General features: G+C 55.4%; 111 protein-coding genes, 1 tRNA gene and 1 pseudogene (1 of these 113 cut by a window edge). 78 read left to right on the forward strand and 35 right to left on the reverse strand.

The window, feature by feature from the left end:
* The 4 genes from ACR0NF_RS06930 to ACR0NF_RS06945 form a co-directional block, all read right to left on the reverse strand.
* Positions 1–245, reverse strand: partial view of a transglycosylase SLT domain-containing protein gene (locus ACR0NF_RS06930; RefSeq protein WP_480471119.1) — the 5' portion only. Its footprint begins 436 nt before the window's first position; only the first 245 of its 681 coding nucleotides appear in the window; the start codon lies at positions 243–245; the stop codon falls past the left edge of the window.
* Positions 246–317: 72 nt separating this feature from the next.
* A complete protein-coding gene (locus tag ACR0NF_RS06935; protein WP_480471118.1) occupies positions 318–746 on the reverse strand; it encodes an Lrp/AsnC family transcriptional regulator in 429 nt (142 codons plus the stop codon).
* 63 nt (positions 747–809) lie between these two features.
* Positions 810–2123: an MFS transporter gene (locus ACR0NF_RS06940; RefSeq protein ID WP_480471117.1), complete on the reverse strand. Its 1314-nt coding sequence runs from the start codon at positions 2121–2123 to the stop codon at positions 810–812.
* A gap of 3 nt (positions 2124–2126) precedes the next feature.
* The gene (locus ACR0NF_RS06945; RefSeq protein WP_480471116.1) at positions 2127–2384 is read right to left on the reverse strand and encodes a metal-sensing transcriptional repressor; all 258 of its coding nucleotides are present in this window, start codon (positions 2382–2384) and stop codon (positions 2127–2129) included.
* A gap of 132 nt (positions 2385–2516) precedes the next feature.
* Here ACR0NF_RS06945 and ACR0NF_RS06950 point away from each other — a divergent pair, with 132 nt between their 5' ends.
* The 7 genes from ACR0NF_RS06950 to ACR0NF_RS06980 all read left to right on the forward strand — a co-directional run bounded on the left by ACR0NF_RS06950 (position 2517) and on the right by ACR0NF_RS06980 (position 7301).
* Complete coding sequence (locus tag ACR0NF_RS06950) at positions 2517–3131, forward strand: ribonuclease D (protein WP_480471115.1); 615 nt, start codon at positions 2517–2519, stop codon at positions 3129–3131.
* Positions 3128–4096: a KpsF/GutQ family sugar-phosphate isomerase gene (locus tag ACR0NF_RS06955; RefSeq protein ID WP_480471114.1), complete on the forward strand. Its 969-nt coding sequence runs from the start codon at positions 3128–3130 to the stop codon at positions 4094–4096. The genes ACR0NF_RS06950 and ACR0NF_RS06955 overlap by 4 nt, the downstream gene beginning before the upstream one ends.
* A gap of 13 nt (positions 4097–4109) precedes the next feature.
* A complete protein-coding gene (gene lptC, locus ACR0NF_RS06960; RefSeq protein ID WP_480471113.1) occupies positions 4110–4709 on the forward strand; it encodes an LPS export ABC transporter periplasmic protein LptC in 600 nt (199 codons plus the stop codon).
* 3 nt (positions 4710–4712) lie between these two features.
* Positions 4713–5204, forward strand: coding sequence for an LptA/OstA family protein (locus ACR0NF_RS06965; protein ID WP_480471112.1), 492 nt, complete (start codon positions 4713–4715; stop codon positions 5202–5204).
* Positions 5204–5962 carry an LPS export ABC transporter ATP-binding protein gene (gene lptB, locus ACR0NF_RS06970; protein WP_480471111.1) on the forward strand — a complete coding sequence of 253 codons (759 nt, stop codon included), beginning with the start codon at positions 5204–5206 and terminating at the stop codon, positions 5960–5962. The genes ACR0NF_RS06965 and lptB overlap by 1 nt, the downstream gene beginning before the upstream one ends.
* Positions 5963–6214: 252 nt before the next feature.
* Positions 6215–6778 carry a ribosome hibernation-promoting factor, HPF/YfiA family gene (hpf, locus tag ACR0NF_RS06975; RefSeq protein ID WP_170428456.1) on the forward strand — a complete coding sequence of 188 codons (564 nt, stop codon included), beginning with the start codon at positions 6215–6217 and terminating at the stop codon, positions 6776–6778.
* A 58-nt stretch (positions 6779–6836) separates the two neighbouring features.
* A complete protein-coding gene (locus ACR0NF_RS06980; RefSeq protein WP_480471110.1) occupies positions 6837–7301 on the forward strand; it encodes a PTS sugar transporter subunit IIA in 465 nt (154 codons plus the stop codon).
* Positions 7302–7367: 66 nt separating this feature from the next.
* On the opposite strand, the gene dalA is transcribed toward ACR0NF_RS06980, so the two are convergent.
* On the reverse strand, positions 7368–7883 hold the full coding sequence (dalA, locus tag ACR0NF_RS06985; protein WP_480471109.1) for a divisome-associated lipoprotein DalA: 516 nt from the start codon (positions 7881–7883) through the stop codon (positions 7368–7370).
* A 168-nt stretch (positions 7884–8051) separates the two neighbouring features.
* Between dalA and ACR0NF_RS06990 the strand changes: the two genes are divergently transcribed.
* Both ACR0NF_RS06990 and ACR0NF_RS06995 read left to right on the forward strand, forming a co-directional pair.
* Positions 8052–8651: a L,D-transpeptidase gene (locus ACR0NF_RS06990; RefSeq protein WP_480471108.1), complete on the forward strand. Its 600-nt coding sequence runs from the start codon at positions 8052–8054 to the stop codon at positions 8649–8651.
* Positions 8652–8790: 139 nt separating this feature from the next.
* The gene (locus ACR0NF_RS06995) at positions 8791–8973 is read left to right on the forward strand and encodes a hypothetical protein (RefSeq protein WP_005979327.1); all 183 of its coding nucleotides are present in this window, start codon (positions 8791–8793) and stop codon (positions 8971–8973) included.
* Between the two features lie 82 nt (positions 8974–9055).
* Here the strand turns inward: ACR0NF_RS06995 and hemH are convergent, their stop codons facing one another.
* Together hemH and ACR0NF_RS07005 are read right to left on the reverse strand one after the other, a co-directional pair.
* The gene (hemH, locus tag ACR0NF_RS07000) at positions 9056–10105 is read right to left on the reverse strand and encodes a ferrochelatase (RefSeq protein ID WP_480471107.1); all 1050 of its coding nucleotides are present in this window, start codon (positions 10103–10105) and stop codon (positions 9056–9058) included.
* A gap of 56 nt (positions 10106–10161) precedes the next feature.
* A complete protein-coding gene (locus ACR0NF_RS07005; RefSeq protein ID WP_480777989.1) occupies positions 10162–10992 on the reverse strand; it encodes a methyltransferase domain-containing protein in 831 nt (276 codons plus the stop codon).
* Between ACR0NF_RS07005 and ACR0NF_RS07010 the strand changes: the two genes are divergently transcribed.
* From ACR0NF_RS07010 to ACR0NF_RS07030, 5 genes are all read left to right on the forward strand, one after another.
* Positions 10973–11737, forward strand: coding sequence for a double zinc ribbon domain-containing protein (locus ACR0NF_RS07010; RefSeq protein WP_480777990.1), 765 nt, complete (start codon positions 10973–10975; stop codon positions 11735–11737). The genes ACR0NF_RS07005 and ACR0NF_RS07010 overlap by 20 nt on opposite strands.
* A gap of 37 nt (positions 11738–11774) precedes the next feature.
* Positions 11775–12032, forward strand: a complete 258-nt coding sequence (gene grxC / locus ACR0NF_RS07015) for a glutaredoxin 3 (RefSeq protein ID WP_480471104.1) — start codon at positions 11775–11777, stop codon at positions 12030–12032.
* Complete coding sequence (locus ACR0NF_RS07020) at positions 12032–12862, forward strand: carbon-nitrogen hydrolase family protein (RefSeq protein WP_480777991.1); 831 nt, start codon at positions 12032–12034, stop codon at positions 12860–12862. Before grxC ends, ACR0NF_RS07020 begins: the two co-directional genes overlap by 1 nt.
* Before the next feature lie 14 nt (positions 12863–12876).
* Positions 12877–13317 (forward strand): MarR family winged helix-turn-helix transcriptional regulator, encoded by a 441-nt coding sequence (locus tag ACR0NF_RS07025; RefSeq protein ID WP_170327795.1) that lies wholly within the window; start codon positions 12877–12879, stop codon positions 13315–13317.
* A gap of 109 nt (positions 13318–13426) precedes the next feature.
* A complete protein-coding gene (locus tag ACR0NF_RS07030; RefSeq protein WP_480777992.1) occupies positions 13427–14023 on the forward strand; it encodes an imm11 family protein in 597 nt (198 codons plus the stop codon).
* Between the two features lie 88 nt (positions 14024–14111).
* Here the strand turns inward: ACR0NF_RS07030 and ubiG are convergent, their stop codons facing one another.
* Entirely contained in the window at positions 14112–14861 is a 750-nt protein-coding gene (ubiG, locus tag ACR0NF_RS07035; protein WP_480471101.1) for a bifunctional 2-polyprenyl-6-hydroxyphenol methylase/3-demethylubiquinol 3-O-methyltransferase UbiG, read from the reverse strand.
* A 48-nt stretch (positions 14862–14909) separates the two neighbouring features.
* On the opposite strand from ubiG, the gene pip reads away from it, so the two are divergent.
* The 6 genes from pip (at position 14910) to infB (ending at position 22189) form a co-directional block, all read left to right on the forward strand.
* On the forward strand, positions 14910–15887 hold the full coding sequence (pip, locus tag ACR0NF_RS07040) for a prolyl aminopeptidase (RefSeq protein WP_480471100.1): 978 nt from the start codon (positions 14910–14912) through the stop codon (positions 15885–15887).
* Entirely contained in the window at positions 15884–16696 is an 813-nt protein-coding gene (locus ACR0NF_RS07045) for an ABC transporter substrate-binding protein (protein ID WP_480471099.1), read from the forward strand. The genes pip and ACR0NF_RS07045 overlap by 4 nt, the downstream gene beginning before the upstream one ends.
* Before the next feature lie 160 nt (positions 16697–16856).
* Positions 16857–17447 (forward strand): ribosome maturation factor RimP, encoded by a 591-nt coding sequence (gene rimP, locus ACR0NF_RS07050; RefSeq protein ID WP_480471098.1) that lies wholly within the window; start codon positions 16857–16859, stop codon positions 17445–17447.
* Complete coding sequence (nusA, locus tag ACR0NF_RS07055; RefSeq protein ID WP_480471097.1) at positions 17447–19060, forward strand: transcription termination factor NusA; 1614 nt, start codon at positions 17447–17449, stop codon at positions 19058–19060. The genes rimP and nusA overlap by 1 nt, the downstream gene beginning before the upstream one ends.
* Positions 19061–19082: 22 nt before the next feature.
* Positions 19083–19706: an RNA-binding protein gene (locus tag ACR0NF_RS07060; RefSeq protein WP_170395356.1), complete on the forward strand. Its 624-nt coding sequence runs from the start codon at positions 19083–19085 to the stop codon at positions 19704–19706.
* 8 nt (positions 19707–19714) lie between these two features.
* Positions 19715–22189: a translation initiation factor IF-2 gene (gene infB, locus ACR0NF_RS07065; RefSeq protein WP_480777993.1), complete on the forward strand. Its 2475-nt coding sequence runs from the start codon at positions 19715–19717 to the stop codon at positions 22187–22189.
* Positions 22190–22250: 61 nt separating this feature from the next.
* Here infB and ACR0NF_RS07070 read toward each other — a convergent pair whose 3' ends face one another.
* The 6 genes from ACR0NF_RS07070 to ACR0NF_RS07095 all read right to left on the reverse strand — a co-directional run bounded on the left by ACR0NF_RS07070 (position 22251) and on the right by ACR0NF_RS07095 (position 27879).
* Positions 22251–23081, reverse strand: a complete 831-nt coding sequence (locus tag ACR0NF_RS07070; RefSeq protein WP_480777994.1) for an alpha/beta hydrolase — start codon at positions 23079–23081, stop codon at positions 22251–22253.
* Positions 23082–23084: 3 nt separating this feature from the next.
* Positions 23085–23960: a tryptophan 2,3-dioxygenase gene (locus ACR0NF_RS07075; RefSeq protein ID WP_480777995.1), complete on the reverse strand. Its 876-nt coding sequence runs from the start codon at positions 23958–23960 to the stop codon at positions 23085–23087.
* Between the two features lie 63 nt (positions 23961–24023).
* Positions 24024–25052: an L-threonine 3-dehydrogenase gene (tdh, locus tag ACR0NF_RS07080; protein WP_480471930.1), complete on the reverse strand. Its 1029-nt coding sequence runs from the start codon at positions 25050–25052 to the stop codon at positions 24024–24026.
* Positions 25053–25071: 19 nt separating this feature from the next.
* Positions 25072–26022, reverse strand: a complete 951-nt coding sequence (locus ACR0NF_RS07085; protein WP_480471093.1) for a PLP-dependent cysteine synthase family protein — start codon at positions 26020–26022, stop codon at positions 25072–25074.
* Positions 26019–27206 carry a glycine C-acetyltransferase gene (locus ACR0NF_RS07090; RefSeq protein ID WP_480777996.1) on the reverse strand — a complete coding sequence of 396 codons (1188 nt, stop codon included), beginning with the start codon at positions 27204–27206 and terminating at the stop codon, positions 26019–26021. The genes ACR0NF_RS07085 and ACR0NF_RS07090 overlap by 4 nt, the downstream gene beginning before the upstream one ends.
* 109 nt (positions 27207–27315) lie before the next feature.
* A complete protein-coding gene (locus tag ACR0NF_RS07095; RefSeq protein WP_480660086.1) occupies positions 27316–27879 on the reverse strand; it encodes a helix-turn-helix domain-containing protein in 564 nt (187 codons plus the stop codon).
* A gap of 112 nt (positions 27880–27991) precedes the next feature.
* Between ACR0NF_RS07095 and ACR0NF_RS07100 the strand changes: the two genes are divergently transcribed.
* Positions 27992–29167 carry an acetyl-CoA C-acyltransferase family protein gene (locus ACR0NF_RS07100; protein WP_480777997.1) on the forward strand — a complete coding sequence of 392 codons (1176 nt, stop codon included), beginning with the start codon at positions 27992–27994 and terminating at the stop codon, positions 29165–29167.
* 96 nt (positions 29168–29263) lie between these two features.
* Here the strand turns inward: ACR0NF_RS07100 and ubiB are convergent, their stop codons facing one another.
* Together ubiB and ubiE are read right to left on the reverse strand one after the other, a co-directional pair.
* The gene (ubiB, locus tag ACR0NF_RS07105) at positions 29264–30793 is read right to left on the reverse strand and encodes a 2-polyprenylphenol 6-hydroxylase (protein ID WP_480777998.1); all 1530 of its coding nucleotides are present in this window, start codon (positions 30791–30793) and stop codon (positions 29264–29266) included.
* A complete protein-coding gene (gene ubiE, locus ACR0NF_RS07110) occupies positions 30794–31546 on the reverse strand; it encodes a bifunctional demethylmenaquinone methyltransferase/2-methoxy-6-polyprenyl-1,4-benzoquinol methylase UbiE (protein WP_480471088.1) in 753 nt (250 codons plus the stop codon).
* An 85-nt stretch (positions 31547–31631) separates the two neighbouring features.
* Here ubiE and mutM point away from each other — a divergent pair, with 85 nt between their 5' ends.
* The 6 genes from mutM to recF all read left to right on the forward strand — a co-directional run bounded on the left by mutM (position 31632) and on the right by recF (position 38219).
* Positions 31632–32483 (forward strand): bifunctional DNA-formamidopyrimidine glycosylase/DNA-(apurinic or apyrimidinic site) lyase, encoded by an 852-nt coding sequence (mutM, locus tag ACR0NF_RS07115; protein ID WP_480777999.1) that lies wholly within the window; start codon positions 31632–31634, stop codon positions 32481–32483.
* Positions 32484–32549: 66 nt separating this feature from the next.
* Entirely contained in the window at positions 32550–33326 is a 777-nt protein-coding gene (locus ACR0NF_RS07120) for an enoyl-CoA hydratase (protein ID WP_480471086.1), read from the forward strand.
* 231 nt (positions 33327–33557) lie between these two features.
* The gene (gene rpsT, locus ACR0NF_RS07125) at positions 33558–33821 is read left to right on the forward strand and encodes a 30S ribosomal protein S20 (protein ID WP_142638226.1); all 264 of its coding nucleotides are present in this window, start codon (positions 33558–33560) and stop codon (positions 33819–33821) included.
* A 537-nt stretch (positions 33822–34358) separates the two neighbouring features.
* On the forward strand, positions 34359–35735 hold the full coding sequence (gene dnaA, locus ACR0NF_RS07130; protein ID WP_480471085.1) for a chromosomal replication initiator protein DnaA: 1377 nt from the start codon (positions 34359–34361) through the stop codon (positions 35733–35735).
* A 225-nt stretch (positions 35736–35960) separates the two neighbouring features.
* On the forward strand, positions 35961–37082 hold the full coding sequence (gene dnaN / locus ACR0NF_RS07135) for a DNA polymerase III subunit beta (protein ID WP_480531676.1): 1122 nt from the start codon (positions 35961–35963) through the stop codon (positions 37080–37082).
* 39 nt (positions 37083–37121) lie between these two features.
* Positions 37122–38219 carry a DNA replication/repair protein RecF gene (recF, locus tag ACR0NF_RS07140; RefSeq protein ID WP_480778000.1) on the forward strand — a complete coding sequence of 366 codons (1098 nt, stop codon included), beginning with the start codon at positions 37122–37124 and terminating at the stop codon, positions 38217–38219.
* Here recF and ACR0NF_RS07145 read toward each other — a convergent pair.
* The gene (locus ACR0NF_RS07145; RefSeq protein WP_480778001.1) at positions 38216–38782 is read right to left on the reverse strand and encodes a carboxymuconolactone decarboxylase family protein; all 567 of its coding nucleotides are present in this window, start codon (positions 38780–38782) and stop codon (positions 38216–38218) included. The two genes, recF and ACR0NF_RS07145, sit on opposite strands and share 4 nt — an antisense overlap.
* A 100-nt stretch (positions 38783–38882) precedes the next feature.
* Here ACR0NF_RS07145 and ACR0NF_RS07150 point away from each other — a divergent pair, with 100 nt between their 5' ends.
* The 5 genes from ACR0NF_RS07150 to ACR0NF_RS07170 all read left to right on the forward strand — a co-directional run bounded on the left by ACR0NF_RS07150 (position 38883) and on the right by ACR0NF_RS07170 (position 46744).
* Positions 38883–39455, forward strand: coding sequence for a TetR/AcrR family transcriptional regulator (locus ACR0NF_RS07150; RefSeq protein ID WP_480471081.1), 573 nt, complete (start codon positions 38883–38885; stop codon positions 39453–39455).
* Between the two features lie 102 nt (positions 39456–39557).
* Positions 39558–41975: a DNA topoisomerase (ATP-hydrolyzing) subunit B gene (gene gyrB, locus ACR0NF_RS07155; RefSeq protein WP_480471080.1), complete on the forward strand. Its 2418-nt coding sequence runs from the start codon at positions 39558–39560 to the stop codon at positions 41973–41975.
* A gap of 444 nt (positions 41976–42419) precedes the next feature.
* Entirely contained in the window at positions 42420–43781 is a 1362-nt protein-coding gene (gene drt3a / locus ACR0NF_RS07160; protein WP_171208681.1) for an antiviral reverse transcriptase Drt3a, read from the forward strand.
* Positions 43771–45903 carry an antiviral reverse transcriptase Drt3b gene (gene drt3b, locus ACR0NF_RS07165; protein WP_171208680.1) on the forward strand — a complete coding sequence of 711 codons (2133 nt, stop codon included), beginning with the start codon at positions 43771–43773 and terminating at the stop codon, positions 45901–45903. Before drt3a ends, drt3b begins: the two co-directional genes overlap by 11 nt.
* Before the next feature lie 358 nt (positions 45904–46261).
* Entirely contained in the window at positions 46262–46744 is a 483-nt protein-coding gene (locus ACR0NF_RS07170) for a DUF3291 domain-containing protein (RefSeq protein WP_171208679.1), read from the forward strand.
* A gap of 25 nt (positions 46745–46769) precedes the next feature.
* Here ACR0NF_RS07170 and ACR0NF_RS07175 read toward each other — a convergent pair whose 3' ends face one another.
* On the reverse strand, positions 46770–47597 hold the full coding sequence (locus ACR0NF_RS07175; protein ID WP_171208678.1) for a hypothetical protein: 828 nt from the start codon (positions 47595–47597) through the stop codon (positions 46770–46772).
* Positions 47598–47672: 75 nt separating this feature from the next.
* Here ACR0NF_RS07175 and ACR0NF_RS07180 point away from each other — a divergent pair, with 75 nt between their 5' ends.
* The 5 genes and pseudogenes from ACR0NF_RS07180 to ACR0NF_RS07200 all read left to right on the forward strand — a co-directional run bounded on the left by ACR0NF_RS07180 (position 47673) and on the right by ACR0NF_RS07200 (position 53114).
* Positions 47673–48380 carry a hypothetical protein gene (locus ACR0NF_RS07180; protein WP_171208677.1) on the forward strand — a complete coding sequence of 236 codons (708 nt, stop codon included), beginning with the start codon at positions 47673–47675 and terminating at the stop codon, positions 48378–48380.
* A 497-nt stretch (positions 48381–48877) separates the two neighbouring features.
* Positions 48878–50335, forward strand: coding sequence for a Mu transposase C-terminal domain-containing protein (locus ACR0NF_RS07185; protein ID WP_171208676.1), 1458 nt, complete (start codon positions 48878–48880; stop codon positions 50333–50335).
* Positions 50332–51321 (forward strand): TniB family NTP-binding protein, encoded by a 990-nt coding sequence (locus ACR0NF_RS07190; protein WP_171208675.1) that lies wholly within the window; start codon positions 50332–50334, stop codon positions 51319–51321. Before ACR0NF_RS07185 ends, ACR0NF_RS07190 begins: the two co-directional genes overlap by 4 nt.
* Positions 51318–51671, forward strand: a pseudogene (locus ACR0NF_RS07195) (TniQ family protein); the annotation flags it as partial. The gene ACR0NF_RS07190 and the pseudogene ACR0NF_RS07195, both read left to right, overlap by 4 nt.
* Positions 51672–51713: 42 nt before the next feature.
* Positions 51714–53114, forward strand: a complete 1401-nt coding sequence (locus ACR0NF_RS07200) for a hypothetical protein (RefSeq protein ID WP_254430514.1) — start codon at positions 51714–51716, stop codon at positions 53112–53114.
* On the opposite strand, the gene ACR0NF_RS07205 is transcribed toward ACR0NF_RS07200, so the two are convergent.
* Positions 53111–56479 carry a hypothetical protein gene (locus tag ACR0NF_RS07205; protein ID WP_171208673.1) on the reverse strand — a complete coding sequence of 1123 codons (3369 nt, stop codon included), beginning with the start codon at positions 56477–56479 and terminating at the stop codon, positions 53111–53113. The two genes, ACR0NF_RS07200 and ACR0NF_RS07205, sit on opposite strands and share 4 nt — an antisense overlap.
* A 431-nt stretch (positions 56480–56910) precedes the next feature.
* On the opposite strand from ACR0NF_RS07205, the gene ACR0NF_RS07210 reads away from it, so the two are divergent.
* The 6 genes from ACR0NF_RS07210 to ACR0NF_RS07235 all read left to right on the forward strand — a co-directional run bounded on the left by ACR0NF_RS07210 (position 56911) and on the right by ACR0NF_RS07235 (position 64877).
* On the forward strand, positions 56911–57732 hold the full coding sequence (locus tag ACR0NF_RS07210; RefSeq protein ID WP_331252663.1) for a prephenate dehydrogenase: 822 nt from the start codon (positions 56911–56913) through the stop codon (positions 57730–57732).
* Positions 57733–57968: 236 nt separating this feature from the next.
* The gene (locus ACR0NF_RS07215; RefSeq protein WP_171208672.1) at positions 57969–59732 is read left to right on the forward strand and encodes a sigma-54-dependent Fis family transcriptional regulator; all 1764 of its coding nucleotides are present in this window, start codon (positions 57969–57971) and stop codon (positions 59730–59732) included.
* A gap of 148 nt (positions 59733–59880) precedes the next feature.
* On the forward strand, positions 59881–61680 hold the full coding sequence (locus tag ACR0NF_RS07220; RefSeq protein WP_480778002.1) for an NAD(P)-binding domain-containing protein: 1800 nt from the start codon (positions 59881–59883) through the stop codon (positions 61678–61680).
* A gap of 387 nt (positions 61681–62067) precedes the next feature.
* Positions 62068–63627, forward strand: a complete 1560-nt coding sequence (locus ACR0NF_RS07225; protein WP_171208670.1) for an acetolactate synthase large subunit — start codon at positions 62068–62070, stop codon at positions 63625–63627.
* 449 nt (positions 63628–64076) lie between these two features.
* Entirely contained in the window at positions 64077–64334 is a 258-nt protein-coding gene (locus tag ACR0NF_RS07230) for a YjhX family toxin (protein WP_171208669.1), read from the forward strand.
* Between the two features lie 9 nt (positions 64335–64343).
* Positions 64344–64877, forward strand: a complete 534-nt coding sequence (locus ACR0NF_RS07235) for a GNAT family N-acetyltransferase (protein WP_170790463.1) — start codon at positions 64344–64346, stop codon at positions 64875–64877.
* A 73-nt stretch (positions 64878–64950) separates the two neighbouring features.
* Here the strand turns inward: ACR0NF_RS07235 and ACR0NF_RS07240 are convergent, their stop codons facing one another.
* The 4 genes from ACR0NF_RS07240 to ACR0NF_RS07255 form a co-directional block, all read right to left on the reverse strand.
* Positions 64951–65520, reverse strand: coding sequence for a carboxymuconolactone decarboxylase family protein (locus tag ACR0NF_RS07240; RefSeq protein ID WP_142639617.1), 570 nt, complete (start codon positions 65518–65520; stop codon positions 64951–64953).
* A 137-nt stretch (positions 65521–65657) separates the two neighbouring features.
* Positions 65658–66143 carry a YHS domain-containing (seleno)protein gene (locus ACR0NF_RS07245; RefSeq protein WP_170790462.1) on the reverse strand — a complete coding sequence of 162 codons (486 nt, stop codon included), beginning with the start codon at positions 66141–66143 and terminating at the stop codon, positions 65658–65660.
* Positions 66144–66191: 48 nt separating this feature from the next.
* Complete coding sequence (locus tag ACR0NF_RS07250) at positions 66192–67058, reverse strand: cysteine hydrolase family protein (RefSeq protein WP_171208668.1); 867 nt, start codon at positions 67056–67058, stop codon at positions 66192–66194.
* A 161-nt stretch (positions 67059–67219) separates the two neighbouring features.
* The gene (locus ACR0NF_RS07255) at positions 67220–68197 is read right to left on the reverse strand and encodes an AraC family transcriptional regulator (RefSeq protein ID WP_254430513.1); all 978 of its coding nucleotides are present in this window, start codon (positions 68195–68197) and stop codon (positions 67220–67222) included.
* A gap of 227 nt (positions 68198–68424) precedes the next feature.
* Between ACR0NF_RS07255 and ACR0NF_RS07260 the strand changes: the two genes are divergently transcribed.
* Positions 68425–69297, forward strand: a complete 873-nt coding sequence (locus ACR0NF_RS07260; protein ID WP_171208666.1) for a bile acid:sodium symporter family protein — start codon at positions 68425–68427, stop codon at positions 69295–69297.
* A gap of 520 nt (positions 69298–69817) precedes the next feature.
* Here ACR0NF_RS07260 and ACR0NF_RS07265 read toward each other — a convergent pair.
* Positions 69818–70399 carry a TetR/AcrR family transcriptional regulator gene (locus ACR0NF_RS07265; protein ID WP_480778003.1) on the reverse strand — a complete coding sequence of 194 codons (582 nt, stop codon included), beginning with the start codon at positions 70397–70399 and terminating at the stop codon, positions 69818–69820.
* Between the two features lie 124 nt (positions 70400–70523).
* On the opposite strand from ACR0NF_RS07265, the gene ACR0NF_RS07270 reads away from it, so the two are divergent.
* From ACR0NF_RS07270 to ACR0NF_RS07315, 10 genes are all read left to right on the forward strand, one after another.
* On the forward strand, positions 70524–71114 hold the full coding sequence (locus ACR0NF_RS07270) for a YceI family protein (RefSeq protein WP_171208664.1): 591 nt from the start codon (positions 70524–70526) through the stop codon (positions 71112–71114).
* A 65-nt stretch (positions 71115–71179) separates the two neighbouring features.
* Positions 71180–71719: a luciferase domain-containing protein gene (locus ACR0NF_RS07275; RefSeq protein ID WP_171208663.1), complete on the forward strand. Its 540-nt coding sequence runs from the start codon at positions 71180–71182 to the stop codon at positions 71717–71719.
* A gap of 208 nt (positions 71720–71927) precedes the next feature.
* On the forward strand, positions 71928–72263 hold the full coding sequence (locus tag ACR0NF_RS07280) for a hypothetical protein (protein WP_171208662.1): 336 nt from the start codon (positions 71928–71930) through the stop codon (positions 72261–72263).
* Positions 72264–72321: 58 nt separating this feature from the next.
* Positions 72322–72789 (forward strand): DUF411 domain-containing protein, encoded by a 468-nt coding sequence (locus tag ACR0NF_RS07285; RefSeq protein ID WP_171208661.1) that lies wholly within the window; start codon positions 72322–72324, stop codon positions 72787–72789.
* Complete coding sequence (locus ACR0NF_RS07290; protein ID WP_480778004.1) at positions 72789–73253, forward strand: c-type cytochrome; 465 nt, start codon at positions 72789–72791, stop codon at positions 73251–73253. Before ACR0NF_RS07285 ends, ACR0NF_RS07290 begins: the two co-directional genes overlap by 1 nt.
* Positions 73254–73301: 48 nt before the next feature.
* Entirely contained in the window at positions 73302–73610 is a 309-nt protein-coding gene (locus ACR0NF_RS07295) for a copper resistance CopC family protein (RefSeq protein ID WP_170796040.1), read from the forward strand.
* Positions 73607–74485 (forward strand): CopD family protein, encoded by an 879-nt coding sequence (locus tag ACR0NF_RS07300; protein ID WP_171208659.1) that lies wholly within the window; start codon positions 73607–73609, stop codon positions 74483–74485. Before ACR0NF_RS07295 ends, ACR0NF_RS07300 begins: the two co-directional genes overlap by 4 nt.
* Before the next feature lie 180 nt (positions 74486–74665).
* Positions 74666–75379 (forward strand): alpha/beta fold hydrolase, encoded by a 714-nt coding sequence (locus tag ACR0NF_RS07305; protein ID WP_171208658.1) that lies wholly within the window; start codon positions 74666–74668, stop codon positions 75377–75379.
* A gap of 134 nt (positions 75380–75513) precedes the next feature.
* On the forward strand, positions 75514–76380 hold the full coding sequence (locus tag ACR0NF_RS07310) for a 2-keto-4-pentenoate hydratase (protein ID WP_480778005.1): 867 nt from the start codon (positions 75514–75516) through the stop codon (positions 76378–76380).
* A 129-nt stretch (positions 76381–76509) separates the two neighbouring features.
* Positions 76510–77961, forward strand: a complete 1452-nt coding sequence (locus tag ACR0NF_RS07315; protein ID WP_480778006.1) for a DUF2779 domain-containing protein — start codon at positions 76510–76512, stop codon at positions 77959–77961.
* A gap of 84 nt (positions 77962–78045) precedes the next feature.
* Here the strand turns inward: ACR0NF_RS07315 and ACR0NF_RS07320 are convergent, their stop codons facing one another.
* A complete protein-coding gene (locus ACR0NF_RS07320) occupies positions 78046–79020 on the reverse strand; it encodes an adenylate/guanylate cyclase domain-containing protein (protein WP_171208655.1) in 975 nt (324 codons plus the stop codon).
* Between the two features lie 450 nt (positions 79021–79470).
* Here ACR0NF_RS07320 and ACR0NF_RS07325 point away from each other — a divergent pair.
* The 7 genes from ACR0NF_RS07325 to ACR0NF_RS07355 all read left to right on the forward strand — a co-directional run bounded on the left by ACR0NF_RS07325 (position 79471) and on the right by ACR0NF_RS07355 (position 82736).
* Positions 79471–79564: transfer RNA gene (locus ACR0NF_RS07325), tRNA-OTHER, on the forward strand.
* A 19-nt stretch (positions 79565–79583) separates the two neighbouring features.
* The gene (locus ACR0NF_RS07330; RefSeq protein WP_170585306.1) at positions 79584–80090 is read left to right on the forward strand and encodes a eukaryotic translation initiation factor 4 gamma; all 507 of its coding nucleotides are present in this window, start codon (positions 79584–79586) and stop codon (positions 80088–80090) included.
* Positions 80090–80269 (forward strand): hypothetical protein, encoded by a 180-nt coding sequence (locus ACR0NF_RS07335; protein ID WP_170408637.1) that lies wholly within the window; start codon positions 80090–80092, stop codon positions 80267–80269. Before ACR0NF_RS07330 ends, ACR0NF_RS07335 begins: the two co-directional genes overlap by 1 nt.
* A gap of 3 nt (positions 80270–80272) precedes the next feature.
* Entirely contained in the window at positions 80273–81331 is a 1059-nt protein-coding gene (locus ACR0NF_RS07340; protein WP_171208654.1) for a hypothetical protein, read from the forward strand.
* A complete protein-coding gene (locus tag ACR0NF_RS07345; protein ID WP_170416179.1) occupies positions 81324–81488 on the forward strand; it encodes a hypothetical protein in 165 nt (54 codons plus the stop codon). Before ACR0NF_RS07340 ends, ACR0NF_RS07345 begins: the two co-directional genes overlap by 8 nt.
* A 144-nt stretch (positions 81489–81632) precedes the next feature.
* Positions 81633–81944, forward strand: coding sequence for a hypothetical protein (locus ACR0NF_RS07350; protein WP_171208653.1), 312 nt, complete (start codon positions 81633–81635; stop codon positions 81942–81944).
* Between the two features lie 243 nt (positions 81945–82187).
* Entirely contained in the window at positions 82188–82736 is a 549-nt protein-coding gene (locus ACR0NF_RS07355; protein ID WP_480778007.1) for a hypothetical protein, read from the forward strand.
* Between the two features lie 256 nt (positions 82737–82992).
* Here ACR0NF_RS07355 and ACR0NF_RS07360 read toward each other — a convergent pair whose 3' ends face one another.
* The 4 genes from ACR0NF_RS07360 to ACR0NF_RS07375 all read right to left on the reverse strand — a co-directional run bounded on the left by ACR0NF_RS07360 (position 82993) and on the right by ACR0NF_RS07375 (position 87438).
* A complete protein-coding gene (locus ACR0NF_RS07360) occupies positions 82993–83820 on the reverse strand; it encodes a class I SAM-dependent methyltransferase (RefSeq protein ID WP_171208651.1) in 828 nt (275 codons plus the stop codon).
* Positions 83821–84463: 643 nt separating this feature from the next.
* A complete protein-coding gene (locus tag ACR0NF_RS07365; protein ID WP_217352377.1) occupies positions 84464–84862 on the reverse strand; it encodes a GNAT family N-acetyltransferase in 399 nt (132 codons plus the stop codon).
* Positions 84863–85063: 201 nt separating this feature from the next.
* A complete protein-coding gene (locus tag ACR0NF_RS07370; protein WP_171208650.1) occupies positions 85064–85549 on the reverse strand; it encodes a GNAT family N-acetyltransferase in 486 nt (161 codons plus the stop codon).
* A 230-nt stretch (positions 85550–85779) separates the two neighbouring features.
* Entirely contained in the window at positions 85780–87438 is a 1659-nt protein-coding gene (locus tag ACR0NF_RS07375) for a GMC family oxidoreductase (protein ID WP_480778008.1), read from the reverse strand.
* 96 nt (positions 87439–87534) lie between these two features.
* Between ACR0NF_RS07375 and ACR0NF_RS07380 the strand changes: the two genes are divergently transcribed.
* Both ACR0NF_RS07380 and ACR0NF_RS07385 read left to right on the forward strand, forming a co-directional pair.
* A protein-coding gene (locus ACR0NF_RS07380) for an IS3 family transposase (RefSeq protein ID WP_171208648.1) occupies positions 87535–88706 on the forward strand; the annotation gives its coding sequence in 2 pieces (ribosomal slippage) (positions 87535–87799 and positions 87799–88706; 1173 coding nt in all).
* An 807-nt stretch (positions 88707–89513) separates the two neighbouring features.
* Positions 89514–90635, forward strand: a complete 1122-nt coding sequence (locus tag ACR0NF_RS07385; RefSeq protein WP_170334764.1) for a linear amide C-N hydrolase — start codon at positions 89514–89516, stop codon at positions 90633–90635.
* A 339-nt stretch (positions 90636–90974) separates the two neighbouring features.
* Here ACR0NF_RS07385 and ACR0NF_RS07390 read toward each other — a convergent pair whose 3' ends face one another.
* On the reverse strand, positions 90975–91982 hold the full coding sequence (locus ACR0NF_RS07390) for a helix-turn-helix domain-containing protein (protein ID WP_480778009.1): 1008 nt from the start codon (positions 91980–91982) through the stop codon (positions 90975–90977).
* 132 nt (positions 91983–92114) lie between these two features.
* On the opposite strand from ACR0NF_RS07390, the gene ACR0NF_RS07395 reads away from it, so the two are divergent.
* The 4 genes from ACR0NF_RS07395 to ACR0NF_RS07410 all read left to right on the forward strand — a co-directional run bounded on the left by ACR0NF_RS07395 (position 92115) and on the right by ACR0NF_RS07410 (position 95973).
* Positions 92115–93512, forward strand: a complete 1398-nt coding sequence (locus ACR0NF_RS07395; RefSeq protein ID WP_170367314.1) for an amidohydrolase family protein — start codon at positions 92115–92117, stop codon at positions 93510–93512.
* Between the two features lie 26 nt (positions 93513–93538).
* Positions 93539–94303 (forward strand): DUF3299 domain-containing protein, encoded by a 765-nt coding sequence (locus ACR0NF_RS07400; RefSeq protein WP_170367313.1) that lies wholly within the window; start codon positions 93539–93541, stop codon positions 94301–94303.
* The gene (locus tag ACR0NF_RS07405) at positions 94300–95478 is read left to right on the forward strand and encodes a carbohydrate porin (RefSeq protein WP_480471072.1); all 1179 of its coding nucleotides are present in this window, start codon (positions 94300–94302) and stop codon (positions 95476–95478) included. Before ACR0NF_RS07400 ends, ACR0NF_RS07405 begins: the two co-directional genes overlap by 4 nt.
* A 114-nt stretch (positions 95479–95592) precedes the next feature.
* Entirely contained in the window at positions 95593–95973 is a 381-nt protein-coding gene (locus tag ACR0NF_RS07410; RefSeq protein WP_170337130.1) for a hypothetical protein, read from the forward strand.
* Between the two features lie 411 nt (positions 95974–96384).
* Here the strand turns inward: ACR0NF_RS07410 and ACR0NF_RS07415 are convergent, their stop codons facing one another.
* Positions 96385–97455 carry a tetratricopeptide repeat protein gene (locus ACR0NF_RS07415; protein ID WP_480471052.1) on the reverse strand — a complete coding sequence of 357 codons (1071 nt, stop codon included), beginning with the start codon at positions 97453–97455 and terminating at the stop codon, positions 96385–96387.
* 731 nt (positions 97456–98186) lie between these two features.
* Between ACR0NF_RS07415 and gntH the strand changes: the two genes are divergently transcribed.
* From gntH to ACR0NF_RS07455, 8 genes are all read left to right on the forward strand, one after another.
* A complete protein-coding gene (gene gntH, locus ACR0NF_RS07420) occupies positions 98187–99482 on the forward strand; it encodes a guanitoxin biosynthesis MBL fold metallo-hydrolase GntH (RefSeq protein ID WP_152456705.1) in 1296 nt (431 codons plus the stop codon).
* A 78-nt stretch (positions 99483–99560) separates the two neighbouring features.
* A complete protein-coding gene (locus tag ACR0NF_RS07425) occupies positions 99561–100589 on the forward strand; it encodes a CobW family GTP-binding protein (protein WP_480778010.1) in 1029 nt (342 codons plus the stop codon).
* Between the two features lie 5 nt (positions 100590–100594).
* Positions 100595–100942, forward strand: a complete 348-nt coding sequence (locus ACR0NF_RS07430) for a DUF1622 domain-containing protein (protein WP_152456707.1) — start codon at positions 100595–100597, stop codon at positions 100940–100942.
* A 20-nt stretch (positions 100943–100962) separates the two neighbouring features.
* Positions 100963–101388: a YidH family protein gene (locus tag ACR0NF_RS07435; protein ID WP_152456708.1), complete on the forward strand. Its 426-nt coding sequence runs from the start codon at positions 100963–100965 to the stop codon at positions 101386–101388.
* Entirely contained in the window at positions 101388–102281 is an 894-nt protein-coding gene (locus ACR0NF_RS07440; RefSeq protein WP_480471049.1) for a bile acid:sodium symporter family protein, read from the forward strand. The genes ACR0NF_RS07435 and ACR0NF_RS07440 overlap by 1 nt, the downstream gene beginning before the upstream one ends.
* A gap of 38 nt (positions 102282–102319) precedes the next feature.
* Complete coding sequence (locus tag ACR0NF_RS07445) at positions 102320–102979, forward strand: hypothetical protein (protein WP_480593091.1); 660 nt, start codon at positions 102320–102322, stop codon at positions 102977–102979.
* 40 nt (positions 102980–103019) lie between these two features.
* Complete coding sequence (locus tag ACR0NF_RS07450) at positions 103020–104129, forward strand: HlyD family secretion protein (protein ID WP_170791980.1); 1110 nt, start codon at positions 103020–103022, stop codon at positions 104127–104129.
* Positions 104130–104180: 51 nt separating this feature from the next.
* Positions 104181–105722: a phospholipase D family protein gene (locus ACR0NF_RS07455; protein ID WP_480471047.1), complete on the forward strand. Its 1542-nt coding sequence runs from the start codon at positions 104181–104183 to the stop codon at positions 105720–105722.
* Between the two features lie 396 nt (positions 105723–106118).
* Here the strand turns inward: ACR0NF_RS07455 and ACR0NF_RS07460 are convergent, their stop codons facing one another.
* From ACR0NF_RS07460 to ACR0NF_RS07470, 3 genes are all read right to left on the reverse strand, one after another.
* Positions 106119–106412: a hypothetical protein gene (locus ACR0NF_RS07460; RefSeq protein ID WP_480471046.1), complete on the reverse strand. Its 294-nt coding sequence runs from the start codon at positions 106410–106412 to the stop codon at positions 106119–106121.
* 356 nt (positions 106413–106768) lie between these two features.
* Complete coding sequence (locus ACR0NF_RS07465) at positions 106769–107479, reverse strand: aspartate/glutamate racemase family protein (RefSeq protein WP_480471045.1); 711 nt, start codon at positions 107477–107479, stop codon at positions 106769–106771.
* A complete protein-coding gene (locus tag ACR0NF_RS07470) occupies positions 107476–108180 on the reverse strand; it encodes a GntR family transcriptional regulator (RefSeq protein ID WP_480471044.1) in 705 nt (234 codons plus the stop codon). Before ACR0NF_RS07470 ends, ACR0NF_RS07465 begins: the two co-directional genes overlap by 4 nt.
* A 112-nt stretch (positions 108181–108292) precedes the next feature.
* Between ACR0NF_RS07470 and ACR0NF_RS07475 the strand changes: the two genes are divergently transcribed.
* Positions 108293–109987 carry a thiamine pyrophosphate-binding protein gene (locus tag ACR0NF_RS07475; protein WP_480471043.1) on the forward strand — a complete coding sequence of 565 codons (1695 nt, stop codon included), beginning with the start codon at positions 108293–108295 and terminating at the stop codon, positions 109985–109987.
* Here the strand turns inward: ACR0NF_RS07475 and ACR0NF_RS07480 are convergent.
* Positions 109948–110868, reverse strand: coding sequence for a LysR family transcriptional regulator (locus ACR0NF_RS07480; RefSeq protein ID WP_480660930.1), 921 nt, complete (start codon positions 110866–110868; stop codon positions 109948–109950). The two genes, ACR0NF_RS07475 and ACR0NF_RS07480, sit on opposite strands and share 40 nt — an antisense overlap.
* Before the next feature lie 97 nt (positions 110869–110965).
* Here ACR0NF_RS07480 and ACR0NF_RS07485 point away from each other — a divergent pair, with 97 nt between their 5' ends.
* Both ACR0NF_RS07485 and ACR0NF_RS07490 read left to right on the forward strand, forming a co-directional pair.
* Positions 110966–112099, forward strand: a complete 1134-nt coding sequence (locus ACR0NF_RS07485) for an enolase C-terminal domain-like protein (RefSeq protein WP_480667199.1) — start codon at positions 110966–110968, stop codon at positions 112097–112099.
* Positions 112096–113346, forward strand: a complete 1251-nt coding sequence (locus tag ACR0NF_RS07490; RefSeq protein WP_480778011.1) for an NAD(P)/FAD-dependent oxidoreductase — start codon at positions 112096–112098, stop codon at positions 113344–113346. The genes ACR0NF_RS07485 and ACR0NF_RS07490 overlap by 4 nt, the downstream gene beginning before the upstream one ends.
* The last annotated feature ends 52 nt before the right edge of the window (positions 113347–113398 follow it).

Below are 113398 nucleotides of genomic sequence, written 5' to 3' on the forward strand. Positions count from 1 at the left end.
CAATATCCCTGCCCTTCACGATTGACGGTCCAGGGCCAGGGGTGCAATGCACCGTCGACCGTGCGGCCCGTTTCAACCCGCGCAATGGCCCTAAGCACCTTCAGCGGCACACCCTCCGCCCGTGCGGCCCGCTGCGCGGCCTGATCGCACAAAGCTGCCGTCTCAACACCCGGCGCAGAATGGCCGGGCTTTGCCAGTGCAATAAGCGCCAGACTTAGCGCAAACAGGGTTTCACGATGGGGCATTCTGCCGGTCCGAGATTCTGATCAATCCCGGCCAAGCTAGTCCGTCTTCGGTTTACAGAGGGTTAGCGCACCTCAGCTCCGATCGATTCTGCGGCCAAAAACAACGCTGGTGTTGGTACGCAGCACACCGGGGATGCGGGCCAGCTCGTCGACGAGGATATCGAGGTCTTCGATCCGGGGGGCCTCGGCAGACAGCAGCAGGTCAAACTCGCCATTGATCGACAGGCAAAGCTTGACCTCTGGGTAGGCCTCAAGCCGCTTGATGATCCGTGTGGTTTCCTTTTGCTGCACTTCCAGCAGGACAACGACCTGAACCCGGGGTGTGTCCTCGGTTTCGCGCAGAACGACCGAATAGCCTGCGATGATCCCGCGCTCTTCCATGCGATTGATGCGTTCGTGCACGGTGGTCCGGGCCACACCCAGCGTTGCCGCGATGCGGGTCGTTGAATCGCGCGCATTATGTTGCAGGGCGGCGATGATGCGACGGTCAAGCTGGTCCATGCAGGCTCCGGACATTTCAGGGGCATGTCTCGGTTTACGGCAGTTTGCGGGGCGGGCTCAAGCCTAGCGCGGGATCTGCGGATGCAACTCGTCGATCACCACAGGGTGCACGTGCGGTCCTGAACCTGTGAGGTGCGGGTGATCCGGCGGTAAATCCGGGTGATTGTGCGCCACTGCAGCACGGCTGTTGCGCGGCCATAGCCGCACGGCCAGCGACAGACCAAGGACTGCGGCAGTTGCCATTACAGCCATGACCACTGTTGCGCCGAATTGAGTCATCAACCACCCGGCCAGCGGGTAGAGAAACAGCCAACACGCATGAGACAGGGTAAATTGCGCCGCGAACAGTGCCGGACGATCTTCGGGATGGGCAGAACGGGTCAACAGGCGACCGGATGGTGTGAGTGTGGCGGAATAGCCAAAGCCCACGGCAGCCCAGATCAGCGTCAACAGCCCCAGCGTCATCGGTAGGGCTGTGGACAGCACCGCAGCGACAGCCATGGCGCCGGTCGCCAGAGCGGCACCGCTCAGCATCACCTGACGGTCTGAAATGCGCTCCAGCAGTCGGGGCAGGGTGAACGCCGCCAGCATTGATCCGCCGCCGAAGCCAGCCAGGGCAATCGCGACAGCGCTTTCCGAAAGGCCCAGATCAGCGCGTACGATCACCACGGTGTTGACGATCACCATCGCGCTCAGTGCTGCTGCGCTCCAGCTGAGCGCCAGCAACCCGTGCAAACGTGGCGTTTTCAGATAAATGCGGATGCCGCGCGTGGTTCTGTCATAGATGCCGCGCTGTGCCGATGGCTTGGGCGAGGGAAGAGCAACGGATACCACCAACAGCGCTGAGGCGACAAACCCAACACCCGTGCCCAAGAACAGACTGTCGAAACTGACCAGAAGCAGCAGCGCGGCAGCCAGCATCGGACTCAGCAGGCTTTCAAGATCATAGGCCAAACGCGACAGTGACAGGGCCTTGGTATAGTCCTGTTCGTCGGTCAGTACGTCGGGAATGGTGGCCTGAAAAGTCGGGGTAAATCCGGCAGAGGCGGATTGCAGCAGGAAGATCAGCACGTAAACCTGCCAGATTTCGGTCACAAAAGGCAGGCAGAGCGCCACCAGAGCGCGCACCAGATCCAGCGCCACAAGCATGCGGCGACGATCCAGCCGCTCAGCAAAGGCGGCCGCCAGCGGCGCGATTGTAACGTAGGCCACCATCTTGATGGTAAGCGCGGTGCCCAGCACCATCCCGGCGGCCTCTCCGGCCAGATCGAAGGCCAGAAGACCCAAGGCAACGGTGGCCAGCCCGGTTCCAGACAATGCAACGACCTGTGCGGCCAGCAGATGACGATAGGTGCGGTTCTTCAGGACGCTAAGCATGGCTCAAAGGTATTTCGTGATGGTTTTGAAGTCTTCGACACTCTGACCGTCTGCCCCGGCGGACAGGCAGTGGTCGACATGGTCATGGATCAGGGCGCGTTTGGCGTTGGTGATCGCTTTTTCAACCGCAAAGAGCTGTTGGGCGATGTCACCACAAGGGGCCTGGCTTTCCAGCATTGTGATAACCTTGGCCAGATGGCCATGCGCGCGCTTCAGCCGCGCAGTGATCTGAGGATGCGAAGGGTGGGTATGAGTCGTCATGGCGCATCCCTATCCTCCCCTAGGGGATATGTCAATGCTGGGAAACTCCGGAAACAACCTTTGAGCTGATGACGTTGAGTTTGTTCGTGAAACCTCCTATTTCGGGGACGAAAGCGCACAAAGGACAATTCCGTGGCGAACCACCTTTATAAGAATGACCTGCCGGACGGGTTGGATCTGGGCCCTGTAGTGGCCATCGACTGTGAAACCATGGGGCTGAACCCGCATCGGGACCGCCTCTGTGTGATCCAGATGTCCGGCGGGGATGGCAACAGCCATATCGTGCAGGTCGAGAAAGGGCAGACGCGTGCTCCGAACCTGTGTGCGATGCTGGAAAACCCCGATGTTTTGAAGCTGTTCCACTTTGGCCGCTTCGATATTGCTGCGATGTATCATGCATTCGGCGCGCTGGCTGCACCGGTCTATTGCACCAAGATCGCCAGTCGCCTGGTGCGCACCTATACCGACCGGCACGGGCTCAAGAACCTGTGCCAGGAGCTGATCGGCGTCGATATCTCGAAGCAACAGCAGATGAGCGACTGGGGTGCGGAAACCCTGACTGACGCCCAGCTGGATTATGCGGCCTCGGATGTGCTGTATCTGCATCGCCTGCGCGAGGCGCTGGACGGGCGACTGGCGCGTGAAGGCCGGACCGAGATGGCACAGGCCTGTTTTGACTTCCTGCCGATGCGTGCGAAACTCGATCTCGCTGGTTGGCCCGAAACGGATATCTTTGCGCACTCATGACTGATACCGAAGCTTTCCTGAAAACCGCCCGACAGGTTGTCACCGACGAAGCCCGCGCGCTGGATGTTCTGGCCGAGGGGCTGGATGAGCATTTTGCCGAGGCTGTGCAACTGATCCTGCAGGCGACTGGCCGCATCATCATCAGCGGCATTGGCAAGTCGGGTCATATCGGCCACAAGATAGCGGCAACTCTGGCCAGCACCGGTACACCTGCCTATTTCGTCCATCCTGCCGAGGCGAGTCATGGCGATCTGGGCATGGTGTCCAAAGGCGACGTGGTTCTGGCGATCTCGAACTCCGGCGAAGCGCCGGAACTGGCCAACCTGCTGGCTTTTACCCGCCGCTTTGGCATCCCTCTGATTGGCCTGTCCAGCAAACCCGAAAGCACGCTGATGAAACAGGCCGACGTGCATCTGCTGATTCCGTCACTGGGAGAGGCCTGCGGTTTTGGCATGGTGCCTTCGATCTCGACCACGCTGACGCTGGCGATGGGGGATGCGCTGGCGATTGCGTTGATGAAGTATCGGGACTTCAAGCCCGAAAACTTCCGCGACTTCCATCCAGGTGGCAAACTGGGCGCACAGTTGAGCAAGGTGCGTGATTTGATGCATACAGATACACCGATTGTACCCACTGGTACCGCGATGAGCGAAGCGCTTCTGATTATGAGCCAGAAGGGGTTCGGAGTCGTTGGTGTGACAGATGAACGTGGTCGTCTGTTGGGGATTGTCACTGATGGTGACTTGCGGCGGCACATGGAAGGTCTACTTGATCTGACGGTTGATCAGGTCATGACGGCTGACCCGCGCACGATTGGACCAGATGAGCTGGCTGAAGGCGCTGTTGCGTTGATGACCATGGAAACCCCAAAAATTACCTGCCTCTTTGTGGTCGACCCGGCCGCGGATGGTCGTGCTGAAGGTATTCTGCACATCCACGATTGCCTGCGCGTTGGTCTGGGCTGAGGGAGGGTCTGCGGTGGACCGTCATTCCCGTTGGGTACAGTTTCTGAAAGTGGTGCTGCCTCTGGCCGCCATTTTGCTGCTGTCCACCGTGTTCCTTTTGTCGCGCAGCATCGACACCAATGTTTCGGTCCCGTTCAGCGGACAGGAGATTGACGAACGGTTGACCGATCAGGTCATAACCAGACCCGACTACAAGGGGGTAACCCGCAAGGGCGAAGAAATTCGCGTCGAAGCGCGCCGTGCCAGCCAGGGTAGTACAGGCGACAACCCTACCGCAGCTGAAGTGCAGGGCAGGTTCGGTCTGAGCAATGGGGGTGAGATCACGCTGGAATCCAACACCGGCATGATCCGGCCCGATAAGGGCACCGCCACCTTCTCAGGCAATGTGGTCATCACCACCGCTGATGGCATTCAGGTTACCACTGAGCTCTTGAACACATCTCTGGAAGAAATACGTGGTGATAGTCCGGGCAAGATTGACGGCACCGGCCCGATCGGTGACTTTACCGCTGGGCGGATGACATTTGGAACGGAAAAAACGGACGGCCCGGTCCATATTCTTTTTACAGATGGCGTGAAGCTGATATACGAGCCGCAAAAAGCTGAAAGATAACCCGTGTTTGATTTTCGTGTTGCCTCTGTTTGTTTCGCTCTGATCGCCGGAGCAGCGCCCCTGTCAGCGCAAGAAGCACAAGTTGCCTTTGGGGCGGTCAAAGCCGACCCGACCTTGCCCGTCGAGGTGACGTCCGAGACTTTGAATGTGAACCAGGAAGACGGCTCGGCCGAGTTTCTGGGCAATGTGATCGTCATCCAGGGTGAAATGCGCCTGACCGCTGAGCGGGTGCTGGTGATCTATAATGAAGAACGTTCGGCCATTGAACGGATGGAGGCCACCGAAAATGTGGTTCTGGTCAGCCCACCGGACGCGGCTGAGGGCGATTGGGCCGAATACACCATCGATACTGGTGTGATCGAGATGAAAGGGAATGTGCTGCTGACGCAGGGGCCCAGCGTGATCAGCGGAGATCAGATGATCGCGAACCTGACCTCGGGCACGGCAACGATGTCAGGGCGGGTGAAGACCATATTGCAGCAGGGCCAGAATTGATGAACCGCCCGAACCTGTCTGTCGCTGAGGGCACTTCCGGTCTAAAGATCGAGAAGTTGCGGAAATCCTACCGCAAAAAGACCGTAATCCGGGATGTCTCGATGACACTGGGCCGGTCCGAGGTGGTTGCGCTGCTCGGACCAAACGGTTCGGGTAAGACCACGACATTCTATTCGGTTGCCGGGCTTGTCTTCCCCGAAGCGGGCAGCGTGACGATTGACGGCCAGAACGTCACGACCCTGCCGATGTACCGCCGCGCGCGTCTGGGGATCGGCTATCTGCCACAAGAGATGTCGATTTTCCGCGGCATGAGCGTTGAAGACAACATCGCTGCCGTGCTGGACATCACCGTCAAACATGCTCATCGCCGCAAAGAGCGGCTGGAAGAGCTGCTGTCGGACTTCTCGATTGAACATTTGCGCCGCGCACCCGCGCTCGCGCTTTCAGGGGGTGAACGTCGCCGGGTTGAGATTGCGCGTTGTCTGGCTGCGGATCCGAAATATCTGCTGCTGGATGAACCCTTTGCTGGGGTCGACCCGATCAGTGTCGGGGATATCCGCCTTTTGGTGGCCGATCTGAAGAAACGCGGTATCGGTGTTCTGATCACCGACCATAACGTGCGTGAAACACTCGAAATTGTGGACCGCGCCTATATTCTGCACGATGGTCAGGTTCTGATGTCCGGCACCCCTGACGAGGTGGTGGAAAACGAAAATGTGCGTCGGGTTTATTTGGGCGAAAACTTCCGTATTTCATGAGCTTGCGCGGGATTGCGCCGGGCGCATGGCGGAAATTTGGTATATACACACCTGTTTTGATTGACTCTTCCCCCGCCTCTTGGCTCAATTGGGGTATGGCAAGTCTTCGGTTCCAGACTGGATCGCGATGCCCCTTCTTTGAAGGGCTGGATCAACGGCAACCGCAGACTCTGCTGCGACCCCCCACCCGATAAAAACAAGTCCGCCACGCTATGTGGCGTCAGAATGGGTGTGAATTGTGAAGGAGATCACATGCGTTACCAAATCAGCGGAAAACAGATCGACATCGGTGCGGCCCTGCAAACTCATGTGCAGACCGAACTGGGCGAGGTCGTCGGCAAATATGCCCAGCGACCAACGGACGCCAACGTCGTCTTTTCCCGTTCGGCGCATGAATATGTATGCGAGACCACCGTGCATCTGTCGACCGGTCTGACCGCTCAGGCAAAGGCGCACGCGACCGAGATCTATGCAGCATTTGAGGGCTGCTGTGACAAGATGGAGACACAACTGCGTCGCTATAAGCGCCGCCTGAAAGACCACCACAAGGATCGGTCCGAGCCAGTTGAACTCTTCGGCGCGTCCTCTTATATCCTCGCTTCTGACGAATCGGAGACGGCAGATGAGCCCGAATCGTTGCAGCCGATGATTGTGGCTGAGATGGAAACCAAGATCCCATCGCTGAGTGTTGGTGAAGCCGTTATGCAGATGGAACTCGCCGGTGCCCCGGTGCTGGTGTTCCGGAATGAGAACAAGGACGGATTGAATGTCGTTTATCGTCGTGATGACGGCAATATCGGATGGATCGATCCGTAACAGGCAAGGATAACTGGCCTGCCCCCAAAAGCTGGGGGCATGGTCGAGGAGCAAGATCATGGAGCTTTCGAGCATTCTGAAGCCCGAGGCGGTGCGTGTGCTGTCAGCCGCGTCCAGCAAGAAGCGTCTGTTTCAGGAAATCGGCGATGTCGCCGCCGCTACGCTGGGTCTGGAAGCACAGGCCGTCGTTGACAGCCTGCTTGAGCGCGAGAGCCTGGGGCCGACGGGCGTGGGCCATGGTGTTGCCTTGCCGCACGCGCGATTGCCCGAGCTGGAGGAGGTTTCGGGGGTTTTCGTGATGTTGGAAAAGCCCATCGATTTCGGCTCGGTCGACCGTCAGCCCGTTGATCTGGCCTTTTCGCTTTTTGCGCCGGAAGAGGCAGGCGTCGAACACCTGAAAGCACTGGCCTTGGTTTCTCGCACACTGCGCGAACAGACCGTTTGCGCCAAGCTGCGGGCCAACCCCGATCCAGTTAAGTTGTATGCGATTTTAACTGAGGCCCAATCGGTACAGGCTGCCTAATTGGGCGCAACACAAACAAGAAAGCCCCCGAAATTCGGGGGCTTTCTTGTTTCAAGCGATGGGTGCTCAGCCGCCGGTTCCCATTTCCAGCGTCCACCAGATCTTGCCGCCACCTTCCTGGTGCCAGGCAAATCCCATTTGGGTTGCTTTCGGATCCATGATGACCGAGCGCGGCCCGGGCTCCTGCATCCAGGCCGCCAGCGTTTCGGTTTCGGTTTCATAGGTTTCCGAGATCGCCTCGCCCAGAAACGTACCGAAATATCCGACCCGCGCCGCTCGATCGAGCGGTGACGAACCGTCTGAGCCGAAGTGCCAGGGACGGTTCTGCCGGGCCATGTCTTTCGCATGAGTGGCGGCAGCCGCGTTCAGTTGTGAGTTCAATTGGACCTGTTGCAGGCCGGATGCCTGCCGCAGGGCATTCACTGAATCCAGCATGCGGAACTGCAGTTTTTCTGGATTGCCGCGAATCTTGTAGACCGAAGGCAGAGGTCTGCCGTCAGCCCCAATCGTCGTGGTGCCCGAATCGGTGCATGCCGCCAGAGCGAGGGTACAAATCGTCAGAAGAGAAAGAATACGTGTCATGATTGGCCTGAATTCTGTGTTTCAAGGGAAATAGCTCGCTTGAAGGCTCGGGGCAAATGCACAATGGCCCAAGCTTGCATGATTCTGCCGGTTTGATTTGCGACTGAAGCATTCTGGCCATAAAATGTTCCAGAATTTGCATTCGACCTTAGCAAAGGACCGCTCGTCATGGTCAAGAAACCGATTGTTACCCAAACGCGCCGCGCATTTCTGGCAGCTGCCTCGGCTAGCCTCGCGTCACCGGCGCTGGCTCAGTACATCCCAGGTGATCCGCTGCGCCCTGCCCCGGAACCCGAAGCACCTGTGCGCCGCAATGTGTCCGGGTTCCGTGCACTCGATTGGCAGCCGTACTTCTCAAACACCAATAACGGGGCCATTCTGGTCGATACCGTCTCGCGGGCGCTGCATTATTGGTCAGAAGATCAATCCGTGTACAAACTTTACCCATCTTCGGTGCCATTGACCGAAGAGTTGACCCGCCGCGGACGCACCAGCGTTATCCGCAAAGTCGAAGGTCCAAGCTGGTCACCAACGCCGTCGATGAAAAAGCGTAATCCGGAATGGCCGGATTATATTCCGCCGGGTCCGGATAACCCATTGGGAACACACGCTTTGTATCTGAGTTGGAAATATTACCGCATCCACGGCACCCACGATACGCGCAAAATCGGGCGCCGGTCGTCAAATGGCTGCATCGGACTGTTCAACGAAGACATCGCTGAGCTGTTTGCAATGGCCAATGTTGGCACGCAAGTGTTGCTAATTTGACGACATTTTCGCGCACGAACCCGCTTGTGGCGCAAGTTGCAATTGCAATCCGGCGGTATTGCTGATTAGAAAAACTCACGAGGTAAGTCTTAGATGTGCGGTTTCGCTATTGGGAATCGCGCAAATTCTGGAGGTTAATATGAAGAAACTCGTTCTCGCCGCTGCTCTGACTGCTGCTGCTTCGACCGCTTATGCTGGCAACCTGGAAGAGCCGGTTGTTGAAGCACCTGTTGTTGTCGAAGAAACTCAGGGTTCGTCGCAGGGCATCATCCTGCCGCTGATCCTGCTGGTTGTTGTTGCTGCAGCTGTTGCCGCAGGCTAATCGACGAGCATTAACTCAGGGAAAAGGCGGTGGGTTGTCCCTCCGCCTTTTTTCATGCCTGCAAGACGCGGCTTAGTGCCGGTTAGTCCAGCCAGCCGCGCAGATTGTCTTCGATCACTTTGCCCAGTGCCGCGATATGCGCATCCTCGTCGTTAAGGCAGGGGATATAGGTGAACGATTGGCCTCCGGCTTCCTCAAAGCTTTCCTTGATCTCTTCATTGATCTCTTCCAGCGTCTCGATGCAATCGGCCGAGAAGGCGGGTGCGATGACAGCGATGTTCTTCTTCCCCTGACGCGCCAGATCAGCCACGTGATCTACGGTATAAGGTTTCAGCCATTCCTCGGGTCCAAAACGCGACTGGAAGGTCGAGACCAGCTGATCATCCGACCAACCGAGCCGTTCTTTCAGCAGTCTTGAAGTTTTGACGCATTGGCAGTGATAGGGATCGCCCTGCTGCAGATAGCGTTCCGGCATCCCGTGGTAGGAACATACAAGGATATCCGGCTTGGTCTCCATGGCGGCATATGCGCGCTCGACCGAGCCTGCCAGCGCGTCGATATAGGCCGGTTGGTCGAAATATGCGGGCACCGTGCGGCTGGCCGGTTGCCAGGCCTCGGCCATCAGAGCGCGGAAGAACTGGTCATTCGCGGTCGCCGTCGTGGCGCCCGCATATTGAGGGTAGAGTGGAAAGAAGAGGATGCGGTCGCAGCCCTCTGCCACCATCTCGCGCACCTTCGAGGGGGTTGAAGGGTTGCCGTAACGCATGCAAAAATCGACCATCACCTGATCGCCGTAGCGTTCTTGCAGCGCGGCGCGCAGCTTGGCGGTTTGATCCTTGGTGATCGTCATCAACGGGCTCTCGCCCTTGTCGTGGTTCCAGATCGACTTGTAGGCTTCGCCCGAGCTGAAAGGTCGTTTGGTCAGGATGATCCCCTGCAAGATCGGCTGCCATTTCCATGCTGGGTAGTCGATCACCCGCTTGTCCGACAGAAACTCGTTCAGATAGCGACGCATGGGCCAATAGCTGTAATCGTCTGGCGTGCCCAGATTGGCCAGCAGAATGCCGACACGCCCCATTTTGACCTTGGGATGATCGGTCGGTGCATGCGTTGGGCGAGTGGCGTCAAACATATGAAGCTTCCTGAGTTTTCGTGTTCTGGCCTGAGATAAAGGGAAATGCCCAGCCGTCAATCGGGCAGTTTGCCCTCTTCCGTCTTCAACGCATCTGCCAGACGCATTTGCGCCGATCCCGGGCGCAGGGGTTTGGGCTGACTTTCGTCCGGCGACCATCCGGTCAGGCACACCAGTTCAAACGTAGCGGCCAGCCGCCCCGAAGCGGTGGCGAAGTGATCCGCATAGATACGTTGCGCAGCCTCGAACACCGCACTTGATGTCGGGCGTTTCAACCGCCCGCTGAGCGCATTGGTTTCACCCATATCCCTGAGATCGCGCATCAGGTGCCAGATATCCCGGTATTCGGCCGTCAGCGGGACGGCATCCGCCACGGGTAAGGCCAGCCCGGCTCGCTGCAGCAGCCCTCCCAGATCGCGTAGCTCGCCCATGGGCGCGATTCGCGGGCTGAGGCCGCCGGTTATCTCAATCTCGGCTTGCCCAAGGGCTGCGCGCAATTGATGCAGGGTTTCTCCACCCAGACATACGACCAGCAGCAGTCCATCGGGCTTCAGCGCACGATGGCATTGGATCAATTGCCCAACCGGATCATTGGCGCAATGCAGCGCCATCGCGTGGATCACCAGATCATGTGCGCCGGGTTGCAGCGGCAGGGTGTCTTCATCTGCCACAACCACCGCGCTAGGCAGAATATCAGACCAGAGATGCGGAAATGGGCTCACGATAGCGGGCGCCGTAAAGGCTTTGTTAACCATGGAGAGCCGATCCTGCACTTCATCAACAGCAGCGCGGTGCAGGAACAGCGCGTTATCCTGCGCGCGCGCGCGGTGCTGCAGGATGGCGGCGCGGTCAAACAAAGAGGGTGCAGTGGACTCGGGCAGTTTCATAGCTCGCAAGTATCGCATAGCGCAGCGGATTCAAACCGCTATCCAACTTATCTATCCACCGCGTTGTATGGGCTGCGGCGCATTGACGAACACCGATTTCGGCCTGTGCGGCCCCTGCTGGCGGGACACGCCCTTCATCGGAGGCACGGTCTGCGAGAGCTGCGGCGTACCGGTCGTCGGCGATCGTGACGGGTTCCGGATCGAATGTGACGATTGCCTGAAACGGCCTCCGCCGTGGCAAGCCGGGCGAGCGGCGCTACTCTATCAGGGAAAAGCGCGATCACTAATTTTGGCGCTGAAACACGGCGATCGACCGGAACTGGCGCGCCCTGCGGCGCGCTGGATGGCTCAGGCGGGGCGTGAGCTGTTGCGGTCTGACATGCTGATCGCACCCGTGCCGCTGCATTGGTCGCGCTTGCTGAAGCGACGCTACAACCAATCTGCCCTGTTGGCGCGGCATTTGGCGCGTGAGGTCGGTCTGGACTGCGTGCCTGACCTGCTTAGGCGTACCAGGCGCACCCCGGTACTGGATGGTAAAACGGCGCACGAGCGGGCAGAGATCCTGCAGGACGCGATTTCAGTCCATCCTCGGCGTTTGCAGCATATGCAGAGGCGAGACGTCCTGCTGGTTGATGATGTCATGACCTCTGGCGCGACGCTGGCGGCCTGCACCCGTGTGTGTCAGGTCGCAGGGGCAAATCATATTTTCGTGTTGGCTCTGGCGCGCGTTGCCAAGGATGCCTAATTCGCCCAAGATTGCGCGAAACCCGAAGGGACGGAATATGAAACCGGTAGAAATCTATACCTCGCCGCTATGCGGCTTTTGCCACGCGGCCAAGCGTCTGCTGAAACAGAAGGGTGTCGAGTTCAAGGAGGTCGATGTCTTGATGCACCCCAAACGCAAGCCCGAGATGATCAAACGTGCGGGTGGAAAACGCACTGTGCCGCAGATCTTCATCGGTACGACCCATGTAGGCGGTTGCGATGACCTCTATGAGCTGGAGCGTCAGGGCAAGCTGGACCGTCTGCTCGCGGCCTGATGAAAACCGCTCTGCTGCAGATCACTTCGTCGGACGACCCGGCCGGAAATCTGGATATGGTGCGCGTCATGATGGCCGAGGCGGTCAATCAGGGCGCGCGTTTCATTCTGACGCCAGAGGTGACGAATTGCGTGTCCACCAGCACCACGCGGCAGCGCGAGGTTCTGCAGCATGAAGAAGAAGACATTACCCTGGCGGGTCTGCGTGCGCAGGCTGCTGAATTAGGTGTCTGGCTTCTGATCGGTTCGTTGGGCATTAAGACTCACGATGCTGATGAACGCTTTGCGAACCGCTCCTTTATGATTGACCCGCAGGGGCAGATCGTAGCGCGTTATGACAAGATTCACATGTTCGACGTGCAGGTCACCGAATCCGAGACCTTCCGCGAATCGAAAAACTACCGCCCCGGCCAGAAAGCGGTGATTGCTGACACCGATTTCGGCAAGGTCGGCCTGACGATCTGCTACGACATCCGCTTTCCCTATCTGCATGCTGCTCTTGCGCAGGAAGGCGCGCGAATTCTCACCGTCCCGGCTGCGTTCTCTCCGGTGACCGGTGCAGCGCATTGGGAACCATTGCTGCGCGCGCGCGCGATTGAGACCGGGTGTTGGGTGCTCGCCCCGGCTCAGACCGGAGAGCATCCGAAAACGCGCGGCAAGACGCGCTATACCCACGGTCACAGCATGGTTGTCGCCCCATGGGGGGAGGTGCTGATCGACGCAGGTACCGATCCGGGCATTCACATTTTCGATTTGGATGATAGTTCTGTGACGGAGGCGCGCCGTCGCGTGCCCTCATTGACTCACGTGCGGCCCTTCGATGGGCCCTGATCCAGAACCGGACTATGACTGACGAACACAATGCCCTTGCGGTCACGCTGTTCAGCGAGATTCTGACTGCAGACCAACTGTTGCGCAACCGGCTGAGCCGGGTGCTGCCCAAGGGTATGGAAATCTCGCATTTTTCGGTGCTGAACCATCTGGTCTTTGTCGGAGACGAGCGCACGCCTGCCCAACTGGCCAGCACGTTCCACGTCACACGCGGAGCGATGACCAACACCTTGGCCAAGCTGGAATGGGCCGGATACATCCACATCCGCCCCGATTGGGACGACGCCCGCCGCAAGATGGTGGCAATCAGCCCCGCCGGTCGGAGGGCTCGGGATCAGGCGATTTCCTCGATTGCCCCGCTAATCAACCGCGTGGTCGGAGAGCTTGGGCTGGAGCGGGTGCGTAGTACATTGCCCGTGCTGCGGGATTTGCGGTTGCAGTTGGAGGGGGAGTAAGGCTTGGAAGCAGCCCCGCGCCAGACAATTGAATTCAACCAATTGACAATGTTCGTCCAAAGAACGGGATAAATTATTCTGCCTGGTGAGAGTTTAGGGATGAGCAAGAATGCCATGGATTTTGCATGAGAGTATTTCAGACCAAGAAGATGTGACATGGGCGTTGCGGGATCTAACGAACGGCGCTGACAGATCGATTCCTAAAATTCACATGCCGGCATTTGAAATTTCTGAAGATCAATACCCTTTGGATTTTCAGCAAACCTCATCGCACACAGAGTTAACGGACTTTATGAGAGGCGGAAGTTTGGGCGTTGTGCTTGTCAGCCAAGCGTTCCGCGACTTGATCGAAGAAATGGACCCGGGGCACAGCCTTTACTTCCCAGTCGTCCTGCAATGCGATGATGGGCGCGTTATCAAGGACGAGTATTTTCTTCATAAGTTCTCGGACTTCATCGACGACGGAGTCATCGTCGACGAGTCTGATGTCCAGCCAGTCGCGCGTAAAGGAAGGATTAGATTCTACAGCAGTTCGGCTTGGCCCAAGCTGGTTTGGTGCAACGACAAAATCAAGAACCGCCACGTATTTGCCGACTGTTATTTGCGAGACCGCTTTTTTGTTTCCGACGCGTTTTTAGAAGCTGCTGAGAATAGAGGTTTCAAGGGTTTTAAGAAAATCGAATCCTTCGTCCGGTATCTGTCTTAGTGGCGCATGGACCAGCGATTGCAGGATGGGTGCTTGCACCCATCACTCCCGTTCATTGATGCTTGCATGACAGGTGCGAACACCCAATCTACGACCGCGGTTTCACACTCGCCGTCACATAATTCACGCTCAAATCCCGGTCCGAGATCGACCAGCTCCACAGGATCGGGTTGAAGACGAATCCCTTGCGGTCCACCGGCTCCAGCCCGGCTTGGCGCAGCAGGTCGAACAGCTCGTCGGGGGTAATAAACTTGTTCCACTCATGCGTGCCGCGCGGCAGCCAGCGCATGACGACCTCGGCCCCGAAGATGGCCATCGCGTAGGATTTCGGGTTGCGGTTGATGGTTGAGCAGATCAGCAACCCGCCCGGCCTCAGCAAGTGCTGCGATGCGGTCAGAAAACCCAACGGATCGGCGACGTGTTCGACTACCTCCATGTTCAGCACCACATCGAATTGCTCGCCCGCGGCGGCCATGTCCTCGGCGGTCGTGTGGCGGTAGTCGATCTGCAAACCCGATTGCTCGGCGTGGATGCGGGCGACGGGCAGGTTGCCCTCGGCGGCGTCCGCGCCGACGACCTCGGCCCCAAGGCGCGCCATGGGCTCGCTCAGCAACCCTCCGCCGCAGCCGATATCCAGAAGGCGTAGGCCCTCGAATGGCTTCGCGACTTTAAGATCACGGTCAAACTCACCTGCGATCTGCTGTGTGATATAATCCAGACGACACGGATTCAGCATGTGCAGAGGTTTGAATTTCCCATGCGGGTCCCACCATTCTGCGGCCATCGCCTCGAATTTTGCGATCTCGGACGGGTCCACCGTGTTCGGATGCGCTTGCATTCCTGTCTCCGTGTGCTCTTTTACGCTTAAGCACTATATAGGGCCGTAATGGATAAGTACCCGGACCAAAAGCGCGCAGTTCAATATCTTTACCCGCCGATCGATCCCTTCGATCAGCGCGTGGTCGATATGGGCGATGGGCACCGTATTTATGTGGAACAATGCGGTAATCCCAATGGGATACCCGTGGTGATCCTGCATGGCGGGCCGGGCGGTGGCTGCAGCCCCGCGATGCGGCGTTATTTCAACCCGGATGTGTATCGGGTGATTCTCTTTGATCAGCGCGGGTGTGGCCGGTCGCGGCCCACCGCGTCAGTCGAAAACAACACGACCTGGCATCTGGTGGCGGATATCGAGCGTCTGCGCAAATTGTTCGACATCGAAGGCTGGATCGTATTTGGCGGTAGTTGGGGCGCGACCCTGGCGCTGATCTATGCCCAAACACATCCGGATCGGGTCAATCGGCTGGTATTGCGCGGGGTGTTTCTGGCCACGCAGGCCGAACTGGATTGGTTTTATGGCGGCGGCGCGGGCAAGTTCTGGCCCGAACAATGGGCCAAGTTCACCTCTCTCTTGCCTGAACAAGAGGTGGATGACGCTATCGCGGCCTACAACAAGCGCTTGTTTTCAGGCGATCGCGCGACCGAGATCCTGTATGCCCGCGCCTGGTCGCATTGGGAAAACGCTTTGGCATCGATCCACACCAATGGGTCGGTTGGGGAAAGCCCCGGCGAATATGCGCGGACCTTTGCTCGGCTTGAGAACCACTATTTCACCAACAAAGCGTTTCTTGAATACGACGGGCAAATTCTGGATCAGATGGATCGGATCGCCCATATTCCCGGTCACATCGTTCAGGGACGTTATGACATGATCTGCCCACCGCAGGCTGCATGGAACCTTTCCGAGCGCTGGCCCAATGTCGAACTGAAGATGGTGCGGCAGGCCGGTCACGCTTTGTCGGAACCCGGGATCAGCGCCGAACTGGTTCGGATCATGGATGGCGTGGCGGAGGGGACGGTATGACTCGCATCGACCGTCGCGCATTATTCGCCTCCGGCGCCGCCGCCGCTTTGCTGGCGGCGACGGGGGCATCTTTGGCCGATACGCCGAAGCAGGGCGGTACGTTGCGGCTGGCGGTGCCGCGCGACAACAGTCTGGAACAGGTGGCGCGGGGCGCTGTCTTTGACAGCCTGACCGAGATCGCGCCCGATGGTACCCTGCGTGGAGAGCTGGCGACCGGCTGGCAGACCGATGCTGATGCGCGGGTCTGGAGCTTTGATCTGCGCGACGATGCCGTGTTCCACGATGGCACCAAGCTGGACGTGAACGACGTTCTAGCTGTTCTGGATGACATTGGGCAGACCGAAGCCATCGCGCCTAATCGTGTGCAGCTGCAATTGGCCGAGGGCAACCCGGGCCTGCCATTCTGGCTGGCCGAGTCGCGGTTTGTCATTGCGCGAGGTGGTGTGACGCCATTGGCTCAGGCCAACGGTACTGGATGCTACCGGGTTGAGCGCGCCGAGGATGGGCGCCACTTTCTGGCACGTAGGGTGACAGATCACTATAAGGCCGGATCGGCGGGCTGGGCCGATACCATCGAGATCATTGTGATCCCGGACGCCAAGGTGCGGGCCGAAGCGTTACGCGATGGATATGTAGACATTGCCGCGCTCCCTGCCGGTGAGGATCTGATCGCGCAGCGCGGATTGCGGTTTCATCCATCTGAGGTCGATGTGGCGCTGGCCGTGGCCTCTCATGTCGGTATGCCGCGCCAGATCGGCCCGGCGACTCTGGACGATGGGCGCATCGCTGAAAGGTGGTGGTTGGCGTAAATCCGATCACGATTTGCGCCGGGGGTTGCAGACTCGGAAACTCCTGCGTATATGCAGTTGCAACAGCGGCGCGTTGGACTTCTGGTCCGGGGCTCCACCGGAAAATTCGACGGGCCGCGCGCCCGTTTTTTTGTGCCCGATGACAGGGTAGAGAACCTGAATGACAAACGACCTGATAGCCAAAGCAGCGATTGACCGGCGACTGGCCGAGATCATCACCCCTGTGATTGAGGATCTGGGGTATGAGCTTGTCCGCATTCGGTTGATGAGTGGCAAGACCACCACGATGCAGATCATGGCCGACAAGCCCGATGGCGGCATCGAAGTGGATGACTGCGCCGAGATTTCCAACGCGATCAGCGCCACGCTGGACGTCGAGGATCCCATTTTGGACGCCTATACGCTGGAAGTGTCCAGCCCCGGCATCGACCGCCCGCTGACCCGTCTCAAGGATTTTGAGACGTTCGAAGGGTATGAGGCCAAGATCGAGACCGCCGAGCTGATCGATGGTCGCCGCCGCTTTAAGGGTGAGTTGGCCGGGATCGAAGGGGATGAGGTTCTGATCAACATCCCCGAGGGGGATGAGACGATCACCATCGGTCTGCAGTTTGATTGGCTGAGCGACGCCAAGCTGGTCCTGACCGATGATCTGATCAAGGAAATGCTGCGCCAGCGCAAAGACGCCGGTGCCCTGAACGAAAACGCTTTCGACGAGATTGAGACCGAAGGGTCCGAAGAGGAGACGAACTGATGGCAATCACCTCAGCCAACCAGCTGGAGCTGCTGCAGACCGCCGAGGCCGTGGCCCGCGAAAAGATGATCGACCCCGGTCTGGTTGTCGAAGCGATGGAGGAATCGCTCGCCCGTGCCGCCAAGAGCCGTTACGGCGCCGAGATGGACATTCGCGTGTCGATCGACCGCAAGACTGGCAAGGCGACCTTCACCCGCGTCCGCACCGTGGTCGAGGATGAAGAGCTTGAGAATTATCAGGCCGAGATGACCGTCGAGCAGGCGAAGCAGTACATGGAAGCGCCCGAGGTTGGTGACGTCTTCGTGGAAGAAGTTCCGCCGGTTGAAATGGGTCGTATCGCGGCGCAATCCGCCAAGCAGGTGATCCTGCAGAAGGTGCGTGAAGCGGAACGCGACCGTCAGTACGAAGAATTCAAGGATCGCGCGGGCACCATCATCAACGGTGCGGTCAAGCGTGAAGAGTTTGGCAACGTCATCGTCGATCTGGGCGGTGCCGAAGCCGTTCTGCGCCGCAACGACAAGATCGGCCGCGAAAGCTATCGCCCGAATGACCGTGTGCGTGCCTATATCAAGGAAGTGCGCCGCGAAGTGCGTGGCCACCAGATCTTCCTGTCGCGCACCGCGCCGGAATTCATGGCTGAGCTGTTCAAGATGGAAGTGCCAGAAATCTATGACGGCATCATCGAGGTCAAGGCCGTGGCCCGTGACCCCGGTTCGCGCGCCAAGATTGCCGTGATCTCTTATGACGGTTCGATTGATCCCGTCGGCGCTTGCGTTGGTATGCGCGGCAGCCGTGTGCAGGCCGTTGTCAACGAGCTGCAGGGTGAAAAGATTGACATCATCCCGTGGAACGAAGATCAACCGACTTTCCTGGTAAACGCGCTGCAGCCTGCAGAAGTTTCCAAAGTGGTTCTGGACGAAGAAGCCGGCAAGATCGAAGTTGTGGTTCCCGAGGAACAGCTGTCGCTGGCTATCGGTCGTCGCGGTCAGAACGTGCGTCTGGCGAGCCAGCTGACCGGTCTGGATATCGACATCATGACCGAAGCCGAAGAATCGGCGCGCCGTCAGAAGGAATTCGAGGCCCGTACTCAGCTGTTCATGGAAACGCTCGATCTGGACGAATTCTTTGCTCAGCTGCTGGTTTCCGAAGGCTTCTCCAACCTCGAAGAAGTGGCATACGTTGAAATCGACGAACTGCTGGTGATCGACGGTGTGGACGAAGGCACCGCGCAGGAACTGCAGACCCGTGCGCGCGAATTCCTGGAAGCTCAGGCCAAGGCGGCGCTGGATGCAGCCCGTGCGCTGGGTGCCGAGGACAGTCTTATTGAATTCGAGGGCCTGACACCCCAGATGGTAGAGGCGCTGGCCAAGGATGATGTGAAGACTCTGGAAGACTTCGCAACCTGCGCCGACTGGGAACTGGCCGGTGGCTGGACTACGGTCGATGGCGAACGCATCAAGGATGATGGTGTACTGGAGCCCTTCGGCGTGACGCTGGAAGAGGCGCAGGATCTGGTCATGACCGCGCGCATCATGCTGGGTTGGGTCGATCCGGCCGAGCTGGAGCAGGCCGAAGAAGACGGTGAAGCAACAGATGAGGAGGTCGAGGCCTGATCTCAGGCCTCGGGTGGCTGACATGGGTCGCGGTGGCGTCCATAAGGATCGGTCGGAAGGCCCTGAACGCAAGTGCATCGCCACGGGCGAGGTTCAGCCCAAATATGGCTTGATCCGCTTTGTGACGGGGCCGGATGGTCAGGTCTTTCCCGATGTCGCGGCGAAATTGCCGGGGCGTGGGGTTTACGTGGCGGCGGATCGCGCGGCGCTGGACAAGGCGGTGAACAAGAAACTGTTCTCGCGCGGGTTTAAGGCGCAGGTGAGTGCCGCCAAGGACCTGACCGATGAGGTCGAGAAACAGGTGGCGCGTCGTGTGATCGAACTGATCAGTCTGGCGCGCAAATCCGGAGATGCGGTCGCCGGGTATGAAAAGGTCAAGTCTTGGCTGGACCGGGAAGAGGCCCAGGTGCTGATTCAGGCGTCTGATGGATCGGGACGCGGCAAGTCGAAACTCAGTACGCCGCATTTCGGGAAATACATCGGCTGGCTGACTGCGGATGAGCTTGGGGCGGCATTTGGGCGCCAAACCGTGATTCATGCGGCCTTGGCCTCTGGCGGACTCGCCAAACGTGTTGTAGAGGAAGCGCAGCGCCTGCGTGGCTTGCGCGAAAAGGATGACGGCGGCAAGGGCCGCTCGGAAGGGTAAGAAGCTTTATGAGCGATAGTGACGGCAAAAAGACATTGGGTCTTCGTGGCGGGGCGCGCCCCGGAAATGTGAAACAGAGTTTCAGCCACGGACGCACCAAGAATGTCGTGGTGGAGACCAAACGCAAACGCGTGGTCGTTCCCAAGCCGGGCGCGACCAAACCAAGTGGTGGTGCGGCACCCTCGGGTGATCCTTCGCGTCGTCCGGCGGGTATTTCCGATGCGGAAATGGCGCGCCGTATGAAGGCGTTGCAAGCCGCCAAGGCGCGTGAGGCCGAAGAGGCCGCAGCCCGGGAGGCCGAGGAAAAGGCACGCGAAGAAGAACGCGCACGCCGCCGGGCTGAACAGGAAGCCAAAGAGCGCGAGCAGCGCGAGGCTGAAGAAAAAGCCCGTGCCAAGGCCGAAGAGGAAGAGCGCAAGCGCAAAGAGGCGGAAGAAGCCGCTAAGCGCGCCGCCGCAGCGCCGCCGCCGGAAGAGGCAAAACCGGCCCGTGGTCCAGCGAACAAGCCTACGCCTTCTGCCGCGCCGCGTAAGCAGGATCGCGAACGCGAACAGCGTGGTCGTGGCAAGGGTCGTGATGACAACCGTCGCTCGGGCAAGCTGACACTGGGTCAGGCCACAGGCGGCGAAGGCAACCGCCAACGCTCGATGGCGGCGATGAAGCGTAAGCAGGAACGTGCGCGTCAGAAAGCCATGGGCGGCCCGGTCGAGCGGGAAAAGGTAATTCGCGATGTGCAGCTGCCCGAGGCGATCATGGTCTCGGAATTGGCCAACCGTATGGCCGAGCGTGTGGCTGACGTTGTCAAATCGCTGATGCAGATGGGTATGATGGTCACGCAGAACCAGACCATCGATGCTGACACTGCGGAACTGATCATCGAAGAATTTGGCCACAAGGTCACGCGTGTTTCCGATTCGGATGTTGAAGACGTCATCAAAGAGGTCGAAGACAGCGACGAAGATCTCAAGCCACGTCCGCCGGTCATCACCATCATGGGTCACGTTGACCACGGTAAAACGTCGCTGCTGGATGCAATCCGCGACGCGCGCGTTGTGGCCGGTGAGGCCGGTGGCATCACCCAGCATATCGGCGCCTATCAGGTGAAAACCGATGGCGGCACCACGCTGACCTTCCTGGATACGCCGGGTCACGCAGCCTTTACCTCGATGCGTTCGCGCGGTGCTCAGGTCACGGATATCGTGGTTCTGGTTGTTGCAGCTGACGACGCCGTGATGCCGCAGACGATCGAGGCGATCAACCACGCCAAAGCGGCCGAAGTGCCGATGATCGTGGCGATCAACAAGATCGACAAGCCCGAAGCCAACCCGGACAAAGTGCGCACCGATCTGCTGCAGCACGAAGTCATCGTCGAGAAGATGTCGGGTGAGGTTCAGGACGTCGAGGTTTCGGCCATGACCGGTCAGGGCCTTGATGAACTGCTGGAAGCCATCGCGCTGCAGGCCGAGATTCTGGAACTGAAAGCCAACCCCGACCGCGCCGCCCAAGGTGCCGTGATCGAGGCGCAGCTGGATGTGGGCCGTGGTCCCGTCGCCACTGTTCTGGTTCAGAACGGTACGCTGCGTCAGGGCGATATCTTCGTTGTGGGTGAGCAATACGGTAAGGTCCGTGCGCTGATCAACGACAAGGGCGACCGTGTGAAGGAAGCCGGTCCGTCGGTTCCGGTCGAGGTTCTGGGTCTGAATGGTACGCCCGAAGCGGGCGACGTTCTGAACGTGACCGAGACCGAAGCACAGGCCCGTGAAATCGCCGCCTATCGTGAACAGGCCGCCAAGGACAAACGCGCCGCCGCTGGTGCCGCGACCACCCTTGAGCAGCTGATGCAGAAGGCCAAGGAAGACGAGAACGTGGCCGAGCTGCCGATCCTCGTCAAAGCCGACGTGCAGGGCTCTGCCGAGGCCATCGTTCAGGCGATGGAGAAAATCGGCAACGACGAAGTGCGCGTGCGCGTTCTGCACTCGGGCGTGGGTGCGATCACCGAGACAGATGTCGGTCTGGCCGAAGCCTCGGGCGCACCGGTCATGGGCTTTAACGTCCGTGCCAACGCGTCAGCGCGAAACACCGCGAACCAGAAGGGCGTCGAGATCCGCTATTATTCGGTGATCTATGACCTCGTGGATGACGTGAAAGCGGCCGCATCTGGCCTGCTGAGCGCCGAAATCCGCGAGAAGTTCATCGGTTATGCCGAGATCCGTGAAGTCTTCAAGGTCACCGGTGTTGGCAAGGTTGCTGGCTGTCTGGTCACCGAAGGCGTGGCGCGCCGTTCCGCAGGCGTCCGTCTGCTGCGCGACAACGTGGTGATCCACGAAGGCACACTGAAGACGCTGAAGCGCTTCAAGGACGAAGTGGCCGAAGTTCAGTCGGGTCAGGAATGCGGTATGGCATTCGAGAACTACGACGATATCCGTCAGGGCGACGTGATCGAGATTTTCGAGCGCGAAGAGGTTACTCGCACGCTGGATTGATCCGGTTCAGTATTGAAACACGAAGCAGCGGCCCATTCGGGCCGCTGTTTTCGTTTGAGTGTCATTCGTTGCGCGACGACAGAAACGTGCCCGAGGGCATGATGATGTCGAAATGATGCTTGCCCCGCTGCAGATCGAAACTGATCGAATGCCCTGCCTTGCGCAGTAGCTCTGCGTATTCTCGGCTTTGGCGGATGAATTCGGGCGTGTCCCGTTCTGCAACCGTCACTCTGTAGCGCGGCCCCGGTGCGGGCAGGTTCAGGCAAGGGGAGAGATCGTGGATCTCGACCTTGGTCAGTTGCAGGGGATCATTCACCGAAGTCAGACTGATCGGTTCGAGGTCGTATACTCCGCTGATCAGAATGACATTGCGCACCCGCAGACCCGCTTGGGCAAACGCGCTGGAAGAGGTCGCCATAACCATTGCCGCCAGATGGGCGCCAGCACTGTGGCCCGATAGAATGATGTTTGATGGATCAAAGCCCAGCGATTCAGCCTGCGATCCAAGCCATAGCAATGCATCACGGCATTCGTTGACCATCTGCCCCAAACGGGCTTCAGGAGCGAGCGTGTAGTTCAAAGTGGCGAATGCTTGCCCGTTCTCATGCAATACTGGAGCCATCAGAGCCGACTCGCGTTGGCTGAGCGCTTGCCAGTAGCCACCATGGATGAAGACATGCAAAGGCGCATCTGCGCCGGGGGCCGGGAAGAAATCCAGAACCTGCTCTGGGCCATCACTATAGGAGATGTTTTCCCGAACCGTCATCTCGGCCCGCGCCTGCGCGCTGAGTACCGAATAGCTGGTCAGGTACGGCGTCAGATCGCCGCCGACCATAGAGCTGGGGGAGTATTCTTGCTCAAGCTCGGCCTGGGTGAAACCGCGATACAGCATGGCTTAATCCCTCGCATACATCAGTTCGGTCCGTACATCGTAGAGATCATGGAAGAACCGTAGTTCCAGCGCCTTGCGCAGAAAGGCGACGCCGCTGGAGCCACCCGTTCCGGGCTGCATGCCGATCACACGCTCGACCGCTGTTGCGTGGTCGAACCGCCAACGCTGGAACAGGGATTCCACATCCATCAGCTTTTCGGCCAGAGCGTAGAGATCCCAGTATTTGTCGGTGTTGCGGAACACCTCGACCCAGATTTTCACGACGCGTGGATCGCCGGAATAAGGCTGACCATAATCCCGCTCGATCAGGTTCTGGGGCACGTCAAATCCCTGTCGGGCCAGCATGTGCAATACTTCGTCATAGAGCGACGGCTTGGTAAGGGCCGCGTTCAGCATCTCCATGACTTCGGGGTCATGTGCGTGCACTTTCAGGGTCGAGGCATCCTTGTTGCCCAGAATGAACTCAATCTGGCGATACCCATAGCTTTGGAAACCCGAAGAACTGCCCAAAGCCTGCCGAAACGTCATGTAATCGGCGGGCGTCATGGTCAGTAGTGTTTCCCACGACGCGATCAATTGCCGCTGGATCGCTTTCACCCGGTCGAGGTTCTTCATCGCCGGACCAAACGCATCCTGCTGCAGGAACCGGCGTACTTCGACGAGTTGGTGGTGCATCAGTTTCAGCCACAGCTCGCTGACCTGATGGATGATGATAAACAGCATCTCGTCGGGTTGGGCGGGGTCCTGAAAGGTTTTTTGCAGATTCAGCAGTGTCTTGAGCTGCAGAAAATCGCCGTAGCTTTTGCGGTGAGTTTCTGTGAAGTCGGTGACCAAAGACTCTTCGATCCCTCGTTCCAGATACCTGTCCTTATCGCCCATGTGCTCCTCCAAACGCGCGGGTTCACCCTTGTTTAGGGACAAAACCCGCGCGGTTCCAGAGCGTTAGATCCAGTCGAGAACCACCTTGCCCGACTGACCGGACTTCATCGCCGCAAAACCCTGGGCAAAATCATCGACCGAGAACCGGTGAGTGATCACCCGGCTCACGTCCAGCCCGTTTTGCAGCATGGCGATCATCTTGTACCAGGTCTCGAACATCTCGCGGCCATAGACACCCTTGATCGTTATGGCCTTGAACACGATCCGCGACCAATCGACCGGAGATTTCCCGGGGGGAATCCCCAGCAATGCGATCTTGCCGCCCATCACCAAAGCCTCGACCATCTGGTCCAACGCCGCTTGCGAGCCGGACATCTCCAGCCCCACGTCAAAGCCTTGTGACATGCCCAGTTCGGCAATCACGTCCTGCAAATCCTCTTTCGAGACATTGACGGTGCGCAGGGTTGGCACAACATGCTGGGCCAATGTCAGGCGATCGGGGTTGATATCGGTAATCACGACATGCCGTGCCCCCGCATGCCGCACGACTGCAGCGGCCATGATGCCGATAGGACCTGCACCCGTTATCAGCACGTCTTCGCCCAGAAGATCGAAGCTGAGCGCGGTGTGCACGGCATTGCCCAGCGGATCGAGGATCGCCCCAATTTCATCGGGCACATCGTCGGGCAGGGGGACGACATTGAAGGCAGGCAGTTTCAGGTATTGCGCGAAGGCACCCTGTTCATTGACCCCAATCCCCCGCGTACCAGGGTCGAGATGAAACTTGCCCGCGCGGCTCTGACGGCTGTCGGTGGTGATCAGATGCCCCTCGCCCGAGCAGCGCTGACCGATTTCCAGACCAGTCACATTGCGCCCGATCTCGACAATCTCTCCGGCGAATTCGTGACCGGTGATCATCGGGACGGGCACCGTGTGCGAGGCCCATTCATCCCAGTTCCAGATATGTATGTCGGTGCCGCAGATGCCGGTTTTATTGATGCGGATCAGAACCTCGTCCGGGCCGATTTCCGGGACCGGAGCCTGCACCATCCACAAACCTTCCTCTGGCTTGGATTTCTCCAGCGCTTTCATAGTGTTGGATCTCATAGGCTCACTCCCACAAATCGGTGGACAGGTATTTCAGGCCGCTGTCACACATGACGATGGCGACGCAGCCGCCCTTTTCCGGTCCGCGTAGCAGTTCGACGGCCGCAGCAAGGTTTGCACCAGCTGAGTAGCCCGCAAAAATGCCCTCGGTCCGGGCCAGAAGTCGGGCGCAGTCCCGCGCGGCGTCCCCGGAAACCGACAGGTGACCAGCAAGCGTTGTTGCACGTAAATGAGTCAGATCGGCCATCGCGTAGCCTCCGCCCTGGATGGGGTGATCTGGAATGTCTACCGTTGCCCCCGCCAACGCGCGCGCTCCGGCAGGTTCGACTACATAGCATCGGACACCGCGAGGCGTAAGGTACTCCGCGGCTCCGGCCAAAGTTCCGCCGGACCCTGCGAAGTCACAGAATGCTGTTACAGCCCCGTCTGACTGTACCCATATTTCGGGTCCGGTTCCGGTGGCATGGGCCGTGGGGTTGCCGGAATGACCGAATTGATCGGCTCGAAAGGCGCGGCGTTCGATCGTGATACGCTGCGCCGCCTCGTCCACCAGTGCCAGATCGGCACCCGAGACTTCGCCGGGCCTACTGCCTTCGGCTTGCGGAACGATAACAACTTCGGCCCCCAGTGCCCGCATCATGCGGGCGCGTTCGACCGAGTTTCCAGCACTCATCACAGCGATGAACGGATGACCAAGAATGCCGCAGACAATGGCCAGACCGGTGCCCATATTGCCCGAAGTCAGCTCGACAACCGTTTGCCCAGGTGTCAGAGTTCCGTCTGCGCGGGCCAACTCAATAATCGACTTTGCGGCGCGATCCTTCTTGGAGAATCCGGGCAGCAGATAGTCCAGCTTGGCCAGAATGCGCCCGTCCAGATCCAGTTTCTTGCATACGCGTTTCAGGTCGACCAGAGGCGTGTTCCCGATTGCGTCAATGACAGAAGGCAGGATCACGAAATCACTCCTAACTCTTTGCCAACTTTTCCAAAGGCGGCAAGCGCGCGATCCAACTCATCCCGGGTCAGGGCGGCGTTCATCTGCGTTCTTATCCGGGCCTGACCGCGCGGAACGACCGGGAAGAAGAAGCCTGAGACATAGACCCTTTCATCAAACAACCGCGACGCCATTTCTTGCGCCAGAGTTGCTTCGCCCAGCATCACCGGGATGATCGGATGCTCACCGGGCAACAGGTCGAAGCCCAGTTTCTCCAAACCAGCGCGCCAGTATCTGGCGTTGCCGAACAGCTGGGCGCGCAGCATGTCTCCCTCTTCAACCAGACGGATCGCTTCGAGCCCGGCAGCAACGATGGATGGCGGCAGCGAGTTTGAGAACAGATAGGGCCGCGCCCGCTGCCGCAGCAGGTCGATCACTGGCTGCGGCCCGGCGATATAACCGCCGATTGCCCCCCCAAGTGCCTTGCCCAAAGTTCCTGTCAGAATGTCCACATCGACGCCGAAATGGTCTGGTGTACCCGCACCGTTTGGCCCCATGAAGCCCGTCGCGTGGCAGTCATCGACCATGACGATTGCATCATATTTGTCGGCCAGTTCGCGGATTTTCGGCAGGTTGGCCAGATAACCGTCCATTGAAAACACACCGTCAGTGGCGATCATGATGTGCCGCGCCCCGTCTTCGCGCGCCTGTTTCAGCCAGGCTTCGAGGTCGTTCATGTCGTTGTTCAGGTAGCGATAGCGTTTCGCCTTGCACAGACGCACCCCGTCAATGATCGAGGCATGGTTCAGGCTGTCCGAGATGATGGCGTCTTCAGGCCCTAACAAGGGCTCAAACAATCCTCCGTTGGCATCGAAACAGGCGGCGAACAGGATCGCGTCGTCCTTGTTCAGGAACCTGGCCAGCTTCTGTTCCAACTCACGGTGAATATCCTGTGTGCCGCAGATGAACCGGACCGAGGCCATGCCGAACCCTTTCGGCTCCATCGTCGCTTTGGCGGCGTCGATCAGCGCGGGATGATCGGCGAGACCCAGATAGTTGTTGGCGCACAGGTTGATGACCCGTTTGTCGCCCACCGTAATCTCACCGCCCTGAGGCGAGGTGATCATTCGTTCGCGCTTGTAGAGACCCTCAGCCTCAATCTGTGCGAGTGTATCCGAGATATGGGACAGGAATGCATCAGCCATGGCGACCTCCGTTTAACTGAGTCGCACGTCTAACATAGCGGACGAATTTCCCAAATAGGGGAATTACAGTATCAAGGAAAAATTTCCGTGAAGGCGGAATTGCGCCAAATCAGGCGTTCTTTACAATCAGGAAAACCCGGGCCGGACCATCGGCGGCGATGGAATGCGCGATATCGGCAGCATACCGAGCGGTGTCCCCTTGTTGCAGATCGCTGACAGCGGTGCCCGAGGTGACGCGGACCGCGCCTTCCAACACGGTAAGCTGTTCGCGCGCGCCCCGTGCATGGGGTTGGCTGTTCAGGCTTCCACCCGCCTGAAGTTGTATATCGTAGACCTCGTGCCCGCCTGCCTCTTCCGGCGGAGAGAGGATGCGAATCCGGCATTTCTCGCCCATGTTGTCGATGCTGGGCACTTCCGATTTCCTGAGGGTCTCGATCTGATCGGTTGTCTTGGTTTCTTCAAGCAATCCCGCGAAATCAACCTGCAGTGCGCGGGTCAGATTCCAAAGGGTCGAGATGGTTGGGCTGCTTTCGCCACGCTCGATCTGGCTGACCATGGAGCGGGAGACGCCGCTTAGATTGGCAACAGCCTCCAAAGACAAACCCTTGGCTCGGCGCGCCTCTTTCAGGCGGGCGGGCAGGCGGTTCAGGATATCGTCTGTATTTTCCGTCATGACGGAATCCATGCGTGTTGCGCAACGTAATGTCAATTCCGGGCGTGACAGAGAGTCTAATATGAAGATCATGCTGCAAGTGCATAATGCGCAGGGTTTTGGAGGAGAGAACATGACTGACGTAGTGATTCTGGATGGTGCGCGTACGGCCATAGGCACATTTGGTGGCGCTTTGGCATCAACAGCGCCGATCGATCTGGCAACTGTCGCAACAGAAGCGGCACTGGAGCGTTCGGGTGTCGAAGGCGCGCAGGTTGGTCATGTTGTTTTTGGTCACGTGATCAATACCGAACCGCGTGACATGTATCTGTCTCGGGTTGCTGCCATGCAGGCCGGAATTCCAAATGGCACGCCAGCGATGAATGTGAACCGTCTGTGTGGTTCCGGAGCACAGGCGATAGTCTCGGCTGTGCAATCGCTGATGCTGGGTGATGCAGATTTCGCTGTAGCAGGCGGGGCCGAGAGCATGTCGCGGAGCCCTTATATCGTACCCCAAGCGCGTTGGGGTGCGAAGATGGGCGACATCACCTCGCTGGACATGATGCTGGGCGCGCTGAACTGTCCTTTCGGCACCGGGCATATGGGCGTGACGGCGGAAAACGTCGCGGATGAACATCAGATCACGCGCGAACAGATGGATGAGTTTGCGGTTGTCAGCCAGAGTCGCGCTGCGGCGGCGATAGAGGCCGGGTATTTCGAAACCCAAATCGCCCCGGTTCAGGTCAAGGTCAGGCGCGACATGGTCGACTTCAAGGTGGACGAGCACCCCAAGGCAACCACGGCCGAAGTACTGGCTGGCCTGCGCCCGGTCTTTAAGAAAGAGGGCCGCGTGACGGCGGGGAACGCCTCGGGCATCAATGACGGTGCAGCGGCGATGGTTCTGGCCACAGCGGATGCGGCTGAGAAAGCCGGTCTGAAACCGAAGGCGCGGATTTTGGGTTATGCCCATGCGGGTGTTCGGCCCGAGGTTATGGGGATCGGTCCGGTCCCGGCGGTGCAGAACCTGATGGCCAAAACCGGTTTGTCGGTGAGCGACTTTGACGTGATCGAAAGCAACGAGGCCTTTGCAGCCCAAGCGCTGGCGGTGAACAAAGAGCTGGGGCTGGATGCCGCGAAGGTCAATCCGAATGGTGGTGCGATTGCACTGGGCCATCCGGTGGGCGCAACCGGTGCGATCATTACGCTGAAAGCTCTGTATGAGCTGGAGCGTACGGGCGGTTCAAAAGGCCTGATCACCATGTGTATCGGTGGCGGTCAGGGGATTGCTATTGCCATAGAGCGGCTCTGACGTTGGGCCGGGCAGGGGGGCTGTCTGCCCCCCATCGCGCTTGGGCGCGATTCCCCCCGAAGATATTTTTGGCCAGATGAAGCAGGCGGGTCGGTGTCAGCCGAGCGCTCTGATCAGCAGTGTGACTACGATCCCGGCAGCTGCGCCGATGGCTGCGGGTAAGAGGCTTGCGGTGAAGCCGTCGCCCTTCGGGTCGTCTTTCTGCGTTTGGGCGATCAGGGCATTTTCGACCAATGCCGGAAGTCGGGGGCCGAACCGGGCCAGTACCAGGGCTGTTTTACCGAAATCCCGAATGGCGGCGCGGGGGCCGATGGACTTCTTGATATAGTCCTCGACCACGGGGCGGGCGACTTCCCAGATATTGATATGCGGGTCCAGAGAACGCGCGACGCCTTCCACCACCACCATCGTACGTTGCAACAGGATGAGCTCGGTTCGGGTTTCCATGCCAAAACGCTCGGTAACCTCGAACAGGTAGTTCAACAGGCGACCCATCGAGATATGGGTGGCGTCCATGCCGAAAATGGGTTCTCCGACGGCACGAAGGGCGCGGGCGAATTCATCGACATCCTGGTTGGCGGGGACGTAACCGGCCTCAAAATGCACTTCAGCCACGCGTTTGTAGTCGCGGCGGATGAAACCGAAGAGGATTTCGGCATAGACCCGGCGGGTGTATTCGTCGATATGGCCCATGATGCCGTAATCATAAGCGATGATGTCTCCGTTTGCGGCGACCTTCAGGTTGCCCTGATGCATGTCGGCGTGGAAAAAGCCGTCACGCAGGGCGTGAAGAAGGAACATGCGCAGGACACGTTCGGCGAGGTCGGGGCGATTGTGACCAGCGGCATCCAGGGCTGTGTTTTCGCCCAGTGGAACGCCATCGGCCCAGCTGAGCGTCATCACCCGGCGGGCTGACAGGGACCAGACCACGGGGGGAAGCCAGAACCCTGCATCATCCTTGGTATTGGCGGCGTACTCCGAGGCCGCAGCGCTTTCGAGACGCAGGTCCAGTTCTCCGCGCACGACGCCGTCGAAATGTTCGATCACTTCCATCGGGCGCAGGCGGCGCGCGCCGGGGGCGAAGAGTTGCACGATGCGGGCAGCGAAATAGAAGGCGTCGACATCCTTGCGGAAGGCGCGTTCGATACCGGGGCGCAGGACTTTGACGGCGACATACTCGCCGGTGCTGACCAGCTTGGCTTTGTGAACCTGTGCGATTGACGCCGCGGCGATGGGTTCGCTGAATTCGCTGAAAACCTCGGCGACGGGCTGGCCCAATTCCTTTTCCACCTCGGCCATCGCTTCGGATTTGGAGAAGGGCGGGAGCTTGTCCTGCAGCACACGCAACTGTTCTGCCAACTCGTCGCCAACCACGTCGGGGCGGGTCGAAAGCACCTGGCCGAATTTGATATAGGCCGGGCCCAAGGCCGTGAGGGCGCGGGTGGCAGGCGGCATCTCGGGGTCACCCTTGTAGCCCAGCCATTGGAAGGGTTTGCCCAATGTGTGTGCGACGATCCGCAGCGCACGCGGGGCCTCGAACGCGTCGAGCACCACGTTCATGGCGCCTGTGCGCTCCAAAGTGGCGCCTGTGCGGATCAGGCGGATGATGTTGTGAGGGCCGCGCATCTAGATTTTCCAGCCGGAATGCAAAGCGGCAATGCCCATGCTCAGGTTGCGGTACTTGGCGTTTTCGAACCCGGCAGTGCGGACCATGTTCAGAAATGTCTCCTGATCGGGGAACTTGCGGATTGATTCCACAAGGTACTGATAGCTGTCGTAGTCATTGGCGATCAGCTTGCCCATACGTGGGATGACGTTGAAGCTGTAGAGGTCATAGAGCTTTTGCAGCCCGTCATTGGGCAACTGACTGAATTCCAGCACCATCAGGCGACCACCGGGTTTCAACACGCGATAGGCTTCGTTCAGCGCCTCTTGCGGGCGGGTAACGTTCCGGATGCCGAAGGAGATTGTGTAGACGTCGAATGTGTTATCCTCGAAGGGCAGCGCCATCGCGTCGCCCACCACCCAGTTCAGGCTGTCGGCCATCTGATCGGCTTCGGCGCGCTGACGGCCTTCGACCAGCATCGGCTCAGTCAGATCCAGAACGGTGGCGTGGCCGTGACCCGCGCGTTTGAGGAAGCGGAAGGATATGTCGCCGGTGCCGCCCGCGACGTCCAGCAGGCGCTGTCCGGGGCGGGGGGCTAGCCAGTCCATCATCGCGTCTTTCCAAACCCGGTGGATGCCCATCGACATGACATCGTTCATCACGTCGTATTTCGAGGCGACCGAGTTGAACACGCCCTGCACACGCCCGGCCTTTTCAGCCTCGCGGACGGTTTCAAACCCGAAATGAGTGGTCTTGTCGCTGTTGTCGGACATTTGCCTTGCCGTTTGTCGAATTTCGCCTCTGTTATAGGGCTCTGGAACCGGGGCACAATGCGGCCCTTTGATTTAGGAGCACCAAATGCCCGAATTGCCCGAGGTCGAGACAGTAAGACGCGGCCTGAGCCCCGCGATGGAGGGCGTGGTGATCGATAGGGCGGATGTGAATCGCCCCGATCTGCGCTGGCCCTTCCCGGATCGGATGGCCGAGCGTCTGACGGGCCAGCGGGTGGAGCGGCTGTGGCGGCGGTCGAAATACATTCTTGCCGATCTCAGCAGCGGTGAGACGTTGCTGATCCATCTGGGCATGTCTGGGCGGGTGACGGTGTCGGGTGACCCGCTGGGACAGTATGCACATGAACATCCGATGACGCAGAAACATGATCATGTGGTGATTCACATGGCCAATGGTGCGCGCATAACCTTCAACGATCCGCGCCGGTTCGGGGCGATGGATCTGCTGCCTACGGCAACGGCAGAACAGCACAAGCTGCTGTCGGTTCTGGGGCCCGAACCTTTGGGCAATGATTTTCACGAACAACACCTGATCGACGCCTTTCGAGGCAAGAACACGCCGACCAAATCGGCGCTTCTGGATCAGGGAATCGTTGCCGGACTGGGCAATATCTACGTCTGCGAGGCGCTTTATCGCGGCGGTGTGTCGCCACGTCGCAAAGCAGGTCAGATTTCTGTGCCGCGCGTTGCCGCGCTGGTTCCGATCATTCGGCAGGTGCTGCAGGAGGCCATCGAAGCGGGCGGCTCGTCCTTGCGCGATTTCCGGCAAGCCGATGGAGAGCTTGGATATTTTCAGCACAGCTTTGACGTCTACGGTCGCGAAGGTGAGCCCTGCCGCACCGAAGGATGTGGCGCGTCGATCAAGAGAATCACTCAGTCCGGTCGCTCATCCTTCTATTGTGCGCAATGCCAAAGATAACTTGATCCAGCGAAATCGCGTGGTAAGGAATCGTACCTGAACGGAACAACCGGAAGCTTTAACCTCATGGCTTTTGAGACGATCATCGTCGAAATCGAAGACCACGTCGCCCTTATCAAACTCGACCGACCCGACGCGATGAATGCGTTGAACACCCAGCTGGTGGGTGAACTTTGCGAGGCTCTTGAAGATGCCGATCGCAATGACAAGGTGCGGTGCATCGTACTCACTGGATCGGAAAAGGCCTTTGCCGCAGGCGCGGACATCAAGGAAATGTCCGAGATGAGCTTTGTCGACGTGTTCAACGCAGATCTCTTTGCATCTGCCAATGACCGTATCTCGGCAATCCGTAAGCCGATCATTGCGGCTGTGGCGGGATATGCGCTGGGCGGTGGCTGTGAAGTGGCCATGATGTGCGATTTCATCATCGCAGCGGATACGGCCAAGTTCGGCCAGCCAGAGATCAATCTGGGTGTGATCGCCGGTATTGGTGGCACGCAGCGACTGACGCGCTTTGTTGGCAAATCGAAAGCGATGGACATGAACCTGACCGGCCGCTTCATGGACGCCGAAGAGGCAGAACGCGCAGGTCTTGTCAGCCGCGTCGTCCCCGCGAAGAAGCTTATTGAAGAGGCTATGGGTGCCGCGCAGAAGATTGCCGAGAAATCCTTGCTGACGGCAGCGGCAGCCAAAGAGGCTGTGAACCGCAGTTATGAACTACCGCTCAGCGAAGGGCTGTTGTTCGAGCGCCGGGTGTTTCACTCGATGTTTGCGACGGAAGATCAGAAAGAGGGCATGGCTGCATTTCTGGAAAAACGCGCGGCGCAGTTCCGCGACAAATAGCAAACAGCAAGACACGACGAGACAGGCGGGCATGGCCCGCCTTTTTTCATACCCGATGTGCTCGGCGCGAGAATTGGCTTGGCAAACCCTGCAAACTTGGATAGAGACCGCCGTCATACATGCGCGTGCGGCCCGCTTGGCCCGACTCACACTCGTGATTTCTGATCCGGTGCGGATAATTCCGTGGCGCGCAACCCTTGATAACCGTACCGAACAAAAGGTCAGAGACACATGGCAAACTCGCCCCAGGCTAAGAAGCGCGCACGTCAGAACGAAAAGCGTTTCGCTGTTAACAAAGCACGTCGTTCGCGCATCCGCACCTATCTGCGCAAAGTTGAAGAAGCCATCGCATCGGGCGACAAAGACGCGGCCACCGCAGCCCTGCGTGCCGCTCAGCCCGAGCTGATGCGTGGCGTCACCAAAGGCGTCTTCCACAAGAACACCGCGTCCCGCAAAATGTCGCGCCTGTCGGCGCGCGTCAAAGCGCTGGGCTGATTCTTTGAGAAAACGCGTCAAGCGTTGATCTGTAAAAAAGGCGCCGCATATCGCGGCGCCTTTTTCATTGTTGCCGGAAAGCCGCGCCTTCACGAAACCGAGAGATTCTTTCTGTCTCAGACACGAGTCAATATCAGAGTTTCATTGCTCGCGCCCTTGGCCTCTTGCTACCACTGTATCAGCGATTCACTCGCTTGGGGGGACAGGCTGTTCCAATGATCTGACCGACGGGCATCGGAAGGATTTCGGAACGAATGTTCGAAAACCGGCTTCGGCCGGGTGGACGATCTGCTCTGGGTGTCGGGTTTCCGATTATCCTAGCCCTGTCGAAAATTGGAATGTCATGCGCATCCCGGGTACCGGGTGTGCCCCCATTTCTGGGGCAGTTCGCATTGGGGTGTGCTGATATTCGACTTTACCCGCCAAACCATCCGGTTTGGTGCAGGTATCCTTGTGTGTGAGCGCGATAAGGCCCGGGAAGCGGGACACATTAATAAGGCCGGAAGGTCAATAAATATGGGATGCGTGAGGCGCCGAATGACACAAGAGAAATGGGGACAACTGCGAAACAAGTTGATGAAGGCTGTTGGTAAGAACAACTTCACCACCTGGATCGAACCTCTGAAATTTGAAGAGCTGCAGGACGGTGTGGCGGTTTTTTCGGCACCGACCAATTTCATGGGTAACTATGTCAGCCAGAATTTCGCCGACCTCATTTTGTACGAACTGAACACCGCAGGCGAGACCGTGCAGCGTTTGGCCTTTCGCACGGCCGCAAATTCTGCGGCGCGCCCGGCTCAGACCGAGACCGCTCAACCCGTGAGCGCACCACAACCGGTGATGGTTGATACGACCAACGATGCGCTGGAAGCGCTGCAGGCGGCCCCGCTGGATGCGCGTTTCACTTTTGACAGCTTCGTAGTGGGCAAGCCCAACGAACTGGCCCATGCCGCCGCACGCCGCGTGTCCGAAGGCGGTCCGGTCACCTTCAATCCGCTGGTGCTCTATGGTGGTGTCGGTCTGGGTAAGACACACCTGATGCATGCGATTGCGTGGGAGCTGAAGACCAAACATCCCGAACTGAACGTGCTGTACCTGTCGGCGGAACAGTTCATGTACCGTTTTGTGCAGGCCTTGCGCGAACGTCGGATGATGGATTTCAAACACCTTTTCCGCTCGGTCGATGTTCTGATGGTCGATGACGTGCAGTTCATCGCGGGCAAGGACTCCACCCAGGAAGAGTTCTTTCACACGTTCAACGCGCTAGTGGATCAGAACAAACAGATCATTATCTCGGCGGATCGCGCGCCGGGTGAGATCAAGGACCTTGAGGAGCGCGTGAAATCGCGCCTGCAATGTGGTCTGGTCGTCGATCTGCATCCCACCGATTACGAACTGCGCTTAGGCATCCTGCAGAACAAGGTTCAGCAATATAGCAGCACCTATCCTGATCTGACGATTGCCGATGGCGTGCTGGAATTCCTTGCCCATCGTATCTCGACCAATGTTCGCGTGCTGGAAGGTGCTCTTACCCGCCTGTTTGCCTTTGCTTCGCTGGTCGGGCGTGAGATCGATATGGAGCTGACGCAGGACTGTCTGGCCGATGTGCTGCGTGCCTCCGAGCGTAAGATTACGGTTGAAGAGATCCAGCGTAAGGTTTCGGAATACTACAACATCCGCCTCAGCGATATCATCGGCCCCAAGCGCCTACGGTCCTACGCCCGCCCGCGTCAAGTCGCGATGTATCTGTGCAAGCAGCTGACCAGCCGTTCATTGCCTGAGATTGGCCGCCGTTTTGGCGGGCGTGACCACACCACGGTCATGCATGGTGTCAAGCGCATCGAAGAGCTTAAGACAACCGATGGGCAGATTGCCGAAGATGTCGAAATGCTGCGCCGGGCGCTTGAGGCTTAAGCCCGCCCATTGATCAATAAAACGCCCCGGATCCTCGCGCCCGGGGCGTTTTCTTGTGCGCCATAATCCACGGTTGGCCCTGAACTGACGCCTTGCGGGCACGCGCCCCTTGACGCTTTGGGCATTCCGACCCAGAAATCCATAAAAAATCCTTGTGCCTCAGGGCTGAGACGCTAACGTGCCAGTCCCGCCCATGGTGGCACGCAAGTCAGAGGAACTGAGGGTATGAAGATCAGCATCGAACGCGGCACCCTTCTCAAGGCCGTTTCACAGGCCCAATCCGTGGTGGAACGTCGCAATACGATCCCGATCCTGGCCAATGTGCTGATCGAAGCGGAAGGCGATCAGGTGCAGTTCCGCGCTACTGATCTGGATATCGAAGTGGTCGACAAGGCCCCGGCGCAGGTCGAGAAAGCGGGCGCGACGACCGTGGCCGCGACAACGCTGCACGAAATTGTCCGCAAGCTGCCTGATGGCGCGTTGGTCACCCTGACCGCCGACAGCGCGGCAGGGCGCCTGACGGTTGAGGCTGGCCGGTCGAATTTCTCTCTGGCGACCCTGCCGAAAGAAGATTTTCCGGTCATGGCATCCTCGGAATATGCGTCGAACTTTACCGCTTCGGCGGCGCTGCTTCGGCGGTTGTTCGACAAGTCGAAATTCGCCATCTCGACGGAAGAGACGCGTTACTATCTGAATGGCGTCTATATGCATGTCGCCGATGGTTCCGAGGGTGGCAAGGTGTTGCGCTGTGTGGCCACCGATGGCCACCGTCTGGCGCGGATCGACGCGGATTTACCGGATGGCGCGGCGGATATGCCCGGCGTGATCGTGCCGCGCAAAACAGTTGGTGAGCTTCGCAAGTTGCTGGAAGATGACGAGATGGACATCGCCGTCTCGGTCAGCGAAACCAAGGTACGGTTTGCGACGCCGGATATCACCCTGACCTCGAAAGTGATCGACGGCACTTTCCCCGACTACACTCGCGTTATCCCGCAGGGCAACACCCGTAAGCTGGAAGTGGACGCAGCTGAATTTGCGCAGGCCGTGGATCGGGTGGCGACGGTTTCCTCGGAACGCTCGCGCGCGGTAAAACTGCAATTGGACGGTGACAAGCTGGTCCTGTCGGTGAACGCACCGGACAGCGGCGCGGCTGAGGAAGAACTGGCCGTGGCCTATGGCGATGAGCGATTGGAGATCGGGTTCAACGCCAAGTACCTGCTGGAGATCGCATCTCAGGTGGATCGTGAAAATGCGGTGTTCATGTTCAACTCGGCCGGCGATCCGACCCTGATGCGTGAGGGCAATGACCAAAGCGCGGTTTACGTTGTCATGCCGATGCGTGTCTGATTGCCTCATCCGGGTGATCTCGAGCGATAGGGAGGGGTCATGGGATTGGCCCTGACCGAGCTTACGGTCTCGCATTTTCGGTCGCACAAGCTGGCGCGGTTGTCTCTGGATGGACGGCCGGTGGCGATCCATGGTCCGAATGGGGCCGGGAAGACCAATATTCTGGAAGCGGTGTCGCTGTTTTCACCCGGGCGCGGGATGCGGCGGGCGAGTGCGGCTGAGATGACGCGGCGGCCCGAGGCGCTGGGATGGAAGCTATCCGGGTTATTGCGGGCGCAAGGACAGCAATACGAGATCGAGACCTGGTCCGAAGGCGGCGCAGCGCGGCAGGTTCGAATTGATGGCAAGGCCGCCAGCCAGATTGATCTGGGCAAGCTGGCGCGAGTAGTCTGGCTGATCCCTTCGATGGACCGGCTGTGGATCGAGGGGGCTGAAGGGCGCCGCCGGTTTCTGGACAGGATTGCGCTGAGTTTCGATCCCTCACACGCCGAAGCGTCCCTGACCTATGAAAAGGCGATGCGCGAGCGAAACCGGCTGTTGAAAGAACAGGTGCGCGATGCCCATTGGTACACGGCTTTGGAAAGTCAGATGGCCGAGACGGGGCATCGGATTCACGCCACGCGGTTGACGGCGTTGGAGCATTTGCGCGAGGCACAAGATCAGGCGGAAACGGCCTTTCCTTCTGCCGATCTGGAGCTGGTGCAAACCGAAGGGGCGATGCCTGAGACGGCGGCAGACTTGCGCGAGGCGCTGAACGAAAGCCGGTTCCGCGATTTAGCTGCTGGCCGGACATTGGTAGGCCCGCATCGATCAGACCTGTATGGGGTGTTCGCTGCTAAAGGCGTACCTGCCAAGGATTGTTCTACCGGCGAGCAAAAGGCGCTGCTGGTGTCATTGATCTTATCGAACGCACGGGCGTTGGCCGGGATGGTGGGTGCACCTCCGATCGTTTTGCTGGACGAGGTGGCTGCACATCTGGATGCGGGACGGCGGGCGGCGCTCTATGATGAGATCTGCGCGCTGGGCGCTCAGGCCTGGATGACGGGCACCGGGCCTGAGCTATTTGCGGAACTGGGGGATCGGGCCCAAACGCTGGTCGTTACCGAAGGCGATGAGGGCTCGGTCGTGGGCTCTTAGGCGGACTCGCTGACTTTGCGTTCCCACAGGAAGCCGCGCATGACCTGATCGACCGGAGTTTTGGCCATGTGGTTGACGTAGTTCGACATGGTTTTCTGCGCCAGACCCAGAACTACGTCCAGAACTGCACGATGTGAGTAACCAGCGTCGAAGAACGCCTGCAGCTGTTCCTCGGTCGGGTTGCCGCGGGTCTCCATCACTTGCAGGGTGAAAGTGCGTAGCGCTTCAAGCTTGGCCGATGGCAGCGGCGTTTCGTTGCGCAGCGCTTCGGTGATCTCGTCCGAGACCTTCATCATCTTGGCGATGCCAGTATGGGCGGGCACGCAGTAGTGGCATTCGTTTTCCACGTTGATGGTCTGCCAGACAACGGTTTTCTCGTCATTATCGAAATCGGTTTGCAGGAACAGACCGTGCAGAACCTGATAGCCCTCAAGATGCTGGGGGCTTCCCGCCATCACCTTATGCAGACCGGGCAGACGCCCGAAGGCGGCCTGAGACTTCTCCAGCAGCGGTTTGGAGGCTTCAGGGGCGGATTCAAGGTCGTGGGAAGGGAAGTTTGCCATGTCAAAACTCCTGTTTCTGGCGAGACGACTCACATTTAGGCTTTATTGAGTGATCACTCAAGTATATATTTGAGCGAACGTTCAAGAATTGGTGACGACAATGCCCCGCAAACCTTCGTATGACCGCGATGCGCTGATTGCGCAGGCCAGAGATTTGTTCTGGCGCCAGGGCTGGGCCGGAACATCACTGAAGGATCTGGAGCGCGAGTTGAACCTGAAGCCGGGCAGTTTCTATGCTGCTTTTGGCTCCAAGGATGCGCTGTACGCATTGACGCTGGAGCGTTATGCGCAAGATGGCGTGGCACGTTTGATGGCGATGGCGGAAGAGATGGGGCCGCTAGGCGCGTTGAAAGCACAGCCGCATGTGGTGGTTGACGAAAGTGAGATGCCTTCTCGGGCCTGTATGTTGGCGAAGACCTATGCGGAACTGCAGGCCAAGGGGCATGAGCTGGCGGACAAGGCCAGTTACCATATGACCGAGATGAAAGACTGCTTCGCCACCCTTTTTCGAAGAGCGCAGGCAGCGGGGGAAATCGGTGCTGAGCACGACCCCGACCGTCTTGCCGCGCGTTATCAATCCGACATTCTGGGCCTGCGTTTATCGGCAGAGCGCAGCGATGTGAATGCAACGGAAATCGCTGACGATATCGCGTCGGATCTGGATCGACTGTGATCAGCTAAAAACAGCGCCCGGCGGCACAAAATGTTGGGGGATGGCGTGACATTCCCCACCAGAAAACGTATAACATACCAAAATAATATAGGTACTAACGGCATGTCCGAAGACGCACAGGCACCCCAGGAATACGGCGCAGATTCCATTAAAGTTCTCAAAGGCTTAGAGGCTGTTCGCAAGCGCCCGGGCATGTATATCGGCGACACGGATGATGGTTCGGGTCTGCACCACATGGTGTATGAGGTTGTCGACAACGGAATTGACGAAGCTCTTGCAGGTCACGCCGACCATGTAACCGTCAAAATTCACGCCGATTCCAGCGTTTCAGTCAGCGATAACGGGCGCGGGATTCCGGTGGATATTCACCCGGAGGAGGGTGTGTCGGCAGCTGAGGTCATCATGACCCAATTGCATGCTGGCGGTAAGTTCGACAGCAATTCCTACAAGGTGTCGGGTGGCCTGCATGGTGTGGGCGTTTCGGTGGTAAACGCTCTGTCCGATTGGCTGGAACTGCGCATCTGGCGTGCCGGAAAAGAGCATGTCGCACGCTTTGAGGGTGGTGAGACAGCGGAACATTTGAAAGTCGTGGAAGAGTGCGGCGACCGCACGGGAACCGAAGTGCGGTTTCTGGCATCGACTAACACGTTCTCGAACCTTGAATACTCGTTTGAGACGCTAGAAAAGCGTCTGCGCGAGTTGGCCTTCCTGAATTCGGGTGTGCGGATCATCTTGATCGACGAACGCCCGGCGGAACGGCTGGAAACAGAGTTGTTCTATGAAGGCGGCGTCAAGGAATTCGTAAAGTACCTCGACCGCTCCAAGACCCCGGCCATGTCGGAGCCGATCTATATCAAGGGTGAGCGCGACGATATCGGCGTCGAAATCGCCATGTGGTGGAATGACAGCTACCACGAGACGGTGCTGCCCTTCACCAACAACATCCCGCAGCGCGATGGCGGCACTCATGTGGCTGGATTCCGGGGCGCGCTGACCCGAACGATCAACAACTATGCACAGTCCAGCGGCATTGCGAAAAAGGAAAAGGTCAGCTTCACCGGTGACGATGCGCGCGAAGGTTTGACCTGCGTGTTGTCTGTGAAAGTGCCTGATCCGAAATTCTCGTCGCAGACCAAAGACAAACTAGTTTCGTCCGAGGTGCGCCCGGCGGTCGAAGGTCTGATGAACGAAAAACTGGCCGAGTGGTTCGAGGAAAACCCGAACGAGGCCAAGGGGATTGTCGGTAAGATCATCGAGGCGGCTCTGGCCCGTGAGGCAGCGCGCAAGGCCCGTGAACTGACCCGCCGCAAGACGGCGATGGATGTGAACTATCTGGCGGGTAAGCTGAAGGATTGCTCCGAGAAAGATCCATCCAAGACCGAAGTCTTCCTGGTCGAGGGTGACTCGGCTGGTGGTTCGGCGCAAACGGGCCGGGACCGGCTGACGCAAGCCGTTCTGCCGCTACGCGGGAAAATCCTGAACGTGGAACGCGCGCGGTTTGATCGGATGTTGTCGTCTCAGGAAATCGGCAACCTCGTGATGGCGCTGGGCACTGGCATTGGCCGCGATGAGTTCAACATCGAAAAACTGCGTTACCACAAGATCGTCATCATGACCGATGCCGACGTGGACGGCGCGCATATCCGAACGCTGCTGCTGACCTTCTTCTACCGGCAAATGCCAGAGTTGATCGAGGGCGGGTATCTCTACATCGCGCAACCGCCGCTATACAAGGTTTCTCGGGGTAAATCAGAGGTTTACCTGAAAGATCAGGCCGCGCTGGACGATTACCTGATCAATCAGGGCGTCGAAGGGGCGGTGCTGAAACTCGGCTCAGGCGAGGAGATCATAGGTCAGGATCTGACGCGCGTGGTCGACGAAGCCCGTCAGTTGAAACGCGTATTGGATGCCTTCCCAACCCACTATCCGCGCCACATTCTGGAACAAGCTGCCGTGGCAGGGGCCTTTGTGCCAGGGGCGGTCGACGCCGACCTGCAAGGCGTGGCCGACAAGGTGGCGGCCCGTCTCGACCTGATCGCGCTGGAATATGAACGCGGATGGCAGGGTCGGATCACGCAGGATCACGGTATCCGTTTGGCCCGTATCTTGCGCGGTGTCGAAGAGGTCCGCACGCTGGATGGCCCCATGCTGCGTTCTGGTGAGGCCCGCAAGACCGGCAGCTTCACGCAAAGCCTGCAAGAGGTCTACAGTACGCCAGCCACCCTGATCCGCCGTGACCGTTCACAGATGATTCACGGCCCGCTGGATCTGTTGCGCGCCATTCTGGAAGAGGGTGAAAAGGGCCTGTCTCTGCAGCGCTACAAAGGTTTGGGCGAGATGAACCCAGATCAGCTGTGGGAAACCACACTGGACCCGGACGCCCGAACTTTGTTGCAGGTGCGGGTAGACGATATGGTTGAGGCAGACGATCTGTTTACCAAGTTGATGGGAGATGTGGTCGAACCGCGCCGCGAGTTCATTCAGCAAAATGCACTGAGCGTTGAGAACCTCGATTTCTGAGGCACTGTAGGTTTGCGCAAAACACTTCGCGCACCCCATAAGTTTGCGTAGTTTGCCCATAGTTTTGCGCAGCGCGATTGTCTGCCTTAGCGATGAATTCAATCAGTTCTTAGCGTAGTCGTCGCGGTTATGGCCCTTGGCGTTGCTCAATCTCGCAAAGGGTCTCCCAAAGAAACCTTGGGATCTATGCAGCCTATTTGGTTGGATTCTCGCGAAGGTCTGTGATGCGCAGAAAGCAGACTTTGCAAAGTCGGACGGACGGCCCAAACCGGCCGTTCAACTTCGGTGGATCGAATGACCGCTGTCAATTTTCAACAGTGTTCCGGCTCAGCCTTTATCTTGAAGTCCGAACTTCTTGGCCAACTGACGCGATACGTGGTTGCAACTTGTACACTTTTGAAGTGTGTTTGCCATAATTCGCCATTCATTGGGGCCGCAGACTAAGTGTTTGATCAATCGTTTTCACCTAAGAACCTAAGTAGAATTACAGAAATCGAAAACCGGCGAGGTTCGAACAAGAGTCTCGAATTCTTTCCTTCTGTTCTGGTTGCCACCGAAGAGCTAAAAGATTGCATAAGGGCGACCAAACACTTCCGAGCCACTCACAAACACAAGTATTCGGCAGCCGACCAAGCGATTTTTGACGCACTCAAGGAAGATCGTGAAAATGCTAGGAAAGCAAGGGATCAAGAGTTGCTTTCCTGTTTGGCGAACATCTCGGATGAAATATCAAAGAAGAGCTTTAGGATAAGCATACGCAGGGTGGGAGGCCCCAATGGAAAGCCTGTCTATGTTGTTCCTGAAACACCCGTGGACTCCTATGCGCAGAGCTACTACGCGATCAAACAAATCGCCAATAACATCTCCAGAATCTACAAAGTAAGGCAAGCGAATAGAAATCAAATTGTAACGCAACTGAGCGACTGCCTGAGTGACGGATTTCCGTATCACGTGGTCAAATTGGATGTGCAAGAGTTCTACGAGTCGGTCGACCACTCTATTTTGCTTTCCAAGCTGAGATCTGATCAACTCTTAAGCGCGACGACAATGCGTCTGATCGAACGCCTTCTATGGGACTATGCTTCGGCTGCAGGAACCGCAGCACGGGGTTTGCCGCGCGGCGTAGGTCTTAGTGCAATCTTGTCAGAGCTGTACATGCGAGATTTCGATGATCGGATATCGTCGCTTGAGGACGTCGCTTTTTTTGCTCGTTACGTTGATGACATCATCGTGCTTTTTGCCCCTACGAAAGGTTCCACTACCAACGACTACCGAAAGAAAGTTGTCGAAGAACTTAGGCGCAAGAGGCTCCTCGTTAATGCGAGCAAGTCTACAGAAGCTCCTCCGGCTACTGAGCTGACGTACCTAGGCTACAAGTTCCGTTGCGTGCGGAGTACTTCGTGTACGGTTCTGATGAGCGACGCAAAGTTTCAGAAATACAAGAAAAGGCTCGACGCGTGTTTCACGAGATACAATCGACAACGGGCGAAGAAGTCTAAGAAAGCATACAGGTTGCTCGTCAAACGTGTGCAGTACCTCACTGGAAACACGCAGCTAACGCACAGCAAGCAAAACGCGTTTGTGGGTATCTACTTTAGCAATCCACACCTGACCGATTTGTCTCAGCTTCAAAGACTAGACGATGCACTGGCTACGCACATTGGCAAGCTAGCACACAGCGCAAGTCTAAGGACCAAGCTTCAGGCGTACTCATTTCAAACTGGATATTCTGAAAGAACATTCCGTCGGTTCCACCGGTTGCGTGAATTTGAAGAGATAACAAAGGCTTGGAAGTATGGTCAGTAAACGCTCGATCCCGGCAAACTTTAGCTACCACAGACCGATACTCTCTGACGTTCATCCCTTCGAAGTCCCGCCGACTTTCAGCAACGGAGGTTTCTTTGACTTTGTTACCAAGCACGATGTGAGACTCGAGCAAAGAGGTCGAGATACCTATGTTGTTTGGGAGTGTCCGGATGCTGGATTGGATGAGGTCATTCAATTATTGTTCGGAACCTGCCGAAAGCACCCGCTGACTTCACCACCACCGAAAAAAGACCGAAAAACTATTGAGAACCCTACGCAAAGCAATCTTCTCCGAGACGGCAAAACGATATCCAAAAGAGAATGGAAGCTTTCGGAGTATGCTATGCGAACAAAACCCTATGGTTTTGATATTGCACACAAAGAGCGCGAGTTCCGCAGGCTGTCTGTAATTCACCCGAGAAATCAACTGGCTGTCGCTCATTTCTATAATCGGAACAGTGCCAACATAGTCTACCATGCTGGCCTAAGTGAGTTTTCGATTAGGCATCCAGCGTCGGTGGCAAAGACAGTGAAGTTTTCTGATCGTTTGTTTTATGAGCGTCGATCAAGAATCGCCGACTCAGTTGAACAAAATTCAAAAGAATACGAAAATCTTGGCTCGTTCTTCTCCTACAGAAGCTACAGCAACATTTTTAAGTTCTTCGAGCACTATAAGTATCATAACGCGGAAAAGAAGTTCGACCTCCTGCTTCGGCTAGACGTCTCAAAATGCTTCGATAGCATCTACACACATTCATTACCTTGGAGCACTTTGGGAACCGCAGCGGCTAAAGACTTTCTGGATAAATCGAGAAACACCTTTGGCGGTAGATTTGATCGACTTATGCAGGAAATGAACCAAGGCGAGACCAACGGTATAGTTATTGGCCCTGAGTTCTCCAGAATATTTGCTGAGATTATTTTGCAGTACGCTGACAGGAACTTTCAGCGGTCAATGTTCGAAGTGCATGGTTACCGTCATCGAGACCATTATCAAGCTTTCAGGTATGTGGACGACTACTTCATTTTCTGCACATCTCAAGTGGACTTGAGTCACGTCGAAAGGCAGCTCGGGATCGCACTGAAAGAGTTGAAGCTTGGCGTCAACGCGTCGAAATCTACGGTCATACAAAAACCGATTATCACGAAGCTCACGATTGCAAAGAACCGTGTTCGTTCAGTGCTTGGAGAGTGTATCGAAATCTATGAAAAGGAGGTAGATGACCCAAGCGGGTCTGGAGCGAAGGTGAAGAAATTCACCCCAAGAGTTCGTTCCAATAACCTGATCGTTGGCTTCAAGAGTATCCTTCAGGAGACCGGCGTCGAGTACAAGGATATCCTAAACTACTCCTTTGCAGCACTTGAGAGAAACACTTCAAAAATCTTCCTTAGAAACGAACACACACAGAAACCTCTGAGGGACGAGCGAAAACTGACTCAAGCCCTCATTGGAATATTGGAGTTTTCGTTCTTTGTTTACGCTGCCGATCCAAGAGCAAACATTTCGATCCGCCTCGCTCGATTGATCTCCATAGTGGTCGATCAAATGCACGAAGCTGGTATTGGACGAGATAGTAAACACCAGGTGTTCAAGTACATCTTTGACAATGTTGCGCGGCAGCTACGGCGAACTTCAACGACAGGGCAGCCCAACATAGAGGTGATGTACTTAATTTTAGCTTTGAGAAAACTCGGGAGGGAGTATCTCGTGTCTGAAGAAGCGCTGGCTGAATACTTTGGAATGGACGACAGCGGTCAAGGCAAAAGTTACAAGGCGAGTTCTGAGATTGACTACTTCGCGGTGACTGTTGGTTTGAGCTACGCGACCGGAAAACGGAGGTATTCGAGATTTCGTCAAGCCTTAGAAGAGGCGCTTGTAGCCAGAGTCAAGAGCCGGGCGGCCTATGTTCACAACGAGGCGGAACCCTTGATGGCGTATCTTGATATTGCGTGCTGTCCATTCGTTTCGGCTCGAACCAAATATCGACTTGCACGGGTTTATGGGCATTCAGTCACGGACTTCCGCGCCATCAAATCAGCTTCGCCATTTTGGTTCACGGACTGGAAGGGTTTTGACTTGTCTATCGCGCTGGACAAGAAACGCACACGAGAAGTATACTGATGGCAGAGCTTCGCCTAAACTAAATTGCCCGCCTTTCAGGCTATGCGGCACACACACAAGCTCCAAGATCAGGCAGCCTATAAACGGCAACTGATCACGCTGGCGGGGGGGCGGACCGCCGGCTTATCCTCCTTAAGTTTATCCTGCAGCGAAAGTCCGGTTCCCGCCTGACCTGCGGATCGGCAATGACCGCTTCGGCCCGCTACTCGACAAACGAAAGAACCGCAGAGGATGTATTTAGCGATCAACATCGGCGTTGACCCTGCGCGCCGGTTTGTAGGCCACAGATCTAAATTCGCTGGACAGAGTCAGAGCTGCTGGTGACTGTAGGATCCACGTTCAGCGGTGGAGATATTCTGTGGAACATATTGCACAAATGAACATGGGGTACTTGCTGCACCCTCTGGGAGATCCCCGTGTTGCAGGGTTCGAGGACAACTCGGATCGTCTGAACGCTGTCGCAGATCGATCCAAAGGTTTTATCTGGCGCCTTCAAGGAGTGGGCTACGATCTCCCGGAGAACGACACGGGTGCATTGTTTGGTCGGCCACACGTCGCACTGGCGACACTATCGACTTGGCAGAGCTTTGAAGACTTGAAGCATTTTGTTCATATGACCGTCCACGGTCAATTTCTTGATCGACGGGCGGAGTGGTTTGAACATGTTGACGACCCTAGCTACGTCATCTGGCCGATCCAGGCTGGCCATATTCCGAGCCTGACAGAAGGAAAGGAAAGACTTGTTCGGTTGAGAACAGATGGGCCAAGTCCGGAGGCTTATGACTTTGCAACTGGTAGATATATGTTTGCTAGAAAAGCAGCTCAGAGACTACAAAGCTAACAAAACTATACTTTGGTGCTTTTGCTTAATCCTGAACCACCAAGTCTTCAAAACGCTTGGCTCCAGCTTCCGGTAATGTCGCAAAACGAATTCCATCAAGACCAATTTCATCTCTTAGTTTTGCCAGCTGCTTCAGGTCGTAGCCGGAGTCTTGAGGAACGACCAACAGAGCCTCGGGTACAAGCCTCCTAAGGAGCCACAGGTAGCCAAGCGTGTTTATTGCGAACTGCCTTTCTACTCTTGTCCTGTGCGCGTTTATTTCGACCGCTACTTTGGGTTTCCCGTCAACTTCGATGACGTAGTCAGGATACAATGAACCCAGGCTTCTTCCGTCTTTTAGCTCGGCATTGTCGGACCCGAACATCTTGGGTCCGTATTGCCTGAGGAAAGAGAAAACAGTTTGATCAAAAATTTGCGCGCGTTGAGGAGAGGATAGTTTTGAAAGATTTGTATCCGAGTGCTTTTCTGCTCGCTCCTGTCGGAGTCGGTCGAACTCGGCCTTTAGCTCGACTTGTCTCATTTGTCCGCCGAAGACCTGGGGCGCTAGTCTTTCAGCAGTGGTCGGATCCAGTTCTTCTATTTTCATCAAAAACATGACTAGGGTCATACCCAACCAAGCTGGTCTATCTTTTTCTACGTCAGGAAATCTCTTTTTTAACCACTTGTATGCTTCGAGCGGGTTTCTCAGGGTATGAGCACGCTTCCCTCTTAATTCCGCCACCATATTCAGAACTTCCGAAGATGTGCGAAGGTCATATTTTATTGGGTTTTCGACCGCTTCTGCTAGGGCCTCACCAAAATCTATCCAATTATCTTTTTTTGCCACGTCTTCGAGGCCGTTGCTTTTTCGCATCGGTTAGTTCACCATTATTGTACAACGTCAACAATTATTTGCAAAAGACGACGCTGATATTGTAGGGAATACCCTATGAAAATCGACAGTAGAGCAGAAATCCCTGCGCGCCAAGCTTGGCGAAGGGGGCAAAAAAAGAAGTCGCATTTCTTGTCCACAAGAAAAGCAAAAGGCGTGATCCAGACTGAAAGTGGGTTGGAGGCAAGTTTTGCCTTTGGCTGTGACCTGCATCCGAAGGTTAAGGCCATCCGGCCGCAACCCTGCACATTCGATCTGAAATCAGGTCGTGTTTATCGAACAAAAGCGGAGCTCATCACCAAGTTCAAGGGAACGGGATACAAGCCAAAACCCTACACTCCTGATTTTGAAGTCATTTGTTTTGATGGTCGGAGGCTCTTCGTGGAAGTGCGGCACTCTAGATTGTTGAAGCACAATGAGAGCACATTGCTACTGCCAAATATCTTTAGAAGCCTCGGTTTAGAGCTTTTGATCGTCACCGATCAATTTCTTGCCAGAGATTTGGTGCACAATATCCGATCTCTACATCCCTACATTCAGAGGTCTCCGACTGACGAGTTCCTTCGCAACCTGTCTTCACTTGAACCCGAAACATTCCGGCTGGAATTTCTTCTGAAAGAACTGGGCTGTAGCCAGATCGACGTACTAAGCTCAATCGTATTGGGCCACATCTCAGTTGATCTTAGAGCAGGCATGCTCCGACCCAAATCTGTCGGACGGCTAGCCCATGGCGAAAAGTCTCATCTCGAGATCTTTCCACTATGACGCAGCGAGGCCCCAACTATGTCGGATGGAATGTTCTCATCGGAACAGAGGCTTTCGTGGTCAAGGAGGTTGATCATTACCGAGACCACGTTTTGCTTCAGGATGAAGAGGGGACATACAAAGAGATTACCAACGAAGAGTTCAGGACGCTCTATTCTCTCGGTGTGGTAAACAGCCCGCATGTTCGAAGTACGACTTCCAAAAGACTGGGTACACCAGAGGAGAACAACGAAACGTATTTTCGAGAACTGATCCTTGTCAGAGTAACTGAACTACAAAGGCAAGGATACTCGTGGGTTAAGATTAGAAACAAATTGGCAGGTGAGTTCGGTGCGCATCCGCTTCACTTAAATCGGAAGAAACCTTTTCCGACTGTAAGGACCATTCAGAATTGGCGCACGCAGTACCTACTTTCAGGAAAAGCAGGTCTACGATCCAAGACAAGTAATTCCGGCAATCGTACTCCGAGGTATAACGCGGAGTTCCGGGAGGTCGTTTTGGATCTTTTGGAAGAACATTTTCTTAACAACGACCTAAAAACTATCACTTGGATTGCCCGGCAAGCCAAGCGGCTGTACCTAAGGCAATGCAAATCCGAGGGCAAGGTGCCCGGCCCCTGCGGAAGAAAGTGCGTTGAAGCAATTGTTTACAGCCTGCCACATGCCGGGCTTCTAAAACGGCGACTGGGGGACGAAGAGGCAAACAGGCGCTATCTTATGGCGCTGGAGTACCAAAGAGTATCAACCCCGCTCGAAAGAGTAGAACTGGATTGCACCACGCTCGATGTTTGGTGCGTCGATGATGACGGAACCCCAATTGGTCGCCCCCACATTTGCGTAGCAATCGACTGCGCAACCGGTGTTATTCTTGGGATGCAACTCAGCTGGAGCCGTCCCGACACTGCATTGGTTTCTCGAACTGTAAAGGAAATCTTGGAGCCCAAAACACCAGCATTTTTCATGATGCACGGTATCGAGAACGATTTTCAGACATTTGGGACGCCTCAGCTGTTGATTACAGACCAGGGCACCGAAAACAGCGGTGACGTCTTCCATACGATCATCGATTGTTCGAGCCTGGAATGGCGCAAGATGATCCCAGGTCGACCGGATAAAAAACCGTTCATCGAACGTTTCTTCTTAGAGCTGAGCCGGTTTGTCACTCAATTCCCTGGTGCTTCGCAAACGTCCCTGATTGGCCCGAGAGATCGGACGGACAAGGCACAAAAAGAGGCCCGCCTGACTTTGCAAGAGATTGAAACGCGGCTGCAAAGATGGCGCTACGATGTGTACTTACGCATGCCCAGGCGGCGCGTACAACACGTGCTCCGAAGACTGGAATCTCCGATGCAATCTTGGCGTAGGACTTCCAAAGACTGTTTTGTACCAATGCCCCCAGATCCCCACGAACTGAGAGAGATGTTTATGGTTCAGGCTGCGACGAGAACTGTGCAACGGTACGGTATCTCCTACGGCGGAGTGACATACCATAGCGCTGAACTCGCCAACTACTTGAAAATGGTCGGTGTACCCACGACGGTCGATATCCGCGTTGACCCGAATGACATTCGAGAAATTGCGGTTTTGGATCGCCTGAATAATGAGCATTTCTTCGTGCCCGCAAAGTATGAAGAGTGCCCGGCTCTATCCTTCGATGAGTTGGCGAGGCTGCGAAAGCAAACCTTCACCCCGGAAGACGAAGAGCTTCAAGAAAAGGCGCTGATCGCTGCGATGGCTCTGCACCTTTACGAAGAAGAACCAAAGGCAAGGACAAAGACCGCAAAGTCTCGGGAGAAGGCCGCCAAAGAGGAGCGAAGACAGGAAATCTTCGCCCAATCCAAGAAAGTCATGGATAAGCACGGGCACTCAGAGCCCGCGTACAGGGCGGAGAAGCCTGAGTTTGATCTGCCCGGCAAACTGCCAAGTTTTGTCTCTAAAGGAGGGTGCCCGCAATGACAGAGCGAGTGTTTGAAGTTCTCAACCGGACAATTGAACATCCAAGCTATGTGGTTGCCAAAGACCAATTGGTTGAAGCCGTCTCCATCTCTCGCAAGTTAAACGGCGCCGCAATTTTCTTGTCCGGGCCTACACGTTGCGGAAAGACGCAACTCTTGAATGACGTTCAAGTTGAACTCGGCAAACCACCAGATCTCAGTAGCGACTTGCTTGAGTATTCTGGTTTGGGCGGAGCGAGTGATTTTGTCATCGGAAGTATTCCGACCAAACCAAATAGTAAGACACTGCTTACAGCGATGCTGGAAGCCGTCGGCGTTAAAGCGGGACCAAACCAAAGCGCACATGATCTACAGGCCCGTTTGTGTTTCGCAGTGCGTGAAAAAGGTATTCGCACAATCGCGTTGGATGAATGTAGCCACTGCGCCGAACGAGGTGCTCATCTGTCAAAACGTGGCGCCACCGACCATTTCAAATGGCTAATCGATCAAACAGGGGTCACGTTGATCCTCGCCGGGTTGCCTAAGTTTCAGGTGCTCATTGATGAAAACGAGCAATTGAGGGATAGAACGCTGTCGACCATCGAGCTGTTTCCGTATGCTTGGTCGAATGGCGCCGATGCTACAAGCTTTGCCGCAGCGTTCTCTGAAGCTCTATGCAACATGCAAGCCGCCGGTGGCCAGTTTGACTTTGATTTCGAAGAACTGGTGGTCAGATTGTACGGCGTAACTGGAGGTCGCGTTGGAATGCTTGTGCGCATCCTCCAAGTGGCCGCGCTCAAGATGAAGTCGAAGACGCTGACATCCAAGATTATCTCGGACAGCGCAATTCAGTTGACGCAAAAGAGCCTAAACGCTGGCTACTTTTTTGGGAAGGAAGCACCTCAGAAAATCGACCTTGTTCGATCCTACATCCATGTCATGCAGGACGCTGGCTTGGATGTGACCCCAGAGTCACTCATTGACCTTGAAGCGTTAGAGGCCGCATGACATCGAGACGCTCTGACTTTCTGAGACCAAAAAATTCAGAAAGCCTGTTGGGCTATATTAGGCGTTTAGGGCGAGCAAAAGCACACTACTTCACGTCGGATTTCTTGGCAGAACTTGGCAATCGATACGGGCGTCAGTTGGTTGATGATATCGCCGCAATTGAAGAGGAGTTGAGGGTCCCGCCCGGGACACTTGAACGTCTCGCACCTAGCTCGCCACCGAAAGAGCCTAATAGAGACTGGCAATACGAACGTCTTCACTCTGACCCAGTTTGCCCACAATGCCTCGCGGAAAAGAAACCATATCAAGCGCTATGGCGGCACTCCCTTGTAACTGCGTGTCATGAACATCGATTGAGGCTGGTTGATGTTTGTCCAAACTGTTCGGAGAGATTGACACCAAAGGTAGGTGGCTATCGTTTGTGCAGTTGTGGGTTTGCCCTTGATAAACTGCCGCAATACCAAGCTTCAGAACACGAATGCGATATTGCATCCGCAATCTCAGGCACCGCGTCATTGGTCCCAAATGCCGAAACCGGAACCACCCCCCCGAGCAACATCGGAAAGTTCGTTCATTTCCTAGCTTCTGGGTTTCAGGCTAGCCGTACTGGAAAGTCCGGAAAAACGAAAATTCCGAAGACCGTTGAAGATGCCGTTCGATTAATGGCACCGGTCGAGCACCTTTTGGCAAATTGGCCGCATGGTTTCGAAGACTATGTGAAGAAGAAGCTGCATGAAGGTGATCCCGATGCCACCTCCGCTCCGGAGCGGCTTGGCAACTGGTATCAGCGCCTAATGCGGTTTCGGGAACCCGAATACGATGTGTTTAAAGATGCAGTGGCTCGTGTGATAGAGCGAGAATTCAGCGGCTTCCATCCGGGTCATTTGGCGTCTACTTCATCGAGAGAGTGGTTGCCCGCAACGGAAGCGGCGCGACAACTCGGAATTTCTGCACAGCGTCTCGTTGCGGCAGTCCAGAAAAAAGAGATCGCTGGTAAGATCAGTCAACGCGGATTTGGACATAATCAAACAGTCATTCCCAAGTTCGAAGTTCTCAACATTGCAGCAGATCGTCGGCGCTTCTGGAGCGCCGCAGAAACATGTGACTATTTGGGAGTTGGACGTACACAATTCCAATTTCTCAAAGAACTTGGTGTGGTCGGCGAAGTCCCAGTTTCAGATCGGCCGCCGCTCGTGGATGGCCGGTTCCACTCGAGTTCCGTGGAGGATCTTGTCCTTAAGATTAGGGCATCGGCCACCGACATGACGGGAGAGGCAGTTTTGTTCAAAGAGCTTACGCTTAAACGTACAACTGACAGGGCGGCGCTCAAGAAGCTCATTCATCTTATCTGTGATGGTTCTGTTACCGGTGCATTGGACGATCAGGATGTCAAACTTGGTGATTTCAGGTTCCAGAAATCTGCTGTTGAAGAACTTCTCAGATCAGGACGGCACTCGTTGGACTGGACTGCAAATGATGTCGCGAAGTTAACGGGCTGGAAGGCCCAGGCTGTAACTCACTGGTGCAAGCTGGGCCTACTCGGATCTCGCACCGTTCCGCATGGCACAAGCGAGTCTTTCTTGGTCAAACCGCAGCAGCTTGTGATCTTTCAGAGCGAGTACATGCCCGTAGCGACACTGGCTAGGTCAAGAGGAACAACGTCCCGAAAGCTCCTGTCTGATTTTGAGAGCAAAGGGATTGAGACCCATGGTGCGCAAATTGAAGGTAAGACGACGCGAGGGCACTTAGTAAAACTAAGTGACCTGGCTTCGCTGCTGTCTGAGGCCGCCTAGTGCTCGCCTGCTCCATCCGAAAAGAACACCACTGAAATGCGCTGTCCAATTGCGGGTTCGTGGTCGCGTGAAATATGTTCAGCTTCTTCGATGACCCGGACCATCTTCTCATGGATCTCTGCGGACGCCTGATGATCGCTTTCGAGCTTTTCCAGGATAACCTGAAGCGCGATGTACCCCTTGGGAAGACCCTCATAGGCGAAGCTGTCACGCACTTCGTGTTTCGCTTTTTCCCAGAAGGGATCAAGCTCACGGCTCCACGCCTCACACACCATTTCCACGGCAGGCAGTGCCATATGGCCAAACAATTCTTGATCACTGAGTTCGACACCACCTTTGCGTCCCATGAACTCGGCGCAGGCTTTCATGAGGCTCTCAACGCGAGCGGGGCGCAAGTCCCACTCGGTCAGCTTGCCAATCTGCTCTGAAATCGTCTCTAGTGCTTCAGAGAGATCTTCCAGTGACATGTGGACGTGCTCCATGCCAAGGCTTCTGGTCCGTTCGTATGCAGTCTCCAGAGATTGGACGCAGGCCAGCTGGTCGCGTTCCAATATCAGGCCTGGCGCGGTATCCTTAAGAAGCAGCAGGCGAGGCGGAAAGAAGCTATTGCTCTTGCTAAGTCCTTTGAGATGTAGCGCCGTGAATTTCTCACGGGCCGATAGGAGCGCCAACTCCGCGCCCCAGGTTCCCTGGATTTTGGCTTTGTCGATGAGTTTGTAGCGGTCTTCGGGGATTGTTTGCTTGGTGCGTTCCAGAACGTCGTGAAAGTTGTTGTCGCGAAGCTGCCTTGGGGATCGCAGATACTCAACAACACTTGCAAGGATCACTTCTGCGTCTTCCGTACTTTCTTCCAGGACAGCATCGATTAACGCTTCCCCAGCCAATGTCTTATAGTTCTGTATGCGCTGGGCGATTTTTTCGTCAGATGCAAACTGACCTACTGGCACATCAACAAGGTGGTAATTGACGACCCCGAACTCACTATCGATCCTGTCGATCCTACCCAGACCTTGGATGAGCTCTTTCAGGTTTGAGGTCAGACCAAGCAACACCAGCGTGTCTGACGACTGAAGGTTGATGCCTTCAGCCATCTTGTAAGTCAGAAAAACCGATGCGGATCCTTTTGGTTCGTTCTTTCCTCCAGGTCGGAAGTACGACTCCACGGACTTGCCCTGTTTGATACGCTTGAAACTGTCGGGGCCATCTCCAAAGATCGCCTTCACGGCGCGATCTTCACCCTTGGTTTGGTTTCCCACGACATAGTTGGTGTGGTGGCCTCTGCGCGAAAGCGCTTCTGCAAAAATCTCGAGTGTGTCCGTCCGTTCTGCGAGAAAGACGACCCTGTCTTTTTCATTTTGTATTCTCAGGCACGCCTCATACCGCTTCTCATCAAGCTCCTTGAGAACACTGAGACCCAGTTTTTGGTTTAGAGCGTCGCATTTCTTTGTGGGTTCAGGCGCTTCTATTCCCAGTGCTGCGAACATGTCGGACTGGTCGCGGTGGGATACCTTTTTCTTCGATTTTCCACCACGCTCGAAGTCGCGAAGCGATTTGCCAATAGCTCCTTGAGACATCTCCCAATGGGCTTGGGCGGCACTCACGCGCAGAATGTTCAAAAGGTTTCGGATATGGAGCTGATCCTGCGTGCTTTGTTGCGTGCTGACGTGTCCGAAGCGGCTTTTCTCGACTGCGGTCACCCTACCGCCAGGCGCAAGTTCTTTGCAGAGAGCAACAATCTCATCCAGGCGCGTTTGCTGAGGCTTTGTCACCTTAAGTTTCTTCGGGCGCCCGTGGTTTTCTAGTCTTGGATAACTGTGCTTGGTCGGATCTTCGTCCTCGCCAATGCATTTCCGTTGTCTGCGTGTCAAAAACGGCGAAACCAACTGAGCGAGTGCGTTGCGAGCCTCTCGCGTGAGCGTCGTGTCAGGCTCCGATAGGACGGCCAGTTGCGCATCCTGGTTGAAGATATCCTTAGGAACTTGGGTTTCGCGCTCGAACAACTCGCCCATGGCCTGAATGAAAGTCGGCGTCATGAAAATGGACGCGCGTTTCTCCTGCATATGGGTCAACCAATCGACATCGCGGTTCCCAAGTAGGGTTGCGGACAGGCAAACATTCCAGCTCGGCGGGGCAAGCTCAATAGCGGATGCCATTTGAGATGCCTGCTCAAAGCCCGGTGTAACAGTATGGCTCTCATCAATGATCAGAATGCCATATTGTTCGAGCCTGAGCCCGGGTTCCTTGTCATCCCCAGCGCCTCGCAGGTTCTGTTTTGCCAACTTGGTATTCGGCTTCGCGTCCAGAGATGGAGTTGAGTATTTTTCCCAACTTGGGATGACCTTAGGGGGTGCAATCACCACCGCATTATTGCGTGCGACACCATGCACCGGAGAGCTGGGCACGACCTTTGAGTAGGTCTTCGTCAAAGCTTCTCCCAAGTGACATCCGATCTCGGTTTTGCCCGAGCCGGTTGGCGCTTCTACGAAAGCGATACCATGGTCATAGACGATGGAACACGCCTCATAGGTCAGGTCCTGTTGATACCCAAACAGGGTATGACCCGTGATCTCTTTTCGATCACCGGTGAGCCAGGGTTCAAACCCCTTTTGCTCCGAGATCGTACGCGCCATCGCGTCTTCGGCGGTCACCGGTTTGATAAGCTTTTCTAGTATCTCCAGCGCTTCGGTATTCCAATCGACAGATACATCCCAAGCCTGCTCAGCTGCTTCTGTGCGTTCGACCTGAAGTTCATGAGTGCCCGCATCCAGGTCATCGGCGTACTCGATGTTTCTGTAGAGCCCTGAGTAGGAAAAGTTTGCGGATCCGGCGACGGCACCTTTTGGCGAGCTGACGATTTTTGAGTGTAGCCGCCGATCCCCAGATATCCCCAACTTGCGTTTTGCGAGTTCCGGATCGAAGACACGCAAATCTATTTTCCCGGTTTTGATGGCGTGTTTTGCTAGCACCGCGATAAGATCGTGGTCCTCTTCCACTTGAAGCCCGGAGCGCTCCAGCCAGTAGAGTTTCATTTCTTCGGTGACTGGTGTGGGGTTGGTCAGCCTTTTGGTATTCGCTGTGTCGATCCCGAACGATATCCGTATCCGGATATCGCTGTCGTTTTCCAGAACCCGCAGTTCGGGCAATTCTTTCATCAAAATCGACAGCGAAGACAAGAAATCCTGATACCCGGTGACAATCAGACAATCCCCGGAGGTGATATGGGGTCGATAAAGATTGATGACGGGCCGGTCGATATTGGTGCCGACCTTCGCAACCGGTTCGGCATCAAGCTCGCTTGCGGACTTTTGATTTGCTTCGGTGAGCTGCTGTGGCTTGGAACGCAGCCAATCAGGGAGTGAAAACAATGAACAAGACTTAGTTTTAGGACGCTTAGTCTAATAGTGATACTGCGGGCATCGTCCTTCAAGACATCACCGGAAGAAACATTCGTTTTCCTGAAACTGTCGAAAACGCGCACCGGTTTTGTGGCAGAAAGCCGGGAGTTCGAGATTTAACATAAGTCGCAATTATACAGCGTTTGCAGTCTCGCGATCCGAAGCGGCAATTCGTTCAGAAAGCGACACATGTTCGGATTGAGCCCATTCCTAAAGAGTGCTGCATCATAGCCTATAGGCAGCAATATCGTTGACTCTGCGCTCTTGGGTGCCTTATCGCTGACCTCATGGTGAAATCGTTCTTCGCATCGCAGGACTATTATCCTCAGCTTCGATAGCTGCGGGCAATTTATCATTGGTTTTCCGCTGCCCCTGACAGCGGTCAACATGCAAACGACCTTGTGCCGGGCGGCAAATTCAAAGGTCGCAAAATGAACAACAACAGCAGTAGTCAAAATACGTCGCTAGGCATCGTGGGGTTTGGTGCGTTCGGACAACTTGCAGCACTTCATCTCGGACAGCACTTCGAGATATCGGCCTACGATCCGTCGCCGGACCTTGCCAAGATCGCAAAGAAACTCGGCGTGCGTCTATCATCCTTGCACTCAGTATCGCAGGCTGATGTGATCCTCATTGCGGCACCAGTGTCCTCTTTCGAGCCGGTTGTCAGAGAGATCGCGGTTGCTTGTAAACCCGGCGCGCTGATTGTCGATGTTGGCTCAGTTAAAGTAATTCCCGCAGAAATCATGCGGCGGCTGATGCCGAACCATGTAGACATCGTCGCAACCCACCCCTTGTTTGGTCCTCAAAGTGCCGCGACAGGTATTGAGGGTCTAAAGATCGCGGTCTGCCCCATTCAGGGAAACCGGCATACAAGGCTGGCTGCGTTTTTACGCAAAGCGCTCGGACTGACCGTCATAATGACAACACCAGAAGATCACGACCAAGAAGCAGCAGTTGTCCAGGGACTCACGCACCTCATTGCCAAAGTGCTACTGAGAATGGGACCGCTGCCAACGCGCATGACAACGAAAAGCTTTGACTTGTTATCTGAAGCGATTTCCATGGTTCAACACGATGCGCCTGAAGTATTCGAAGCGATTGAGAAGGCCAATCCTTACGCCGAGACCGTGCGACGACAGTTTTTCGATTTGGCCGCAAGTTTGAGTGTCGAGCTGGATACAGCATCGACGACGCTACCGCACACCGAAAACGGAAATTGATGGAGCAGCATCGAAGGGCAGGTTTGTCCGCGTCTTATCAGTTCATGCCGCGTGCAGCGAACGTCGATCCTTATCAGACCGGCCCTTGGCGCAGATCGCGGCGAAGGTGCCAGGAGAGTCCGAAAGGGCTCAATGCTGCGCGTTCAACGCAGGTAAGCTTGACAAGGCAAAGCGCCAAACACTTGCCGGACGAAATTTGAACATAGGCGCGAAGCCATACTCATGCTATTTTTAGGATGGATTTGTGGGACGGGAAGCTGTTGGATCGCCAGCACTCAAAAGAGATTGACCGTGTCTTAAGCGGGTTCGATACGGGGCGCGACCGACTTGTCGCGGATAGCTGGCAGCGCTGTGTTGAAACCTACGGTATGGATCCTTCACGACAGGAACCCGCGCACATCCTGCCTGACACCAAATTCCGAGAACACCTAGAACAATCCGAACGTCTGATCGCGACCGCGCGCTCGGGACTTCAATCGCTGTTTGCGCAGGTGGCAGGGCAGAACTACGTGCTGCTGCTTGCGGATGCAGATGGCGTCTGCGTCGATTTCTTTGGCGACCAGAACTTCGAGGACGAACTCAGAACTGCGGGTCTTCATCTGGGGTTCAAGTGGACGGAAGAGTTGGCAGGAACCAACGGAGTGGGGTCGTGTATCGTTACGGGTCAGCCGGTGACTATCCATCAGGGAGATCATTTTTCGATCACGCATACGCCGCTGTCTTGCACGGCAGCGCCTATTTTTGACACCAAAGGTGCTCTTGCGGCTGTTCTGGATGTGTCATTGTTGCGAGGACCCTCGCCAAAGGCCTCGCAGAATCTGGCCATGACATTGGTGACGAATTCCGCCCGTCGCGTCGAGATGGCAAACCTGATGGCATCAACCCGGCGCGATTGGGTCCTGCGCTTTTCAGCCAGCCCCGAATTTCTTGAGGTCGATCCCGAAGCGGCGGTTGCAGTGGACGGAGGCGGCAAGATTATCGGTATGACCTCGGGGGCCCGACGTGCGCTGGACCCGGACGGTTCGGGTCACCTGATAGGGTCGCAACTGCAGGACTGGCTTGAAATCAGTGTTGATGACATGCCCGAATTCATGCGCGGCAGACCGTCCGAAGACCGCGTTCTACACCTCAAGGATGGGCGCGCGCTCTATGGTCATGCCGTTGCTCCACAGACGCCGCAGATGACGGCAGCTTTGCGCAAACGGGAACTGGTTCTGCCTGGTGCCCTTGGCAGCTTTGCAGGGCCGGATGCGGGCCTTCAGCAACTTTTGAACAAAGCGGCCCGTCTTGCGCCGACCAATCTGCCGCTTTTGCTGACTGGCGAAAGCGGGACAGGCAAAACTAAACTGGCGCGCGCTATCCATATGGCCGATCCTGCGACACAGGATTTCCACACCGTGATCTGTTGCGACACTCCGACATTCAATTTCTGCCGTGCTATCGAACCCGGCACACTGTTTCTGCGCGGCGTTGAAGACCTGAGCGAGCCTGCGCAGGCCTCTCTTTTGGCAGTGCTTGAGCGGCGGGCTGATCTGCGGATCATCGCGTCATGTCGGCAACCCCCGGCAGGATTGCAGGGCGGTCTTCGTGAAGATCTTCTGCACCGGATTGCGGGGGCCACATTGTCTTTGCCGCCTTTGCGCCACCGTGCGGATCTGGATTGGCTGATTGATCGTCTGCTCCGACGGTTTGCCAGCCATGATATTCGCCTCTCGACCGCTGCCCGCGCCGACCTGAAATCACGATTGTGGCGCGGCAATATTCGTGAACTGGAACACCTGCTGCAAAGTTCGGTCGCCCTGTGTCAGGACAACATCATCGACTTAACGGATTTGCCCGCCCCGGCGCTCGCCCCTACGCAAAAGCAGGACTCAGATGATCTGGAAGCACTTCTGCGTGCTTGCGATTGGAATATGTCCCAACTGGCAAGGCGCCTTGGTGTGAACCGGTCGACGATCCTGCGCCGTATGCGAAAAGCCGGATTAAGACCGCCCGCTTAAACGCAAATGTACCTATGTTGCGCCCTTGTTGCGCGCGCAACAAGCAATGGCGTTTTTGGACCGCACTAAGTGTTGAGGCGCCAAATCCGCTTGCCCGAAGGGTCGCGGATTTGCCAGCCTTCTGCTCCGTGGAGATAGGGAGGATGACATGCTCGACACAACACTCTCGGATCAGGTGCAGGGATTTCTGGATGACTTCGGTGCTGCGTTATCCCAAGGCGATATCGATGCCGCCTGTGATATGTTCCAGGACGATTGCTATTGGCGCGATCTGGTCAGCTTTACCTGGAATATTAAAACGGTCGAAGGCAAGGCGCAGGTGGCAGATATGCTCGCGCTTCAGTTGGCTACAACCAAGCCGAATGGTTGGAAAATAGCCGAAGGTGAAGTTCCAACTGAAGACGGCGGAATAACCACCGCCTGGATCGAGTTCGAAACCGAAGTGGCACGCGGCTACGGGTTGATCCGCCTCAAGGATGGCAAGATATGGACCCTGCTGACCACGATGGTCGAGCTGAAAGGTCATGAAGAGCCCAAAGGGTTCAATCGTCCACTTGGGGCCAAGCATGGTGCGGGGAAACACAGGACCACATGGGCAGAAGAACGGGTGCAGGAAGAGGCTGAACTGGGCTACAAGACACAGCCCTACTGCGTCATCATCGGCGGCGGTCAGGGTGGTATCGCCATGGGCGCGAGGCTGCGTCAGCTGGGTGTGCCGACGATAATCGTTGAACGGAATGACCGGCCGGGCGACAGTTGGCGCAATCGCTACAAATCCCTCTGCCTGCATGATCCGGTTTGGTACGATCATCTTCCTTACATCAAGTTCCCGGAAAACTGGCCCGTCTTCTCGCCCAAGGACAAGATCGGTGACTGGCTTGAGATGTACACCAAGGTGATGGAGTTGAACTATTGGACGCGCACGACGGCCAAATCCGCCACGTTCGATGAAGACAAGGGCGAATGGACCATCACTGTCGACCGGGACGGTGAAGAGGTTGTACTGCGGCCCAAGCAACTGATCATGGCGACAGGGATGTCCGGCAAGAAACGCATGCCTGATTTTCCGGGTATGGATGTTTTCAAAGGCGAACAGGTGCATTCGTCGGAACATGAAGGCCCGGACAAATGGGCCGGTAAAAAGGTCGTTGTGGTGGGGTCCAACAACTCGGCCCACGACATCTGCGCGGCGCTTTGGGAAAACGATGCCGATGTGACAATGGTACAGCGGTCCTCAACCCATATTGTCCGCTCGGACACCCTCATGGAAATCGGACTGGGCGATCTCTATTCTGAACGTGCGGTGCGGTCTGGCATGACGACCGAAAAGGCCGATCTAATCTTTGCATCGCTGCCCTATCGCATTCTTCATGAATTCCAGATTCCGGCCTATGCCGCGATGAAAGAACAGGACAAAGAGTTCTATGATGGCCTTGAAAAGGCCGGGTTCTGGCTGGACTGGGGCGATGACGACAGCGGGCTGTTCATGAAGTACCTGCGTCGCGGATCGGGCTACTACATTGATATCGGGGCCAGTCAGTTGATCATTGATGGTGAGATCAAGCTGAAACGCGGCCAGGTCACCGCGCTTGATGAAACCGGAGTCATACTTGATGACGGCACGCATCTGGATGCCGATCTGGTGGTCTATGCGACGGGGTATAATTCGATGAACGGCTGGGTGGCGGACCTGATGGGTCAGGATATGGCAGATCGACTTGGGAAATGCTGGGGTCTGGGTTCTGACACAACCAAGGACCCGGGGCCTTGGGAAGGCGAGCAACGCAATATGTGGAAGCCGACACAGGTTCCAAACCTTTGGATGCATGGTGGAAACCTGCATCAGTCCCGGCACTATTCACAATTCCTTTCGCTGCAAATAAAGGCCCGAATGGAGGGTGTACCAACGCCGGTCTACGGCATGCAAGAAGTGCATCACCTCAGTTAAAGCATGTGCCGCGACCGAGAAGCAGACTTTCAATTTATTCGACTGAAAGTCTGCTTTGGCCGCATCTTGCCAGTTCGTGCGCCACGCCGCGAAAGGCGCTCCTTCCCGAAGCCGTCGTTCATGGATCTCGCGGCGAATGTGCCGGGAGAGCCCAAAGCGGGCGTGCTCGCGCGGTGTCTATCTCACCAAGTGTTTGACTGCTTTCGCTCTAAGTTTTGGCCCCGCCAAAAGGCACGGTCTTAAGTCCGGTGACTGCTCCACGTCGCGAGCGGTTGCGGTGCCATGCGTCGTAAAGTGTAGTGTCGAGAGGAAAATATGTTCAGAAAGAAGGTCTTTTCGTGCGAGCATTGTCATCAAATGATCGCTTGAAATCAGGCTAGGGTTAAAATGAACGGCGCTCAATCACTCGTAAAAACCCTTTTGAACAATGGCGTGGATACAGTCTTCGCAAATCCCGGCACCTCTGAAATGCACTTTGTCGCTGCCTTGGATGAACACCCGGAGATGAATTGCGTTCTTTGCCTGTTCGAAGGAGGAACGACAGGGGCGGCGGACGGATATTTTCGCATGAAACGTGATGTTGCGGGCACGCTGCTGCATCTTGCACCAGGCTTTGGCAACGCATTTGCTAATCTGCACAATGCCAGAAAAGCAGGGTCCGGGATCGTTAACATCGTGGGCGATCATGCAACGCAACATCTGCGCTACGAAAGCCCTTTGAAGGGAGACATCCTCGGTGTCAGCCAAGCGGTCAGTCAGTGGACGCGAGTATCGTCTAATGCCACCGACGTAGCCAGGGATGGAGCGGCAGGGGTTCAAGCAGCCCGCGCGCGAAACGGCCAGATCGCGACCCTTGTCCTGCCTGCCGACACAGCTTGGAACGAAGCGAACGCAGCGGCAAACCGTTTGGACAACAGAGAAAGACTCCATCGACCGTCAATAGGCGAGATAGAGGCCGCGGCAGCCCGTCTTGTAACGCCGAACGCCGCGCTGATGATTGGCGGATCAGCCCTGTTTGGACCACAGCGTGAACTAGCGGGACAAATTGCTGCCGCGACGGGGTGCCGGTTGTTGGCCGATACTCTGATACCGCGCATTTCCAAAGGCGCAGGAACAGCAAAGCTAGATCAACTGGTCTATCCGATATCGCCCAAGATCGCTCAGCTTGATGCAACGTCTTCGATCACTCTGCTTGGCACAGACAGGCCAGTCGCCTTTTTTGCTTATCCCGGGAAACCAAGCGTACCCGAACCTCCGTATTGCCCCATTACCGACTTATGTACGCCCACAGATGATATCGAGTGGACGCTGCGAGCGCTCGCCGACGCGGTCGGGGTCACAAGCAAAACGGTGGCAGAAACCCATCCGCTCGATCTGCCGGACATTCCCAGCGGGCAGTTGACCCTCGAAAAAGTTGGTTTGGCGTTGGCAGCACTGATCCCGGAAAACGCGACCATCTGTAATGAGTCCGTGACGTCCGGGTTTCACGTCATTCCACCGACAGCCACCGCTCGACCGCATGACCTACTCGCAGGCACCGGCGGCGCGATTGGGTTGTGTTTGCCTTGTGCGACGGGTGCGGCTATCGCCTGCCCCGACCGAAAAGTCATCGCACTAACCGGCGACGGGTCCGCCATGTATACTCTTCAATCATTGTGGACCATGGCCCGCGAAAATCTGGACGTGACAATCGTTGTGTTTGCGAACCGCGGTTATCAAATCCTGCGCGATGAACTCACAAATGTCGGTGTGGCGAGCTATGGTCAGAATGCTCAAGCTATGTTTGACGTGGATAACCCGACACTGGACTGGGTATCTCTGGCGAAGGGCCATGGTGTTCCGGGGACACGCGCAGATGACATGGACAGCTTTGCGAAGGCGCTCTCTGCCGGTCTCTCCAGCGACGGGCCATCTCTGATCGAAGTTGTGTGTCCCACGCCAGTATGAGTATTGTAACACGGAACCTGAAGAGCAGATGAGACTAGGGGTGCAAATTGCGGATCAGTTTAATGTGATACTGTGAAATGACTTTGCGATGGACCGAACGGCGGTCAAATTACCGCTTTCTACACAATGCAGTCAATCACACACCGCACAGCGAACGACTGGAACGAGCCCATTCCTCCCACAAACGCGTGTCGCGGCGAAAGACTGCATTGAAACACGCCGCCTCCCCAAAAAAGGCCGCCGTCCATATTGACGCGACTCGTTTGAATGCCTATTTGACCGTCTCGTCTGAGGCGTAGCGCCTCGCATTATGGAGATTTTATGAAAGAGTCCCGGGCCTAACGCCCGTTCCTGGCGAAACAAATTCAGGAACACCAACATTGATAGGCACACTCAAGCGCAACGCTGAGTGCCCTGTTTCTGTACTTTCGTAAAATCGAGACATCCCAATGAACATCTCAAAGCACGAGCAACGTGTTTTGCATGAACTCGCCCTTGGCGGGTCCATCCAATTTGAACACCAGCCGAACGGCAAAGTACATGATGTCACCTGCTATACGCGCAGCGGTCATGTGTTGTCTGACTGCACCCTCAATATCTTTCAGCGCCTTCTTAATAAGCGCCTGATCCGCTCGAAAAACGGTGCCCCCTATCGCGCGTCTGCGCTGGGGATCAAATCCGTACGAGCCCAAATGAATCAACGATAGGAGAACACTATGAAACAAACAGACATCAACGCCATTCTGGGCATCCACCGACAGGCCTTTGGTCAAGCGGATGGAGAAGCTGAGGGAGAGGCGATTGCACAGCTTGCCAAAGCCTTTCTCGACAATCCAGACACAATCTCGATCAGTGTTGAACGAGAGGGGAAACTAGCGGGCAACGTGCTGTTCACGCCATTTGTCTTTACGGACCACCGCGACACCAAATGCTACCTTCTGGCCCCGTGCGGCGTGTCACCACACCATCAGGGTACAGGTGTCGGGAAAGAATTGATGGAGACCAGCATCGGGCACCTAAAGTCTATTGGGGCTGACGCCGTGTTCGTGTTGGGTGTCCCGACCTTCTATCCCCGCTACGGGTTTGTCCCAACCGACAAGCATACGCCTTACCCCGATCTGTTGACGGCACCCGAGGCATGGATGGCGCTTGAGTTGACTGAAGGCACCGTCGGGAAACTGAGCGGTAAAACGCAGGCGATCCCGCAGTTCATGGATGCGCATTGGTGGGATACGTCGCAGCACGACTGATCGAATAGCGTATACTCAACGCAAAAACTGAACCAGACATTCGCCTCGATTGGAGAATGTCTGGTTTGGTCCGCTATTCAGCCACTGCCGCGACCGAGGCGATCCATGCATTTGGCACAAAGGCATCATCCAACGCGGTTTCCGCCACATGGTTCGTATAGTTCGACAGGGTTTTCAACGCTGTGCCGAGGATGACTTCCAGCATAGATCGGCGTGTGTAACCAGCCGTCAGAAACGCCTCGACCTGTGCGTCGCTGGGCCAGCCTCGGCTTTCGTTGATCACGATGGCGAATTTGCGCAGCGCTTCCAATTTGGGGTCGGCGATAGGGCTGCCATCGCGTAACGCTGCGATCACGTCTTCGGGGACACCGGCCATCTGTGAAAGAGTGGTATGGGCGGCCATGCAGTACTTGCACCCGTTCAACCGGTTGTTAGTCATAAGGATGATCTGGCGCTCAGTCTCTGACAGGCTGGTCTTTCCAAAGATGCTGGAAAGTGTCGTATAGCCTTCCAAAATTGCGGGCGCTTCGGCCATGGCCGCATAAAGGTTGGGTACAAAACCATATCCTTTCAGCGATGCTTCCAGAATTGGTTTCGCGGCATCAGGGGCTGAGGCGATTGTATATGTCTCAAAATCAGTCATGTCTGGTTTCCTTTGGGAAGAGTTTTCGACACACGCGAATTGTCATTGCGGACAGGGTGTCTTGGAGAAATGCCGGCCTTTTGGGGAGGGGAGAGGCAGCGGTGGCTCCGACCGGCAAAAGCCACCAAATTCCTCGATCAAAGGCTGCCGACAGGCGTGTGGTGGATGTCTGCCCACTTGGCATGGGCGCCTTGGATCACGGTCTCTTTGTCCTCAAGGTACTTCTTGAAGATTTCCTCATTCACAAAGAGATAGAGCTTGTCGTCCACGATATCGGCATACCGAACATCGCCATCAAGCTTCTTGCCTACATAGACGCCAAAGGCGCAGAACCCGCCGAATTGAGGCAGATGTGCCGTCGGATCCGCCTCGAATGTGGCTTTCGCTGCCTGCGACGCAAAATAGTAGTCCACTCCATCATGGGCCGATGTAAAAGTGGCGTTGCCCATTTCGGGTATTTCGGCTTCAAACATCGATACAGGATCGACGCCATGCATGCCGAGGGGCTGCCCAGTCAAGGTAAGACTGTTCGAAACGTTGTATTCATCGTCAGCCAATGCCGCCGCCGCCAGGGCGAGAGTCAACGCTGTTGTAAGCGCGGGAAATGTAAAGATGCGTGTCATGATATGTCCTTTCAGGATGCTAGGATCAAATTTGAAGATCGATTTGGGTCAGGCCGATTGGCCAATGCGCTCAACCGCGTCGTCGGTCCACCAGACGCCGTTGGCGACCATGCGGAAGTTGATGATGGCGGCGAGATACCCGTCACCTTCAGGCACCTTGGCCCCGGCTGTGGCATCGCGAACGACAGCGACTTCGTAGCCCAGCTCCAGCAGCTCGTAGAGATGCGCCTGCGTACACAGGTTCGCCGACATCCCCGCGAGGATCACCTTGTCGATCTTGCGTTTACGCAATTGCAGGTTCAGGTCATTCTGAGCAGGGCTGTAAACCTTGTGTGGCGAGCAAATGATGGTTTCGCCATCCTCGATGTACTTCTTGTATTGCGGCATCCAGTCGGCACCTGAGCCCTCGAAGTTGTCCAAATTGAGCGGTCCCAGGCGGTCAAACATGCCGATGCTGTGCATCGTCGCTTCCAGAGTGCCCTCGAACTCCCACTTGTGGTCATGTGGGTAGTAATAGTGGGGCGAGATGAAGACCGGCATCCCCGCAGCCTTGGCGGCAATGAAAAGCCGTTCGATATTGTCGACCGTGCCCTGTTCGGTCACGCTTTCGCCAACGACGCCCCACGTCACACCGTCCTCTGACAAAAAATCAATCTGGGGGTCGGTCACCACAAGCGCAGTACGCCCCGGCTCGATGGTCATGTCGATTTGGGGAAGGCCTGGATTTTCCGGGTCAGCATAGTAGGCGCGTGCTTCGCCGGTCGCGGCAAGGGCCTGCCCGCCAGCCACTATTGTTGTACCTGCCGCGGCCGCACCGGCGGCTTGTTGCAAGAGTCGCCGGCGCGCCATATCAACGCGTTCGGGCGTGACGTCGCAAGCGCAGCTTGCTCCATGTTTGTGGTCATGATTGCTCATTGCAAATTTCCTTTGTCTGAGAGGGGCAAATGGGTTTGCTTTACTCGGCGGCGCCCCAGGTGGATCTGACAAAGAAGAAGCTATGCACCACATCGATTGAGGTATCGGCCCGCCCTGCCAAGGTTTTGGCCGAACCTGCCATGTGGTCTTGAGGTGTGTGCCTAGTCGGAGGTCGCTTGCTGCCTGAATCGTGCCGGAGCCTGGCCAACCCAGCGCTTGAAGGCGCGGCTGAACGTGCTCTGTTCCGAAAACCCGGTCATAAAGGCGATCTCGGCTATGGAAGCCTTACCGTCACGGAGCAGGTCACGAGCAAGTGCAACTTGTGCCTGACCAAGAACGTCGCGATAGGTCAGCCCTTCCTCGGCCAACCTGCGGTAAAGCGTGCGCTCGCTCATTCCCATCTCTTGTGCGACATGCGCTGCTTGCGGCGCGCCGTTACTCAGGGCCGGTGTAAGCCGGTGGACAATTGCTTGGCTCAGTGAGGTGTCGTCATCGCGAGAGTTGAACTCCTCATCCAGGTGCTTCGTCATGAAATCTGACAACCCCGGATCGCCAAGACGATTTTCGCTTTCCAGCATAGCAGGGCGCATAGCAATGGCGTTGTGGGCGCTCCCAAATCGAACCGGGCACCCGAAATATTCGGCGTAACGCTCTGGTTCTTGTCTGCATGGATGCTGAAACGAGACATATGCGAGCGACAACCCATCACCCACAAACTGATGCATGTTCCTCGCAAAGGCCGCAAGCGCGCATTCGTTGCGCAGCTCCAAGGCAGCGCGATGTGATGTTTGTCCCTCAAAAATCCAAAGGACCGGATCGCTGGTTTCATCAAGTCTGTAAACTGCGGTGTCCGTGACGAGACGAAAATAGCGCTCGATCCGTTGCAATGATTGCCGCAAGGTCGGAGCTGTCTTAACGGCCAGGCCAAGTACGCCGAGATCATCGGTCGCAATCGCGTTTGCATAGGCCTCAACCAACGCGGCCTCGTCCGCTTGTTGCGCACGAATCCAATCTATCAAATCGAAATACGCATCATCCGCCAATTGGCCGTCTTGAGCTTCTGGCAAACGCAGCACGACAGCGCCATTCGAAATCAGGGCGCCATCGTCGTTCAGCGTCATCCCGGCGGCGTTGGCCATCGCGCGGGCGAATGCGTAAGTTACACTTGCCATACAGTGAGATTAGCACTGGAAAGCTCTTTCACACCAGATCGTCCAACCCTGTGATAGGTATAATAAATAGAGACAGCCTCGATCTTCGGGCGCTTGAGGATCAATGCGCCAAACTGATAAAACTCGTCATCAGGTTTTCTGAGCGGTATCGTCCGAAAGCGTGCGGAAGCATGCAGTCATAGAGGTCATGGTAGATGGGCGAAATTTTTATATCTGTGCTGCTGCCGCTCGCAGTTGTTGTCATCATGTTCTGCCTTGGCCTCGGACTCACAGCGGCTGACTTTCAACGCATCGGACGACGTCCACGGGCCTTTTGCGTCGGGGCTCTCAACCAGATCATTTTGCTGCCTTGCATCGCTTTGATAGTGACCTTTATCTTTGGGATTTCCGCCGAGACAGCCGTTGGCATTATGATTTTAGCGGCCTGTCCGGGCGGGGCGATCAGTAACATCGTAACCAAGCTTTCGAATTGGGATGTTGCTTTGTCCGTTACTCTTACAGCAGTCTTCAGTCTGACTTGTGTCGTTACCGTACCGCTTATCCTGGGGTTTTCGATGCAGATGTTCATGGGGGCAACTGCGCCCGCTATCGACATCTCTTCGACGGCTTTAGCGATGTTTTTTTTAACAGCTTCTCCAATCCTAGTCGGGGTGACCGCGCGGTCATTGGCGCCGCGGATTGTAGCCGCGGTCGAACCAGTCTTTAGCAAGGTCTCTATGCTACTTTTTGCGATGGTCATCGGAGGCGCGATCATTTCAAACTGGGTGGTGGTCGCGGATAACTACCTTAGGCTTGGACCCGCACTTTTTGTTGTAGGTGCGTCACTCACGTTTATTGGCATCATGAGTTCAGGGATGCTCGGATGCACAGACATCGAGGCGAAGACGATTTCAATTGAGACCGGCGTTCAAAACGGAGCTTTGGGAATCGCAATTGCCACTTTGCTGTTGCCTAACACCAATGGGTTAAGCGAATATGCCATACCATCCGCAATTTATAGCGTGGTCTGGATCGTAACAATGTTGCCTGTCTTCGCCCTACTTGCGCGAAGAAGCCCAATTTCATGATCCTGACGCCTATTCTCTAGCTTTGGTTATGCGCTGGGCCAAGTCCCTTCGTTTCCATGCCAGAGCGCCGTCTGGTCAAAGAGCGATCAAGGAGCTCCAAAGCCCGTTGTGGAACGGCCGCTTTGGCGATTTTCCCTGTTGAAGGGAAGAGCTGTTGCTGCCAGTGCGGTGGATCCTGCGTCAGCGAAGGTGTAGACGCCAAGGTCAGTTTTGTCCGCAAGTCGGAATTGCAAAGTCTTGGATTAAGTGTCCGGATTGGGCTGGACCTGCCAAACATGCAAGCCGCGGAGAATGGCCGCATCGAGCCCACTTTGGCCGATGCCGCGCGTTGCCCGAACTACAGAAATGCGCAGAACGCGGACTTTGCAAAATTCGAAGAACGATCATTGCGAGTCTTTGCCGAGACCTTTTGGAGCAACCGCTATTGGGAACTAGCTGGATATGCTTTTGATCTAATCTGCTGCTCTGCCGAAATCTCGCGCCTGTTGCAGGTCGCTTTGATTGCAAAGTCAGGCGATGGTCACTGTCCCGAATTGGTTTTCGCGATACTGCAAAGCAGATCAACATGTCGATCCAACCAATCCTCGTCCAGTGCTTCGTGACGTATGAGCTTGCGGAAATAAGGTGCCGCGACTGCTAGTTCTATAAGCTGTTCAATCGGAACATCCGAGGCGATCTCACCGCGGTCTATTGCGGCTGCAAATACTGCTTCAACACTTGCGAACCTGTCTTTCATGAATTCAGTGATCACCAAACGCGCTTCTTCGTCGGTGGACGCAGCAGCGACCACCTGAGGCGCGATTTGGCCCCATGGTGTGTCATTTAAGGCTCCCATCAGTACGCCGAGTAACCAGCGCAGGTCAGATCGCAGCGGCCCATCGGTTTTGGGCGGTATGTTCGGCGGTGTTGCGATGCGCCTGAACGCTGCATCACGCAGACTGCGCGCATCTGGCCAGTGCCTGTAAAGTGTGCTGCGCGAAATGCCTGTTGCCTTTGAAACTGCGCCATGAGTTACGTGCAGCACGCCTTCATCCATCAGTATCTTTTGCGCAGCATCAAGCGCGGCCTGCCGTGTGGCGATCAGCCTAGGATCTTCTTTCAATCGCCCCTCCTATAGAACATCTTGTTGCGCTGTAGAACATTTTGTTCTATAAGTATGGCCATCTAAAAACTAAAGCTCAATACTCAATTCCGCGAACACGTCTTGTCAAAATGGGAGCGTATCAATGTTCAAAGTGGCAGCAACCCCGCTGGCGGTACTCTTATCGATTGGTGCGACAACCGCGCTGTCCGAGAGTGGCACTTACGAGCTGGATCCTGGACACAGCCAGGTCTTGTTCAGCTACAACCACATCGGGTTCTCAGAAACGTTTGGAATGTTCTCAGGTTTTAGCGGCGAGATAGAGTTCAATGAAGATGATCCGTCTGCGTCATCTGTCACAGTGTCTATGCCTGTAAAATCCATGATCACGGGCTGGGATGCCCGTCTGCAACATTTCATGTCCGATGACTTTTTCAGCGCGAGTGACGATGACGTGGTCACCTTCGCCTCAACCAGCATTGAAGTGACCGGTGGCAATACCGCGAATATTTCTGGCGATCTGACCATGAATGGCGTCACCAAACCTGTTGTTCTGGAAACAACGCTTAACAAGTCGGCGCCATACCCGTTTGGCGAAAAGGAGGGCACGCCGACCATGGGACTCGCAGCCACGGCGACTATCGTGCGGTCTGAATTCGGACTTGGGGCGTTTGCACCAGCGGTGAGCGACGAAATAGAGATCTTGATCAATATCGAAGCGTTAAAGGCTGAATGATGTGTGCAGGGGAGCTGATACTGCGCCGAGCGCTCATTCTTAACTTTTGACTGGCTGACAACAAAATGATTGTGTTCCTGAGACTACTGGCGGCTGCCGCGACTGCGGTGGCACTGACGTGTCCGCTGGCATTCGCGCAAGAACGCTCCTTGCCGGAGCGCACCTCACCCCGTCCCGAAACGACAAGCGGCGTACCCCATACTCAGATTGGTGTCGAAATTGATGCCGATTTGGCCCAGCTATTGCTGAAGCGTGTTGCGCAATTCCCAGGGGTCACACTTGGCCCGACACGCATATCGCTTCCTGGCGCAATTGGTTTTCAGCTTGATCCCGACATGTTGTTGGCTCAACCGAACTCTATCGTTGGTGGGTTTGAGTTTGCGCACATGCATCCTGATGGCAGCTTGCACGCTTCGCTAGACCCCGCAATGGCGCGACGGGCAGTTGAGGCGGGTTGGGCCGTAGCGCACCCGTGGGCCAATCAACGTCCTGGGTGGAGCGGCTTTGTCATGATCTATACACCGACGACACCCGAAGAGTTGGATGTCGTCATCGATCTGGTTGAAAGCTCGTACACCTTCATCACCGGCATCACTCTGGGCTAAATGCCCACCTGCTGACCTTTCCGTTGCTGACTAATGCGCGGTCAGTCAAAATTCAGTTTTACCGGAATTTCAGGTGATTCATGTACCACCGCTCTAGACGGGCCGGATCCAGAGATGTGGCGCAACTTCAATGGATGCAACTAGGATCGTTTGCTTCGACACATCCTCGTAACTTGTCAAAACTACATACCCCCAGTAGATATTTGGTATGTTTCGCTTGATCCTGTCGATACTTCTTGTTGTTGCATTCTCTGGCGCATCCGCAGCGTCCGTGAAGCATGGCTTGACCCATGGATCGGATCATTCTGGTCATCATGCTCAAATGGCGGGCGACGATCCGTTGGCGGATGCCGAGAAAGCTGCTGCGGATTGTTGCGACGCCGCTAGCGGCATGGGTTCAACATCCTGTTTTGGTGATCTTGTCGCCACGGTGGGGATTTCGCCGATTGCTCCAATGGTGATCTCGGTGGGTGGTGTAACGTACGCTAGAGCCGATTTTTCGGGCCTCGCACTGGGTGTCCCTATCGGTCCTCCGAAAGCTTGAACGGCGACGGGCTCTCGCCCGCAATCCGTTCAAATTTCACATCAAAGGACCGACAGACATGATCACACGTCGTCACTTCACCAAACTTTCTGCAACTGCGCTCATCGCGACCGCTCTTCCCGTTCGTGCTGGCACCCCAATGCGCGTGTTCAGCTCACCAGGTTGCGGATGCTGTCACGCATGGGCCGACTTGGCTCGCGCGCGTGGCTACGCCGTCACCGTTGAGGAACTGACGGACCCCGAGGCGCAGAAGTCAGCGCGGGGTATCCCGCTGAGCCTCGCATCTTGTCATACCATTGAAGCCGACGGTTATGTCTTTGAAGGCCATGTGCCGTTTGAAGCACTGGAAGCCGCGTTGAAGGATCGGCCTGACATCACAGGGCTTGCCGTTCCTGGCATGCCAATGGGCTCCCCTGGTATGGGGGACGATCCGTCCGCCCGTTACGACGTCATTGCATTTGGGGGAGAGGCTGGGGCCGGTACGGTTTACTACCGCGCAGGCACCGCGCAGCCGTTCGACACCTGATGCTAGGGCGCACAACACTCTTGGTCACCGGTGGGCTTGCGCTCGCCGGTTTCGCCGTAGCTTTCGTTCTGGCCCAGCCCTCCGAAGTGGTCGGTCTATTGAGTCCGGATGACGCCAAACTGGTCGCTATTGGCCAAGATATCTATGCGGATCAATGTGCTGCCTGCCACGGTGCGAGCCTTGAAGGACAGCCAAATTGGCAGATGCGCGGCGAGGATGGTTTACTACCGGCACCGCCGCATGACGCCACAGGGCATACGTGGCACCACGATGATGAAACACTCTTCACATTGACCAAATTTGGCCTGGCCGGGCTGATGGAGAACGCGCCCGCAACTGGTATGCCGGTCTATGAAGGTGTGCTCAGCGATGACGAAATCATTGCGGTGCTATCTTTTATCAAGTCAACCTGGCCCAATGACCTTCGTGAGTACCACGACGAACTGAATGCCCAGTCCGAATAGGGGACAACTCAGATGATCAAACAAACTCTTTTCGGTTTGGCCGTAGCAATGGCTCCAATGCTTGCGGCTGCGCATTCGAAGTCCGAAGCAACGACACCGGCTGACGGCGCGACTGTCACGGACGTGCCGGAGCTTACCATGCGGTTCGATGATCCTATGCGCATCATTTCGGTTACGCTCACCTCCCCAGATGGCGACGTCGAAATTGAACGCGAGACAGGTATGGACCCCGCTACGGAATTCCGGGCTGTGCCGCTGGAAGAGCTCACACCGGGAAGCTACCGCTTCGACTGGCGCGGTATGGCTTCCGACGGTCACCCGATGCAGGGCAGCTTTTCTTTCACGGTCGCTGAGTGACCGGACTGTCCCCTACAGATGGTGTTGTCGTCTTGGCCATTTTGGCGAAAGCACTTGGCTACGGCGCGGCGCTGCTGGCGATGGGAGGTGTCCTGTTCACGCTCCTCTTTGCCAGACGCGCTGAAGAGTCTGTTCTACGCCTTGCAAGGCACTTCGCGGTCGGTGCAGCGATTGTAGGTCTTGCCGTGCTTGCTCTACGATTCGGCATTAGAGCGGCGCGGATATCCGGAATGGGGTTAGAGGGCGCGACGGACCCAATGATGCTTGGCTTTGTCTGGGACAGTCCACTTGGCACAGCCGCGATTTGGCGAGGAATGGGTGAACTCGCGATATTGGCAATTCTGCTCCCGCGCGTCGGGCAGTGGATCGCTTTGGCGGGCAGCCTTGCCATAGCGATTTCCTTTGCTCAGGTGGGACACTCGCTCGGAGAGCCCCGGGCGGCTCTCGCAATCTTGCTGGTTCTGCATTTACTGGCTGCCGCGTTTTGGGTCGGTGCTCTCCTGCCTTTGCGCAAAGCGGCGCTCACTTCTACTGGGGCCGATCTACTGCACCACTTTGGCAATGTCGCTGCTTACGGAGTTGCCATCCTGATTGTAGTAGGCGCGGCACTCGCATGGCTGCTTTCGGGTTCACTGGCCGCCTTGTTCGGAACGGCCTATGGATTGGTGCTTTTGGTCAAGGTCGTGATCGTTTCCGCCCTTCTTGGCATCGCGGCGCTGAACAAGCTGAGATTTGTTCCGGCTCTCAGGGCTGAGACGCGTGGCGCGACACTTGCTCTACGACGTTCGATTTCGATAGAGATTCTCGCTGTTGTTCTGATCCTGCTTGCAACGGCGACCCTAACCAGTGTGACGACACCTCCCATCAATCCCTGACGGCTTTGGGTCCGAAGCAGGAGCTGCAAACCCTTGTTACGAATGTCTGCTTTGGGCTGCCTCCAGACATAGGCACGGGAACCAGCGAAGGTCGACTGCGAGCCCAATGCGGACGCTTTGCATTGGCTGAGTTGCGGGTTAGGTTTGCAACGCCATCGTGCGTGAAAACATGGACTCTGTATGCGAACTTCTCAGCTAGAAACAGATGATGGTGAAGAAGTGTTTTATAAGTTTGCAGGCCGAGGGAAGCCTGTTCTGCTCATCCATGGCTTCACTATGTGCTCGGAAATGTGGACGACCAATGGGGTGGTTCAAAAGCTCTGCGATGACTACAAAGTCATCACCCCAGACCTACGTGGTCACGGGCTTAGCTCTCGTCCCCACAACCGTTCTGGCTACGGTCTAAAACTACTAGATGACATGGCAGCAATCCTGGAGAGGGAGGCCACTGGAATGGTCGACATTGTTGGTTTCTCCCTTGGGGCTGAGTTAGCACTGAAGCTGGCAACAACAATGCCGTCCCGGATTTCCTCGGTATTCCTAATTGGTTCAGGGTGGACAAGAGAGAACGGCGTTGCTCTTTACCGTGAGTTTGCCTCATGGGCGAGAGAGAACCAGGCTGGGCTAACCCCAAGGCCAGATTATGACGCATTCGACGCGCTGGCAGAGGGAATGTCCGAAATCATCGACGTGCCGAAAGCGGAGCTTGAGCAAATTGAAGTGCCGTGCACTGGTCTCGTCGGTGAGGATGATCCTGAGTATGTGAACTTAGAAGCACTACGTGGGGTTATCCCCGGCTTCGGACTGGCTGTTATTCCCGGCGTACCGCACGAGACGTCTTGGCGCGATCCGTCTGTTCCTGACCGAGTTCGCAATTTCATAGGTAGCGCTTAGCACTCGCAGTTCTGAAAACTGACGTGCAGTTCTCGAATGGCTGCAAAGTCCGCAACTCAGTCGTTGCCCCGACTATGTCGAACATCTGCCGTTGGTACGAAACTGCCGTATAAGTTCAAGACACTTTGTAGGTCTTGGAGCTAGACTTGGGCGAAAATCATTACTCTGGTCCTTCAGAACCTTGCTTGTATCGCAATCCAGCCGTCGGCGAGTATAGTACGAATATGACAAGAGATCTTGAAGCTAACGCTCAGAAAATCGCTCATGCCCTGACCTCTGGCCAGCAGATACCCAAACTGTCTTCAGAGGCAGGACAGCTAACACTGGATGACGCTTATTCGCTTGCAAGTCGCGTCCGAGAGCTTCAGGGCAAAAAGAGAGTCGGCCGAAAAGTCGGCTTCACGAACCGCACGATTTGGCCTGTTTACGGTGTGGATCAACCCATTTGGGGAGAGGTCCACGCAGATGGGCTGTTTTCGACTGATCAGCCGGTAAACTTGGCAAGTTATTCAGAACCGAGAATCGAACCAGAAATCGTACTAGGCCTTGGCTATGCCCCGACGGCTGAAATGAACAATGAACAGTTGGCAGGTTGCGTGGAGTGGGTCGCTCCAGGGTTTGAAATCGTGCAATCGATTTATCCCGACTGGAAATTCTCAGTCGAAGATTCAATCGCAGCACAAGGATTGCACGGCTGCCTTGTTCTTGGCGACAAAATCGCGGCGACGCATGATGTTTTGATCGGCTTGGCCGAAGTGCCACTAGCATTGTTCAAGGGCACCAAGGCCATCGGGTCCGGCAAAGGTGAAAACGCGCTTGGAGGCCCAATTGAAGTCCTGGCTCATCTTGTGTCTCTGCTCTCCGAAGCCGACCAGCTTCAGGGAGGCGAGCTGGTTACAACCGGTACTTTGACAGACGCATGGCCAGTGTCTCCGGGTGAAGAATGGTCAGCTGGTTTTGGTGGCGTGATGGACACCGAGCTCTCGGTACGATTTACATGAGGCTTTGGTAGAGTGGTGACGCCGACTGCACCAAAGAAATGTTGCTCTCAATAGCTGACCATGATGGTCTTCCACTGGTTTCATCAATTCTGGGATGCAAATTAAACGATGCTATCCAAATCAGATTACATGATGTTTCTTAGGCACCCAGCCTGGCTATGGATCAAGAAACAAGCCAGGCATCTGTTGCCGCCGATTGACCCCTCATTGCAAGCGCGCTTTGACGAGGGGCACGCGTTTGAGCCTTTTGCTGAGGAGCTATTTGGTGATCTCGTTCACCTCGGTTTTTCAGATTTTTCAGAATACCAGGCTCTGCCCGCGCGTACTTTGGAGGCTTGGAGAAACGGTGCAAACGCAGTGGCGCAGGGACGTTATGAAGATGGAACCATAACTTGCATCTCCGACATCGTGAGCCGCAGTGACGATGGGTACGTTCTGACAGAGATCAAGAGCGGGACTTCTGCAAAGCCCGAGCACACTTTTGATCTCGCATTCCAGCGTGTCGTGCTTGAGGCAGCCGGGTTCCCCATTGCGCGCTGCGAAGTGGCACATGTGAACCGTGACTACGTCAGAAACGGCGAAATCAATCCGCGAGAGCTTGTCAGCATCACTGACATCACGGATGCGGTGACTGAGCAGCTCGAAAAAACACGCACGCGTATCGATCAGGCATTGAGCGTCGTTGCCAGCGGTACGATGCCTGATCCGTCCCCCGAACGTGCGCGCCTTAAATCCTACGGTGAATGGCTGGAGATCCGCGAGAAGCTCGACCCTCCAATCGCGCAAGACAGCATCCACCGCCTTCCGTTCATGAACGCGGAAAAAGCCTCCGCACTCATCGCAGACGGGATCACAAAGATTGACGAGATCAGTGATCCATCTGTGTTGGGCAAGTCAACACAGCGCTACTTGAGAGCAGTGGCAAACGGTGCACGCACAATCGACCATCAGGAGTTGAGCAGGTTTCTGAGCGAGATTGTCTATCCGGTTTATTTTTTTGACTACGAGACGTCTCAGAGTTTGCTGCCACCTTGGGACGGAACGCGTCCCTATCAGCAAGTGGCTTTCCAGTATTCCTTGCATATCCAGCGTGAGCCTGGCGGAGAAATTGAGCACAAGGAGTATCTCCACCGTGACTCCAGTAATCCGATGCCAGCCTTACTGAAAAGGCTACGTGAGGACATGGGTGACGTTGGCTCCGTTGTGGTTTGGTATGCGCCGTTCGAGAAATCGCGCAATACGGAAATGGCGGAAACCTATCCAGAGCACGCTGGGTTTCTGGAAGACTTAAACGCCCGCGTAGTTGATCTGATGAAGCCGTTTGCGGATGAAGTGATCAACGATCCCGCGTTCAAGGGAAGCGCCTCCATCAAGGCCGTTCTTCCAGCGCTTTTGCCAGAACTTTCATACGATGATCTGGACATCAAAGAGGGAGCGAGCGCGTCTCGCCTTTGGAAGGACGTAACACTGACCGAACCGGATGATCCAGAGCGCGAGAAGGTCTATTCTGATCTTGTGGCGTATTGCACGCGCGACACCTGGGCGATGGTCGCAATTCACCGGGAACTGCTGGCGATGTGAGGTGTGCTGCGACCCAAAAGACGTTTTTCGACTTTGCTCTACTGGATATCTGTGTGGGTCTTCGGTGTCAGAGCAGCCGCAAACTCAATCTTGCCACTCCAACCGATACAAGACGTGGTGACCGCGTAGACCTTTCAGGAGTCTGGGTTCTATTTCAGAAAAAGAGAAATCGGTTCGTCCTCCGACCATGGCACGAGTCGCATCTGAAACGAGTATCTCGCCCGCCGCACCAACGGTCGTTATGCGTGATGCTTTATTGACCACAGTGCCAAAAAAATCTCCACGAGATTGCACGACATCACCAGTATGAATCCCAATCCGGACACCGAAAGATGGCTCCTCGGAAGCCGATGCAATGGCCCCCTGAATCTTGATAGCGGCCGTTAGTGCTTCTTTCGCGGACGGAAAGACGGACAACGTTCCGTCTCCAAGGGATTTCACGAACTGGCCATGATACTTTTCGATGATCGCCGCCAAGACTTGGAAGTGGTTTTCGATCAGCACCGACCAACGCTGATCGCCCAACGCCTCCGCCAACGTTGTGCTGCCCTCCACATCAGTGAAAAGTACCGAAGCCAAACCTTCGGTTTGGACCAGCTCGGGTCCATCTTCACGCGCAGCATCAACCAATTGTTGGATGGCTAGCTGTTCCTTACCCACGAGTTCAATATTTGGAGTGGGCACTGAAGCGTGGCGATTGATGATCTTCCAGGCCGCTCCCTCCAGGACAAAAATCTGGACGGTGCGGTAAAATACGGCTTCATCAAAGCCGACAAACTGAATCTTATGGACGAAAGATGACCATCCCGTGTCTCCGTTTTCGAAGGCCTCAGCTTCAACTTCTTCGAAAACGACGGGAGCAGGGATCTCCGCGAAAAAGCCGCTAACCCCATCGCGAACTGCTTGCCCACTCCAAAACTCTCCTTCGCCTGTCCCAACAAACCGTAGTTCATCTGCCTTCGACAGAAAATCCTGCAACTCGTCAGTATTCTTTTTGGTTCTGAGTATTTCATACCAACGCCTCGAAACTGCCAGCAGTTCAGGTGAGGAACGTATCATCACAAATGACTCGAGACGCTAAATGGAATGAGACTTACAAGGTCTTGCAACCGGGATCTCCATTTTCGAAAGATGCAGGTCAATGCTGCCGCTGAGGTTTGGTCAGATCAAGACTTTTGTATTTCTCCAGAACGGAGCGCATAAGACGCACGTCGGTTCAGAGCGAACTATCGACGGAGTTTCTGAGTTCGAGTCCGGATCACAGGGTATCGAATCGTTTCGCTGTCGGAGAGCTACTCGACGCTGTACTGACCCGCAAAATAAGATGCATGAGTGTATCGGGCACACGCTAAGCTAGAAGGTTCCCAGAACTACGCGGTGAAACTCGAAGTGCAGCAAGCGCCGTCTTGACATGGCTATGCGAACTGGTTCAGCTTGCGGTCATGACGTACACACGCATCCACTGCCATCGAATATCGGCCTGAGGTCGATAACCCACGCGAAATCCGTGGGAGGCAGCATTGGTATGCGGGCGAGGCTTATATCCTTGTAATTGCTCCAGATTAGAGTGCACGAGTCGGTTCGATTCCGACGCCTCCTACCATCCTCAGGAGGTGTCCGACATGGCGGGCGACGTCACGAACGCAATTGATTTCAACGACATCAAGCAATCGGTCGAGGAGAACCTCGGAAGCACACCCGAAGGCTGGTCCGGCTTGGTCACGGTGCTCTTCACAGAGGTTAAGGAATACTGCGATCTGAAGGGTGCCACCTACCCCTTTGTCCTTCAGATCAAAGAGAAAATCGGCGAGCTCCGCATCTACCACCGGTGTGATGATCGACAAATTCAGTCGATGATCGCTGCGACGATTGCGCGTGCAAATCACAGCTGTGAACGATGCGGGAATAGTGCCGAGACCCAACTTCTGGACGGCTGGTACAAGACACTTTGTTGCTGGTGCGCGCATGATGTCGCGAGCAAGCGCCACCCGAAAAGGAAGAGGCTTTTTGGCGTTCGAAAAAAGCCTACTCGAGATCGAATGACCTGCTCAGTTTGTGGCTATTTCGGTCAGATCGACCGAACGGATGACCGTAATCGGTGCCCTGCGTGCGTGAAGAAGGAATGGTGATGACCGCCGAACAACAAGTGACCTTCAATAAGATTATGGAAGACTACGATGATGAGAACTACGCCCGGAAGCTCATGAATACGGGCTCACTGGCCACCGGTCATGTCCCGCTGATTGCCCTTTGCCAGATCTCGAGAGGGGTCTTCCATCTCAACAAGACCAAGTTCTGGAGAATGTGACTGATGGATGATGTCGAAAAGAGTTGGAAGGAATTCAGGGAAAAGGTTCGAGGTGTGATCGAGGAGCATGGAGCTCCAGATGATCTCCGCTCATTTGACGCCTGGTACGCCGAAGAGATGCGTTTGGTGATGGCGCACAACTACCCAGCTCCGCACGTCTCTGACGTCACATGGTCGGCGGAGTGTCTGCATGTCGAGTGTGAAGACCGCGAAGTGGTCGACCGTATGATGAATGCTATGGCGGAGGTTTCACACGATCTCAAAGAGGCGCGGGCCCGGAGGTCAGTGATGGGCAGTGTTGTCGACTGGAATGATATTCATGGAAGCGTCTTCAAGCAGCTTGGTGAGTATCGTGCCGGGTGGGTGGAGCAGCTTACGCTTGCACTTGAGAAAGTGAAGAGGTTGATCGACGAGCAGCCCGACCTGTTTGGTGATGAACACCCGTCCATCGTTCAGATCAAACAGAAATTGGGAGGCTTGCGCGTCTATGAGGGCCCAGGCTGCAACCAGGCTACGAGTGAAGAGATTCAATGGCGTGTCGCTCAGATTGAGCAAACCTGTGAAGGTTGTTCTAATTCTGCCCAACGCCAGACCATCCTTGGGTTTGTGACGACGCTTTGCAGCTGGTGCTACAATGATGCTCTGCGGCGGCGATTTGAGGGCGCCGAAGAATCCTGGCCCGACAGCCTGAGGCTGGACATTGTGAAAAACTATCCAGACCTCGTTTCTCCGGATTGCGCATCTCTTGTTCCTGCTGTCGGAAAGGGCTGGCTCGTGATGATTTCGCAAGCACTCCACAAGCTTTCCTTCAGTCAGGATTTCAGGGCACTGGACCCTGGAACTATTCAGATCTCGGATATTAAGAAAGGCCAGGATGGCAAGATTTCCATCGGTTTCAGTCAATACCACGATCTCATTCAGGAGTACGCTGACTGGATGGAATTTCGATGCGGTGTGACGTGTGAAGAGTGTGGCCACGTTGGTGACATCGTTCGGACAGCCGACAGGTCTCAAGTGACTTGTTCTCACTGCTACTGTACTCGGGAGAAGTCTGATGGGTGATGACGACGACGTTGAACTGGATGAACAAACCTTGCGTTTGCTTAGGCTTCGGGAGGCTGAAATTTCGGCCGGTCGAGCAAAACTTACCAAGCCGATTACCTCGGATGAGATCCGGTCGCGAAAGTTGCCTGATCCGAAGGGTAAGCCAGATGAGTGACGAGACTACAGAAAAGGAAATCCCAATTTTCGTAATCTGCGAGACTTTGGTGAACGGCAAACATCGAGAGATTAAAGGAAAAGAGATCACTGTAAAACCAAACAAGATCTTAGTCTTGACGATCAGTGTCGAGGATGTTGAGCGATGACAGATGATTTTTCAGAAGAAGAGATCCTCGTGCGCCCGTTACAGGATGTTCCTCTGGATGACTTGATCGCAGAGTTGCAAGCTCGTCGCAAAGAAGGTCCGGAGGTCTGGCTTGCATTGCGCAAAATGATTTTCGAGCAAATCGCCGATTTTGCACAGCGTCCGGCCGACGCGCCCAAATGGCGGGATGAATGGGTCAAAGAGAACACCTGGGATCTAGTGACTGACGACGATGATGTCGAGATCACTGATGGTAGCGGCAACGTGTTCGACGACCTCGGGATTGAAGACCCGAGGAAGAAGACTTAGTGATGGGGCCCGAGCATTTCAGCTTGATCTTATCCGCCGTGATCATTGTCGCATTGGCGATCTACGTCAGACACATCGTCTACACCGCTGGAAAAGATCGCGAAGTCGATCCAGAGCGAGTGCAAAGGATCATGCGAGATCTGGACTACAGCCACTTGGACCGAGTGATGAACCGGCGAAGGAAGGGGTAGCGGGATGTTGAAGGTGGTTGTCTATGTTGGTGATCAAGAGGTCGCCCGAGCTGTGGCTGAGAACGATTCAGAACTCGCGGACGTGTCCGATTACAATATCCGGATGAACGAACGTGCTGCCGAGCGGTTTGGCATTCAAGAAAAAGGTCTAGGCGGCCGGATTAAGGGCCACCCTCGAAATCAGACGGTCTGGAGGCTCGTCCGCAAGATCGCAGACCTTTGGCTTGCGGGGACCGGCGCGGGCGAAGAAAGCGTTGAGGCAGAGCTGCTGCCGATGATCCGCAAGTCTATCCGCGAACTAGATGAGAGGGTCGAAAAGGAATCGAACCAGAGCGAAGACTGGAATGCTGTGATCAAGCAGATTTCTGATGACGAGCCGTATTCCCTAGGCTTCTACGCTGACAAATTTGAGTCGTGGACAGCGGACGAGATTGAAACTCTTCGATGTGATGTGGTTGAATCAGCCACAGAGGAAGAACTAATGGCCGAGGTCGAACGCCGGCGAAGAGCTGGTCTACTGCCCAAGGAGGCCTCGAATGATGGCTTCTCAGATATGGTTGATGATCTCTGGGGCAAGCTCGATACAGACCCAGACCGCTAGTACAGCTTACCTGCCGCTCTTAACCAATATTTGACATAAGAAGTCTATGGCGACTGTCGTCGTAGTAGTGCGTGCTTCTTCTAAGCTCCTCTCCTGCTAGGAACCAAAGCGCCCCAGATAAGCATTTCGCCAGCACTGCTCTGCGGAACTATGTACCACCAGTCTCTACTATGAGTATGGTTGACCGCAACCAGCCCTAGCCGGACATTCCAAACTGAACTTTGCAAATCCCGACAAGCGGACGAAACGGTCTTTGTTACGTCACCCGAGTAGCAGAGTAGTAAATCACACGGGCAGGAACCTTGATGCCGTCCTCGGCGGCGAAGACGCCAAAACCATTGATCATACTTGCCGCGACGGAATCCAATATGGCGTTTTCGGCGTCTGGGTGGGCAAACATGGAAATGGCCCCGCGAAATGGACCTATTGCGAGCATCATCGCCGTAATGTCCGCCGCAGCACCAATCGGTGTTAGGTGGGTATCGACTTCCTCGGCCGAAACATGTTCAAAGCCGGTTTCAGATAATAGGCTCGTTACCATCTCGATATTGGCGAAAGCCATTGGTCCGGGGGCCGACGGGTCGGGCTTGGGCATCTCCGGCAACGCCTCAGCCAAAGCCCGCCCGGGAACCGAGAACCAAGGGTTGTGCTGCGGACCTGCCCAAGTGACAAACACCATTCGACCACCTGGAGAAAGGGCCTTGCCTATGTTTGCGAAGGCTGACTTCGGCTCTCCAAAAAACATGGTTCCGAATAATGATATGACAGAGTCACAGTTGGCGCGACTAAAGTCATAGTGCTGCGCGTCACCCTGAACCGGCTCCACACGAGCCAGGTTACGGGCACGTTCACTGACACGAGCAACAAATGCCTCAGCAATGTCGAATGCAATCACGCTTCCATCGGGACCAACTTGATCCGCGGCATCGAGTGAAAGGGCGCCAGAGCCGCAACCAAGATCGAGTACCCTCTCGCCAGCCTTAAGTGCCGCTCGTTCAAGCAACCCATCCTTTACGGGACTATGCGCCTTTTCGATTGGCTCCTCATGGTCGATCCATGGATGCGCAAGAGCGTTCCAGTCCATCTAGGCTCCCCCCCAAGCGTCTCGCCTGCGTAATCTTGCTGGATATCTTTTAACAAAGCAATCGTTGCGTCCTAATCCGCTTCGGGCTCAGAGCGGACCTTCGCTACCCACTGCGAGTCTCTGAGGTAGCCCGCATTTAAGCGTGAATAAGTTCACGGTGTTTTAGATCGCGATGCTTTAGGCAAACTGCATGCGGATCAAGATTCCTAGGCAAAATAGAAAGTGGCTAACGCTGGTTTTGTTCGGCGGCATCGCAACTTTCATGTTGTTCGGCGGTGAGTTTACGGGTTCTCCTGACAGCTGCCGCATAAAGTGCTTTACGTACACAATCCAAGAGTGGTCGGATTACGGATACAGGGGCTATGTCATAACGGGCCTCTATTTAGCCGCGGTTTTTGGCTTCCTTTGGGACCATCTGTGAGTTGAGCGAACCGCCCCAAGGGGGGATATTTGCATCGCGCAGGCAGCAGACGTTAACAAAAAATTCGAATGACCGCTCTGCGGACATTCCCGACCTTCGTTGCTCTCAGACCAACGGCAGCTCTCGAGGGGCACAGCAAATATGATTGATTGTGAGCGCCAACACCCCTTCAGCCGAAAAGCGAGAGCGGCCTCCGCTTAGAAAGACCGGTTACGCCCGATATCAGGACAGCGACTTGACGAGGAGAACCCAGTTTTCTGTTTCGGTCGCCCAGCCGTCTTTTACGCATGGGGCTTTGTCCAACTTAGTGTATCCCTTTCGCTCGTATAAACGTCTGGCTCCCACGTTTTCATCGGCAACAATAACACTCATAGTGTTGTGTCCTGCATCGCGGGCTATCTCGTCGGCGACTTCAAGTATTTTTGAACCAAGTCCCTGACCACGGGTCTCTGGGTAGCAAGCCAGAACATTGACATACCAACTGTCCAACGCTTTGTTTTCCAGCTCGTGCAAGGGACGGAACAAGGCTGGGAAGTCATCTCCAATTTCTTCTGGTTCAGGTCCGATCCCATAGCCTGTAAGACCGGCAACCGCCCCGTTGCCAAAGTCAACTACGACCACTTGCCCCTCTCGTGCCTTTTCAGCCTGTCGCGCGCGACCGACCGCCAGGCATCCTCGCCATCTTGTGCCAACCCAGTCCAGACATGGAGCGGCAGGCCTTCGCCTGCAAAGTTCACCAAGTCCGCAAGTGCATGGGCATCAGCTTCAACGGCTAGTCGCAAAGGCTTTTCAAGTGGTATCACTTCTCTCACTCCAACGAGTTTAAAGTTTAATAGACATCTCATGCCAAGTCATTCCTCCATGGTCGGAAGTCGATGGCTGTAAATAACTGTATCCAAACCCCTCGTAGAGTGGGATGTGATGCTCTTTGCACATGAGGTGGATTGTCGACTTACCCATCCTTTTCATGCGCTCCACGAATTCGACCATCATTGACCGTGACAGACCCTTGCCCTGATGCGCGGAATCAACAACAACGGACATTATTACGACGTTTGGTGCGTCGGGGTCATGTCCGACAAGCTCCTTAAATTCCTCATCAGACATTTCGACTTCATGGGCACATCCGCAATTTATAAAGCCAACAATCTCGCCTTTTTCCTCAAGAACGAGGAAACCATCGGGATAGACCTCGATCCTCCTGAAAATCTTTTCGAAGGTTGCTGCTTCGTCGCCTTCATAGGCAGCAGTTTCGATCTCAAAGCACCGAGCTGCGTCGGAAGGTTTGGCGTTTCGGAATTCGTTCATGCGCCTACACTATTCGTGATGCATTGAGTTGCAAAGCTGCCGTTCGTATCCTCGCAGTATTCCGGAGGTATGGGCTCAATATTGCCGTTCTTTGCGGTTTGCATGGTTGGCGGGTCGCAGCCCTAACCGGACACTCCCAACTAAACTTTGCAAATCCCCATAAGCGGGACAAAGCTACTGGTGAACCTTTCGCAAAAATGCCTCTTATCTGACGCCTAGCAGTTTTTCACTCAGACCCGCGCGGCGATCAATTCGGCAGCTTTTTCAGCAATCATAATCACCGGCGCGTTGGGATGTCCGGTGTTCATTTGCGGCATCACAGACGCATCGGCAACACTCAACCCTTCAAGCCCGTGCACCTTCAAGTCGGGAGCAACGACGCAATCATCGCTTTGCCCCATCCTGCAACTGCCAACGGGATGAAAAGACGTCGACGAAATCTCGCGGATGTCCGCAAGAAGTTCTTCGTCGCTCTGGGCGTCCGCCCCCGGAGATATCTCAACTGGATTGAGCTTCGCAAAAGCTTCCTGTGACACAATCTTCCGCGCTTCTTTGATGATCGCGCGCATCAGATCGACGTCCGCCGGATCGCTAAGATATCCAGGATCGATAATGGGCCGATCCAATGGGTCGCTTGATGCAATCGTCACACGCCCTCGGCTCCAAGGACGGGTCGGAAAACCAGAGATTGTGAAACCGTGGCGATCCGGTGGGCGATACTCCGGGGCTCCCAAGCTTATGAAATATGGGATCATAAGCAGTTCTATATCGGGAATATCGACATGAGGTCCGGATCTCAGAAATGCACCAGACTCAAAGTGGTTCGTTGTCAGGGGCCCGCGCGACTCCTCTGAGTAGAGGCGCTCAACTTCCGCAGTTTGCTCAGAGCTTCGGCCAAAGAAGGTCAAGGGTTGATCGATTTCCCAACGGGCGCGGTAATGAAAATGATCCTGCAGATTTTCGCCCACACCGGGCAGGTCATGCTTCACCGGGACGCCGACATTGTTCAACAGGTCTGCTGGGCCAATTCCTGAGAGTTGCAGGATCTGTGGTGAACCTATGGCACCCGCCGCCAAGACGGTTTCCTGTGCTGTTGCATTGTTCAGTTCGCCCTTGGCGACATAATTCACACCGGTCACAGAACTGCCCTCAAGTTGCAACGACATGACAGTCGCGCCAGTCACAACGGTCAAGTTGGGACGCCCCATCGCTGCGGAGAGGTATGTCTGCGCGGTGCCGCCCCGCCGGTTATCCTGCAAAGTCGCGGGGAAATAACCGCAGCCGTCCAATTCCGTGCCATTCAGATCGCCATTAAACGGAATCCCGGCCTGCTGGCAGGCTTGGATAAATGTCTCGGTCAAGGGCGACCGCTCGCCTGGCTTAGTCACAGTTAGCGGACCACTGTCTCCATGGATCGAAGGATCTCCATCGACTTCCCAATTCTCAGCCTTCTTGAAATAGGGCAGCACATCGTCCCATCCCCAGCCCTTAGCACCCATTTGGGACCACGTGTTGTAGTCTTTCGGATGCCCGCGCAGGTAAATCATGTAATTGATCGAACCAGTGCCGCCGATACATCGACCGCGCGGATAGGCGATCTGGCGCCCTGAAAGTTCACCCTGCGGGGCGGTTCGAAAGGCCCAATCGAAGCGTGTATTAGTGAGCGCGCCAAATTTTGCGGGTGTGGAAACTCGGGGGTCGTCGTTCGATCCACCGGCCTCTAATAGCAAAACGGAACGCTTTACATCTTCGGTCAAACGAGCGGCGAGCACGCATCCTGCGCTTCCGGCGCCAACGATAATAACGTCAAAACTATCCGTCATGACAAAACCCCAAACTACCAATCCGGAAAGAGTGGCGGACAGTCTGCCCTTTATCAAGCAACACATTTTGCGGAGGTTGGGTATGTCCGCTTTGGGCTCAGTGGTTTTGTTCTGATTTGGTGGACACCTAGAATAGACGCAGACAGCGTCGGGAGGTGTCGAATGACGAAGCCGAAGCGATACAAGCGGTACAGCGCGGAGTTCAAACGAGAAGCTCTGCGCCGGGCTGCGGAAGAAGGGATGACGGATAAGGCTGTCTGCGATGAGCTGGGTATCAGCACCCGACAGTTTCGACGATGGCAAGGTGAGATAGCGTTGCTGGGCCAGGATGCGTTCCCCGGCCATGGTCGTGCACGCGACGAAGAGATGGCTGCGCTGAAGCGCGAGCTGGCCAAGGTCAAGAAGGAGCGTGATTTCCTAAAGGAAGCGGCGGCGTACTTCGCCAGGCTGTCGAAGTGAAGTACGCCTGTATCAATCTCCGGCGTGGCCATTATCCAGTGCGCATGATGTGCAGGCTGTTGGGTATTTCAGCCAGCGGATACTACGCTTGGCGCACACGTCCGGAGAGCACCCGTGCAAAACAGGACAGAGAATTGATGCCGAAGATCAGGCGGATCTTCGAAATCAGCAAGGGTGTCTACGGCAGTCCTCGGGTGCATGCCGAACTGGTGGCGGAAGGCGTCACAGTCGGGCGCAACAAGATTGCCCGCCTGATGCGCCTTGAACGGTTGAGGGGCTGTCCCAAACGCCGTTTCCGGGTCACGACGCGGCGCAACCCGGCCCATCCGGTTGCAAAGAACCTGTTGCAACGGAACTTTGAGGCGCGGCAACCGAACCAGAGATGGGCTGCTGACATGACGTATATCTCGACAAAGCAGGGCTGGCTCTACCTCGCGGTTGTAATGGATCTTTTCTCTCGCCGGATTGTGGGCTGGTCAATGAGCCAGCGGATGGGCCGGCACCTTGTGATTGGCGCCTTACGCATGGCCATTGAGGCGCGCCGACCGGGCGGGCATCTCATTCATCACTCTGACCGAGGCGCCCAGTACACCAGTGACGACTTTCGAGAGGAACTTGCCCGGCATGGCATCGAATGCAGCATGAGTGCGGCAGCGAATTGCTATGACAACGCCGTCGTCGAAAGCTTCTTCGGCGTTCTCAAACGCGAACGTGTAAACCGCGTACGCTACCGCACCAGAGATGAAGCACGTGCCGACCTGTTCGAGTATATTGAAGTGTTCTACAATCGAAAGCGTCGCCATGGATATCTTGGCAACGTAAGTCCAGCTGACTTCGAAGATCGGTCAGCCGGGTCCTTTCAAACCGTCCACTGAAACGGGGCAAAACGACAGAGCGGCCGTTCGCATTCATTGTCGCGGAGTCCGCATCCAGCCCAAAGCAGACCCACAGGCCGGAGAAGTCTTTGAGATCCATGTGGCATTTCTCCTGCGCGAATAAATTTGCGCTGATGCGCGTTTGTTTGCTGTTGTTGTCCAGGCATCTCATAACTGACGCGTTTGCGGTTTATCGCCTGCGTGCGAGTGAAGTACTTTGATCGGTCAAAAGTTGAAGACTGCCAATCAAAGCGCACTTATGATTGAAGGGCAGTGCTCTAAAGTTGTAGGACCCGTACAGGAACTATCTTAAATTGAGCGCGTACTTTGGAACGCGCAAACTTATGGGCAAATCGTGCAAAGTTATGCGCAAGTACCGCGCAGAGTTTTGGGCAAAGCTCCAAGATTTTCTTTAACGAAATCAATGTAAACAATGCAGCGTTATGAGCGCACCTACAGGCACTGTAGGTGCGCCCATAGCTTTGCATTTCGCCCAAAGAATTGCATTTTTGGCCCAAAACTTTGGGCGCATTAACCTTCAACTTTCTTGGTTCGAGGCTCCATATCTTCGGGTCTCATTCTTTGCCTGTTTCGCGCCATCGCCGTATTGCCGGGGAAGGTTTTCGGATGGCCGCTTCCAGCCCAAACCAGACATTCAGAGTCGGACTTTGCAAAGTCCGGCGGACGGAATAGGCGGACTTTCTTGCCTATTTGAAGATCATGCAAACTTCATTCAACTTGAGAACCGGTGTGGTAGCTTGGTCGAGTGAGTTCATGAGATCAGATCAGTCCAATTGGAGAACGACCATGCGTCATATCGAGTTATTTCGGATATTACCAAAAGCGACCATAGCCTTTGTGGCTTCAGTATCGATGGCCTGGGGATGCACTGGCATCATGTTGACAGGGCAGGATGGAAGCATCGTTCGCGCAAGGACCGCCGAATGGGGGCCGTTCGATCTTGAGACAAAGATCAACATTATTCCGCGAGGTTTCACTTATACCGCAGGCGAAATGCCAGATGGGCAAGACGGAGCAAACTGGACCGGCCGATTTGGAATGGTCGGTATCAGCATGTTGGATCATGGGGCTCCCGCAGATGGGATCAACGAAGCTGGGTTGACCGCCGGGTTGTTTTATCTGCCCGGCTTCACCGAGTATCAGGAGTACGACCCTGACCTTTCCGGCAACACGATTCCCGGCGATTTGCTCGCCAGCTATGTCCTTTCCCAATTTGAGACAGTTGAAGAGGCTGCCACAGGGTTGGCGAATGTCCGTGTCGTCGGGGTCGTGGATGAGACCTTAGGATTTCCATTCCCGTTTCATATGTTGGTTGCTGACCGGTTCGGCGGAAGGATCGTCGTCGAGTACATTGATGGTGACCTGACGGTTTTCGATGCCCCGCTTGGCGTGATCACCAATTCGCCAAACTACGATTGGCACATGACGAACCTAAACAACTATGTAAACCTGTCGGCTCTTGGGCTTCCCGAAGTTGAGGCAAGCGGCGTTACTTTCGCGCCCCTGGGCGCTGGGAGCGGTATGATAGGACTGCCAGGCGACTTCACACCCCCATCCCGGTTTGTCCGCGCAGTCGCCTTTTCCCAGACAGCGCGGGAGACGCAAGGTGGCTATGACACCGTACGCGAGGCATTCCGAATACTGGACAACTTCAACATTCCTGCCGATGCCGCTGAGGGCGCTCAAGACGATGTGCAGTCGGATGACCTACTTTACAGCGCAACACAGATCACAACCGCTGCGGACTCCCTGAACCTCGTTTACTACTATCACACGATGTACGACCGAACGGTGCACATGGTTGATATGAAGCAGATTGACTTCGGAGCTATGGGAGGCGAGATGATCGTCTTTGAAACCAGCGGTGATCGCGAACCAACGTTAATCGATGTGACCCCAACGAATTGACGTTTTACCACGTGGGCCGTGGCGGCATCACCGCTAGCTGCGGCCCAATAAAACTTCGGAATGGAGGGTTTACCGCTCCAGCGAGTTACCGGCGCTAGGCTCGAAGCCGCGTTCACCACTGTTCGCACTAGTGACTGGAGGCAGCCCGAAGCGGACCTTCGCAACCAAGCTTTGCTAACTCCGAAATACACAACGAAACGGCCAGTTGCAGAGGTTGTATCGGCGGTGGCAACCAACCATTCATGTCGTCGACTAACCTGTTCAACGTCGCACTACAACTTCTCCGAACTGATCCCACGAGGACCTAATCTTCGAAGCGTTCATTTGGCTCGACCACATTTACTTGCTTCGGAACTTGGTCGGTGTCATTCCGGTCTGACCTCGGAAAAAGCGAGTGAAATGGGACTTGTCAGAATAGCCGAGCATCAGTCCGATCTCTGCAATTGTCATCTGGTTTTGTTTGAGGTGCTCCTTGGCGACATCGATACGCAGCCGTTTGATTTCGCGCGGTAGCGTTGTGCGTTGTTTTTGAAGCGCTTTCAGAAACCGTTCCGGTTGTATTCCCAGCATTCCAGCCACCATCTCTGGTCCCAAATCGGTTTCATCCAGTTTGTCGCGTAAGACAGATCGCAAAGCTGCCACCACGGTTACTTCTTCATCTTGTCGAAGTGATGCTATGGGCTTGGCAGAACCCTCAGAGACGTGGTGCAAAAACAACCATTCCACAGGAAAACTAATTTGCATTCCGGGATCAGTCCCAAGGCCAACCTCGATCCCTTTGTAGTCGATAGGCAGCCCATTGATGTATCTGCTTTCCCATCGCACACGGGAAGAGTCCCAGGACTCTCCGACGACGGTCTGCAATAGGCGTACATAGATTGCGGCACCAAAACCGGTCACCTGAATGGGTGGGACGGTTGGTTCCTGTTGCCTCTCGATACGATAAGTCGCTTTGTCTGCTTCAATGACAAGGCTGTGCCGCACAGAATTGGACTCCTGCGGCACGAGCTCAACAAAGCGGGTAAAAAACTCGAACAGCGTTTTTGTAGATTGCAAGGCTTGAGCGAAGGGCGGCCATCCTTGTAGGTCAAACGCTTCCCCTACATTCAGTCCTAGGTATCGATCCCCTGATACTTCTGAGAAAGCATTTACCAAGCCGTAAACCAACTCGGAGTGAACGAACACGGATGGGTTAGTCATCAGTTCAGCTTTCAAGCCGACCTGATCCAATGCTGGTTGCGGATTGATCTTACGTTCGGTGAGATATTGCAGAAAGGGAGCGGCTAAAGAGAGGCGAACAAAGCCCTCGCTATGCTCTCGGGAGGTGGAGTTGAAAGGCAAGCTCATAACCCTTGTTGGATTAGCTTTAAGAAGTGGCCATTTTTGCAGTCACATTCGCACATCCTAATTCAAAAGGGGCAACCGAGCCAATGAATTCCAGACTATAGTTGGCAAAACATGAATATGAAGGGAGTACTTATGTCCGGCTTACGAATGTCTCTTTGCTCGACGGCAATTGTCGCGGCAGTTCTTTCTTTTTCGACGACCGCGCAGGCTCAGGATCAAGAAGAACCCCAAACGCTGTTTACCAACGTGCATGTCTTCGACGGTGTGAATGAGCAACGCATTGAGAATGCCAGTGTTCTGGTCGAGGGCAATCTGATCAAGTCCGTCTCAACCGATGCCATTGATGCGCCGAGTGCGAAGGTTATCGACGGTGGCGGACGCACTCTGACACCGGGCTTTATCGAGAATCACGCGCACCTGATGCTCATGGGGCCATCGATTGCCGAGATGGAAACCAACTCGACCTGGGAGGATTTCGCCATCCACGGGACACGGATGGCCGAAATGTACCTGATGCAGGGCTTCACGACCGTTCGCGATGCCGGGGGCGCTGGTGGCGGGCTGCGGCGTGCCATAGACGCAGGCCAGATCGTCGGCCCCCGCTTTTATCCTTCCGGCGCATTTCTCGGGACGCGCGGCGGCCATGCCGACTTCGCATCTTTCACATCTCCGCCGGGCGGGGTGACCAACTTTGGCACTCTGAATATGGCCCAACAGGTCAACGGTGTTGACGAAATTTACATGTATGGCCGCAACAACTTGCGCATGGGTGCCACGCAACTGAAGTTCATGCAATCAGGTGGGGTGATTTCGGCATTCGATCCATGGCAGTTGCTCGCCGGTTCGAAGGAAGAGATCGAGGCTGCTGTTCAGGTTGCCAACGAGTACGGCACCTATGTCATGGCACATTCCTACCGCAAAGAAGCGATCATCAATGCCCTGAATGCAGGGGTTAGAACCATTGAACACGGATTTCACTTTGACTGCGAAATTTCTGCTTTGATGAAAGAAAAAGGAGCGTACATCACGACGAACATCACGGCATTTGATCCGGGCCTTCTTGACGTTCCGTCCGTGAAAAACAACCCCAACAGTTTGAGGAAGGCCAAATCGGCCTCGGCGACCTTCGAAGCCTACATTCCAAGTATGAAGGAATGCCCGGCGCCGCGCGGTTTCCAAACCGATTGCGTCGGCTCGGTCGAAGCGTGCAACATCCAGATCGCCTACGAGAAACATCTGAATAACCATTTCTTCGGCCCCTATGCGTCGATGGTAACCCTAACTTCGGTAGGTGGCGAGATCGCGGCACTTAGCGGTGATTTCATGAACCCCTATCCGGAAGGCAAACTGGGTGTGATCGAAGAAGGCGCCTATGCCGACATCCTGCTGATAGACGGCAACCCCCTCGAAGACTTCTCTGTCGTTGGAACAGGCGATCAGTGGTTCGGTGCGGACCCGAGGCCGGACAGCCCGGAAACAATCCGCCTGATCATGAAGGACGGTGTGATCTACAAAAACACACTGGATTGACCAGATAAAGCAGCCGGAGAGCATTCATGCGAAATTGGTTTTGCTCCGCAGTATTCGCAGGGTTGGTTTTGTGCGGTTATGATGCTGCGGCGACGCCTGGAACCGCGTTGGACTGGGCAGATCTGCCAGATCCGTCTGCGCAGGTCTTTGAAGACCCCTATCGCGAACTTAGCGCCGAACAATTCGACGATGTCCTTTACGTCGTACGGCTGCGCGGCAGGTTACAGCAGGATAGTGGCAGCGAAGAAGAGAGGCAGAAATGGCAAGAGCTTCTGACCGAGACTGAGGATGCCTTGGCGGCTGATGGGATTGATGTCGACTGGCTACTCGATCAGCGAGAGGTCGTGACGGAGCGGCGAAGAAAGGCTGGAACGAGCGGAAACGCGCAATTCGACGGCCGAACAATCACACTCGCGGGCTTTGCCATTCCTGCTCCGAGCGATCCGGACGGCCGGCCTGTGGCGTATTTGGTGCCAGAAAGAGGGATGTGCAGCCACATGCCTCCACCTCCGCCTAACCAGATGATCCGTGTGCGGTTGAACGGGGACTGGGCGCCTAGCTATTTCCACGAACCCGTTCGGCTGACAGGCACGCTGACCATCGATCCTTCTGTTCAGAATATGATGGTTGTTGACGGCCTCATGCCTATGAATGCGACTTTCCAGCTAGAGACGGAACGTGTCGAAACTCTGGAAACCGAGGCAGACAGGTTGGAATGGCAGCAGCGTGCTGCTGATCGCATCCGCGCGGCGGGAAATCGCAAGACCGGTGGGGCACAGGCGTCAAAATGATAAGACTTCTGGTTGCCGCATTGAGCATTGCTTTTGCTGGCGCAGCGTCGGCTCAGGGACTATCCGGGCCATCTTCAGTCGAAGCTGATCTTGCGCCCGGAGACGGGCTCACCGATCCGCAATATCGTTCCGATTTTCCACGCAACATCGCACCGGGTTGGTTTCAGTGGAAAGACCGACTGGCTGAGGGTGGTTTTCGGTTCAACATTGACTACCTGGCATTGGGCCAAACCACGGATGCTGATCTGGGAACCGGCGAAGCAGCCAGCGGAATTGCGCGGTTCTACGGCAGTTGGCAGGCAACTGAACAGGGTTCTCTGACATTCAAGATCGAAGACCGGCACAGTTACACGGATGTTGCCCCGCAATTTCTCGGTCTGGATGGCGGAGCGCTTTCTATCACGGGGACAGCCTTCAACGATAATGGTTTGCTGCTGACCAACCTGTTCTGGACCCAAAGGGCCGAGGACGGCTCGTGGACGCTGCAAGTCGGGCAGATCGATGTAACGGACTTTGTGGATATCTATGGGTTGGTAAGCCCCTACAGTGGTTTTCAGAACCTGTCTTTCAACACCAATCCGACAATCAACGCGCCCAATCAAGGCCTTGGAATTGCTGGCGGGATAAAGCTGAGCGAAAACTTCTACGCTATTACGAGCATCTCAGACGCAAACGCCGACCCGTCCGATCCAAATTTTGATGTGTTTAGCGATGGCAATCTCTTCAAATCACTCGAGCTTGGGTACACGTCCGGCTTTGATCGCATCTATTTTGACAATGTCCATTTGACTCTCTGGCATGCGGATGCGGCTGACGATGGTAGCCGTCCAGAAGATTACGGCGCTGCGTTTTCTGCCGCATGGTTTGTTGACAATAAGTGGATGCCGTTCTTTCGGGCTGGGGCCTCGAAGGGGACCGCAGCGCTTTATGAACGGTCGATTTCTGCCGGTCTCGGTTACTATGGTCGCAACACCGATTTGGCCGGTCTGGGCCTAAACTGGGCCGAAGCAAGAGGCATAGATGGCGATCAGTTCACGCTTGAAGCTTTCTACCGTTTTTCAATCTCACCCGGATTGCAGATCACGCCATCGGTACAATTCATTTCCGACCCGCTTCTAAATCCCGATCAGGACCGGATTACCCTGTTCGGTCTAAGAACCCGGATCGTTTTCTAATGCGGGGTGAAGGCAGTCACTAAGGGGTGTGCCAAAGGGCAACTAAGAGAGATCAAGCGCGTGCCGGAATTTTCAACGCCGGTCGAATGAAGTTGGGAAGCAAAGGAACAATCTATGAAGATTGCATACGGAATTCTTGCAGCCTTAGCAGTTGTGTTTTTCATCCTTGGAGGCAGCGATGCCCATGCCAAAGACAACAAGGGTAAAAAGCCGAACAAGGGGGGCAAGAACGGTGATGTCAGCATTCAGATAGAAGACAAACCCGGCAAAGGCCCAAAAGCTGTACCACCTGGACAGATCAAGCGCTACACGCGCGGTGCCAAGCTCCCATCTGACCTGGAGTTCGAGGATATTGGGGACCTTTCCAAATGGAAGCTTGGGGAGCCGGGCAAAGGAAACCGCTACATTCTGGTCGATGACGAAGTCCTCGAAGTTACGAATGACCTGTCTACCGTGGTCGATGCCGTCGGCATCGTCGGTGATCTTCTCAACTAGACGAAAGTACGATGTTTCAGGGCAAGAACTACCTCGTTTGTCCTGACGCTGGCCGGGGCGATCATTTGTGAACCCCGGCCCAAGTTCAAAACCCGGATCCGAGGCGCTACGATGATAAAGGCCCTTCTTGTTCTTTTTGCGCTTGCTACCTTTTCGTCAGCACGCGCCCTACTCGCTCAGGAAAACGGTGCAACTGAAGTCCCGCAAACAATACGCTTTGAGGGCTATGTATAGCCCAGTCGCGAAGCAGAACTGTCGCCTTTGGTGGACAATGTGGTCAACCGGACTTTGCAAAGTCTGCTTTTCGCGCGCAACGGCTCGGAGAAAAAGCGTATGAGTACTCGCGACTGGGGCGGCGAAAACAACAGTATTCAGGCAGTTAACCCTTCGGCTCGCTTCACGTCCGCTAACTCAACTTGGTGAATAAAGATCAAGCACGGATAGCACACGTGAACGAGTCTCACGATCTTTCACAAAAAAACGTTCTACGACGCTGCGGGCAGGGAAGTCTGGCCAAGTGTCCAGCATTTCGACAATTGCCTTCTCCGCCCCCACAGTATTACCTGTTTCGTGATAGGCGGTGGCGAGCAAAAAGAGGCTTGGCGGACTCACAGGATGGCCTCGCTCTGCTGCTTTGGAAAAGGCATCGATGACTTCACTATAGTTCTCCAACATAAGTTGTGCAGCCCCATAGATGTTGTTGTATGCGAAACGACCCACGCCTAGTCGAGACCGTTGTGGATTAGAAACTTCGGCCATTAACACGGGATCATCTACAACTAGGGCCGTGATGCCTATCAGATCCAAAGTATGTCCGTCTTGAGGGCTAAGATCCAAGGCAATTCGGGCACGTCTAAGCGCTCCTTCACTATCTCCAGTCACAGCAAGGGTCCAGCCATGAGCGGCTTGCGACCAACCATCCAAGGGATCTAGCGTGGTAGCGCGTTCTGCCATTTCCAAAGCTTCAGCAACTAAAGCGGTTGAAGCGTCAGCATCGCTTGTCAGAAGTGACTTAAGTGTGAGCACCTGGGCCGAACCCGCATAACCTGCAGCAAGTTGCGGATCGAGGTCAATCACATACCGAAACGTTTCCAAGTTAATGGCTTGCCGTCGGAGGTCGAACAAAGGAAAAAACAATCCCCGTGTTTGCTCAGCTAAGTTTGCAGCCTGAACACTGGTGAATGACTTCTCCCGAAGCGCAGCCAATTCTGCGGGGTTTTTATTGGTTGCGAACTGTGTGTTCGATTGGGAACCGCGTAGTCCAAAATATCCTAGGACACATGCCAACAAAAGCGTTGTTCCGATGAGCGGTAACAGGAATTTGCGACGCCAGAAACCGCCAGAGTGCGATGATGCCGACTGGCTTTGCCCGCTAGTTGGCTTCGTCGCGACGGATGGTTCAAATTGTGGTCGATACCCCCCGGTTTGCATAGTTATGCGTAAAGGGTCTGATTTGCCCGCGTCACTGTAGTAGTTCTCCAAGGCACGCCTAAGGCGACGGGCCTCAACCCGAACGAGGTTTAGTGCCCCACCGGTCTCGTCAAGCTCCTTATCGTAGACATCTGTCGCGATAACTTTGCCCTTTATGGAGCGCCCGTGACCGTCAAGTTCCTGTTCGACAATGTATCTTAGGAAGGACTGCAGCCTGGGTGAGCCAGCAAACTCTGCGGATGAAAGGACCCGCTCAAGTGTTCGCCTAATTTCTCCAGCCTCTATCATTTCCCCAGACTCACATCCATTTTCTTATTTTTTTCAGTGTTTTAATAACCATCCCGCCTCTCTGAATCTAAGCTGAACTCACCCCTAGCTCACCGTAACTCACTTTCTTCCGCTCCACCCACCTTCTAACATATTGGCTAAAGTGAATACAAAAAGGCCACACTCAACCATGAACTGCAGGGAACTCCACGCCCTCATACCTGAGTATTCCGAGGCGGCTCTGTCCCGAGCGCTAAGGAACGAAAATGTACGTGAGGCGGTGGAAGACCTTGATGAAGTTCTTAAGCACGTAGCCCTCTCACCAGAAAAGTCTCCTGTACGAAAAGAATGGGAGACTGTTCGAGACGAGCTGCTGTCCGAAATTCGACGACTTACGCAGAGGCTCAGCGATGCTAGTTGATATCGGCGATGGTTAGGAAACGCAGGTCCTTGTCTTCAGGAACCAAGAAAAAACAAAAAACTGTGCACCAAAAAAACTCTCGGAGGATCCAAAAATGAGCCAATCACGCAACCCTTACGGGCAACGCCCCGGCGGTGGCATTACGCTGCCGGAGTATTTCCGGCCGACACCCGGCTGTACAAGCAACAACTTTTTCCCACCCAACGAGCTTTTGCCAAAAGGCGAGATGCGGATTTGTTTTCCGGGTAGCACGCCTTGGCCTCCGACGATGGTACAGTCCGGCACATGCATTGTCTTGGAGCTGGGGAACGGTACTCCATTCCCGCGCCGCCTGTTCTTTGATTTCGGCAATGGCTGCGTAAGGAATATTATTCAGCTTGGCATTTTGCCGCCGATGGTGCGCGACATCTTCATCAGCCACTTGCACGTCGACCACTATGCAGACTTGCCCTACTTCATGCCGTTCCGCGCATGGTCGGGAGGCTGGCGCAACGGTTTGCGCATTTTCGGCCCATCAGGTGACCGGCCAGAGACGGGCACCCAATATATGGTCGACAAGATGCATGAGATGATGACATGGCATCTTGAGAACTTTGACCACTGCCCGATTGGCGCCGGCTACGACACCGAAGTTGTTGAGTTCGACTACAAAGACGAAGGCGGTGTGGTTCTGGAAGAACCCGGTTTGAAAGTCACGCACTGGGCGCGAAGCCACGTGAAAAGCGGTGCGTCAGCATATCGCGTGGATTGGGAAGAAGCCGGATTGTCCTTTGTCTGGACAGGCGACGGGCGCCCTGATGAAAGCACAATCGAGTTTGCGAAAGGCTGCGATATTTTCGTGACCGAAGGACAAGCCGATCTACCGCAACTACTCAACTACAAATACGGCACGCCCAAAGAAGTTCTGGAATTCACTCTGGATACCTACCACACGCCTTACTATGCGGCGGGATATCTGATGAACGAAATTCAACCTCGGGCCGGTGTGATCTGCCACTACACCGAGGAATCGGCGGGCGAAGCCATCGCGGAAATTCGCGCGCATTGGGATGGTCTATTCCTCTTTGGTGGACCAGACACCAAGGTAATCAACGTCACAAAGGATCGTATCTGGGAACGTATGGCCCTGCGTCCGGAAATGCCGGCGATGCAGCCACCAGATCCCAGAACGATACCGTTCCCGGATGGCGAGATGCCGGATTACATTCAGATTCCGAAACCGCGTTTGCCGCGTGAGGAACAACAGGATGCCTTCCTGCGGGAACGGGAACTAGATCCGGCCCTCTACATGCCTGAGGACGTACTCCGTCCACTGACGCAGCACTACGACGAAGAAACTTTCCGCTTCGACCTCCACGCCCTGATTGCTGCGCGCGATCATACGGATTGATCTGATTATTGACTAAAAATAAGCGCCGCGTTTCTTAGCCACGCGGCGCGATCACAGTTCTTGCAAAAGGATGTAGCCATGAACAACGCCCCAAAAGAACCTGTCCCGCTGACGATCCTAACAGGGTTTCTGGGTGCGGGAAAAACTACTCTGCTGAACCGGATTTTAAAGGGTGAACATGGGTTGAAAATTGGCATTCTTGTGAATGATTTCGGCTCGATCAATGTCGATGCAGAACTGGTTGTCGACGTCGAAGATGGGATGATTAGCCTCGCGAACGGCTGCGTCTGTTGTCAAATCCGAGATGATCTCGTTGAGTCGGTCGCAGCGTTGATCGAGCGTGATGATCCCATTGAGTACATACTGCTTGAAGCCAGCGGAGTTGCAGATCCGGCAAGCATCTATATGACCTTCGTGGATTCAGCATATCGCGATCTGATACGGCTTGACAGTGTGACGTGTGTCGTCGACGCCGATCAAGTCTTTACTTATGACGACCCGGACCTTGCCAAGCTCAAGCTGCAGCAGATCGGATTTGCGGATCTTGTAATCCTTAACAAAGTTGATTTGGCAGGAGTCGAGGAAGCTGCAAAGGTAAAGAGGTGGATAGACGGCTTCTTCTCAAGGGTTCGCATCGTTCCTGCCGTCAAATGTAACGTTCCACTCGAAATCCTGCTGTCTGTCGGTCGTTTCGATGTTTCTCGCGCAATGGCTGATCAAGCGCATAGCCACGACCACGAACATCATCATAAGCACAATCACGGTTCTTTCTTCAGCACCTGGAGTTATACGCGCGACGCGCCATTGCAGCGCAAAGCATTGGAACGAATGATCAAGAGAGAACTGCCTTCAAATATCTATCGCTGCAAGGGATTTGTTTACCTGGATGACGACCCGAACAGCCGTTATTTGCTGCAAGTTGTCGGGCGGCGGGTCGAGTTGACGAAAGACCGCCCTTGGGGGGGCGAGGATCCGGCAAACCGGATCGTTGCCATCGCACACAAAACAACTCTTGATCAAGCGCACTTGCGTGAGTTGTTCGATGCTTGCTCTGGTTCGTCTGTCGGGAACGAAAATAGCGAAGTTGTAACTGTCGCAACAGGATAGTTACCATGCATGAGTTGGAAATCCTGATCGTTCAAGCGGCGAGCTACATCCAGGTTCTATTCGAAGCGGCGAGCGTCATCGTTGTTGCTGCTGGAGGCATCGCCTTTGCACGAGCGTTCATTATGCATCGGAAGTCGGATGCCGAGCCTGTCGCACGGCGCATCCTTGGAAAATACCTGATTGTGGCGCTCGAACTGCAACTAGGCGCGGATATTATAGCGACTGCAACAGACCCAACAATCGAAGAATTGGCGAAACTGACAGCCATCGCCTTCGTCCGAACCTTTCTCGACTATTTCCTCGTTCGGGAAATTCGCGAGGAGAGAGTCGAGGATAAACCAAGTGAAACCTGATTTTCTAACTGAGGCCTCCAATGGACTTTGACGACGAGGACATGCCGCAGCGTTCTAACAATCAGTTGGCCGGCGAACGAACAGATCTGGCGTTCGAGCGGTCCCGGCTCGCTTCGGACAGGACGACCATGGGATATATGAGAACGGCTACGTCGCTCGTTGGTTTTGGCTTCTCTATACCCGCACTATTCAGAATTTTGACTGATGTACCTGGGTTGGAAGAGGTTCCGATAGAACATGCACGTTTTGTCGGATTATTCATGCTGATACTGGCGGTAATAATGCTATCTGTCGCCATCATACAGCAAATTACTTTTCTTAAGCGGATCTCTGATATCTCCGGAAAGCCATTTCCGATTTCACCTGCGCTGGTCTCAGCCGGGTTGATCTTGGCGGTCGCTATTTACGCTACGATCAGCATCCTTTGGAATGTGGAACCGCTGTGATGGAGTCGCCGCTGCCGTTTGAGCAATCCGTCACCCTATTCATCCATATCTTCATTACTCTAGCCATGCTTTGCATCGGGATGAGTGCAACGCTGCGCGAAATGGGTGCAACGGTTCTGGAACGTGAAAGACTACCGCGCCTTCTTGCTGCAAATGTCTTCATACCGCCCGTCATTGCAATCCTGATTATCGGGGTCTTCCCACTACCACGATCAGTTAGCGCCGTTTTGTTTTTGTTGGCAGTCGCCCCCGGCGGCATCAACGCGGTCCAATTTTCGACCAAAGCGCCGGGACAAGTCAGCGCGGCCGGGGCCCTGCTGGTTTTACTTTCAATCATCGGCTTGGTTCTTGCGCCGTCGGCCGCTCAGGTCGTTTTGCCAACCGCCGCGCTGGAACGTGTCGCTTGGGACCAACTAATGATCCGCATCGTGGGTGTGATCGGAATCCCCTTGCTTCTTGGGATTTTGATCCGACGGTTTTACCCGGATGTCGCCGAGCATATCTACAAACCGGCGATGCTTATATCGACAGTCTCCTTCATTGCATCTGTCGTAGCAAGCATCAGCATCCGGCAGGAAGCCGCTGTTGGATTGGGGCCTTCGAGCCTGATCGCGATATTGGTTTTCATTCTGTCCCTAATGGCGCTCGGCTGGTTTTTAGGCGGCGAGAATAAGGAGTATCGGCAGGTCCTTGCGACCTGCACAAACCTTCGCAATGTCGGTCTTGTCTATCTACTTGTGGATGCGTGCTGCTTTGATCCGGCCTATTCAACGAGCGTTCTGGCCTTCATGATGCTGATGGTTCCAATCAACCTTGTATTCACTATTGCCTGCGCAGTGGCAAGAAAACGGCATAGCCAATCTGGTAGTGATGACAGAGGCACCAATGCATGACGATTGGGCGAACGACATCGCGAAAATATCTTGCAACCATGCTCGCTATTGCTGCTTCCACTTCTTGGGCTCAGACCGGAGAAGACGAAAAACTATCGGATGATCCGACAAAGATCGTAACGAAAATCGGCGTTCGTTATAGTGACTTTGGCACCGTATTCGGCTCGGTTGCTTTCGGGCCCGTAACGAAGATCAACGTCTCGGTCTCAGAAGACGATCAGTGGCGCGTTGGTGGCTCTTATCTCTTCGATTTTGGAATAGTTAATTTCTCAGCGTCCGAGCAAGAGCTGGAAGGTGGCGTCAAACAAACGCAATACGCCATAGGGACCTTTGTGCCGCTTGCCGCGTTGGGCTTTCAGCCTAAAGGATGGCTTTTGTTCCCGGCACTGGGAGCAAACTATACCGACGGTCGGATCGGCAACAGCGATATTGAGTTTGCTGATGCCTTTCCCGCTGAAATTGCCAGTAAGGGCGGTTATATCGGTATACTTGGCCTCAAGCCATTGTCAGAACGATGGGTTGTGAAGACCGGTGGTGTCCTATCTGCCGGTTCCAACGATTACTCTGGGTACACCGTTGGTGCGGGCGTTACCTTCAATGCGTCGCCGAACGACAGCATCAGCGTATTTGGCAGCCATATCGACAACACTTTCGGAACACGTGATCTGGTTGGTATCAGCTATACGCACGAGTTTTGACGGCAACTGAACAAAAGAAACACGGTGAGGGCAATTCACGATGCTCATTATTCTCGGTCTTTATTTTGGTATTGTTTGGCTGGTTTTTGCGAAGCTCAAAATCCTGCCTTGGAACGGGTTCTTCAAGACAGTCGTGTACGGTGGAGCTTTGGTCATCGCGTTGGTTGTTGTTGGAGCCTTAAACCACACGACACCATCCGGGACTGTGTCCGTGCAAGGTGCTGTCATCAACATTGCACCGAACGTATCCGGCCCAGTCACTGAAGTAGCGGTCACGGCAAACCAACCGGTGGCGAAGGGTGATGTGTTGTTTCGAATAGATGACACCACCTACGCGGCTGAAGTTGCCCGACTTCAAGCCTCGCTCGCATCAGCACAGTCCGCAGCAGACCAGTTACAGACAGACTATGCGGCGGCGCTTGCAGAAATTGATTCTCTTGAAGCCCAACTTTCTTTCGGTGTGCAGCGTCGCGATGACATCGTCCAGCTTACCGGACGCGGTGCTGCAGCTGAGTTCCAATTGCAGGAAGCCGTTTCAACGATTGAGCAACTTGAAGCCGGGCTGCGAGCAGCACAAGCGCGTAGGCAGAGCCTCGAACGACGCATCGCGGCTCAGGTGGACGGAGTCGACGTCGGTGTCGTTGAAGTTCAGGAGGCGCTGGCCCAAGCTGAGTGGGCGTTGCAGCAGACGGTCGTTCGAGCGCCGGATGACGGTGTTGTAACGGCGCTCTCACTCCGCCCAGGCAATCGTGTTACGACGTTACAAGGCGCCGTGAATTTTCTACTCCCTTCAGATCGGCTGCTCATTGCGGCGTTGCCGCAAAGCAGCTATCCCAACGTGGCCGTTGGCGATACGATCCGGATTGCTTTGGGCACTATGCCAGGTCAGGAATTTGAGACCACAATACGGTCAATCCCTCCGGGAACACGAGAGGGCGCGTTGGATACGAGGGGCGGGCTGCCTAGCATGCGCGAACTTACAGGCGCGTCGAGCTACATTGTAACTATCGATATCCCAGAAGGCCTTCCGTCTGATCGTGCAAAGCTTGGTGTGTCAGGAACCGCTTTGGTAATAACCGAAGGGGCTGGCGCAATCTCAGTGCTGGCGGAAATCCTGTTTTGGATCAACAAGAAACTCAACTACATCTGAGCCCAAATTCGACAAAAGGGGCAACCCGGGCTTGCAAACATAGGAAACTAAATGCGGCTGATCAGAGTATGCTTGATTGCGACAACAGTGATTGCACTCACCGTAGTTTGCTTAAGGTTGGCTTTTCCGCTGCCTGAGCAGAATTTTTCGCGGCAAACGCTGAAACTGGACGCCGATTGGGCTGGAGCATTGGGCGAAACCATTCAATATGCTCTTAATCGCAACCCCGGTCTCGACGGAGTTCGGCCTTTGGGCGATGGACGCGCCGCATTTGCAGCCAGGGCTATCCTTGCGAGAGAAGCTACCTCCTCAATCGATGCGCAATACTATATATGGCAAGATGACGTAACAGGTCTCATGCTCCTTGACGAGCTTAGGGCGGCAGCAGAACGCGGTGTTCGCGTCAGACTACTGGTCGATGACAACGGTATCTCAGGGTTGGACGATCTACTTTCAGAGCTAGACACGCTCCCCAACGCGAATGTGCGTATTTTCAATCCGTTTACGCTGAGAAAACCCAAGTTGCTCTCTTACGCATTTGACTTCAGCCGACTAAACCGGCGGATGCACAATAAGTCGATGACTGTCGATGGGGTCGCAACGATTGTTGGGGGGCGCAACATCGGCGACATCTATTTCGACTATGGGGGTGGAACGCACTACCTTGATTTAGATGCGATTGCCATCGGGCCGATTGTGGACGATGTTTCGAAATCATTCGACGCTTATTGGAACAGTGCATCTTCTTATGATGCTGGACTATTCTTAGATCCTCCAGCCGTAGGCAGTCTGCAAGCTAAGGCGGATGCGGCACGGCGAACCGCCGTTGGCGCAGGTTACCAAAAGGCAATTCAGGATAGTGAACTGGCCGACAACATCGCAGCACATACTCTGAAGTTTGATTGGAGCGAGGTTACACTTTTTGTCGACGATCCGGCGAAGGGCTTGGGCGAAGTCAAAAGTGAAGACCTATTGGTCGAACAACTGATCGAATTCGCTAAGAGCTCACGGACTTCACTGGACCTTGTTTCGGCATATTTTATTCCTGGCGAAAGAGGCTCTAAGGTCTTGGAGGAGTTGGCCAAGTCAGGTGTTAGGGTCCGTATCTTGACCAATTCTTTGGACGCGACAGACGTCATGCCAGTTCACGCTGCGTATATGCGTTACAGATATGATTTGTTGAATAGTGGAGTAGAACTGCTGGAGCTACGAGCCTTGCGGCGGGAACATCGCGACAGAAGCCTGCCAGAGATCCTAGCTGGGTCGGCATCAGGGCTGCATGCAAAAACCTTTGGGGCGGATGGCGAGCGGATCTTTATTGGCTCTTTTAATCTCGATCCAAGGTCTGCGCATCTCAACACTGAAATGGGCATCATGATCGAAAGTCCAACGATTGCTGCATCACTGACAGAGCAATTGAACAAACCGGAATTTTCTTATCGCGTTAAGCTCAATAACGGCAATGAAATGATTTGGGTTCAAGAAGAACAAGATGGCACAGTCACTGTGCATACTACGGATCCGGAAACCAATGGCCTACAGAGAGGTCTTACTACAGTCGTCAGGTGGCTACCGGTAGAATGGATGCTGTGAGCAGTTTTTTGAATTGGTTGTATTATTGAAAAGGTCATGCTCCCTCTTCCATTCCGTACCAACGCGCCTTTTTAGTATTCAACGTAGCGCTAGACTGTTTCAGATTTTGCCGATTTTGACCAAGAAAGAGAGTGCATGGAGCTAGAAAGCGGATCACGGCCAATCACAAATGCTGATTCGAAGGCCGCTTTGTCCGCATGCCGGAAGTTGCAATGTCCAGTTTTGAAGGTCCGGTTTAAGCTGATAGCGGTCATTGATTGTTTAGGATCCAATGGCAGTTTTGTCCCGCATCTCGGCAGTTGCACAGTCTTGTTGCGAATGTCCGGTTTGGTCTGAGAGTGGGCATAGATTTTGGAGAGTACATCGTAAGATTTGATGCGCTCTGTCGACTTTCGTTCAAGACACGACGATAGCTCGGTATTCCTTATACACTTTGCTCTGCGAGCAGATGCAATAGCGATTTTGCCGACGGACCATTCGTTCCAGTTCCACCGCCAGTTTTTCCTCCTGCACCTTGGCTTCACGAAGCTCGCCTTCGAGTTCAGCCACTCTTGCCTTTTCGCTTTTTTGGGTGCGCTCATAGAAGGCGATAAGTTCGAGGAAAAGGGCGGTTTTACGTATCGGTTGGTGCTTCGACCTCGCCGATATCAAGCGAAAAGAACCCCCGCCTGAGACCGTGGTCCGCCGCATAAGCTAGTCATGAATAGGGCAGGTGAACCCATAGTGCTTTTGCTACGGGAACGGGTAATCACGTCTCGGCGACCTGCGGATATCTGGAAATCAAGGGCACAAATTCCAAGATTCTGCTTCGAGCACGTCTGCGTCCAGCAATTAGGGGCACCGTGATAGCTGGATTAGCTGAGTGCGTCGTCTAAATTTGGAAGGCTACCTTCGCGAAGCTCCATAATGCGGCGGCTGATGTCGACCGCGAAGACAACCATGCACCCGGCAACCGGTGTTCAGAGTGCAAGAACACCTGATCTAAGCCGTGCGATTTGACAACACATTAAGAACTGTGTGTCACTCGCGAGTTTTTGGGTGTTCTGCTAGTAGATCGAAGGCGTCAGCCCCGATTGAAACCAACTAACGAGTGAGACCATTGAATAGACCGGCAAGCCTGTCGCCTGCAGAATGTCCGCCGCATATGGGGACATATTCGTGCATTCCAGAACAATAGCTCCAAGCTCTGGATAGTTCGACTGAAGTACAAGGGCTGCTTCAACGTTGTCCGCGCGGGCTTTCTCGATATCCAGTGCCATCTCATTATCGAGTATGGCTCGCGTAAACTCGCGGCCCCCTTCTGTGGTGCCGATGGGTGTGTCCGGAGGTACCTGTGCAGCCTGTAGGTGATCCTTGGTGAGGGTCGAGGCCGATATCGTCAAAACCCCGGCGCGCTTGCCCGCTGGAAGCGTGCGGTTCACCATGTCGACCTGCATCAGCGAGGACGTAACGACCGGGACCGGGACGGCCTCGGAAAGCTCCTTTTGAAACAGTGACAGAAATCCGCAATTGGTGGTGATACCATCCACTCCATCTTTGACCAGATCCTGCGCAGCTTCGATGAAGGCGTCTAGCATACCTTCGGCCTTGTGCCGGACAACCCGGTCGGGTGAGGCATCGCGGACAATGCGATAGAGTACCGGAAATGGCCAGGTCAGCGCATTACCCATATCGCCGGGGATACGAGGAAACTGTGCATCCAGCATGAGGATTCCGACAGAAGCGCCGTAGATGGATTTACCGCCTTGAGCGATCATGCTTCTGCCTCCTCGATGATGCGGGTCGAAATGACGTCGGATCCTTCCATATAGATGCTGGAAATCCCTTGCCGCACCGCCTCTTGTACCTGATCCATTCGCTTAGTGATATGAGCGCCTAAAATGCGTGCGGCGTCGTTTTCGTTGCGGTCCAGAAGTGCTTTCATCACCTCCTTATGTTCGTCTTTCGAACGATGAAGACGGTCCATGCTCATTGAGATCCAGCGGATATAGCGGATGCGCTCATTGATCCGGATCAGCGTCTGCAGAAGCTCTGCGTTGCCGGACAATCTGGCGATCTCCAAATGGAATGCCTCATCCCGGTTCACGGCTTCCTCGACGGTCAGGCCGGTGATGTCGATCCCCGTCGCGTAGAGTTCCTCCCGCAGCGACTGGAGCTCATCATCTGTTGCCTTGTTACATGCGGTACGGACGGCGGCGACCTCAATAATCTGCCGCAGTTCGAACAGGTCAAACACACTTTGCGCATCAAGCGGGCGGCAGAAAAAACCCTGACCAGGACGGAAATCGAACAATCGTTCAGCTACGAGCCTGTTCAGAGCCTCACGCAGAGGTGTGCGGCTGACGCCCAGCTCTTTCGACAGGGCCACTTCGTTCAGGCGGTCCCCTGGGCGTAGACGGAAAGAGACCGCCATCGCTTTGACCTGATCATAGATGTCATCGACGCGTGGACTCGCCATGTTTTTCGTCCTTTCGGTTGCGGTCCACTGGTGGCACAAGCGGTTCTTGAAATCAATATACAAAACTGTATACAGAATTGTGTGCAATCTTGATCCAAAGGAATCGCAAGCCATGACGGGGACGAATTATCTCACTGGGGCTGAGGCAATGGTACGCATGTTAGAGGCGCATGGCGTGAAGCATATGTTTGGTCTGTGCGGCGATACCACGCTACCATTCTATGATGCGATGGCGCGGATGGATCACGGCATTCAGCATATTCTGACGCGCGACGAACGGCATGCAGCCTATATGGCGGATGGATATGCGCGCGTGACCGGCAAGCCCGGCGTCTGCGAAGGACCTTCAGGAGGCGGGGCAACCTATATCTTGCCCGGCGTTGTCGAAGCCAACGAAAGCTCGGTGCCGATCCTGGCAATCACTTCGGATGTGGCAACAACAAGCCGGGGGAAGTATCCGTTGACCGAGCTGGATCAGTCTAGATTGTTCCGACCTCTTGCCAAGTGGAACGCCTCATTGGACGATGCGACGCGGTTGCCCGCGATGGTTCGTGCAGCGTTCCGGGCGATGACCACCGGAACCCCCGGTGCGACACATCTGGCTCTTCCGTTCGATACGCAAAAAGGCCAGGTGGATGAGGCTGAGATTTGGGCGGACGAACGGCATCAAAGTTATCCAGCAGAGCGCGCAGGACCTGATCAGGATGCAGTCGAAGCAGCTGCCGAGATACTGGTCAAAGCAAAGTCTGCAGTTGCTGTTTGTGGTGGCGGGCCGGTTCTGTCTGGTGCGGAAGGTGCGCTGAGCCGCGTTGCCGATCTGTTGGATATGCCAGTCGCCACAACGGTTTCCGGGCAGGGCTCCATCGCCGAGTCCGACCCGCTGGCTTTGGGTGTTGTCGGATCGAACGGGGGCGTGCCAGCGACCCGGTCCGTGATCGATCAGGCAGACGTGGTTCTATTCATTGGTTGTCGTGCCGGATCAGTCACCACAGAACGTTGGAGAAGTCCGGGCCGCAACGCCATCATTATCCATATCGACAGCGACCCGATGGTGATCGGGGCGAATTATCAGACCGAGGTGGCTATCTGCGCCGATGCCCGCCTGGCGCTTGAGGCTTTGGCTACCGCATTGGAGACGCGGCAGGACCTCCCCAGCCTTGGCGGTGCCGAGAAGGCGCGCGCCGCGTGGGAGGCCAAGATGGCGGCGTTCGCTCCGCTCGCCGCGAGCCGTGAAACGCCGATCCGCCCCGAGGCCGTCATGGCCTCACTTATGGATATTCTCGATGATGATGCGATTGTGGTCGCCGATCCCGGCACACCTTGTCCCTATTTCAGCGCGCATTACCGCTGGCGCAAACCGGGGCGACATTTCATTACTAACCGGGCGCATGGGGCGTTGGGGTATTCGCTGGGTGCAGCGATGGGCGCGCATGTGGGGCGGCCATCCGTCAAGACTCTGTCTGTTATGGGCGACGGGTCATTCGGATTCACATGCGGCGAGTTCGAAACCATGGTTCGACACAATATGCCGATCACCTCAATCGTGTTCTCGAATTCGGTCTTTGGCTGGATCAAAGCCGGGCAAGATTCCGGGTTCGGCCAGCGGTACTATAACGTCGATTTCAATCGCACGGATCATGCGGCGGTGGCATCGGCCTTTGGCGTGAAGTCATGGACGGTCAAAGATCCTGAGGAACTGGCCGGGGTTCTGAAACAGGCAATCGAACATGATGGTCCTACGCTGGTCGACATCCATTCGCAGCAACTTCACGAGGCGGCGGCGCCTGTTTCCGAATGGGTGGCATAAGAGGCGATTGACGGGGTCAGTTGAGCCAGAAACGCTTGTGCGATGGTCGACAGGGGGCGGCCCTTGGCCGTGATGATGGCAAGATCCAGCATCACCGCGGGGCGGAATGGACGGGTTTGATACCCGCTCTCTCCGTCAAACGTGACTGTAAAGGGATCGATCATTGCAACGCCCATACCTTGTTTGACGAAACTCAGCAGGTTTTCGGACAGGTGCGTGTGGATCTGCGTCCGCCATGTGCGCCCGGCGGTCTGGAAAATGTCGCGTGTCCGGCGATGGGTCTGATGCTCAGGCCCCATCACAATGAAGGGCTCGTTTTCTAGAATTTCTGGCGTCAGAACGTCGTGTTTCGCCAGCGGGCTATCTTCGGGGAAGGTTGCAAGTGTTTCGAACTGAAACACCTGATAATTTAGTGTGTCGTGCAGGATTGGCATCTCGACAATGCCGATCTCGAAAAGGCCCGAGATCACCCATTCTTGAATCTTGGATGAATATTGTGACTGAAAACTGACTGACAGGTTCGGGCGGCTCTCGGCGAAGCGTGCGATCTCGCGTGGTATGAAACCGAACGAGAGCAAATGAGGTGCCGCAACCTGCAACTGACCGGGATGCTTATTCTGCAGATCCGTTACAGCCTGTGCCACATGATCCAGCCCACGTACGACTGTATCAACCTCGCGATAGAGTAACTCGGCTTCGGGGGTGGGCAGCAAACGCCCCTTGTTGCGTTCAAACAGAGGCAACCGGGCCTCGCGTTCCAGCTGCGCAAGTAGATTGCTGATCCCCGGTTGTGAAATACCCAGAACCGAGGCCGCGCCGGTGACGGTTCCAGTTTCCATGATGGCGTGGAAGGCTTGCAACTGACGAAATCGTAGGGACATCGTAATAGTATCATTTTTTCTGATGTACTCGCAAAGATATAGTATTTGAAATGATATGCTGGTCAAGGCAGGCTTCCTTTCATCAACAGGGGATGAAATGAGCAATCTGGACCAGGAAATCATCGGGTTCGATCTGTGGCACCTGAAACTGCCGGTCACGTCGCGGCGGGATCATGGCATCGGCGCTGTGGAAGGAGCTTGCGAGGTTGTCGTTTTGCGGCTGCGCGCTGAGGACGGGACCGAAGGGTTCGGAGAAGCGTCACCCTGGTCGGTGTTCACCGGCACACCTGAAGCCACCTATGCTGCACTTGATCGCTATCTGCGTCCGCTCGTGATGGGGGCAAAGATTGGTGATCGCTCGGCAATCATGGCGCGTGCGGCCTTTGCTGTAGCTCACTGTACTGAAGCCAAGGCAGCGCTGGAAACCGCTCTGCTCGATCTTGCTGGTCGGGTCAGTGGGGTTCCGGTCTGGTCGCTTCTGGGGGGTAGGTGCCGTGAAACCATTCCGCTCAGTTGCTCAATCGCCAACCCTGATTTTGCACAGGATATCGAGCTGCTGGCGCGTTTGCAGGAGGATGGTGTTCGGATCGTCAAGCTCAAGACCGGGTTCAAGGATCATGCCTTTGACATCATGCGGCTCGAATACCTAATGCAAAATCATCCGGAGTTTGCAGTGCGGGTAGACTATAACCAAGGCCTGAGCATCGAAGAAGCTCCGGCGCAAGTGCGTGACGTGGCTCAGTTCAGTCCGGATTTCATCGAACAGCCCGTGCGGGCACATCATTTTGGAATGATGGCAAAGCTGCGACAGATGATCGACGTGCCGTTACTGGCTGATGAAAGCGTCTTTGGACCCGAAGATATGGAGCGCGCTGCGCGCGAGGGGATTTGCGACGGCGTGTCAGTAAAAATCATGAAATCGGGAGGTCAATCGCGTGGGCAAACGGTCGCCCGCATTGCGGCAGCGCATGGCCTGGCAGCCTACGGTGGAGACATGTTCGAGGCGGGCCTGGCGCATCTGGCTGGGACCCACATGATCGCCGCAACACCAGAGATCACCCTTGGATGTGAATTTTACCAGGCGTCCTATTTCTTGAAAGAAGACATCCTCGAGGACCCATTCAAAATTCGTGCAGGCCAAGTTGTCGTCCCCTCTGGCCCAGGTCTGGGTGGCAGACCCGACGTGGCGAAGTTGGACCATTATGCTGTGGCTAAGGCGGTGGCGGCATGAGTAAAAGGAAGACCATAGCCATTGTCGGCGCAGGTATTGTAGGCGTTTCGGCAGCCGTGTGGCTGCAACGAGACGGTCATGATGTCATCTTGATCGACAGGGCCGGGCCGGGTGAAGGAACCTCGCACGGCAATGGGGGTGTTCTGGCGTCCTGTTCTATTGTGCCTGTGACGGTTCCGGGCCTGATCGGCAAAGCCCCGAAGATGTTGCTGAGCCCCTCGCAGCCATTGTTCCTGAAATGGGGCTATTTACCAAAACTGCTCCCGTGGTTGAGGCAATATCTTGGTCACGCCAATGCCGACGATGTTGCGCGGATTGCAGCCGCCCTTACACCTATCGTCGGCGACAGTCTGAACGATCACAAAGCCCTGGCGGCTGGCACGGGAGCTGAAAAGTGGATCGTTCCGTCTGATTACCTGTTTCTCTACAATGATCGGTCGCATTTCGAAGGAGATGCCTTTGGCTGGAACATACGACGCAAGCACGGGTTTCAGTGGGAGGAATTGGAAGGTAAGGCATTCCACGATTATGATCCGGTGTTCAGCGAAGATATTGGTTTTGCCGCCAAACTGTCCGATCACGGTCACATCACAGACCCCGGACGATATGTAAAAGACCTCGCCGCGTGTGTTGAATCTAAAGGCGGTCGAATTATCCGCGCCCGTGTTGAGGACGTCGTGCGCGAAGATGGCCGGGTTATTGGCGTGCGTGCGGACGGCGACATTATCCCTTGCGACACGGCCATTGTGACAGCGGGTGTATGGTCTGGGCCTCTGGCGAAACGGTTGGGCATTTCTGTTCCGCTTGAAAGCGAACGTGGCTATCATCTTGAATTGGTGGACCCTTCTGCGATGCCGCGCAGCCCTGTCATGGTGGCATCCGGCAAATTTGTTGCCACACCCATGGACGGGCGCATACGGTTGGCGGGTATTGTAGAATTTGGTGGGCTGGACGCCCCACCCTCGCGCGCGCCGTTTGAATTGATGCGCAAAAATGCCCGAGCTGCTTTTCCGGGCGTGACATGGAAGGAGGAAGTGGAATGGATGGGGCACAGGCCCGCCCCGGCTGACTCGATCCCCATCATCGGCGATGTTCCGGGGATTAACGGCGCGTATATGGGCTTTGGTCATCACCATATCGGTCTGACAGGCGGACCCAAGACGGGGCGTCTGTTGGCGCAGATGATCGTGGGCAGAACCCCAAATACGGATATGAGCGTCTACGCGCCTTCACGTTTTGGAACATAAGAATAGGTCGATGCCCAACATTGGCCTCTCAGAATTCAATAGGGAGAATATG

This window comes from Ruegeria sp. CF4 (assembly GCF_056537345.1).

Coding starts and splice junctions, on each gene's coding strand:
- ACR0NF_RS06935 (WP_480471118.1), bottom strand. CDS start 746: ATGGACCAGCTTGACCGTCGCATCATCGCCGCCCTGCAACATAATGCG.
- ACR0NF_RS06940 (WP_480471117.1), bottom strand. CDS start 2,123: ATGCTTAGCGTCCTGAAGAACCGCACCTATCGTCATCTGCTGGCCGCA.
- ACR0NF_RS06945 (WP_480471116.1), bottom strand. CDS start 2,384: ATGACGACTCATACCCACCCTTCGCATCCTCAGATCACTGCGCGGCTG.
- ACR0NF_RS06955 (WP_480471114.1), top strand. CDS start 3,128: ATGACTGATACCGAAGCTTTCCTGAAAACCGCCCGACAGGTTGTCACC.
- lptB (WP_480471111.1), top strand. CDS start 5,204: ATGAACCGCCCGAACCTGTCTGTCGCTGAGGGCACTTCCGGTCTAAAG.
- hpf (WP_170428456.1), top strand. CDS start 6,215: ATGCGTTACCAAATCAGCGGAAAACAGATCGACATCGGTGCGGCCCTG.
- ACR0NF_RS06980 (WP_480471110.1), top strand. CDS start 6,837: ATGGAGCTTTCGAGCATTCTGAAGCCCGAGGCGGTGCGTGTGCTGTCA.
- dalA (WP_480471109.1), bottom strand. CDS start 7,883: ATGACACGTATTCTTTCTCTTCTGACGATTTGTACCCTCGCTCTGGCG.
- ACR0NF_RS06990 (WP_480471108.1), top strand. CDS start 8,052: ATGGTCAAGAAACCGATTGTTACCCAAACGCGCCGCGCATTTCTGGCA.
- ACR0NF_RS06995 (WP_005979327.1), top strand. CDS start 8,791: ATGAAGAAACTCGTTCTCGCCGCTGCTCTGACTGCTGCTGCTTCGACC.
- hemH (WP_480471107.1), bottom strand. CDS start 10,105: ATGTTTGACGCCACTCGCCCAACGCATGCACCGACCGATCATCCCAAG.
- ACR0NF_RS07005 (WP_480777989.1), bottom strand. CDS start 10,992: ATGAAACTGCCCGAGTCCACTGCACCCTCTTTGTTTGACCGCGCCGCC.
- grxC (WP_480471104.1), top strand. CDS start 11,775: ATGAAACCGGTAGAAATCTATACCTCGCCGCTATGCGGCTTTTGCCAC.
- ACR0NF_RS07020 (WP_480777991.1), top strand. CDS start 12,032: ATGAAAACCGCTCTGCTGCAGATCACTTCGTCGGACGACCCGGCCGGA.
- ACR0NF_RS07025 (WP_170327795.1), top strand. CDS start 12,877: ATGACTGACGAACACAATGCCCTTGCGGTCACGCTGTTCAGCGAGATT.
- ACR0NF_RS07030 (WP_480777992.1), top strand. CDS start 13,427: ATGCCATGGATTTTGCATGAGAGTATTTCAGACCAAGAAGATGTGACA.
- ubiG (WP_480471101.1), bottom strand. CDS start 14,861: ATGCAAGCGCATCCGAACACGGTGGACCCGTCCGAGATCGCAAAATTC.
- pip (WP_480471100.1), top strand. CDS start 14,910: ATGGATAAGTACCCGGACCAAAAGCGCGCAGTTCAATATCTTTACCCG.
- ACR0NF_RS07045 (WP_480471099.1), top strand. CDS start 15,884: ATGACTCGCATCGACCGTCGCGCATTATTCGCCTCCGGCGCCGCCGCC.
- rimP (WP_480471098.1), top strand. CDS start 16,857: ATGACAAACGACCTGATAGCCAAAGCAGCGATTGACCGGCGACTGGCC.
- nusA (WP_480471097.1), top strand. CDS start 17,447: ATGGCAATCACCTCAGCCAACCAGCTGGAGCTGCTGCAGACCGCCGAG.
- ACR0NF_RS07060 (WP_170395356.1), top strand. CDS start 19,083: ATGGGTCGCGGTGGCGTCCATAAGGATCGGTCGGAAGGCCCTGAACGC.
- infB (WP_480777993.1), top strand. CDS start 19,715: ATGAGCGATAGTGACGGCAAAAAGACATTGGGTCTTCGTGGCGGGGCG.
- ACR0NF_RS07070 (WP_480777994.1), bottom strand. CDS start 23,081: ATGCTGTATCGCGGTTTCACCCAGGCCGAGCTTGAGCAAGAATACTCC.
- ACR0NF_RS07075 (WP_480777995.1), bottom strand. CDS start 23,960: ATGGGCGATAAGGACAGGTATCTGGAACGAGGGATCGAAGAGTCTTTG.
- tdh (WP_480471930.1), bottom strand. CDS start 25,052: ATGAAAGCGCTGGAGAAATCCAAGCCAGAGGAAGGTTTGTGGATGGTG.
- ACR0NF_RS07090 (WP_480777996.1), bottom strand. CDS start 27,206: ATGGCTGATGCATTCCTGTCCCATATCTCGGATACACTCGCACAGATT.
- ACR0NF_RS07095 (WP_480660086.1), bottom strand. CDS start 27,879: ATGACGGAAAATACAGACGATATCCTGAACCGCCTGCCCGCCCGCCTG.
- ACR0NF_RS07100 (WP_480777997.1), top strand. CDS start 27,992: ATGACTGACGTAGTGATTCTGGATGGTGCGCGTACGGCCATAGGCACA.
- ubiB (WP_480777998.1), bottom strand. CDS start 30,793: ATGCGCGGCCCTCACAACATCATCCGCCTGATCCGCACAGGCGCCACT.
- ubiE (WP_480471088.1), bottom strand. CDS start 31,546: ATGTCCGACAACAGCGACAAGACCACTCATTTCGGGTTTGAAACCGTC.
- mutM (WP_480777999.1), top strand. CDS start 31,632: ATGCCCGAATTGCCCGAGGTCGAGACAGTAAGACGCGGCCTGAGCCCC.
- ACR0NF_RS07120 (WP_480471086.1), top strand. CDS start 32,550: ATGGCTTTTGAGACGATCATCGTCGAAATCGAAGACCACGTCGCCCTT.
- rpsT (WP_142638226.1), top strand. CDS start 33,558: ATGGCAAACTCGCCCCAGGCTAAGAAGCGCGCACGTCAGAACGAAAAG.
- dnaA (WP_480471085.1), top strand. CDS start 34,359: ATGACACAAGAGAAATGGGGACAACTGCGAAACAAGTTGATGAAGGCT.
- dnaN (WP_480531676.1), top strand. CDS start 35,961: ATGAAGATCAGCATCGAACGCGGCACCCTTCTCAAGGCCGTTTCACAG.
- recF (WP_480778000.1), top strand. CDS start 37,122: ATGGGATTGGCCCTGACCGAGCTTACGGTCTCGCATTTTCGGTCGCAC.
- ACR0NF_RS07145 (WP_480778001.1), bottom strand. CDS start 38,782: ATGGCAAACTTCCCTTCCCACGACCTTGAATCCGCCCCTGAAGCCTCC.
- ACR0NF_RS07150 (WP_480471081.1), top strand. CDS start 38,883: ATGCCCCGCAAACCTTCGTATGACCGCGATGCGCTGATTGCGCAGGCC.
- gyrB (WP_480471080.1), top strand. CDS start 39,558: ATGTCCGAAGACGCACAGGCACCCCAGGAATACGGCGCAGATTCCATT.
- drt3b (WP_171208680.1), top strand. CDS start 43,771: ATGGTCAGTAAACGCTCGATCCCGGCAAACTTTAGCTACCACAGACCG.
- ACR0NF_RS07175 (WP_171208678.1), bottom strand. CDS start 47,597: ATGCGAAAAAGCAACGGCCTCGAAGACGTGGCAAAAAAAGATAATTGG.
- ACR0NF_RS07180 (WP_171208677.1), top strand. CDS start 47,673: ATGAAAATCGACAGTAGAGCAGAAATCCCTGCGCGCCAAGCTTGGCGA.
- ACR0NF_RS07190 (WP_171208675.1), top strand. CDS start 50,332: ATGACAGAGCGAGTGTTTGAAGTTCTCAACCGGACAATTGAACATCCA.
- ACR0NF_RS07215 (WP_171208672.1), top strand. CDS start 57,969: ATGGATTTGTGGGACGGGAAGCTGTTGGATCGCCAGCACTCAAAAGAG.
- ACR0NF_RS07220 (WP_480778002.1), top strand. CDS start 59,881: ATGCTCGACACAACACTCTCGGATCAGGTGCAGGGATTTCTGGATGAC.
- ACR0NF_RS07225 (WP_171208670.1), top strand. CDS start 62,068: ATGAACGGCGCTCAATCACTCGTAAAAACCCTTTTGAACAATGGCGTG.
- ACR0NF_RS07230 (WP_171208669.1), top strand. CDS start 64,077: ATGAACATCTCAAAGCACGAGCAACGTGTTTTGCATGAACTCGCCCTT.
- ACR0NF_RS07235 (WP_170790463.1), top strand. CDS start 64,344: ATGAAACAAACAGACATCAACGCCATTCTGGGCATCCACCGACAGGCC.
- ACR0NF_RS07240 (WP_142639617.1), bottom strand. CDS start 65,520: ATGACTGATTTTGAGACATATACAATCGCCTCAGCCCCTGATGCCGCG.
- ACR0NF_RS07245 (WP_170790462.1), bottom strand. CDS start 66,143: ATGACACGCATCTTTACATTTCCCGCGCTTACAACAGCGTTGACTCTC.
- ACR0NF_RS07250 (WP_171208668.1), bottom strand. CDS start 67,058: ATGAGCAATCATGACCACAAACATGGAGCAAGCTGCGCTTGCGACGTC.
- ACR0NF_RS07255 (WP_254430513.1), bottom strand. CDS start 68,197: ATGGCCAACGCCGCCGGGATGACGCTGAACGACGATGGCGCCCTGATT.
- ACR0NF_RS07260 (WP_171208666.1), top strand. CDS start 68,425: ATGGGCGAAATTTTTATATCTGTGCTGCTGCCGCTCGCAGTTGTTGTC.
- ACR0NF_RS07270 (WP_171208664.1), top strand. CDS start 70,524: ATGTTCAAAGTGGCAGCAACCCCGCTGGCGGTACTCTTATCGATTGGT.
- ACR0NF_RS07275 (WP_171208663.1), top strand. CDS start 71,180: ATGATTGTGTTCCTGAGACTACTGGCGGCTGCCGCGACTGCGGTGGCA.
- ACR0NF_RS07280 (WP_171208662.1), top strand. CDS start 71,928: ATGTTTCGCTTGATCCTGTCGATACTTCTTGTTGTTGCATTCTCTGGC.
- ACR0NF_RS07285 (WP_171208661.1), top strand. CDS start 72,322: ATGATCACACGTCGTCACTTCACCAAACTTTCTGCAACTGCGCTCATC.
- ACR0NF_RS07290 (WP_480778004.1), top strand. CDS start 72,789: ATGCTAGGGCGCACAACACTCTTGGTCACCGGTGGGCTTGCGCTCGCC.
- ACR0NF_RS07295 (WP_170796040.1), top strand. CDS start 73,302: ATGGCTCCAATGCTTGCGGCTGCGCATTCGAAGTCCGAAGCAACGACA.
- ACR0NF_RS07305 (WP_171208658.1), top strand. CDS start 74,666: ATGCGAACTTCTCAGCTAGAAACAGATGATGGTGAAGAAGTGTTTTAT.
- ACR0NF_RS07315 (WP_480778006.1), top strand. CDS start 76,510: ATGATGTTTCTTAGGCACCCAGCCTGGCTATGGATCAAGAAACAAGCC.
- ACR0NF_RS07320 (WP_171208655.1), bottom strand. CDS start 79,020: ATGATACGTTCCTCACCTGAACTGCTGGCAGTTTCGAGGCGTTGGTAT.
- ACR0NF_RS07330 (WP_170585306.1), top strand. CDS start 79,584: ATGGCGGGCGACGTCACGAACGCAATTGATTTCAACGACATCAAGCAA.
- ACR0NF_RS07335 (WP_170408637.1), top strand. CDS start 80,090: ATGACCGCCGAACAACAAGTGACCTTCAATAAGATTATGGAAGACTAC.
- ACR0NF_RS07340 (WP_171208654.1), top strand. CDS start 80,273: ATGGATGATGTCGAAAAGAGTTGGAAGGAATTCAGGGAAAAGGTTCGA.
- ACR0NF_RS07345 (WP_170416179.1), top strand. CDS start 81,324: ATGGGTGATGACGACGACGTTGAACTGGATGAACAAACCTTGCGTTTG.
- ACR0NF_RS07350 (WP_171208653.1), top strand. CDS start 81,633: ATGACAGATGATTTTTCAGAAGAAGAGATCCTCGTGCGCCCGTTACAG.
- ACR0NF_RS07360 (WP_171208651.1), bottom strand. CDS start 83,820: ATGGACTGGAACGCTCTTGCGCATCCATGGATCGACCATGAGGAGCCA.
- ACR0NF_RS07370 (WP_171208650.1), bottom strand. CDS start 85,549: ATGAACGAATTCCGAAACGCCAAACCTTCCGACGCAGCTCGGTGCTTT.
- ACR0NF_RS07375 (WP_480778008.1), bottom strand. CDS start 87,438: ATGTGTTGCTTGATAAAGGGCAGACTGTCCGCCACTCTTTCCGGATTG.
- ACR0NF_RS07385 (WP_170334764.1), top strand. CDS start 89,514: ATGCGTCATATCGAGTTATTTCGGATATTACCAAAAGCGACCATAGCC.
- ACR0NF_RS07390 (WP_480778009.1), bottom strand. CDS start 91,982: ATGAGCTTGCCTTTCAACTCCACCTCCCGAGAGCATAGCGAGGGCTTT.
- ACR0NF_RS07395 (WP_170367314.1), top strand. CDS start 92,115: ATGTCCGGCTTACGAATGTCTCTTTGCTCGACGGCAATTGTCGCGGCA.
- ACR0NF_RS07400 (WP_170367313.1), top strand. CDS start 93,539: ATGCGAAATTGGTTTTGCTCCGCAGTATTCGCAGGGTTGGTTTTGTGC.
- ACR0NF_RS07405 (WP_480471072.1), top strand. CDS start 94,300: ATGATAAGACTTCTGGTTGCCGCATTGAGCATTGCTTTTGCTGGCGCA.
- ACR0NF_RS07410 (WP_170337130.1), top strand. CDS start 95,593: ATGAAGATTGCATACGGAATTCTTGCAGCCTTAGCAGTTGTGTTTTTC.
- gntH (WP_152456705.1), top strand. CDS start 98,187: ATGAGCCAATCACGCAACCCTTACGGGCAACGCCCCGGCGGTGGCATT.
- ACR0NF_RS07425 (WP_480778010.1), top strand. CDS start 99,561: ATGAACAACGCCCCAAAAGAACCTGTCCCGCTGACGATCCTAACAGGG.
- ACR0NF_RS07430 (WP_152456707.1), top strand. CDS start 100,595: ATGCATGAGTTGGAAATCCTGATCGTTCAAGCGGCGAGCTACATCCAG.
- ACR0NF_RS07435 (WP_152456708.1), top strand. CDS start 100,963: ATGGACTTTGACGACGAGGACATGCCGCAGCGTTCTAACAATCAGTTG.
- ACR0NF_RS07440 (WP_480471049.1), top strand. CDS start 101,388: ATGGAGTCGCCGCTGCCGTTTGAGCAATCCGTCACCCTATTCATCCAT.
- ACR0NF_RS07445 (WP_480593091.1), top strand. CDS start 102,320: ATGCTCGCTATTGCTGCTTCCACTTCTTGGGCTCAGACCGGAGAAGAC.
- ACR0NF_RS07450 (WP_170791980.1), top strand. CDS start 103,020: ATGCTCATTATTCTCGGTCTTTATTTTGGTATTGTTTGGCTGGTTTTT.
- ACR0NF_RS07455 (WP_480471047.1), top strand. CDS start 104,181: ATGCGGCTGATCAGAGTATGCTTGATTGCGACAACAGTGATTGCACTC.
- ACR0NF_RS07460 (WP_480471046.1), bottom strand. CDS start 106,412: ATGCGGCGGACCACGGTCTCAGGCGGGGGTTCTTTTCGCTTGATATCG.
- ACR0NF_RS07465 (WP_480471045.1), bottom strand. CDS start 107,479: ATGATCGCTCAAGGCGGTAAATCCATCTACGGCGCTTCTGTCGGAATC.
- ACR0NF_RS07470 (WP_480471044.1), bottom strand. CDS start 108,180: ATGGCGAGTCCACGCGTCGATGACATCTATGATCAGGTCAAAGCGATG.
- ACR0NF_RS07475 (WP_480471043.1), top strand. CDS start 108,293: ATGACGGGGACGAATTATCTCACTGGGGCTGAGGCAATGGTACGCATG.
- ACR0NF_RS07480 (WP_480660930.1), bottom strand. CDS start 110,868: ATGTCCCTACGATTTCGTCAGTTGCAAGCCTTCCACGCCATCATGGAA.
- ACR0NF_RS07485 (WP_480667199.1), top strand. CDS start 110,966: ATGAGCAATCTGGACCAGGAAATCATCGGGTTCGATCTGTGGCACCTG.
- ACR0NF_RS07490 (WP_480778011.1), top strand. CDS start 112,096: ATGAGTAAAAGGAAGACCATAGCCATTGTCGGCGCAGGTATTGTAGGC.